Genomic DNA, 115,343 nt, shown 5'->3' on the forward strand with positions numbered 1-115,343 from the left:
AAAACAATTATTGTCAGTCAAAAATTTATCAAAGAACGAAAGAAGTTTCTTTTGTTATTAATTCTTGATTAAATAAAAGATATAGCTTATGAGAGGCCCTTAGCCCTTATCGCGGACGTGATGAAATAGGTAAACATAGCAGACTTAAAATCTGCCGGTCGAAGACCTTGCGGGTTCAAGTCCCGCCGTCCGCACCATTATGTTTATTCAACATATTGAAATATATAGATCTTTACTTAATTTTCTAATTTTTCGACCACCCTTTAAGCCACCCTTTAAAGTTTATATAATTTTATCTAAATTTGTGTTATTTGCAGCTTATTTCCTTTGGAATAAATGCCAAGATTTCTTTTTTTCTCCATCTTACTGATTTACCCAGCTTATATGGTTTGGGAAATAATCCTCGTGTCACCCAATTGCGAATCGTTGTTGTCGATACGCTAAAAAGCTGAGCACATTCACGTGTCGTGACATATCTATCGCCATCATCAAATATCATCTCATTACCTTTCTTTTTTATATTAAATAAATTGGTGGGAGCGCTGGTTGGGAGGATGTAAGTAAAAGAGCGCCCCCTATGGGGTTTAAGCAGCTTGTGTAAAGATTCGGGTTTCTTGTTCTATTTCTTCTAAAAATGTTTCGACAGCTTTATTGATACGCTCAATCTGCTCATCATCACGTTGAACACGTTGAATCTTTAAACGAAAACCAATTAATTTCTTTTTGAGCAAAGGATCATAACTGACAAAATCACACCATTTTCGCCCTGTGCAAGCCATTTGAAATTGCATTTGCAAGATATATTCAGGTTTGATTTTGCCATGTCGCAAAAAAAACATATGCGTTGCCGGTTGAGGACATTTGACTTCTATGAGGCCATCATCTCCAATGAGACCATCAGGACTAGCTCCTGCCATTTCAATTGTCGGGTGAGGAATAAATCCACACCGTGTGACAGTAACCAAACGTCTAAGACTGTATTTTTTAATTGCCTCATCTTCATATTTACGCCCCCATCGCATGGCTGGCGTTTCATAAGATGGTATTATTTCATCTTCTAAACGTTCTCTGATAAGTTTATTTTTGTACTCGTCATATTTACTTGTCGGTGAACCTTTACTTGTTTTTCCGACAATGCTGTCAATATTTGAAGCTGTAACTTTACCTAAACGAGCTTGAAACCACTCTGGCGTCCTTTGTTCCATGTCACACCCCTGGTAGATCTTGTTGAGTTGGTGTGTTTGGTTGTTTTGGTGAAGGTAAAGCTTGTTGCTCTTCTTCCATTTGGAAGCGTTGTCTTTCTTTCAAACCTTCTAAAATAATTTGCCCCGTCTCATGAGAGATTTCTGTAAGGCTTGCGACTTCTGCAAAAGAGAGTACTTTTTCTTCTTCTGTTTTTGTTTGTTTCATTAATTCTCTGATTTGCGCAAGCATTTCATCAGATACCCTCTCATTTTGAGGATTATGATTAACCTCATTGATACACGCCTCATTAATACAATCGACCTCGTCTTCATCATAGATATCAGGAAAACCGAAGGCAAGATGTGCACATTGTGTAAGTGCCTTATGACGTAACATGCGAGAAGGATTTGTCCGCCAAGGTTCTGTATTGCGTCTACATTCTTCCATTTCTTCAGAAATTTCTATTGGATATTTAATGTTTTTCAAAGATATGGAGCATTCGTAAGCAATCAACTTACCTTCATTATCGCGTTCTTTTTTAAATTTTATCCCATTAAAGTTAGGCTGCGAATGTATAAGCTTGTACCATCCCTTAATACCGACAACTGCTTCAATGCCCCCTCCTCTTTTAGGGACAGCATATATTTCTTTTCTCAGGGGATTTAATTTATACCCATCGGCAAGATAAATAAAATCTTCAAAATCTTCCTTAGAAATATTGAAATTGATACAATTTTTTATGATTTTTTTGCGAAACTCTTGTTCTGATAAATTATATTTCTGCGCCACTTTTTCTACGATAGAAGTTGTCATTATCTTTATCCTTAATGCAGAGTCTGTTTTTGGAGTTCCACACTTAGGCGTGTTAATCCTTTTGGTGTAATTTTTGCATTAGAAACACTCATTTCCCTTCCGCCGGCTATTTGGATAGTTTTGGATACACAATCCATTAGTCCTTCATTGATTTTACTCTGATAAGGTAACAAAGGTCCTTTTTGAGTACGACGATAAGCCCAACGATGATTAAGCAAATAGTTCGTTAAATCTTTTGTGAGTAAGCCTAACATTTTTGCTGTATCACTTACACAATGCAGACCATCAGATCGTTCTAAACGTTCCAGTGCTTCTGCCTTTGGGGTTAATTCAGCAATGATATAATCCTTGCGTTCATTTTCATTTTTTAAATGCATAAAAACACCTAACATGACCCGGGGATTAGAGTAGTCAATTTGAGAGAAAGTTATTTGTTTTGCTTTTCGTTCACATTCAATGAAATATTGACGAGCTTGCTTACCTTTCTCATTCCGTTCGACCATGGCTAGTTCTTTCGCCATGTCTAAGGTAAGGTAATATTCTTTTAATACCACATTTTGACGTTCGCCAATTTTGGCGAGCGTTAAAACATAATCTTTTCCTTCCTCAAATTCGTATTTTTTTATACGGTCTTTGATCCAATTTGTGAAATCACGACCTACTTCCAAAAATGTATACAATTCACGTGCATTGACTGTCTGAACAGTTTCCTGATTAATTGTATTGTTCTGAATAGCGATAAGCGCTTCCATTGCAAACCTCATATTATTTGGATTAATTTTCAGATGTGTTGGGAAGAAAGGGTTATTGCTGACAATTACTGTAGAATGGATTTGTATTTTCCCGTTCCCTTATTTTGTCTAAGACATCACTGTATGCCCAGCTATCAGCTATAAAAGGATATGGAGAGTTCTCTAAAAAATAATAATGGTCATTATCGTTTAAGTATTTTTGAACATAAAGTTCAGCAATGTCTTCTGAAAGATCATCATAGCGGTTTGATTGAAGATCAATACGAAGAATGCATTCGATATTGTCTAAACCGCTAATAATATCCCGGATTTCAGTTTCTTCGAGTGGACCAAATTGAGCATAAGGATAATCATCATCACATATAACTAACAGAATTTCATAATTATCTACAGAAACCTGTTTATTCATCTTCCATCCCCTCTCATTTGCGTTTGTAAATGTTTTATGTTTGTAAATATACGTAAATGTATAAATAAAAGCAAGAGAAAAATTGCACAATATTTATTTTTTTGCATGTGTATTTAAAATATTGGCTTCAAAATAAGAGAATCAAAAGGTTAAATTGACTTACTTCATAAGCAAGCGGTAGCCTTTGCGTGGTAGTATCGCAACTATTTCTCCGACCCACTTTATATTAACATTTTTTATTACAGGGGCATTATATGATTCAAGTGCAATACCTTCTGGAGAGCGAACAATTTTTTTAATAAAGCGTCTGTTATCTTCTGTTAAAACGACAACTTCATCACCGTAATAATCACTTATTGGCCTTGTTTGCAAATGCTTGACTATGATTAAGTCTCCATCTTTATACGTCGGATACATAGAAAGACCACGAACCATGAATCCTAACGCCTCAAAGGGTAAGTCAAACGGTATTTCAACTGTTTCAAGACCATTTTCTGGAATTTGCTCAACATCAGTATCAATCTCAAATCCCGCTCCTACAAATCCCATAACAGGAATAAGTGTAGTAACTTGGTTATAGCCTTTTAAACTTTTATATAGTTCTAGTACTGCATCTCTATGTGAACCTCTAGGATCTGATTCACTCGCCAACCATCTTGATATAGTTGCCTGAGTCACATTTAATTTACTCGCAAGATCTCTCTGAGTCAGACCAAACTCAGATTGAAGTACATTTAATACGGCAATGATATTTTTTGTCATAATTAATTTTATGATTACTAAATTAAAAAAATCTATTGTTTTTTTTATAAATGTTGATACTATTACGTATATGGTAAATTTAAAAGGATATCACATGATAACCGAAAATAAATTAGAAATTAAATCCATCCGAAAATGTTTGGCGATAACACAGAGAGAGTTGGCAGACATTTTAGGTGTTAAACAGGCTTCTGTTTGTCGTTGGGAAAAGGGCAAAGGGCTGTCTTTAAGAAATTATTTTAAATTGCGCCAATTGCAAGATAGTTTAGTACCTCCAACATCTGCGTTTTTGGAAAGTTCTACAATTAATGAGCATCAACAGGATAATTCGTCCTATCAAAGAGAAGAAAGATTATGAAAGCAAAGGAAATGTTAAAAGAAATTTATACACGATTTTACAGATTAATAAATCGTAATAAGAGAATAGAGAATGCAAGTATATTAATAGAAGAATACACAGGGGTAATACCGCCTGAGAATAGTACAGATGATGAGCTTGAGAAACAATATTCTATTCAAGAAAGTGTTCGCTTACTCAAAGAAAATGTCCCTTCATTAAAAGAGATGTTGCATAAGTCAAAAGTTGAAAGTTGTCTGAAACGCTATGAAGAAACCCTTGAAGAAGAAGGTCAATTGATTCAGGAAGAGCAAACTACACTTGAAAATCTGTCTAATCTAATTGAGCAAAAAAATAAGGCTTTACAGCAGCAAAAGAAAAAGCTGGCTTTAAAGGTAAAGTTGTTTGATATGCTTAATGGTCAAAACAATGCTGAAGCCAACGTAAAACAGCTAACTAAATCGGTAGAGTTTTCATCGTCCCAAAAAGTTATTCCTTTTGAACAAAAGGAGTGTCTTCAAGCTTAACCTTGTACTCCATTTAAACGTGGCCATCTCATTAGTTTAGCGTTCAGAGTTTTAAGAAGGCTACTTTTTCAAAAACATTTTTTCAATCGAGCTACTCGCTAGACGCTCTGTCATAGCTTGCATGGCCGTATATTGCCTAAACTTAAGGTGGATAAACATGAGTATAGAAAAGAAATATAAGCTTACGGAAGAAAGTAAGGAAGCTTATGGCCACACTCTTTACCGAATTAGAGCTTTAAGAGACTTTGGTCATGTCAAAACCGGTGACCTTGGTGGTTTCATAAAAAAAGAAGACAATCTTTCTCATGATGGTGATTGTTGGATTTATGACAATGCAATCGTTTATCAGAATGCCAAGGTTTATGGTAATGCTTTGGTGTGTGATGATGCACAAATTGGCGGTAAAGCTCGAGTGTATGGTAATGCGAGAGTTTTTCATGATGCACATGTTTATGGTAAAGCTCAAGTGTATGGCAATGCTTGTGTTTATGGCAATGCAGATGTTTCCGGTGACGCAGAAGTTGCTGGCAATGCTCATATTGCTGGCGATCAAAAGATCCGTTCCGGTAAGCATTTTGGCGATAACACAGAGGTTGATGCGAGTGCTTCCACTCCACGTAATATCCAACAATCATTAGGTGGATAAGAACATGAGTATATCAAAGAAATACGAGTTTGTAGAAGAAGGTACGTTGTTTAAGCCTTTCAGTTTTAATAAGGCATATATCTGTACTCTTTACCGAATTAGAGCCTTAAGAGATTTTGGTAACGTTAGCGCCGGTGATTTGGGTGGTCTTATAGAGAAAGAAGACAATCTTTCTCATGATGGTGATTGTTGGGTTGGGTATGGTGCGCTAGTTTACGAAAATGCTCGCGTTTACGGCAATGCAGAAGTTTACATTAATGCACGGGTTTGCGGTAGTGCACAGGTTTATGATGATGTTCATGTTTGTGGTAATGCATATGTTTCCGGTAAAGCAGAAGTTTACGGTGGTGCACAGGTTTATGATCATGCTCGTGTTTACGACAATGCTCGTGTTTACGGTCGCGCGCAAATTTACCGTGATTCACGGGTGTATGATAATGCAGAAGTTTCCGGTGATGCACGTGTTTATGATGATGCACGCGTTTATGATGATGCTTTTGTTTACGGTAATGCTCACGTTTATAGGGATGCACGGGTATATGAAAATGCGCATGTTTTTGGGGATGTAAAAGCTGGCTATAATACACACATTTGTGGCGATACACGAGTTTGTGAAAATGCAAAGATTAAAGACAAAATATGCTTTGCAAGTGGTGTTTTTAATTGTTGGCAGTCTTCCCCGGCTTTAAACCAGTTTAGATAAACATTTTAACAAAACGTCAGATGACTGACACGCTTTTCTGTCTTGTTTAGGCACGAAGACAGGCTGGGCAATTTTATACTTAAAGAAAGAAGGAGATATGTGATGGCCACGAAATCATCCTGGGTAAAATTTTATCCTGGTCAATTTTTAATTGAGCTTATGCTTTTGAAGCCAAAAGAAACAGCTATTTATACAACACTGGTCTTGCTCATGCTTCATGAGCGCGCACCTATTTTTAATGATGCTTCTCATTTATCAAGTTTGTGCAGCTGTTCAGTGTGGACGTTTCGAAACATATTAGAATCTTTAATGAGCCGTGGTTATATCATTCGTTTAGAGAGTGGCCGTTTGTGGTACACATCATCAGCAGTTGATCTTGATATCAGTAGTACATCTTCAGAAAAAAAGGGGGAAAGCTATGTCAACTAAATTACTGTGGACAAGGCTTTTTGCAGACAAGTGGATACTTGATCTGACTTATTTGTCTCCTATTGAAAGCAACGTCTATATAAGATTACAGCTAGAAATGTTGCGGACTGGTGAGCCACTTTTAAATAACATGAAGGTTTTAGCTTGTCACACTAATTGTTCAGTAAAAACCTTTGTGAAGGCATTGGATGCTCTACTGAGTGCTGGCTATATTATTCGTTTAGAAGATGGTCGCTTATGGAAGCTTGATGTTGAAGAAGAACTAAAAAATTGCAATGACAATTTAAATAGACTCTCAGAAAAGGCTATAAAAGCTGCAAATACTAGAAGAAATAAGCGTCAAAATAATTCATCAAGAGATCACGATGAAATCATGATGGAGTCATCACAAAATCATGATGATATCATGATGAACTCATCACGAGGTCATGATGAAGTCATGATGATGTCATCACGACAACACATTAACAATAACATATATAATAAAAAACTAACACTATCGTGTTATCAAAAAAAGAAATTGCTTTGGAAGATTTAGCAACTGAAGTTTCAGTTCAGAATGAAACAACCGATGAGATGGTTGAGAAGCATTTGGATCACGATACACCCTCATCAGAAAACCAATCACCCGTTTCACAGCAAAAAAGCACTGAAAAGAAAACCAAGCGGTCTAGGGATGGACGAGAGAGTGGCATTCCTGAGGATTTCAAACCTAACTTGAAATACGCAATCGACAAGGGCTTAACGCATGAAGAGGCGTTATCAGAGTTTGAGAGATTTAAAAACTACTGGCTAGCAAGACCAAGAAAATGTGCAGAAATCAAGGATTGGCAGCGGACATGGTACAACTGGGTTACTTCCGATTATGGACTTTTAGCTAAGAAAAAAGCGAAACTGGAAAAGGAAAAACAAAATGGTAGGTATGAAAATTATTCTCAGCGACAAAAAAGTTTCAGCGAACGTCTTGCAGAAAGTTTCGAAAGTTCCAGAGATGATTTCTCATCTGGAAATGCTTATGAAGAGGATCAGTTCGGGGTATCCATTGATCTTCAAGAGTGGGAGCGAATTGACGAAACAGGAGGAGATGACAGCATTAGAAGTTTACAACAGTCTGCAGAGATTGCTCAGTATGAAAGCTTCGGATGAGCAGATTAAGAAAGCAGCTTTCTTGCTTTCGAGTTTGAGAGTTCCAGCTAACACAGATCCCAATGTAGTTTCCTCATCCTACAAGCTCACACTCAAGGATGTTTCAGCATACGCTCTTGCACAAGCCGTTGAAAATATTCTCACCGGTCAGGTTGAAGGGATGTCAAAGGTATTCATGCCCACATGTGCAGAACTTTCTTCCTACTGTCAGGAGATAGAAAGCGAGGCGCTTTGCAAAGCTTGGTATGTGCATAGAGCGATTGAAAATACTCGCAAGAAGGCACTGAAAGGACAGGAGAGAGGAGGAAATGTCATTCCCCTCACAAGAACGGCTTCATGAGTTTTAGAACAGCAAAGTAGAGAGAAATGGTGATCACTTTTGGATTAGATATGCGTTTAAATCAACAGAAACGCATCTTAGAGAGAGATTTGAAAGTTTTTTGATAATTCCACATTGGGAACATAAAACGCTCTGTATGAAGCTAATTTGAGAAAAAAGTCGTGAGGGATCATGAGAATATTTTCATCACGTTTTTTTCTAATATTGAGGGGTTGAAAGAGATGGTTTGTAGTTATTCTCCATTAAGGTATCCGGGCGGCAAGACTGCACTCTATGAAAAAATCAAAGAAATCTTTGAGACAAATGGATTAAACGGATGTTCTTATCGTGAACCTTTTGCTGGTGGTGGCGGATTGGCTTTAAAACTTCTTTTAAATGGTGATGTGAAAGATATTTACATTAACGATATTGACCCGTTTATTTGGAGTTTTTGGCATTGTGTTTTGTACAAGACAGAAGAATTAATAGAAAAGATTAACACGACGACTATTAACTTAGAAGAATGGTACAAACAAAAAGAAATTTCTCCTGAAAAAGCAGATGTACTTTCTGTAGGGTTTGCTGCCCTTTTTTTGAATCGAACAAACAGATCAGGAATTATTAAAAATGCTGGTCCCATCGGAGGAAAAGAGCAAACTGGAAATTACAAAATAGACTGTAGATTCAATAAAGAAAATTTAATTGGCCGAATTAGAAATATAAGCGCAAAAAAAGATAGGATATACTTAACACAGTTAGATGCACAGGAGTTTTTACTACGTCATGGAAGAAAAGATAAAGATGAAAACATTTTCCTTTATATAGATCCCCCATATTTTAAAAAGGGAAAAGGACTGTATACTTCATTTTATAAAACTAAAGATCATCATTATTTAGAAAATATCATTTCTAAACATGTGAATGCTTTTTGGTTAATTACTTATGACAATGTAGAAGAAGTTAAATTCTTGTACAATCAATATCCTAAAATAGAATTTAATACACGGTATTCTCTACAAAATAAGAGAAAAGCTCAAGAGCTGATGATTTTTTCACCTAAAATCAAAATTCCACAATCACTAGAACAGAATACAACATCACTTTGCAACGCTGCTTAACTGCTTTCGTAAATAAAATTTACACTTTCAAGATTGTACTAAAATCAGGATAATTGGATATGTTTAAAAAGATTAGAACTGTAGTGATATACATCATAGGATTTGCGATATTACAGTTTTTGCAGATAGAAAAAAACACCGAATTTATTCAGGCTGTTTTAATGTTTTCATCTCTTGCCATTTTAGTCACCATGATTTTCATGGCATTCTTCTTTAGATCTCGAGTGTCTTCAGAATTTCATCACAGTCCTGAACATCAACATAAAACAACAACAGATCTGAATATTGTAACAGTTTATTTGCGCAAATATTTGTATAGTTTTTTGAATATAGTCTTTATAGCACTTTTGTTATTACTTTTCCCAAGTAATCTCAGACAAGACATTGTTTTACCTTTTTTCTCTTGGGATTCAAAATGGGAGTTTCATTTTTATTGGGATGTTTTGTTGTGGTACTTTTTTCTAATTTTCGTGTGCACTATTTGCCTTCAAATGCGTGGTTTCATAAACAGTCTTGTACATTTGTTTAACTTAAATGCTGTCTACTCTCCTTTGGAGTAAATGGTGCTTACTCTCCTTTTCTAACAAAAAGGGGAAGTGGTTTTTAAGCTTTTTCTAAAGATGTTCTGTTTGTTCAAAAGGCGCAATATGCAGAATCGAGTTACTCTGTCGTGCTTGCCATAAATCGTGCTTTTGTTGCAGTTTAAGCCAAAATTCTGCATTATTTAAACCCGCCCTTTCTAACCGTAGGGCTAGATTAATGCTGATTGCTGCATTGCAATTTAAAACACGCGATAAAGTTAAACGCGCAACACCGAGACGACTTGCAGCTTCTGTGACTGTTAATTTCAGTTCATCAAGCAATTCTTCTTTTAAAATGCCACCTGGATGTGGAGGATTGTACATCATAATAACACCTCAAAAATCAATGATAGTCTTGATAATCAACAAGTTCAACGTCTGTTCCAATGAAACGAAAAGTAACGCGCCAATTTGCATTGACACGCATTGACCAATAGCCCTTTAATTCTCCTGTCAATTTATGAAGACGGTATGACTTAATTTTCATTTGCTCAGGAGAAGATATTGTATCTAAAATCACCAAAATATTTGCTAGTTTTTGAGCATGTGCAGATTGTATACCCTTGCATATCCCTCTTTCAAAGAATAATTTTAACCCCTTATGCTTAAAACTAACGATTGCCATAATTCACCTTTTGATACTTGATACGATACACAATGCACGTTTGTAAGTCAAGTATTTGTTAGTTTATTCGTCAGATATGTTTTATTTTAATTTCCACTGAGGTCGTTTGGAGAGAGCGTGTGCAATTTGCCCTCTGTGACACATGCATACATTTGCTTCAAAACAAGTAATTGCAATGCGTTTTTTATCTAAAAACAACTGATATAGTTTTTCTATCTCAAGAGAATTATCTTTAAGAGTTGTATTGTTATAGTCTTGAAAAAATTGCTCAAATTTCAACAAATGCGCTGGTCTATAATTTGCTTAGAACCAACCCAATGAAATTATATCACAAAACAGCATTTATGCACTGATAAATCAACAATAAAATGTTTATTTTCAGTTATTTATGTCATTTTTTCTTTGGAAAAATGTACTATATATGCTATAGTAAAAGTAGCTTTTCATATCCGTATTTCGTTTCAATTATTTTCCTTAGAAAAGATATCAAACATGCTTAATAAAGTAACTTTAATTGGCTATCTGGGTGCTGATCCAGAAAGCAGAACAATGCCATCTGGAGTAGAAGTGGCGAATTTTCGTATAGGCACTTCTCAAAGATATATAGATAAAACAACAGGTGAAAAAGTAGAGAAAACAGAATGGCATTCTGTTGTGATTTTTAATCCACATCTTGCAAAGGTTGCGCTTCAGTATCTGGGCAAAGGTTCCAAGGTTTATATTGAAGGTCAATTACAGACGCGTAAATGGCAAGATAAAAGTGGGCAAACACACTACACAACAGAAATTGTCTTGCCGCAATATAGGGGTGAATTAAAGATCCTTGATAGTGCTCAAAAGTCTGATTCTGACATGGCTACTCAAGAGCAAGCGGTGGCATGGGAGAATAGTAGGCAGGAGCAATATTTAGAAACGACTTTGAATGACAGAATCCCGTTTTAATCAGGAAAATTAATTTATGAAGAAACGCAAAAAAAGGGGAAGACCTAGAATAGAAGGTCAAATAAGAGAACCCAATGGACGTATTTCACGTGCAAAAAAGCCTCGTGAGCCTGTTGATCAATTAACTCTTGAAATGCGTGCAAAACGTTATGGGGTGAGTATTCAAGATGCGAAAAACCCACTTATGGGTACTTATGTAGGGCGGTTATATTTATTGGAAAAAAAGATTAATCAAGATCAGTATGATGCGTCACAGCAATATATTCAAGTGCTAAACAATTATCGGTGTGCGAAACAATTGCCGGGTGCGGTTTATGATGGAATCACTACTAATCACGATCAAGAAAGTCTTGAAAAATGGATTGAAGTAGCAACTGATCGCTATAAAGCGATGCAAGAGGTTATCAGAGAAACACAGAGACTGCATCGTCGGTACAATCTTCATGCTGCATTAGAGCATCTGGTTATTGAAGATCAACAACTGCCACATCTTGTCAACTCTTTACGCATGGCTCTGAATGCTCTTCAGAAATACTGCCCGGAAAAAAAACCTTGTAAACTTTAAGCAGCATCTTGAATATCAATAGTAACTGATTTTCCGAGAGTAAGGAGAACGGATTCTAAAGTATCTAGTTTTGTTTCATGATTTAGGTCTAACAATCGATCGATTTGTATAGGGTGAAGTTGCAAAAGACGCACGAGATCGGCTTTACGCAAATTTTTTTCGACCATGGCATTATGGATTGCAATTTTTAAAGTGATCAATGAAGATACTTCAATAAAAGGGTAAGCAATATCATGAGTTCCAAAAGGGATGGTTTCACGGTCTTGAAAACGCCCTTCAATAACTGTTAAAAGTGCATTTTTAGCGTGTTCTAAAGCTTCTTTTTCATTGTTTCCATAAGTGATGAACTCTTGAAAGTCTTTAGCAATAACAATAAGGGTATCATTATTATCTTTAATGAATTTAATGGCATATTTCATTTTTACGTTCCTTTCATTGAGGTTATGATTTATTTCAAATCAAGATCTTTGAGGATCTTTTGAACCAATCCTGTCCCTAATTCCTTTCGCGCACCATGCATAGGCAAAACAGATTTTTTGGAACCGCGTTTTACAATTAAATGACCGCCTTTTCCTGGGATGAAACTACAGCCTTGTTTTGTGAGATATCTTTTCAATTCTTGACTATTCATAATAATAGAATAATATCTAAAATGTTTCAATACAACATAAATGTTGTTTTATACATTAAAAAATTATATTTATTTGAGGCAAGATTGTGCGTTAAGTTCGCAAATTAAGTACAGTTAATACTGCACGTCATATGACCATTTACACTTAACAAATACCATATTTAGGTTGATTGAAATAAAAAATACCAGATTATGATTTTTTTAGTTGACATGGGGATATAAATAGTATTTAATAACGTTACTGTACTAGTTTTGTTGCGCCCAAAATTACAGATTTATGTAAGTTTTTCTTTTGAATGTTGTTGTTAAAAGCCCTGTGAATGCAGGGTTTTTTATTAAACAACTCAAACTTCGTCATTATTAAATCTACTATTTACTGGCCTCACTCCTCCCCTCCTGAGAGTGAGGTTTTTTTATATTTCAATTTCTCCAAAGGAATAATCATGGAAAAAGTACAAGTGGTCATCACAAGACCTATGTGTGTTCTTGGTGATAACAAAGCCACCGTTCGTTTTGAGCCTCCCACAAAAAGTAAACCATTCGTTGAGGTTTCTTATCAGGTTTATGATCGCCTTAAACGCGCTGGTGCTGTCAAGCTTTATCAACAATGGCTAGCACAAAATGTTAATGAAAAACCTAAACCTAATGAGCAAGAAGTTTCTGTAGATGTAAACACTCAAGAGGTTCCACAGGTCGTTGAGCAGATTACACAAACGTCTATAGAGTCTGACAAACAATCTCAAAAAGAGCTTAATGAGCAAGAAAACCCTGTAGATGTAGACATTCAAGAGGTTACACAGATCGTTAAAGAAGTTGAACAAACTGTCGATGAAAAACTAGGGCTTAATGAGCAAGAAGTCCCTGTAGATGTAGACACTCAAGATGTTGAGCAAACATCAGTAGAATCTAGTGAACAGTCTGCAAAAGCAAAAACTTCTAAATCCTCGACGCGTACGACGACAAAGAAAGCTTAAACTGTGAAGTCAAATAGCCATGCAAAGCAAGTTGAGCGCTTTGCTGAAACTGTTAAAAATTATATCACGCGCTTAACAAGCATTTTAGCCGAACCAGATACTGAAGTTAGGCAGGCCTTTGACAGTTTTTTAGCAAAATTGCGTGATGATTTAAATAACACAACCACAGAGGGCGATGCGATTGAAATGCTTGCACAGCATATTATCATGCTTCCTGTGTTTAAAGTGTTGTTTGAAGAATACCAGTTTACTCGTGAAAATCCTGTGTCACCTGCTATACAGCGTGTACTTGACGCGCTTAAAGAAGCTAACTTTGAGCAAAAATCTAAAGATCTTGAAAGCTTTTACGCTGGTGTAAAATTACGGGCCAGTGGACTTACCGATCCACAAGAAAAGCAAAAATTGATTTTAGAGATTTATGAAAAGTTTTTCCGTTATGCATTTCCACTCACTGCTCAAAAACTGGGTATTGTCTACACTCCTATTGAGGTTGTAGATTTTATTATTCACTCAGTCAATGAGGTATTACAAACTGAATTTGGCAAAACACTTGGTTCACCTGGTGTTAAGATTATGGACCCGTTTACGGGAACGGGAACTTTTATCACACCGCTTTTACAATCTGGACTGATTAAAAAAGAGGAGATGGAATATAAATTCCGTCATGAAATCTATGCCAATGAAATAGTACCGTTAGCATACTATATCGCGGGCATTAATATTGAAGCCACATATCATAGCATTATGGGTGGAGATTATGTGCCATTTGAAGGGATTTGTTTAACCGATACATTCCAGCTTTATGAGCAGGGAAAAGATCAGATGAGTGATTTGCATGAAGCAAAACAATAAATGTCAGTCACGTCAGGAAAAACGAGATATTCGTGTCATTATTGGTAATCCTGCTTACCCCTTAGAATTGTTTCAACGGGTAATTACTGTAAGTCTAGAAACAATGAAAATTGTTCGTCATCTTCCAAAATTGGAAATGAGAGAAATTGAAGATACTCAAAAAACTATACACTAAAAAGGATTAGGTTTTGGGGTTAAAGATCCATGCCAAGTGGTATCTGCAACAGGCAGAAAATACTTTTACAAGTCTTCAAGCCCCACGTCTTCATTGGGCATTGCGTAATGCGATTAACACCACAGCAAAGCAGGTTGAACGTTTTGCAGAAAAGAAAGTTGCAGAAGATGCTTCAATTCCACCAAAGCGCGTTAAGAAAGGTGTCTACATTAGCGGCAAAGCCACAGCTAAATTTCTTGAAGCGGATATCATTGGTTCAGCTTCACCATTGCCTCTTAAGATTTTTAAGGCAAGGGAAACGAAACGTGGTGTGATTTATAAAATCTTTGGCAAAAAAGAAGTCATGCCCCATGGTTTTATCCGAGGTGGGAAATTTCCAGAGCGTGTCAATCTAAAGATGGGAGGACACGTCTTTACAAGAACCTCTGGAGATAGGTTCCCCATTGCAAAACAAGATGGCACCTCGATTGCTTATGTCATGTCTAAACCAAAGGTCTCAAGTTCTATTGAACACCATGCACGTGAGAGGCTAACCAAAAACATCCAGAGCCAAATTGCTCGGCAAGAATATATGGTCAATCAAAAGGCCCCACGCTCTTAAACCATACCAATTACATACAAAGCATATGATGATTTTAATGTTTCAAACCAAATTATCGAGAGAAAAGTTTTTAAAAGGTACTTTCCAGTGGGGTAGGTGTGTTGCGGGGCAATCAAGCGCGACATATCGCTAGCGACAGAATTTTTAAATAACTGTACATTGTACACATAACTTATTGATAAGTAACAATTTATATGTGTGCATTGTACAATGTTTCTATTTTATAACGGGATAGTTTCTAAGCCATTTGTTTAAATTTATCTATTTTAGCAAATTCGTCAGCTTTTTCAGTTTGTAGTACATTAACATCGTAAGCAGCTTGCATGTTAAGCCAAAACTCAGCTGTGGTATCAAAAAAATAGGCCAATCTTAGCGCTGTATCAGGAGTTATAGGGCTATTTTCAGCAACAATACGCTCTATCCGGGTACGTGGAACATTTAATGCTTTAGCAAGAGCATAAGTAGAAAGGGCATATTCTTTTAAATATTCCTCCCGTAGAATTTCTCCGGGATGGATCGCTATGTAATTTTTCATCTCAAACTCCTACAGATCAATGATAATCTACAATTTCAACTTTATAAGCACCATTAGAACGCCACTCAAAACAAATACGAAATTGGTCATTGATACGGATAGAATATTGACCACGGCGATCACCTTTCAATGCTTCTAAGCGATTTCCCGGGGGGCTACGTAGATCTTTAAGATTAGCTGCTTTATCGAGCATAAATAATTTTCTTTGAGCCATGCGCATCAAGGCCACCGGAAAACCTTTTGGTAGCTTACCTTCTAGAAGGTCCTTACATCGTTTATCCGCAAAGTTTTCAATCACCAAATTACTTTCATTTATTAGTTTATGTATCGTGATATGATACCAATTTAAAAGAAAAAATCAATAAAAAACATTCAATCACGGAAAAATTATGAATAAAAAGAATAGACAAGGACTGTCGGCTCGAGCGTTTGCGAAGAAGATGGGCGTTTATCCTAATGCGGTTATTGCCCGTTTTAAGACGGGGAAGTTTGATGAAGCGCTTTATGATGACGGTTCTATCAATGAAAAATTAGCCACAGCTTTATGGAATGAGAATCCCACCAAGCAAGCCTATATTGTAGGCGATGATGGAAAGCCTCGCACAAAGACAAAGCAGGCTTCTATAGAAGGGGCTAATGAACACAAGATAAAACTCCAGAGAATGCAAATTGCACTTGAAAGTGAAACGATTGATCTTGAGCAGAAAAAAGAAACAACACTTGACCGTGAAAAAGTAAGGAGGGAAGCACGTAATTTTGGAAGAGCTTATCGTGATATCATGCTGCATTTTCCTCATCGTTACGGTGCCCGTATTGCAGCAAAGGTTGAGTGTAATGCCGCAAGTCTGATTGGTGCCATTGATCACTATATCCGAGAAGCTTTGCAGGAGATCATAAAAGTTCCGGTTCCTTTCCATGATCAAGACACTCCCGATCATAAGGAGGAAAAGAATGACTGATACAGGAGAAGGTTTTTTTTATTTTCATGCCAGTCAAGCATGTCAACCAGATCCCCCTTACACAGTTTCACAATGGGCAGATAAAAACCGTTATTTGAGTACAGTAGCCAGTGCTGAACCTGGATTATGGAGAACTAAACGTACCCCTTATTTACGGGAAATCATGGACAATCTTTCCTCTTACGTACCCGTTGAAAAAACAGTGGTGATGAAAGGTGCACAGATTGATATGTCAGAGGCTGGCTTGAACTTTTGTGGTTATGCTATTCACCATAGTCCTGGTCCTGTTCTTTATGTGATGCCTACAGTTGAGATGGCAAAGAAAGTATCTAAGACCCGTCTTGACCCTATGATTAAGGCCAGCCCTGCATTAAGCGAACGTATCTCTCCTGCCCGCGCTAGGGATAGTGGGAATACAATGTTTTCGAAAGAATTTGATGGTGGGGTATTAATGCTTACAGGAGCCAATAGTGCTGCTGGCTTGCGATCAATGCCTATTCGTTATTTGGTTCTTGATGAAGTTGATGGCTATCCATTGAATGTTGATGGAGAAGGAGATCCTGTCAATCTTGCTGAAGCACGTACTGCAACTTTTATTCAACGCAAGATTTTTAAATTATCAACACCAACTCATCGTGACACAAGTCGTATAGCTAAAGATTTTGTTTTAGGAGATCAGAGATATTACAATGTACCTTGTGATGGATGTGGCACGCTTCAACCTATTGTCTGGTCACAAATTAAATGGCCAAAAGGGGCTCCTGAACAGGCTGTATTTGTTTGTGCGCATTGCGGTCATGAGCATGCTGAACACCGTAAGGAAGATTTACTGTCTGAAGAAAGGGGAGCTTGTTGGATACCAACACAAGAGCCAATTAAACCTCGTTTGCGCTCTTACCATATTTCAGCACTCTATTCACCTTGGATGACATGGGGAGAGTGTGCTCTCAAGTTCTTAGAATCTAAAGATGACCCCGCACTTTTACAGACTTTTGTTAACATCATTCTAGGTGAACCATGGGAAGATAAATCAGGAGAAGTCATTGATCCAGATAGCCTGTATGCCCAACGTGAAGACTATCCTCTTGCCCCTGCCAAAGCAGTCCTTCTCACAGCAGGCATTGATGTACAAAATGATCGCTTAGAGCTTGAAGTTGTAGGTTGGGGACGTGGTGAGGAAAGTTGGAACATTGATTATCAAGTTCTGCCGGGTGACCCCTCTTCTCTAGACGTTTGGGATCAGTTGGATGAGTATCTTCAAAAACGATGGCCCCATCCTGGTTTCAAAGACGGAATAAAGATAGCAGCAGCTTGTATTGATACAGGGGGTAACCATACACAAGACGTTTACAATTATGTGCGTCCTCGTGAAGGAAAGCGTATCTGGGGCATTAAAGGACACGCAGGATCACGCCCTGTATGGCCACGTCGCCCCAGTAAAAACAACAAAGGACAGATTAATTTATATATCGTTGGTGTTGATTCAGCAAAAGATACCATCACAAGGCGCTTTAAAAAATCAGGTCCTGAAGCATCAGGAGCTGGTGCAACGCACTTTCATAAAAACCTTGATAGAGAATATTTTGAGCAGCTGACTGCTGAAAAAAAGGTCATCAAATATTTTAAAGGCCATCAACGGATAGAATGGCATAAAAGTGAAACAGCAAGAAACGAGGCTCTCGATTGTAGGGTTTATGCTTACGCTGCCTTACAGGGTCTGATTTTAGCAGGTCTCAATCTTAATAAAGAAGTCGACATCTTAGAAGAGCGCTTGAAAAGACTTGAAAATGTTGAAACCCCTTCAACAGCTTCACACTACCCAAAAAGACTGAGACCAAAACCTCAAAAGCAACTTATCAGAACATCGATCAGCGCCTACATGCAAGGCAATAGGGAGTAATCTATGTACGAAAAATCAAAGCAAATAAACTGGAAATACGAAAGACTTGCACAGCTTAAAAAACGACGAGAACAATTGGAAAATGCTCTTTATTCAGGTGCACAGTCTGTGCGCCACGGCGATAAGCAAGTCAATCATCGTTCGACTGAAGATATACGCAAAGCCCTTACAATGTTGGCCGATGAAATAGCTCTTCTTGAAGGGTACAAACCTTTATATCCTTTCCATCCTTTTTATCTTAGGGCATCACGAGGCTATTAATGACATCTTCTCTTATACATCAAATCAATCATAACCCCCATTTTGAAGCAGCAAGTCGTAGCCGTCGATTAAATGGGTTTGATCCTGCAAAAAAACACATCAATAAAGCCATTGAAGAATGTGGTGATACAATTGTTGCTCGTTCAAGATGGCTCTATGACAATGAACCCCTTTACGGATCTGCAACGGAAGAATGGGTCTCAGCAGCAGTAGGTGATGGAATTAAGCCTTATCCTAGAATTGAAGGGTTTCAGGAAGAAAAGAAAAAGCTTCTTGATCTTTGGTGGCAATGGGTCGATGAGGCTGATTATGATGAAGATGCTAATTTTTATGGTCTTCAAGCAACAATTGCTCGTGAGGTTTTTTTAACCGGTGAGTGTTTTGTAAGGCTACATTATATCGACTTTTATGAGCGCTCACGTGTACCTCTTCAATTGCAAATTTACCCTTCAGAAATGCTGGACTTAACCTACAACGGACCAGCAGACACTGAAGGCCACACCATTCGTATGGGAATTGAATTTAATGCAAAGGGCAAGCGTGTTGCTTATCATTTTTGGAAGCGTCACCCTTACGATGATCATCAGGTAACTCAGCTATTTACAGATCAAGAACGCGTTAGAGTCCCTGCTGAATTGGTTATTCATATCAAAGATCGCCGCACTGCAGGACAACTACGTGGATGCCCCAAAGTTACGCGCTGTATGACAAAACTCTTTCAACTTGAATGTTATGACGATGCAGAAATTGAGAGAAAAAGAACCGCTGCTCTTTTTGCTGTCTTTATCACAGGGTCAGAATCTGGTGAGATGGCACCAGACAATCATGATGAAAATCAATCCGAACCTCCCTCACAAAAACTTCCCGACTTGCCAATGACGCCAGGATCGATCAATGTCGTGGATGGCAACAGACAAATTACATTCTCTAACCCTGTGGAAGTTGGAGGCTCTTATGAGGCCTTTCAATATCGCAATAATTTAAAAATTGCAGCAGCTTTAAATATACCTTACGCCATTGTCACAGGTGATGTCACACGAGGGAACTTTTCTAATGTGCGCACGTCCATTATTCAGTTTAGACGCCACATCAAACAATGGCGTGAAAATATCATTGCTTTTCAATTCAATCGCGTTGTTTGGGAACGTTTTGTTCAATTTGCCGTGCTTGCTGGGTGTGTTGAATTACCAGGATGGGAAGAAAATCCCTTACCATGGATCCAATGTGAAAGCTTTGCACCCCCACTTGAGATGATTGATCCCAATAAAGACATCTCAGCTGAAAAAGAAGAAATCCGAGCAGGTCTAAAAACACGACGTATGGCACTTGCTGAGCGTAGTTTTGATATTGATACCATTCATGCAGAGTTGGAAGAAGAGCAAAAAGACGCAAAAGCACGGGGATTATCATTCGATACAGATGGTGAAGATTCTTCTACTGGTTTGAGTAACGTTGACGAACCGGATGAAAGTGATCTCGACAATAAAGTGCATGAAGATGAAGAATAATATTGATATGCCATTTTTGGTCTCACGACTTTTTAATGTACCGCATATGCTTGTCCCTACAAAGTTTGATGTCATTCTCAATGCTATGACACCACGCCTTTTTGAGGGGAGTAAATTTCCAGTTGGAGCATTTTCCCAAGAGGATCCCCTCTTTCAAGCTCCCCCAGAGACTTATGTGGTTAAAAATCATGTGGCTATTCTTCCGGTTCATGGCACACTTGTACGTCGTGGTGCATGGCTTAGTGCAGCATCAGGATTAACTTCTTACAATGGTTTGCAAGCCTCTTTTCAAGAAGCCATTGAGCAACCTGATGTTCATGCAATTCTATTGGATATTGATAGTGGTGGTGGCGAAGCAGGTGGTGTTTTTGATTTAGTTGACGAATTTCGTGCGCTTTCACAACAATATAACAAACCCATTTGGGCACATGCTAATGAAGTGGCGTGTTCAGCAGCTTATGCCATTGCTTGTGCGGCTTCTCAAATCTGGGTTGCACGCACAGGAATTGTTGGATCCATTGGAGTTGTATGCGCTCACCTTGATCAGTCGCGTGCTGATGAAATGGACGGATATAAATGGACTTTTGTCTATGAAGGGGATCACAAAGTTCACGGAAATCCTCATGAGCCACTGCCTGATAAAGCCCTTGAAAAGATGCAAGCAGATTGTGCGCTTTTCTACGACATGTTTGTCAATTTAGTTGCACAAAACAGATCTATGAGTGTTCAAGCGATCCGCGACACGAAAGCAGAGACATTTATAGGCACCCAGGCTGTAGAGCTTGGGTTAGCAGATGCGCAAGGCACATTTGCACAAGCTTTGGAAGCTCTAACCGCTTCCATTCAATAATCCTGAATATGAAATCAAACAAAGGAATTAAATATATGGTGAATCTATTACGGACAAGATATCGCGCCAAAGATGATGGTGAGCTTTCCACACAATTGCCTGCAGGAGAGGAAAGCGAAAAGATTGAAGTTTCTGCAGAAGTAAGCGCTGTCGACATTGGTATTAACGCTGAAGTCTTTAATGAAGATAAGGATGCAGGTATTCAAGCGGCACTTGAACAAGAAAGAAAGCGTGCTCAGAGCTTTATGACTCTGGAAAAGCAAGCTCAGCGTCTAGGTGTTTCTTTTAATGCCGCACAAGCTATTCAAGATGGTATGAGCTTAGAGGAAGCAAAGAGCATTATTCTAGCTAATGCTACATCACAAAGCGAATCCTTAGTTGTATCGCCTTATGCACCCCATCCGGAAGGAAATACTCAGGCAAATATTTATGCAAAATGGGACAAAGTTTGGAGGGCAATACAATGAGTAAAGTTTTTTATGAAGGTCCTCATGATAGTGCTTATCTTGGGCGTTACAACCCTGACATGTCAAACGAGGAAGTCATCTTTGCAAAAGGATCTGAAATCGCAGCAGGAACCGTTATGGGGCTCGTGACAACAACGGGCAAATATGTGCCGTTTAACCCTGATGCATCAGATGGCAGTGAAATTCCAGCGGGCATTTCTTATGCCAATGTTGATGTCTCACAAAGCGATCAACGAGCAACGATTACAGTGCGTTTATGCACGGTAAAAGCATCTGAACTGATATGGCCTGACAAAATTGATGAAGAGAAAAAGCAAGCAGCCATTCAGATCTTAGAAAAAAACAACGTTCTATTGCGATAGGAGACATACAAATATGGATATAAGTTTTTTTAATCACAATGCTTTCTCAATGGTGACAATGATGAAAGCAATTGAAAATTATGCGTTTAAACCTGATCTGATTGGCTCACTTAACCTTTTTGAGGAAGTTGAGACAAACAAGACAACGGTTGGAATTGAGAGACGTGACAACAAATTATCACTCATTCCAACGAGTAAACGCGGCGCACCTTTAATAGAAGCTGATAGAGATAGTCGCAACGTTCGGTTTTTTCCAACAATACGTATTGCTAAAAGCGACACAATAAAGGCGGAAGAAATTCAAGACCGCCGAGAGTTTGGTACAGAAGACCAGCTTGAAACAGCGATGAAATTTATCGCTAAAAGGCAAAAGAATCTGATTGGGGAAATTGAACTGACCTGGGAAAATATGCAGCTTGGAGCTATTCAAGGTATTGTTCTCGATGCTGATGGATCAGTGCTTTATGATTGGTATAAGGAATGGGGGATCACACCACCAGAGCCTATTGATTTTAAACTAAATGAGGACACAACCGATGTTTCTTATATGGTTAATCAAATTCGCATCAAGATGGTTAAAGCTTCAGGCAATACATTTTCCACTCGTTCACGAATTATTGGGTTTTGTGGAGATGAATTCTTTTTCAAGTTAAAAAATCACAAAACAATTCGTGAAACTTATCTCAACACATCTTTAGCACAAACATTAAATAGTACAGCAGGTATCGCAACGCCTGGAGCTATTGAATTAGGAAGCTTTGGAAGTTTTGATTTTGCTGGTGCGACGTTTGTTAATTACTGCAACATTCATGATTATAATATGAATACTAAATCCAAGACAAAACGAAGCATAGGTATTAAGCCTGATGAATGTCAATTTGTTCCTGTTAATGTGCCTGGTGTATTCCAAAAAACATTTGCTCCGGGTGAAAGTTGGAAGGTTGTTAATACAGTCGGTAAACCTCTTTATCCTACACTTGTTATAGATCGCGATAATGACGCGTGGGTGAGAGCTGAAGTATACAGTTATCCACTCTTCATTTGCGCGCGTCCTGAAATGCTTTTCAAAGCAACAGTGAAAGCACAATAAAATGCAATGGCACGGGCTGCTCAGTCAAATGATAGAAGATGTACGTGACACTTTTGGGCAGCCCATTATCTATACACAAAAGAAAACAGGACAATCTTTTCATATCACAGCGATTTATAGCATTAAGCATGCAGAGCAAGAAGCTGGGGGAAGAATCAAAACAACAATCCCAAGGAAAGAACTTGATGTCTGTATCGATGATATTGGAGACATGCTTCCTGAACTAGGAGATCATATTGTTTTGCTTGCTTCCCAGGAGAATTTTTCTGTCGCAAATGTGCAAGCGTCGGAATCCAATATGTACAAGCTTATCCTGCGTGAGGAATCTGTATTTAATGTGAAGTAAAATATTTTTATTACTCTCTCATCTTCACAGGTGGAGAGATAATTAACATTGTGGTTTAATTCCTTTTTTGCGTTTGGTTTTAGCAACCACTTGCTTTTGTTAAGATTTCACCCATACGCGTACGCCAGTTTTTACCTTGTTCCTTAAAAGAGGCAATAACTTTGGGGTCAAGACGTAGAGTAATCGCTTGTTTGGGAGATTTAACTGGTGGGCGTCCACGCTTACGACGCTCTTCTGTTACATATTTAAAGAAGGAGGTAGGTAAAATTTCTTTAGCTGGTTTTAAGCGTGCAAGCTCTTCGTCTGTAAGTGGTGGCGAATCCACTGCATCCCAATCTTCTTTTGTGTAGCCACATCCTTCTTTAAAGGTTTTTTTGATAGTCATTAAAAACCTCTCTTTCTTTCTTATTTGCTTGACGAAAACTGATAATAGACATTGCTTCAATACCCAGTTTTGCAAAAATAATAACTGCTGTGTTATCAGCAAAATGTCCAATAGCTTTCATGCGGTTTGAATGTATTGCATCAATAAAGGCGTGCTCCCAGTCAAAATAAATAACATCTGCAAAATCAAGCTTATGTTTATCAATGTTCGAAACTCTTTTTGGTTCATCCCACACTATCTTCATATATTTTATGTACACTTAAAATATGATATCGTCAACAAAAAAGTGTACTTTAATTCATATAGAGCTATAAAGAAAAGAATTACAGCTTCGAAGAGATACATCTATTCGAACCACAGTCAATGCCCATGACTTACATGTCTTTTCAGAAATGAAATCTGAATTTAGAAACTGAATTAAAAATCGTATTGAACAGTATTTTAATGAAAAAAAACTTTATAACTACGGTAAATTTTTACCGGAGTGGAGAAACAAAAAACTACCACCTTACTTAACCAACTATTTACATAGAGTAGTGAATTTTTCATTTGACAATATAACAGGAGTTAAGATGCATCCACGAGATACATTAAGAGAGACGTTTGTTGAGTTGATTAAGGTTGGCAAGACAGCGGCTGGTGATGAAGTTTACAATATGCGAAACTTTAATTTCTCTACTGGAGATCACCCGTTCATTAATGTGTCGACCCCAAACGAAACGATAGAAGATGGGCACGATTATGGGGCAAGACGACGTATTTTAACGGTTGATGTTGAATGCTATGACACAAGAGACAATGGAGCACGTTTTGTTGATCAATTAGCCTGGGAAATAGAAACGATTTTCCATAGCAACCCCAGTCTCAACAACACAGTTGAAAACTGTCGTTTACAAAACATAGCCATGGCCTTTGGTGATAATGGCTCCTTAGCATTGCATGGTTCCATTTTAACCTTTGAAGTCACTTATGTAACCAATATCCCTCCTGAAGAAGAAGGCGCTGTCTTTTTTGAACCTTGTGTAGGCTTTGATCCCGATACAGGGCCTAACAATGAGGATAAATATCAAACCACTGGAAATTCCCCATGTTAGAGCGGCGTGATAGCGAAATCACAGATTTAAAAAGGCGTGTGGCCAATATGGTTATGGTGGGCAAGATTAGCCACGTTGATCATAAAAACGCACGCTATCGTGTTCAAAGCGGTCATATTGTAAGTGATTGGATTCCAGATACACAGGCCCGTGCAGGAAAAACTCGTTCCTATGAAGGACGTGATGTGGGTGAGCAAGTTATTGTCCTTTCCACATCAGGTGATTTATCACAAGGGATGATTATTGGCTCTATTCATACAGATGCCAATCAAGCAGCTGATAAGGGCAATATCCATACAACCATATACCCTGATGGCACAACGGTTGAATATGACGATGAGACAAGCACTTACTCATTGACGATTAAGTCAGAAGGCAAATTCATTTTAACGATATCCGACGGCGTTTCCATGAAAGGTGAAGGAGGTGAATTAGAAATCACCGCTCCAGAGGGCATAAAGATTATTTCAGAAAGTGATATGACTTTAAAAGCAGATGGAAACATGACACTGGAGGCAGAGGGAGATGTTTCTATCAAATCAAGTGATGGGGTTTCTCTTGAGTCAGGCAGTCATATGTCCCTTAAATCAAGTAGTGGCACCTCTCTCAAAGCGGGTGGTGAGGTGTCTGTTAAATCAAGTGGGTTAAAGCATAATAGTGTTAACGTCGGAAGTGGCCATAAACACCCTGGTGTTACATCTGGTAATGCTATGACGGGAGGCCCCATTTGAGTGTAGGAATGAATTGTCAGACAGGCAAATCCATGGTCGGAGTTGATCACTTGCGTCAGTCCATCATAGATATTTTAACGACACGGATAGGAACACGGGTTATGCGTCGTGATTATGGATCACGTGTTCTTGATCTGATTGATGATCCAGTCAATGAAACCTTTAAGGTTGCCATTTATGCAGCTGTTGCAGAGGCTTTAGATAGATGGGAGCCTCGTTTAAAGCTTCAACAAGTGAATTTAACTTCTGTTGAACCGGGAAAAGTTTCCATGTTTTTTGAAGGAATTTACATCCCTTCAGGAAAGCCAATCACTATGGAAGGATTGCAGATAGGATGAATGAGGATTTCATAAAACCAGAAATCATTCCAGAGCTTTCTATTGAAGAAATACGTGCTGCTTGTCTTGAGAGTTTAAAACAGCTTTTACCCAATTACACACCTTTGGAAAGTGATCCAGCGGTTAAAATCATTGAGGTTGCAAGTTACAGAGAGTTTTTATTAAGGCAGCGTATTAATGAGGCTGCACGCAACACTGTTCTTGATTTTGCAAAGGGGGAAGCTCTTGATGCTTTGGGTGAGTGGCATGGTGTTGAACGCTTAGAAGGTGAAAGCGATGACAACTATCGTGAACGCATTAAGCTTCGTGTACGGGCTGGTAAAGGGGGTGGAACAGAGCCTTATTATAGGTATTTCGCCTTATCAGCAGATAATCGTGTGAAGGATGCGGTCATTTATCGAAAAGGAAGAAATCCTACCATTCACGTGGCTATTTTTGGCAAGAATGAGCAAGGAACAGCGAGTGAGGAATTATTACAAAGAGTCAAAGAAGTGCTGACGGATAAAAGTGTGATTATGACCAATGATACCATTGAAGTTCACGCTGCAGTGACAAAGGTTTTAGATTTAGAAGCAGATGTTTGGCTCTTACCTGAAATCTCTTTAGAGATCTTAACCCAAATGGAAGCAAATTTACGGGCAGCTTGGAAGAAAGAGCAAGCCCTTGGTCGTGAGTTGAGTTCATCATGGTGGATTTCAAAACTGATGATCCCTGGTGTGCAAAAAGTCATTGCTGTTAACCCAACAAATGATATTGCCGTCTCCAGTGAAGAGGTTTTAGCCATTGGTAAAGTAACACTCAATTTCAAAGGGCGTCTATAGTAATGCTTGGGTGCTTACTTCCAACAAATACAACACAATTTGAAAAGCGCCTTGCCGATGCTTGTGACTTTCATAAAGACATTGAAGATTCAATCAATTTTATCTCTCGTGCAAAGCTTGATATCATAGACCCAAGCTTCTTGCCATGGTTGGTTGAAGAATATGGGCTTGGAGAACTAACATCTTATGTTCCGGATTTCTCTGTTTTGCTTGAAACGGGACCGGAATGGCAGCGGGTACGTGGATCTTTAGCGGCTATTGATAAAGGGCTTGAATGGTTAGATCTGAATGCACATTTCGTAGGAGCATGGCCAGAGCGAAAATGGTGGAATTCATTCCAGCTTTATTTTGATCAATTGCCTGATACAGACAAACTTAAAGCTATTGAAGGGATCGTTAAGCTTTCTGAATGTTTGCGCTCTGATCTTTGGCGTGGTATTCATGGTTATGACGCTCCCATTGTAGAAGGGAATATATCTCGCTTAGATGACAGCATGTTTGACTCTCAAAGTGGTGTGTGCGTGACAGAAAGCGGCACAGTATTTTCCTTTGGGCGTTCTAAAGAAATAAGCCTCACTTTAACTGAAGAAGACGGAAAGTTCATTGGCAATTGGATTGATGATCAAGAAGAGCTCGTTTGGGAAGGTTTAGATTATCCATGGGATAGAGCAAATTTCCCTTGGGAGTCAGCGCAAATAAGTGAGCATGATGTATTGATAGCATCTCAGTTTAAGGATCGTTCCCTTTATAATGAAAATGATGAACTTATTGACAATTGGATTGATGATGAGAATGAGGAGTTCAGTTGGAAAAGTTTAGATTATCCATGGGATGAAGCAAATGTTCCTTGGGTATCAGATCAAAAAAATGGGCGCGATATATTGATGGCGAATTGGTTTAAAGATCGCACCCTTTATCTGGCTTTAAGAGATAACAATAATAAGCTGATTGGTTATCGAAGATGTAACATTGTCCAGCAAGTGACAAGAGTTTCAGATGGAGTTTACAGTTATTCAGGTCATCGCTTTACACCCTTTATAAAGGGTACAAAAGTTTTGCTTGCAGCACGAACACAGTTTGATGATATCAACGATAAACAAGCAGCGTTTGTTTCCGTTTTCGTGCATGCGGCTCCTGCAAAACATATCTCGCCTGGCAAACTATGGTTAGAGCCTGATGAGCTTATTGATGGCGTGGAGATTCTCAAAACCCCTGTCTCTCTATCTTTACGTAAAGACGTTCGTGAACAATTCAAAATTTTATTGAGGTTTTAATATGGAGCATGAAAGCGGTTTGCCGTTTGCAATTGACCGATCTGTAGGCAAAGACGAACAACAAAGCGTCGTATTCTATGGAGAACGCCCCTTTATTCAAAGCGCAGAACTCAATGAAGTTCAAACCATTATTCGTGGCCGTCATGATCGTTTAGGAAGACTTGTGGCCAAAGAAGGTGACCGTATTGAGCGTGCCGATGCTTTCGTTGATCAAAGCACTCAAAAAGTCACTTTGACAGAAGGGAAAATCTTTATCGCAGGGGATATTTTCCCTGTAGCAGAAACCGTTTTAAACAATGTCCCCATGCTTGGACGTGTAGAGATCGGTGTGAAACTCCAAAAACAATGGATAACCCATGAAGATGATCCACAGTTATTAGGTCAAATTCCAGGCACATTGGCAGAAGGTGAACCAGGAGCAGCAAGGGAAACAGCAAAGCTTGTATGGGCTTTACAAAATGACAAACAAGAAGGTGTTTTCTTCCCCGTCTATATCTTACAAGATGGCACTTTGATTGATCAGAAGCCCCCTTCATTGTTAGAGCCTGCCTTGCAAGCTATTGCAACTTATGACCGTGCTCATGGGCATTATATTGTCAATGGTTGTCGGGTGACAGCCTTAGGACAAAATGATGGCAAACAAATATTTAGTATAGAAGAAGGCGAAGCCAATATTAATGGCTTTAAGCATAAACGCCTTGCTGCTTTAAGGCATGAAGAGCCAGAAGACTACTGTGAAGGTATAGTGCCAAGTGAAACACATCTCTTTACATCCAAGAAAGCCAAGGCAACTAAATCGGAGAAGACAAGCTTTACGTTTGAAACTTATTATTTTCCCATCGCAACTGTTCACTCTATTTTACTCACAAAAGAAAAGACCACTAATGTCACCCGCGGTGGCGTAGCCTCAGGGCGTGATGGAGTTCCCGATAAAAGTGTTGTCAGTTTTGTGAAAGTCGTTCAAGGGGATAAGGAATTTAAAGAAGGTGTAGACTTTAAAAAGACTGGTGATACGATTGACTGGTCTTTATCTGGTGATGAGCCTAAACCAGGTAGCACTTATGAGGTCACCTATCATTATCGTGCAAAGGTGGATGCTGATAAGGTCACAGCGCGGGAAATTACTGTTTCAGATGGTGCTGAAGGTGGAGATATTATTGTCAGTTACACCTACAAACTCCCTCGTATTGACCGCATAGGCTTAAATGCTCAAGGTGGAGTGGTTTACATTCAGGGGATTTCAGCAGACAATCCCATAGCACCTAGTGTTCCTGATGATATCTTATCGCTTGCAACGATCACAAATAATTGGCTTGATTATCCACGTGTCGATAATAATGGCACACGTGTTGCCCCTTATGCTGAAATGTGGCGCTATTTTAACCGTGTTCTTGACCTTGATCGGTTGTTACAGCTTGAAAAGATTAAGAGCAATGTTGATTCAAAAGAACCTGTCTCTAAAAAAGGGATGATTGCCGATCCTTTTCTTGATGACAGTCTTCGTGATGAAGGAATCGAGCAAACAGGTGCCATAGGTCATGGCTTGTTACGCCTTGCCATTGAGCCTACATTTTACTACGCTTCCTTAAATGAGCCTGTTACCCTTGATTGGGAGAATGAAGTCATCATTGCGCAAGAATTGATGACTGCTTGCGAGAAAATCAATCCTTATCAAAACTTTGACCCATTGCCAGGCACACTCGCTCTCACCCCTGCAACGGACTTCTGGCGTGTTCAGCGTACAGATTGGCTTTCAGGTGTGACCAATGAATTGTCGATGGGCAGCCGTCCTGGGGGTGGTCGTACTACAGAAACGAAGGATGAACTGGTCAGCACACATCAAGAGCAAATTGATTTCTTAAGACAAATTGATCTCAACTTTAAGATTGAAGGCTTTGGTAAAGGAGAGATTTTAGAAAGTCTGACATTTGATGGCGTTAATGTTTTACCAAAAGAGACACTTACTGCCAATCCTCAAGGCATTATTGAAGGGAAATTTAAAATTCCCAAAGACATCACAGCAGGAACAAAGAACGTCATTGCTGTTGGTACAGGAAAAACAACGGCTACAGGCCTTTTCACAGGGCAAGGTGTGATTGATGTGCAGGTTATGCGGCGTGTGACAACAGTGCGTGTATGGAAGAAATCTGATCCGCAAGCACAAGTCTTTACGCCTGATGAAACGCGGCAAATAACAGGTATTGATTTCCATATTTGCAAGATTGGTAATCGTGCTCATGATTTGATGATTGATCTTGTTACAACAGACAATGGCTATCCTACATCTGACATTCAAGCACAAGCTCTTTATTCAATGAAAGAGGCTGAAACGGGATGGGCTGCAGCACGTTATAGTGTTCCATTAACTGTGCTTAATGATCGTTTAACCGCCTTTGTCATTAAAACAGATGATGGCGATCATTCTGTTTCATTAGCAAAACTTGGAGATTTTGACGAAGAAAACCAAAGATATGTTTCTAGCCATCCTTATATCACAGGTCCTCGTTTTTCTTCTGTGAATGCGCAAACATGGACAGCTCATCAAGATGAAGCCTTAGCATTTCGTGTACTTGCTGCTCGTTATACACAAACAGAAAAAACTGTCGATTTAGGTGAGTTTGATCTTAAAGAATGTTCTGATTTGCAGGTGCGTGCAGCGATTGAATTGCCTTCCAGTGAATGTTCTGTCATCTTTGAAATTGAACGCAACAACGGTACAATTTATCAACTCTTACCGTTCCAATTGCTGAGTTTAACGGAATATATCAGTGAAAAAGTCCAGTTACGTGCCATTTTAAAAGGGACCGGGAAGCTATCGCCAGTGTTGTTTGCTCCCATTGAATTGATCGCGGGCAAGATTAGAAAAGAAGCAACCTATGTCACACGTGCTTTTTCCTTTGGAGAAAAGTCGAGACTAACCAGTTATATTAAAACTTTTTTACCAGGCGGTTCGACTTTCAAAATGGAGCTGCAACTGGATGATGGTGATTTCACTTCCCTAAAATTAGAAGAAACAGAACAACTCGCACAGCCACTTTGGACGGAACGTAAATTTGTCAGTGAAGATAAGACAGCTGGGCAAGCGCGTTTGAGACTGACATTAACTGGCGGTCCTGCTGCACGTTCTATGGCAAGTGATTTTGGTGCGGGAATTATGTGACAGGAGTAATATCATGGCGAAAACAGAGAAGTTAGGAATGGAATTACCTCAAGAAGGTCGTTTTATCAGCGCTGAATTTCCTCTTTTACGTAAAAACCTGATTATCATTGACCAAGCCGTTTCTGATCTGGATGAAAAAGTGGATGAGAAGGCTCCTTCACAGCATACTCATGAGATGAGTGAAGTCAGTGGACTTGAAGATGCACTCAGTGGAAAGATGGAGGTAGATAAGACCTTTGCCTTGGTTGATTTAACTGATATCCAAGGTGCCAACGATGCAGCTGAAAATCATGTTTTGTATAAATCAGGTGAGGATCGCTTTGCCTTTGGCACTGCTCTCTCGCTCTTAGGCGAACACCAGCATACCATTGAAGATATCACAGGTCTTGAAGAGTATGTAGAAAGCGTCAATGTAGATTTGAAAGATTATGGGTGTTTGTCTGGTGAAAATGCGTGGGAAGATACCAATGTTTTCAAAGGTAAAGTCAGTGTTGAAAAGGACATTGAATTAACTGAAACCTCTTCTTTAACTTTGAAACAAAGTGATAAAGTGGTGACACAGTTAAATGCAACTGGAAGTTTGCTTAAAGGGCCTCTTAAGGTTGATGGCAAACCCGTTTACACCAAACCGCAAGCGGATAAAGCTATATCGGAAGAAATAGAAAAACTAAAACAGTCTTTGACTGATGAGAACTCGAGTTGCTCTGTTGTCATCAATAAGCTCGTTCATTGGCCTAAGCGTGCTGATGCCGAGTTACTTTACACACAAAGTGGGAAGATTAAGTGGCCAGATTGGATAACCGATGAAGCCGTGGTTGAAATCCAAGCGTGGGGCGGCGGCGGTTCTGGTGGGGGAGCTGGTCAGATACATTTGGGCGGCGGTGGCGGTGGAGGAGGATGCTCAGTATGGTATGGCCATAAATCAAGTTTGAATGAGCATGAAGACTTCATCATTGGTAAAGGTGGAGCTTCTGTAAAAGATAAAAATACGTCAGGCAATCCTGGTGGAAAAACAACTGTTGGAAAGAATCTTATCGTAGCCACAGGCGGCGGTGGGGGGTGGGGAGCTTCTGACACTAGTTCAGGACAAGGTGGTGTTGGAGGAGAAGGAAAAACCGTTACTGAATTAATGGACGGTCGTCCAGATCTTGCCAAAAGTGGCAATGGTAGCTCGGGAACGAAAGGCAATGCTAGATTTAAAAGTGGCTTTGGTGGTGATGCTGGAGGGGATACATCAAGAGGCGGCTGTGGAGGGACTGGCAGGGGGCACTTTATTTCAGGTAAACCAGGTCGTGGATTTGGTGGTGGCGGTGCTGGATCGCATTATCAAAATAATCCCAGTGGCAATGGAGCTAATGGTGCTGTTCTTATAAGAATATGGAAGAAACCATATGAAAAAGATCAGTGATCTAAATTATAAAGCTTTCAGTACTTTAATGCGACAGGAATAATATGATGGCGAAAACAAATAAGTTGGCAATGGAATTACCCTTAGAAGGTCGTTTTATTAGTGTTGAATTTCCTATTACACGTGAAGATTTGATAATAATTGATCAGGCGGTTTCTGATCTTGACGAAAAAACAGATGGTAAGGTGCCTTTACAGCACACTCATGAGATGAGTGAAGTCAGTGAGCTTGAAGAAGCATTAAGTGGCAAGATGGCAACAGATAAAACATTTGCTTTGGTTGATTTGACTGATGTCGAAGGTGCCAACGATGCACCTGAAAATCATGTTTTATATAAATCAAGTGAGGATTGCTTTGTCTTTGGTGATCCGACATCACTCTTCCACCCGCACCAACATGAAGCTGAAGATATTACAGATCTTGAGAAATATATAGCAACTGTCAATGTAGATCTGAAAGATTATGGATGTTTATCGGGTAAAAACGAATGGGAAAATACCAATGTTTTTAAAGGTAAGATCAACATTGAAGAAGGTGTTGAATTAGCTGAAACCTCTTTTTTAACTGTAAAGCAGAAAGATAAAGTGGTGACAAATTTAAGCACAACTGGAAGCTTGCTTAAAGGACCTCTCAAGATTGATGATGAACCCATTTATACTAAATCGCAATTGGATGAAGCTATGTCAAAAGAAATCGAAAAACTGAAACAATCTTTGACTGATGAAAATACAAGTTGCTCTAAGCTTGCTGATGCGGAATTACTTATTACACAAAGTGAGAAAATTAAATGGCCAGATTGGGCAACTGATGAAACCAAAGTTGAGATCCAAGCATGGGGCGGCGGCGGCGGTAGTGCAAAGAACAATGATTATCCGGGTGGCGGTGGCGGTGGTAGTGGCTGCGTAGTGTGGTATGGCTATAAGTCAAGTTTAAATGGACATCACGATATCATCATTGGTAGTGGGGGACATGATGGTGGTGGATCAGGCTATGGTGGTAATTCTGGAGGACACACAATTATAGGCAATAATTTTATTGCCGTCGCAGGTGGTGGCGGTGGTGGGCCCGGTGTTGAACAGAAGGTAGGAAACAGTGGCTACGGGAGTAGAGGAGATAACTTTGGTTTGGTAACTGATGAACATCCCGGTCTTGTCAGAGCTTGTAATGGTTATGCCGGAGGGCATGGAGAATATAAACAAAGAAGTGGCTTTGGTGGCAATGCAGGCAATGCGATAAAAGGGGTTACTGGAGCACAGGGAGGTGGTTTAGGTAACCTTATCTCAGGAGTTGGAGGTGCAGGTTATGGTGGTGGTGGTAGTGGTGCTCGTGGAGCTCAAGATGCTGGCGGTAAGGGAGCTAATGGTGCTGTCCTTATAAGACTATGGAAGAATTAACGTCCTAAAGATTTTTACAAAGGAGTTTTTATGCAATATGCAGTTGTTGAAAATGGTATGGTAACTAATATTATTGTTGCACCAGAGGATTATGTTTATCCGTTTGAAGGGGAAGCTATTGCTTCAAATGAAGCACAAATCGGTTGGATTTATAAAGATGGACAGTTCTCTCCTCCCCTTGATGAGGAAGGAAGCGTTTTAGAGACATCTGTAGAGTCTGTGAAGTAAATCGTATGAAAGAATAATTTCACCTAGGCTATAAGACTTTCAAGAGGAATATTAAATTGTTGGTGCAAATTTTTAATCATACGCAGTGTTAATTTCCTTTTGCCATTTAATATTTCATAAACACGATTTAAACGGCCAATTGCAGGAACTAAATCTTTAGCACTTAAACCCATCTGCTCCATTCTAAATTTAATGGCTTCAATTGGATGAGGAGGAGAAACAGGAAAATGTTCCGCTTCATAAGCCTCAATTAACAAAACAAGGATCTCCATTTTATCAAATTCTGGAGTATTCATTTCAGGTTGATTGTCAAACATTGCAGATACAATTTCTAATGTTTTTTGATAATCTTCTTCAGTGCGAATGGGTTTAATATTCATTGCTAAAACTCCTTTAATTCTACAGTATTGGCATCAATAGTATCGTATTGTTTATGTGTTCCTATGAACTTTATATAAAGCCAACCTGCTGGATAAAAGATTGATACAATTAAGCGATAGTCATTGCCTTTAATATTAAAAACAACACGATTATTTTTTAGTATGCTCGCGCTTTTATATTTCTCTTTAATATCATGAGGAAAACGCCACTGCGCATTTTTTGCTTCATCTACCCACGCTTTTAAAGGTTGCTCAGCATCAGGATGTTGCACCCAAAAAGTTTGAAGTGTGGAAACTTTAATAATCTTCATAAGGATATCCTGACTTTTTATTTAGAATAGTACCGTTTTGGGACTAAATCAAGATCTTTTAGTAATTTCCCTAAGGCCAAATAGATTTATTTGGCCTTTATTTTTTATCAGCCAATCATTTAAAGGAGCACCAAGAATGGCATCAGGATTTTTACATGGGGTTGAAGTCATCGAGAACGACGATGGCACACGCCCTATTGCGCCAATTCAGTCGGCAATTATAGGCATTGTAGGTACAGCACCCAATGCAGATGAAGAGGTCTTTCCTCTTAATACACCGGTTTTAATATCAGGATCTCTTTCTAAGGCAGCTAAACTCGATAAATACAACAGAAGTGAAGGGACACTGCCCAATGCTGTTGATCTGATTTTCAAACAAGCAGGTGCCATTGTTGTTGTGGTGCGCGTAGAAGAAAGCAAAGATGAAAACGGAACATTGATGAATGTTTTAGGTGGTGTCAATGCCAATGGCGCTTACGAAGGTGTCCATGCTTTAATAGGAGCACAATCCATCGTTGGGCAAACGCCACGTATTCTAATTGCTCCTGGTTTTACTCATAAACGCCCTACTGGCGTAGATCGGATAAAAGTCACAAACCAAGGCAGTGGTTACACTGAAGCTACTGTTACAATAGAAGGCAATGCCAAAGCAACAGCCAGTACTAATGAAGGAAGAGTATACGGCGCTTGGGTTAAAGAGAGTGGCAGTGGTTATGAAAAAGCACCTCGTGTAACCATTGAAGGTGATGGAAAAGGCGCCACAGCCGAAGCCTTCATCAAAAAAATGTCTAATCCTGTAGCAGCAGAACTGATTGGTATTGCTGAGCGTTTACGTGCTATTGTGGTGATTGATGGACCAAACACAACGGATGAAAAAGCAATTGAAGCCAGCAGAGATTTCGGTTCCAAGCGTGCTATCATAGCTGATCCATTTGTAAGCATTTTGCATAATGGAAAGATTTCACAAGAACCAGCAAGTTCAGTAGTTGCTGGTATTATTGCTAAAACAGATTTCACTCACGGTTTTTGGCACTCCCCTTCAAACAAAGTAATCAATGGCATTAGTGGCACAGCGCGACCCATTGATTTTGCTATTGGTGACAGTTCTAGTCGTGCTAATCTGCTTAATGAAAAGAATATAACAACAATCATTCGCGAAAACGGTTATCGCTTATGGGGTAATCGTACGCTTTCATCAGATCCAAAGTTCGCTTTTATATCCGTAGTGAGAACTGCAGATATGATCAATGATGCCATTTTACGTGGGCATATGTGGGCAGTCGATCGAAACATCACAAAAACTTATCTGAGCGATGTGAGTGAAAGCGTCAATGCTTATTTACGTGACTTGAAAGCACAAGGCGCCATCATTGGAGGGCGTTGTTATCCCGATCTAGAGCTTAATACACCAAGCGCCATTGAAAGCGGAAAAGTCTATTTCAATGTCGAATTCCAACCAACCACGCCAGCAGAACGTATTACGTTCCGTTCGCGTATTGTCAATGACTATATAGAGGAGATCCTTTAATGATTGCACCTAAATTACCAAGAACTTTGAAGCATTTTAACATTTATATTGATGGGATTCCCTATAGAGAAAAATGTGACAGTATTACTTTACCAAGTTTAAATCTCGTTGTTGAAAGTTTTCGTGCAGGTGGCATGGATGTTCCTGTTGGAATCGAAATGGGAATGGAAGAGCTCACGCTTTCTATGACTATTGCAGATTGTTCTGACCAACTTCTAGGTCTTTTGGGCAAAGAAAATATTGATATTTCTCTGCGTGGTGCAATTAAAGCACAGGGTTCAGGAGCAGAAGGAATTGTAATCTCCATGCGTGGATTTTGCAAAGGCTATGAATATGGCCAATGGCAGCCTGGCGCTAAGGTTGCCACAACGATCAATTATACACTGAATTATTTCAAATATGTCCAAAATGACAAGGAAATCGTTGAGATTGATGCTTACAACATGGTGAGAAAATTCAATGGCGTTGATCAATTAAAAGAATATAGAGAAATTTTAGGAATGTAAAATGACTACAAAACAAAACTCTACTTATAAATTGATTGCTCCTTTTACACTTGAAGACAAAGATTATACCGAAATCACCTTACGTCACATCAGAACAAAAGACATAAAAGCCACTATGCAAGAGAAAGAAGGCATAGATCAGGTAGCTGCTATGATCGCGCGTCTTTCTGGGTGGTCTTATGATGCTGTTGATGAACTTGACGCTCGTGACCTAAAAGCTATTGGAAAAATTTTGGAGGATTTTACAGAGCGGCGGGGTACCTAACCTGGGAAACCGCCGTTAAACTCATGGCAGATCTTGCTATCGTTTTTCATTGGTCTCTTCCAGATATGATGGAAATGGAAGCTCAAGAGCTCTGGATTTGGCGCAATGAAGCTGCAGAAAGGTATAAGAAAAATGAGTAAAACAGTTGCAGATGCTAAGGTGCGATTGACCCTTGAAGACAAGATAACCGCACCCATTAAACGTATTCAAAAGCGTTTGACGCACTTATCAAATAAATTAAGAGTCCCTCGCCTTATGGCTGCAACACGCAAAATGACAGCAAGCTTAAAAGGGGTCGGCAATGCTCTTGGTACAGTAACCAACCGTGTTTCTATGTTATCAGGAGCATTGGGCCTTGCTGGTGGTGGTCTTGTTGCAAGCTTGACTGCAGTGACTATGAAAACCATGCATATGGGGGATAGTCTTCACCACGCATCGCGCCATTTAGGTATGAGCGTTAAGGATCTTCAGTTATGGGGTGATGCAGCAGATAATTCAGGTTATTCTGCTGAAAAATTCCAACAATCCCTGGCTGTTTTAAACAGGCGTTCAGCACAAGCTTTAGCAGGACAAAAAAGAGGGATTATGGGGTTTCAGGCGCTTGGCATGTCTGTAAAAGATGCGTCTGGAAAGCTTAAATCAAACTCAGACTTGTTGGAAGAAATAACCGACAAAATGAGTAAGATAGACAATCAAGCGCAAAGGCAACATATTGCTGCCTTGCTTTTTGGTGGTGACGGTAAAGAAATGGCTGCCATGCTCTCACAAGGTATGGAACCTATCAAGGAGTTGTTTGAAAAGGCAAAAAAGAGCGGATGGCTTATGGGGGCTGATGTTGCTCACTATGCTGCAGATTTAAGTGATAAGCTCGGGGCTTTTAAGAAAAAACTGGGTGGTGTTGCCACTTTTATTGGGGCACGGTTCATGCCGGTAATCAATGATATGATTGATGCCTTTTCAAAGCTGATTGATGAAAACCGTGATCTCATTCAAACAACTGTCGCAAATTGGGCGAGGGTTTTAAGAAAAGCTATACAGGATTTATGTGATCCTACTTCTGAATTAAGGCAAAATATCACAAATGTTACAGAAAGTATTAAAGGCTGGTTTAAATGGTTAGAACCACTCACTGGCGAAATAAGCCTCTTTAAAATAGGTCTTGCAGCCCTTGTTTCTTTCATTGTAGGGCCACTTATAGCGGCAATTGCTGCACTTAGTGTGGCCTTTTTTACATTTGGTACAGCCATTATGACCACACCTATTGGATGGATCATTGGTGGTATTGCGGGGCTTATTGCAGCAGGAGTCGCGCTTTATGTTTATTGGGATAAAATCAAGAAATGGTTTAGTGCGCTATTAGATGGAATTGCAGATGCTTTTTATAAATTTGGGGCTATTATCATGCTTCTGCCCGGTGGTTGGATTGTAGGGCTCATTGTGGGAATATATAAGCTTTATAAGCATTGGGAAACGGTCAAAGCCTGGTTTATTTCAGCACTCAATAAGATTTGCGATGCCTTTGTTAAGCTGGGTGACTTCATCATGAAGTATACGCTTATCGGTTATGTAATTAATGGTATTAAGAAGCTTGTTGCAACAGCTGTTTGGCTTTACGAAAATTGGGATGAAGTCATGGCCTCTTGTGGGCGGTTATGGGACTCTCTTGGGGAGACAATTAATCAATTTTTTGATTGGTTTTCTAATCTCAATTTATTTGAAGTCGGTTCCAATCTAATTACGGGACTGTGGGATGGCATTAAAAGTAAATGGAATGCTATGACACAATGGCTTTCTAGTGCGGTGCAAAAATTAATGAGTTGGATGCCTGATTTTGTCAAAGACAAGTTAGGCTTCAACGTTACAGTAAGCAAAAGCACGACCGAGAGTTTAAAGAATCTCACACAAGAGACAACAACATACGCACAAAAGATTATTCATTCAACTGTTGTTCCAAACATCCCTCCTGAGCAACGTGATTACAGAAATGGAGAATATGTTAACGATGGAAGCAAACAACCTTCCGTAGTGGTATTTCAAGCGCCTGAACCGATTATGCCATATAAGGAACATAATAATAAGCCCACTAATTTTGATGCATCTATTAAAACTGGCGATTTAATCATCAATGGGGGCAACGGCTCTCCACAAGAGATCAGTGCTGCTATCAAAAAAGCTCTTGCAGATCAGGCTAGACAGCAACGTTTAGCGATTAACTCAAGTTTTTCGGATTAAGCGTCATGATATTAGCATTGGGGGATTTTATTTTTTCTGTTCAAACAGCTGCCTATCAAGAACTTGAGATGACTTATGATGTTCCATGGGTAGAACAAGGACGTCTAGGCAGTAAAGCAGCGTTTCAGTTGCCGGCCATTGCCAATGCAGAATATTCTCTATCAGGCGTGATTTATCCGGGTTTTAAGAGAAGTTATGGTCAGTTAAACAGACTACGGAGTATGGCTCATATGGGGCCACATTTGCTGGTCAGTGGAAAAGGCAAAATTTTCGGCAAATTTGTTATTCTTTCCGTAGATGAAAAACAGAGCTTTTTTCGTCTAAACGGTGATCCACGCAAGCAAGAATTCACATTGCAACTGAGAGAATATGGTGGAGATGGAGGCATTTGGTGAGTGATATTTACGTTACCAAAGATGGCGATATGGTTGATGCCATTTGCTGGAGACACTATCCAAAGGGTCAGCAAGCATTGGCTGTTGAGCGTGTTTACACAGCTAATGATGGACTTGCAAATCTCGGACCCATTTTAAAAGCAGGGGTTAAAATTATTTTGCCTTCCCTTCCCTACCCTCAAGCAACACCCGTCATTAAGCTCTGGGGCAGCAAACAATGAAACCTTTCTGCAGAGTGATGTCTAATGGTGAGGATGTCACAAAAGCTTTAATGGATTATGTTCTATCCATTGAAATAACCGATGAAGCAGAAGACAAAAGTGATCGGATCACCATAGAGCTCGATGATCGTGCGCGTATCAGTGATAATGGTTTTTTAGAGATCCCTTTAATTGGAACAGTTCTTTCCATAACGCTTGGCTATGAAGAGGGTAAAGCACGTGACATGGGATCCTATCTGATTGATGAAATATCTGTCAGCAGTCCACCACAAAGTTTAAGTGTGACGGGACGTGCAGCTTCTATGAGCACATCTTATCGAACCCCCAAAAGCCAATCTTATCATCAGACAACACTAGGCAAGATCATTTAAGAAATAGCAACGCGCAATGGCTATATTCCCGAGATTGATCCTTCTCTTGCAAAGATTGTCGTGCGTCACATTGATCAAACGGGTGAAAGCGACATGGCTTTTGCAGCACGTCTTGCTGCAGAATATGACGCTGTGCCAAAACCTATGGATAGCAGACTTGTTCTGGCTAAACGTGGTGAAGGCAAGGCTACCACTGGAGAGATGCTGCCTGTGGTCGCTATTCATGAAAGGATGTGTAGCTCTTGGGATTTTAAATATAGTGCACGTGATGAAGCAGGTGAAGCCCAGGGCTTAACTCCAGGTGAAGGAGATGATCAAAAAGCAGCATCAGCAGCACAAAACCCAGAGACAATTGAAGAGTATGATGAAGAAACATCCATTCATATGGATGAATCCCCTTTGCGTTCATTAGCTCGGTCAGAAAAAACACTTAAAAAGCAAGACAAAGTTGAAAACCAAGAGGAAGAAAAGAAAGGAGGTGTGATAGCAACCTATCATGATTTACGCAGTGGTGAAAAGAAAGAGGTCAAAACCGGTCAGGCGCCTTTTCATGAATTAAAATATACCTACCACAATCAATCAGAAGCCGTTGCTGCTATTGCCGCTTATCGTAATAAATCATCACGGGGTAAAGCCACATTTTCGTGTGATATGGGTGGAGATCCATTCATTCAAACTGAAATGAAGCTTATCCAAGTCCCTCCTTTCCGTCCTTACATTCCAGAACAATGGCGCATTAAAAGTGTCAAACATCGGTTGGATACAGCGGGCGGTTATACAACAAGCATAGAGTGTGAACTGTTTAATGAAGCACAAGAGAATACAGCGCAAAACGTCATAAACACCACACCCGATAAAGACGACACAATAGATGATAACGCCCCGCCTCATGCTTACGATGAAGGTGAAGGTGTTATTCATATGGAAGGGGAAGATACATGACAGAGATTGTAGAAAAATTACTCAATGGTGAATGCAAAGCACGTACACAAGGTCTGGTGAAATCCTTAGCACAAGAGATTGGTTGTGAAGAAGCTGTCGTTGCTGCGATTATTTCTGTGGAGTCAGATGGTAAAGGTTTTGATGATGAACAGCGTGTAAAAGTCCTTTTTGAAAAACATCAGTTTTATAAGAATTTACCCCCTCATAAGCGTAAACAAGCTGTCAAAGAAGATCTTGCGAGAGAGAAGTGGATTAGCCCCAAAGATGGAGGATATAAAGAGCAAAAAACAAACACTCAAGCTTTACAATTACTTATTGCAGCTATGACCATTGATGAAGACGCTGCTTTAAAATCTGCTTCTTATGGTGCTGGTCAAGTTCTTGGAAAAAACTATGGTCTTCTTGGTTGGGACAGTGTTCAAGATTTTGTCACCAGCATGTGTTCATGTGAAGACGAACAAATAAGAGCGATGTTTTCTTTTTTCAAAGTCCGTGGTCTTGCTTCAAGTTTACGAGACAAAGATTTTGATGCCATTGCACGTGCTTACAATGGCAGTGGTATGGTTAAAGAATATGGCCGACGCATGCGTAATGCTTATTGTGCCATCACAAAGAAATCAGCAGAGGTTAGTAATCCTGTTCGTGCCAGTGGTTTACGACTAGGATGTAAAGGCTACCGTATTGAAGCTCTGCAAAAACGTCTCAATGATCTTGGTTATCCTGTTGCCATTGATAGTGATTATGGACCAGATACACGCAGTGCAATCTTTTCTTTTCAAACTGATCATAATTTAGAGGTTGATGGTGTTGTTGGTGCAAAAACTCAAGCAGCGCTTGATGTGGCCACGCCAATGATTAGTCTTCGCCGTTCTGGTGTCAGCATGGCCGATTTGAGAAAAAAGGGTACACACATTATTAAAGATGCAGATAAAACCCAAATGGTGGGGGGTGCTGTTGCTGCCAGTTCAACTCTCATAGGAGCAGAACAAATGGGGGCATTCGATAGTCTTAAACTCTCAATAGGAAAAATGAGTGCTCTTGTCGAACCGCTTGTTCATATTGGTAAAGCAATCTCGGATCATTGGTGGATGGCTGCTATTTTTGTAGGATTGATTATTGTTCTCGTCTCAGATCGTGTCAAAAGAACTTATCTAAAAGCTTACAAGAAAGGCAGAACTATTTAGGAAGCTATTTTAAGAAAAAAGGAGAGCAGCGGATGAAAAGATATTTGGTGATTATAATAACAGCATCCATCGCTTTCTTTATAACTTTAGCAAAGGCATTTCGTCTTGGAAAGAAAGTTGAACAGCACAAACAAACTAAGGAATCTTTAAAAGTAGCTACAACAAGGTTGGAAATAGAAAATGAGATTAATAAGAAACGTGATGATGATGTACGTGCTGCTCTCTCTAACTGGGTGCGCGACAAATAAATACGCTTCCTCTTGTCTTGGATGGTTGCCTATTTATTTAGACAGAAAAGATCTCAATGCAATCAGTCCAAACTTAGCACGAGACATTTTAAAGCATAATGAACACGGTAAACAGTTGTGTGGATGGAAGCATGTTCAGAAAACCTGAATAACTTGCTCTGCATACAAATACAAAACTGGACCTCTCCCCATCTTACAGGGGAAAGGTATGGTTATATTCCTAAATTAGGCAGCCTTTGCAACAGGACTTTCTAAAACACGTTTAGCTTCTGTTGTAACTGATTTGTAATGTTCAAGTTCTCCCTCGAGATTATTTGCATCTGACAAACGCTTTATAATCATTCCAAAAATTTCACCAATACCTGAAGGCGATTTTAATAAATCACGAGAAAATAATTCATAATTAGGTTGTAATTGACCTTCGAGTTCCATCCAACGATCAATAATCTTAGCACGTAACACTGTGCTATAACCTGAGATTAAAATAAGGCATTCACGTTTAGGGAGGTTAAAGCAAGGAAGTATACGACCTGTTGAATCTTTGTATGAACTTGCAAAATCACTCACCTCAATTTTGAGGTCAGTACATATTTGTCGGATATCTCTTACGATATTGTCATGCCTTTTACCGCACAACTTTGCAATTTCACGACTAGACATTGTCAACGTGGTTTGTGGGGTTTTTATTAAATTGTTCATAATGAACTCCTATCGATTAAAGGTTTCTTAATGACACTTTAAAAAAGAGCGCCGGGTGTTAAGAAACACGGTCGATAGTCCGTCGTTATGCTTTCCCCATAAAGAGTATTGTATCGCATAACTACACCCGACGAGGTCACTATACGCTACACGCATACAATGAGTCAAAGTCTTTAAAACGCGGAGAACTGATTATTTCGGTAACCAATCCGCTATCGATTCAGTGTTTCTTAAGCACCTGGCCCGTGTATAAACGTATTCTCTTAATTGTGTCAAGTCGTTCCTGATATAAATGTAGCCCACTGTTCTAAGAGAGCATGTCGTTGTTCTAAAAAATCTGTTCGCATGTAAGCTTTTGTCACTGAACTACCAACTGAATGAGCAAGAACCGTTTCTGCAATCTCAAATGGTGTTGATGTTGTTTCTGCTATCCAATCCCGTAAGCTTGAGCGGAAACCATGAGGACGATACTTTAAACCACAAAATTTCATATGTTTTGCCATGCTTGCATCAGAAATTGGGGTGCCTTTAAGACCAGAAAATAAGAAACCATTTTTTTCAAAAGAAAGAGCTTTTTCAATGACTCTCAAAGCTTCATTACTTAGCGGTACGCGAAAGTCTGAAACTTTTCCTACAATACCCTTCATATTTTCTTTTGGTATCGTCCATATATTTTTATCAATTTGCTCAAGACGTAAATATCGCAAGGGATATGACCGTACTCCAGTCAAAATTAGCAATTTCAGTGCTAAATTTGAAAGGAGGTCATTATTTAAGGATTGATAAAAAGCTGGAACTTCCCGCCATGGCATAGCGGGAATATTTGTTGATATAGCACGTGATTTTCCTAAAAGGATGCGTGCTTTCATACAAGCTTGTAAATCAACATCCAAGCCAAGAGCGGCGGCATATTTTAAGCAAATATTGATACGGTTCAGTGCTTTTTGCGCTGTATCTCCTTTTTTATGCCAAAGTGGAGCAAGAACATTACGAATAATATTCGCTGTTAATTTTTCTATAGGAAGATTACCTATATGTAGAATAACGTGTAACTCTAGTGGAGAAAACCAACGACCATTTTTGCCTTCATTTTTTAATTCAGCTTTTTTACTTTCAAAAGCCTCTTGAGCAATTTCTTGAAAAACATTGCTTTGCTGCCTTAAAATGCTTTGTTCTCGAAACACAATAGGATCGTTGCCACTTTTAAGAATATCGCTATAATGTTTAGCAAGTTCGCGTGCTTCCTTTAAAGAAGTTTTTGTAACAGGACCAAACCCCATTTCACGGCGTTTATTGCGGTATGTATAACGAAAAAACCAAGTGCGTGTATTGTCTTTTCGAACATTTAACCACAAGCCTGCTCCATCACAATGTTTACCCTGAGGAGACGTCTTTACAAACGATGCTGATAACCTATGAATCGCCCTCATTTACCCCTCCTTTTCGACCACCTTTTCGACCACCTTTAATTTTTGATATCAGATTCTTCCTTTAATCATTAATTTTCTTACTGAATCATAAAAAGCTATATATAGCAACACGTCTTTACGCATTTTTATGTGATTGGATTCTATTTGTTAAAGCCTGATTCGCCCGCCGTCCGCACCATTATATAAAATCTTTTCCTACTTCAGTCTTACCGGAAATGATAAAAAATCTCTTTTTAAATCATCTTATGTAAAGAATTATAGTATTGTTAAGCGTCATGGGTAATTAGCAAAATGATAAATAAAGAGTCCTTTAAGTAAGGCATTTTTTAAATCATGCCTTCTTGATAATTTACTAATAATGCTTCGCTAAACAGTTAGAGCTGCCATCATGAACCATGATGTAAACTACTCCAAACATTTTTAAAAAAGCAATTTTGAGTTCTACAGCTTAAACATCTTGTTGTAGTTAATATAAAAATTAGGGCTCTATATATAGATTCTTTAAGCAATCTGATTTTACATATCTGAATTGAGCGTAATAAATGCGTATCAGCCTCTTCTTATTCTCTCTAATCTTCTCGAATATGCGCGCAATCCTTTTTATGAAAAAGCATCAAAATTTTCATAAATATATCACCAATTCCATAATTAAATAGATCAGAAAGTTTTACTATAAAACTTTTCCAACAAGCACCCTATAATAAAAGAATCGTAAACTATTTTATTTAAAAAATACTCTACTTTCATCTATCTCTATAGTATCGTCTGTTTTTATTGCATAATTATCCTTATTGGAAAAAGTAATAAAACAGCCCTTCGTACAAACTGTAATCATTTGGCCAGTATCTAGTGAAATATTTGAACGTGCACTTCCTTCTGCAATAATAAGTAACTGTACTGTTAAACCATTATTTTTCACAGTCGCTGCAAAAACTTTCATAGAAAAAACACTGAACAGTGTCACCGTAATAAAAATATAAAAATATTTTAGCACTCCAAAATCCCTTCCTCAAAAAAACGTTTATAAAGCATAAAGCGAAGAGCATTGTTTACCTTAGAAGTAGAAGTGATATTAGGTACGTAAATCGCCAAGGTAAATGAAAAGTTTTGTTTATCAAATCCAGTAAAACTCACCTGCGGTGCAGGGTTTTTCAAAACCCCCTCTGTCGCAGAAGCAATCTCTAGCAACATTTGAACGACGTATTCTGGATCAATATTAGTTGCAACAGTCAAAGGTATATCAATTCGCCCCATTTTGCCACGACGTGTCCAATTATTTACGTTGTTATTAATGAGATTTGAGTTAGGAATAATGATTGTTTGGCGTTGAAATGTCTCAAGTTCAGTTGCACGCACACTAATACGTTTGACAATACCACGAACCGATCCTGATTCTACATAATCACCTAATTTAAATGGACGCCCGATTAAAATAATCAGCCCAGATACAAAATTCTGGACAATATTCTGCAAACCAAAACCGATACCAAGTGAAAGTCCCCCAGCAACAAGTGCTAAACTACTAAGATTAAAACCTGCTGTTGATACTCCTAACAAGACCGATAAAGCGATACCCCCATAGCTTATAACCGTTTTGATAGAATTACGCACACCTAGATCGAATTCCCCACGCTCCATTACTGTGCCATCTAGCCAACCAATAAATAGGCGAATAATGAACAAAGAAACAAAGAAAACAACTATTCCCATGATAATAGAAATCAAAGAAATAGATATATTTCCAATTTGAAAACCAGTCATTAATTGCCAAAATACTGCCCCTATCTCAGAATACGAAAACCCAAACTGCCCAATAATTGGCACCGTACAAAATACAAACACGACCATATTAAGAAGAATACTAATAACAGTTCCCAATTGATCCATTGTTTTCTCTTCGAGATGAAACCATTTCATCAAGGTGTGACCAATTCCTGTTTTGATAAATTCCCCTTTGGATGCGATAGCACGTGTACTTTGCATCCCCAAATACATCAGAATCAAAAATGCACTACTGATTACAATCAGTTGTACAACAAAACGCGCTAAACCAATATAACCTAAAAAATCCATCACAATGAGAAATAATCCCAATACAAAGAGAGGAATACGTATATAAAGTGGCCAGAGTAGCGGTTTTATCTCTTCATTTTGAAAACGCCTACGTCTAAACTGCAAAGGTATAAACGAAATAATAAACAGCAAAACTCCTACGAGAAAAACAGCAATAAAGCTTTTAGCAATTGTCAAAGAAAGAGATGCTGAAACAGCCCAATAAATGCTATTAAAAACAGCATCAAGTGCTAAAACTCCGCCTAACAGAGTAAGTAAAATTATTAGTTGATATGCTGGTGATGGCGCAACATTTACAAGGCGGATAGGCGCCATTTTTGGTGATAAAAGAGCAACTGCTATACGATTTATCAAAAAGACCATAATAATTTGGCGCCCAATTGTATGAAATACTTCTGCAAGCTTTCCCAAAGTCAAACTGAAATAGTGCAATAGGAAAAACGTCAAATAAATGCAAAGAATACATACAAATGAAGGTAAAAGAATTGAAATAAAAGCAACTAATAAACGCTGTAGATAAGGGACTTCCTCATTGTCTTTGATAACGAGGCACCTTACGTGCGCAATACCTGCACACGAAAAATAAGAAAGACCTAAAGCAACAACAAGTGGAATAAAAAAGTAGAAAATAATTGTAATGGTTTGAAATAATACACAAATTTCCACCAAGAGTTGAACAACGAAATAAAATCAAATGAAGCCTCTTTGGTTTTTGTAATAATATCTTCAAGCATTGACATTGAAAATTCAAATTTGTACGTAAGCGCGCGTGTAAACAGTGCTCGAGATTGAGAAATAGCATGTTCCGTCATCTTATTTGCAGTCAAAAATATCTCTTCAAACTGACATACTATACTATTAATTTTAGCCTTTTGCTCTATCAGACCAGAGCGTTCCTTATTTTGGTTTTCTAAGTCTGTTTGACCATCTTGTAGTTGAGCTGACTGGTCAAGAAGTATATTAATGTTATTAAGAGGAGCGCGTAAAACAAATGCAGCTTCTAAAGCACGTTTACTGATATCTTGTGCCTGCAACCGCCACTCTTTTAAAACGTGTTCATCTTCTGATTCATTTTCAAAGTTTTTTTGTAAAGACTCGATATCTTGTTTAAGAGTTTCAAGAATTGGCTGTTGTTGCTGAACAATTTCTTCAACCAATTGTGAAGTTATTGACTGTCCAGTTTCTGTAGTTGGAGATGCTAAATTTCCCCATGAAAAAGTGCTAAATAAAACACTAATCGTGATGATTGAGAAGAAAACACATAATTTTTTAAAGAATAAATACATATCCGCCCTAAAAATAAGTAAAAAGAGTAACTCCTTTTAAAATATGGCATAAGATAATATTTCCAACTCCCATAGAATAATTCCATAAAAGCTTCCCCTCACCCAATAATGCTGATAAAGGAGGCTAATAAACCTAAAATCAAATAAGACAAAAAATATTTTAGCATGTTTTTTGCTTTTATATTGCAACAAATTTTCTCTTTTGTACAATTTGTTTTTTTGTTCAACTTGAGCAATATAGTTGATCAATAACTTAGAAATGCGTATGCACTTGATCAGAGTACCACATACTGATAATGTAGTCGGTATTATGGCTTTATCTAGAAAATAAATACAATCAACTGAATTTCACAATGATTACAAATAAAAATGTATAACAGCTTATACCCATTATGATTTATCTGTTACAACTTTCCAAAACAGGCATTGAATATATTTTAAATCCTATAATTATTGCTCGTATAAGGTGCTATAGTTTTCAAAAATAATACTTTTCAATTAACATTGCTCCTTCCGTTTTTTGAGCTGCAAAATTATCCGTTTAATTTTACTTTGCGCGCTTAACTTTAATAACTCTTACAGTGTCTATTAGTTGGAATATATCATGCGTACACCTAGCTGGCTAATTACTCTCTATTGCCTTATCCTTTTAAGCGGCATTTACGTTGCATTACCTAATTTATTTTCACAAGAACAAATTAAAAACTCTAAATTCCTGCCTAATACCCAGGTGACACTTGGACTTGATCTTCAAGGAGGGTCTTCTCTCCTAATGGAAGTTGATGTAAAAACATTAAAGCGTGATCAGTTACGCACAGTTTTAGATAATGTACGCACAAAACTGCGTGAACAAAAAATCCGTATATCAAATATGCGTATCATCGAAGATGACATTATTATTGTTATTTCCGATCCTACACAAAATCAAAAAGCCGTCACCGCTTTAGAAACATTGATCATGCCAATACAAAATAGCTTTGGTACCACAACCAATGATATTGCTATTAGCACTCAAAATGAGAACATCCGTGTAACATTAACTGAATCTGGTATTAAGGACCGTATTAAAAACACTGTCGAACAAAGCTTAGAAATCATTCGCCGACGTATTGATCAGATAGGTGTAGCTGAGCCCGCTATTCAAAAAGTGGGAACTAATCGTATTATGGTTCAATTGCCTGGTCTCCAAGATCCAAAACAATTACGTGATCTTCTAGGAACAACCGCAAAAATGACCTTCCATCTTGTTCCTTCCAATGTGGATGTAAATACCCCGCCTATAGGTGTTTCAATTCTTCCTGGATATACTGATGAAAACCAACATTATGCAATTTATGATCAAATTGCTTTGGATGGAAATGTACTAAAAGATGCACGTGCAGGTTTCGACCCGCAAATGCCAGGGCGTGCAATTATCTCATTCACCATGAATTCAATTGGTTCTAAAATATTTGCGGAAATAACGCGTAAAAACATTAACCGTCCTTTTGCAATTGTTCTTGATAACAAAGTTTTGACCGCTCCTGTTATTAATGGCGTTATCCCTAATGGACAGGGTCAAATCACAGGAAATTTTGATATAAAAGAAGCATCAACCCTTGCTGCTCTACTCCGAGCTGGTTCTTTGCCCGCACCATTAATTGTTATTGAGGAAAGAACTGTAGGACCAGATCTTGGTGCAGATGCTATTAAAATGGGACTTTATACAGGAATTATAGGTTTTGTTCTTGTCGCCATTTTCATGTTCCTTCTATACGGTATTTGGGGTATTATCACCGACATAGCGTTAGCACTGCATACTATTTTGACACTTGCAGCATTAAGTCTTCTCGGTGCTACACTCACACTACCAGGTATTGCCGGTATTATTTTGGGTATTGGCATTGCTGTCGATGCTAATATCTTGATTAATGAACGTATTCGGGAAGAAAGTCGAAAAGGTGTCAGCGCCTTTGCCGCTTTAGATCGTGGATTTAAACAAGCTTTTGCTACCATTGTTGATGCCAATGTTACAGCTATTATTGCAACCATTTTACTTTTTTGGTTTGGTAACGGCCCTGTTCGCGGTTTTGCAATCACAATGTTACTTGGAATTATTATCTCCATGTTCACTGACATCACCATGGTGCGTATCATCATGGTTTGGGTTGTCCGTAAATGGAAAATAAAAACGTTGCGTATTCAACTTTTTTTTGACTTTACCTTACACAATACAACTTTCCGTTTTATGAAAGCCCGTTTTATAGGTATTGGTATTTCAATTATTTTATCAATTGCTTCAATTTTTCTGTTCTTTAAACCTGGTCTAAATTTCGGTATCGACTTTATTGGCGGCAGTCAAATGAGTATAACAACAAAGGCGCCAGCAAATTTGGCTACTTTGCGCTCAACGCTTTCTGCCCTTAATATTGGTGAAGTAAAATTGCAAAATATTGACAATGAACATACAGTTTTAATTCGTATCCAGAAACAAAACGGCGATGAAGTACAACAAACTGTTGCCATGGATAAGGTTAAGACAGCCATACAGAATATCTACCCAGATGCTATATTTGATCAAATAGAAATTGTTGGCCCTAAAATTTCAGAGGAGTTTGTCACAGCTAGTGTTATTGCTGTTACACTAGCAGCAATTGCTATGTCACTCTATATTTGGTGGCGTTTTGAATGGTTCTTTGCAGTTGGAGCAATTGTTACACTTATCCTTGACATCACAAAAATGATTGGTCTTTTTGCTTTATTTCAATTTGATTTTAATTTGACTGCTATTGCCGCTCTTTTAACAATTGTTGGCTATTCGATTAACGATAAAGTAGTTGTTTATGATCGCATGCGTGAAAATATGCGTCTTTATAAAAAAATGCCGATGTATCAATTGATAGATCTCTCGATTAATCAAGTTTTTACACGCTGCGTCTTCACATCAGCCACTACAATATTAGCTATGTTGCCTATGGCATTATGGGGCGGAAGTGCTGTTTATAATTTTGCATTGCCTATGGTCTTTGGCATCATTATTGCAACATTATCTTCTATCTTTATTGCAGCACCCATTTTATTACTGTTAAGTAACTGGGGCATAAGCAAAATAAAAGAGAAAGCATAAACAATAAAATTCAATAAACCACAAAAGTGGCACATCAATTCATATAACGTGCCATTTTTCTCTTCTTATAAAACTACAATCGTTTTAAATAACTCATTTCCTAAAAAATGCTCCAAGAAATTATATTCTATGACACACTATCAATTACAACTCTTGTTATTGGATTTATGTTGAGCATTTCTTTCTGAAATAATTGTTTATTATTTACGTATTTCATTATTAGCGAGATATTTGTTCTCTAAGGATTATTATTACGTAACCAAATACAAACAGTTTCTAAAATAGAACTTCGTCTCTTATCAAACAACCCATTGAAAGAGTTTCATTTTTAGATATTTGGTGTTGAAGTGCATTTTTACTAAAAGTTTGTATCTATCAAAACCATTGCAACTCTCTATTATCATCACACAAATAGCATTTGTTATTTTCTAGGGTTATGTTTCTAGCTGGACTATGGATTACGGTTTTAGGAGTGGTTTGGTATTCAGTGTACCATAACCAATGCCCTATAGAAACACCAACTTATTAAAACAAAAAAGGATTTATTGCTACCGCGTGATTAACTATGAAAAATTTAATCATGACCTTAGTACTACCCCCTACACATTCAAGAGAAACTATCCCTCAGAATAAGGAATAAAAGAGAATTAATTGCTCTTTTTATACAATGGCTGATTTAAAATTCGGAGCATTATCAACCTACCCCCACTTAAAAGTCAGTGTGCAGCAAAAAATTCTTATCATTGCAAAAATGCCTCTCTTGTTCCCTCCTTTATCTCTGCACACATATCATTTAATCTAGAAAGAAAGAACCTTGATAACTTCCTACTACCTTCTAGAAATATGATTAACGATCATTGTTAGGAAATTTTATTATTGCTTTTTTCATTATGAAACTTACCGCTATTCTAATAAAATAATTTTCTACTATCTTAAATTTTGCCAATATTAGAAAATTTTTATCCTCATAAAATCAAATTCAAGCTTAAAACCATTGAATAATCACTTCTATGATATGGTCTTTACAAAAATAGCTCTTTCTATTTTGCTTAAATCTTTCCGTTTTCATTAACCTTGGCAAAATTAAAAATATTTAGAGAAATTTTCACGTAAATTGATGAAATACGTAAACAATTTTTAATATCAATGAAAATTTTAGTCCAGAGTTTCTATTCACTATTAAAAAATCAGTCATGTTGTGATGAGTGATTACAACTGTATTAGCAAATAGATTTGCGCTTTTTCTTAACAAACAAAGGTAAGTCTTTGATTTTAAGTGAAGAATAAAAATTTTGCCAATAGAAAAATTGCAGATAAAATTGAAACAATTAGCAAAAAATACCATAAAACAAGAAATTATTAATGCAACTAATATTTAGAAATATACAAAAAGATGTTATTGTACTATTGAAGTAGGACAGCGCACAACCAATATACCCAACCTTAAAGTTTATACACTACTTAAAACAAAAACAGCCTGTTTTATTAATTGATGTGTAGCCATTGTAATGATAATGACAAAAAAGCACTTGAGATTATGGAGAATGTAGCAAAACAATGATTTGTAATCTAAGATGAATAATCATGAATTATGTGCACAAAAGTCATGAATAAAAACCCGGAAATGGATAAAAAAGTGTGAAATTAAAAAAATTTATATGGCCATTTATCGGCATCCTAACAATGCTGATATCGATCCGTATTCTTTATATAAAGCTATCAACTATTTTTCTAATTGATGTACTAGATCGTTTAGCCGATTTAAAGGTACATCAGTGGTTACTAGCTTGTTTTTGTTCACTCATCGCTTATGCAGCTCTTGCTGGGTATGATCGAATTGCTTTGCAACATCTTGGTCGTAAAATTTCTTGGGTATTCATCGCCATCTGTTCATTTACCACTTATGCGCTTTCACACAATATCGGAGCTTCAGTTTTTTCTGGTGCTGTTGTACGCTATCGTGCTTATAAAATGAAAGGGTTAAGTGGAACAGAAGTTGCAATATTAGTTGGCTTTTGCTCCTTTACTTTTGTAATTGGCACAATCTTGCTTTCTGGCATCGTTTTAATTTTGCAACCTAAAATTATCATGCTCATTTACGAAGATCTTCCCGTATGGCTTGGTACAATAATTGGTGTAATTTTACTCGCCTTTATAGCGCTATACACTTTCGGTAGTTGGTTTCAGTTAAGACCTTTATACATAAGCAAAAAAATTCAACTTTCTTATCCACGGCTTAAAATTGTCATCCAACAGCTTCTGATTAGTCCATTAGAACTTTTAGGAGCAGCGGGAATTATATATGCCGTACTGTCATACAATACTGATATTTGTTTTATCTCTGTACTCGGTGTTTTCCTAGCCTCTTTTACCATTACCCTGCTCTCTAATGCACCCGCAGGAGGAGTAGGTGTACTTGAAGCTTTATTTATGGCAGGTATGCCCCAAATAGACCCCGCTAACGTTATCGCGGCGCTTATTGTATTTAGAATGCTCTATTTGATTATACCATTTATCATTTCACTGTTCTTTGTAGCAATTTTTGAGATTCACCAATATCGAAAACGAACGCAGCATACCTAACCTGAAAAAAGCTAAACTCACTTCATTTTTTTGCGTTCAAACAAATAATAAGAATTGTGCTAAATTTAATTAGCACTTAAATCAATATATTTACTCGATTTTATAAATACACATCATAACGATACATTAAAATAAACGTGCATTTTTTACGATTATAGATACCAATTTCAATTACAAAATAGCATCTTATATCCTTGTAACAAGGTATTGACCCGTGTTTATTTTTACATAGATATGCAAAAATTCACGGAATAAACATTACTTTTTAACCTAAAATCTTTTTAATACTTCCCGTGTTTATACATTTATAAATTTGTATAAGCCTAAAAATTAATAATAAAAAATGGCTATTATTCTCTTTATTTCCTAAATCATTACTTTTTCTGCTACAAAATTAAGGGGAGAGATGAGCACTTTAGAAATATTTCGACGGTCCATTTCAATCACTTTAAAACACAAACCTTCAGTTTCAAAACTCTCATCTTCATTTGGTAAATGGCCAAAATGCCAAAGCATAAATCCTGCAAGCGTAGTATAACGGTCTGCTTCATCAACAAAATCACGCTCAAGATAACTACTCAAATGGCGAATATCCGCACACCCTTCAACAAGAAAACTCCCATCTTCAAGTCGTTCCACCACAACAGGTTCATCATCATCATCTGGAAAATCACCAGCAATCGCTTCAAGAATGTCTGTCGGTGTTGCAATACCTTCAAAAGATCCATGCTCATCCACAATAATCGCAAGCTGAATCGAAGAATGGCGTAATTGCTCCATTAATCGTAAAACACTCGTATTTTCATGCACAACAAGTGGTTCACGCATAGCTCTTTGCCAATTAATCTTTTGATCTTCAGCCCAATTTAAGAGCAGATCCTTAGTTAAAGCAACGCCAACAAATTCATCTACTTTTTCGCGTGCAAGAATTAAACGACTATGTTTAACTTTTTGCAATTCTTCACGCATCTCGCTTTCATCACCGTTCAAGTCCAGCCATTCAATCTCATTACGGGGTGACATAATAGAGCGCACAGGACGATCAGCCAAATCAAGAACACCACGTATCATTTCTTTTTCCTCCGGTCGAAAAAGCTCAGAAATAGCTGCTTGTTCAACAATAACATCTACAGTTTCACTCAGATTACCGTCTTTTTTTCCACCGCCTAAAAGTCTTAATACAGCATCAGCTGTTCGTTCACGCAAATCATTTGTTGTAACCATCTTTTCACGATTACGACGCCCAATTTGATTCAAAAACTCAATAAGAACTGAAAAACCTATAGCTGCATACAAATAACCTTTTGGAATATGAAAGCCCAATCCTTCAACAATGAGAGTAAAGCCAATCATCATCAAAAAACCAAGACAAAGAATGACAACAGTAGGATAACGACTAATCAAACGCATAATAGTGCCAGATCCCCACATCATTACACCCATCGCAATGACAACTGCTATGTACATAACCACTGCTTGATCTCTGGCGATCATACCTGTTGCAGTAATAATACTATCAAGAGAAAACACTGCATCAAGTACAACAATTTGGACAATCACCTGCCAAAAAACAGCATAAATAACACCAGTTTTCCTTTCATGTGCTGCCCCCTCCAACCTTTCATGTAACTCCAGCGTTCCTTTTGCTAACAAAAAAGCTCCACCACTAATTAAGATGAGGCTGTGCCAACTAAAACCAAAGGATGCGATAGAAAAAATTACTTTATCAAGGCTCATTACCCAACCAATAACCATGAGGAGACAAAGCCGCATAATTAATGCTAAAGTTAAACCTACCAAACGTGCACGATTACGCAAATGTAATGGCAATTTCTCTGCTAAGATTGCAATGAAAACAAGGTTATCTATCCCTAAAACAATTTCGAGGAAAATCAATGTAACCAAGCCAAACCACACATGGGGATCAATGACCCATTCCATCATAGTTCATCCTTTGAAAAGGTTGTAAAAAACTTAAATGCGCATCGTTGATGAAATAAATTCATAAGCTTTCATTCGCACAATTGATCGATAACATTGAATGCAAATAAATTGCACCCAAAAGCAGAAAGCCACAAGGCATTACTTAAATTCATATGATTGTTGACAAGATTCATACAATGAAAAAAAATTTTACATCGCTTGATATTATAAGAAAATTCTTCTGAATTTTGCTCGGGCATTACGCTCGACAATCCTTTAGTATCGTTCTGTATAGATAATTAGAACATTTATTAGTAGAACTTCTTATAATGGATATTTTTGTACAAGATCAAGAGAAAATACTATATAAAGCTTATATGCCTCACTGGTTTCGCTATAGACTTTATTTATCTTACAAAAAACAATAGAACCATCTAGACATCCTCCTCTAGGAACGTTATAGAACCGCTCATTCTCTTCTTTTGAAGAACCGTGGGTGATTAGCTCAGTCGGTAGAGCAGCTGACTCTTAATCAGCGGGTCGTGGGTTCGATTCCCTCATCACCCACCATTTATTTTACAAGATTTTATTGTTAAATTTAGTGATAAAATATCACAATATTTCTATTAAAAATTGAAATTCCTTTTCATTTTATTACCAAAAATTTTCAATATTCATTGTACCTGTTCTCTATTATTCTCTTTTAAATTTTATAGCAAAAATGCTTTATAAGAATCGTCATTATATAAATAATATAAGCACACTAGACACTATGACAAAACTATAAATACAATAAACTTTCTCAATAAAAATAAATTAACATTGAAAACATATTTACGAATGTTTAAATAGGTTATATCAATTTTTATTAAAGTTTGTTGATTATAACTCATTTCAGCATATACTCATCTTACCAATAAACTTCACTTATAAAAAAGTATAGTAAGTAAAACGGCTATAATCATGTTCCTTTTGTGTAGAAAACATAATTACAGTTATCACTTGAATAACAAATTTTCATGCTTATTTTATCAACCATCAACCTGCTTTACAAAAGTAACTGGTAAATTGCTATATGACAAAATACCAATTACTTTATTAAGAATAATATCTTAAAGCTTATAGGTTAACTTATATTGTTCTATTTGAACAAATCGGTGTAATTTTGCCAATATTATATTTACTATACCCACTTTTCTTCTCTATAAGCCACTGACCTTTAAAGTCATTGAAAGTGTTTTCTACTTTACGACTCACTTGTATCATGCTTCCATATGGGAAATTGTCTTTTTGTTAGCGCAATTTAGTTTTAAATAATAAAGGGGACCTCCTAAAAATGGACCATAAACCAAATTTAGCTGAAGATTATAAAAAGGAATTACAACGTGGATTAGATAATCGCCACGTACAACTTATTGCTATTGGTGGTGCTATCGGAACAGGTCTCTTCATGGGATCAGGCAAAACAATCAGCGTTGCAGGTCCTTCAATTATACTAGTTTACGCTATTATTGGTTGCATTCTCTATTTTGTAATGCGGGCTATGGGAGAATTGTTACTTTCTAATACCCAATATCGATCCTTTATGGACTTTTCATCCGAACTATTAGGGCCGACTGTTGGTTTTTTCATTGGTTGGACTTATTGGTTATGTTGGATTGTAACCGGAGTTGCAGATATTATTGCCATCATTAGTTATGCACAATTTTGGTGGCCTACACTCAACCCATGGATTCCCGTTCCTATTTGTATCCTTTTCTTCTTAATGTTTAACCTTGTAGCCGTAAAGTTATTTGGTGAACTTGAATTCTGGTTTGGTCTTATCAAAATCATAGCAATTCTGGTATTAATTATTGTTGGATTTTATATGATTTTTATCGGTTTTACTTCCCCAAATGGCACTGTTTCCTCTCTTAGTAACGTATGGAATGATGGAAATATCTTCCCTCGAGGAATCACTGGATTTTTTGCTGGATTTCAAATTGCTATTTTTTCTTTTACTGGCATTGAGCTGGCTGGAACAACCGCAGCTGAAGTCAAAGAACCTGAAAAGATATTACCAAAAGCAATCAACTCAATACCTATTCGTATTGTACTCTTTTACATCTTCTCTCTTGTTGTAATTATGTCAGTCATACCTTGGAATCAAGTTGTTCCAGATAAAAGTCCATTTGTAGAAATGTTTTTACTTGCGGGTATTCCAATTTCTGCTGGTATAGTCAATTTTGTCGTTCTCACATCAGCAGCATCTTCTGCAAATAGCGGTATTTTTTCTACTAGCCGTATGATATATGGCCTTGCCACTAAACAGGGAGCTCCTGCTTTTTTAGGAAAACTTTCCAATAACCACGTCCCAGCCAATGCATTAGTCTTTTCTTGCTTATGCATTTTATTAGGCTATATTTTCTCATCGTTATCTCCAACTGCTATAGGTGCCTTCACAATTGTTACAACTATTTCAGCAATTTTATTTGTATTTGTATGGTCCGTGATTTTAATCAGCTATATTACTTACCGCCGCAATTACCCTACGCAACATGATACATCTACCTATAAAATGCCAGGAGGTGTTTTTATGTGCTGGGTTACTCTGGCTTTCTTTGCTTTTATTATCTTTTTATTGACGTTAGAATCCGATACTTTAGCAGCTCTAAAATACACATCACTTTGGTTTGTTTTCTTAAGTATCATGTACTTTATATTTGGAAAGAAGAATTTTATCAGACACAAAAAATAAAGGTTATGCGTAACAGCACATCATAAAAAAGATTTTTTTATGATCCAGTTTTACACTTAAACTTTTTTACGCATAACCCAATAAAACTTAGTTACGTTCCCTGTCAACCAAAGCATTAGAGCTAATCCAGGGCATCATAGCACGCAGTTTTTTACCAACTTCTTCAATAGGGTGTGCATCATTTAAACGTCGAATACTTTTAAAACGGGCTGCACCAGCTTTATATTCTTGCATCCAGTCTGATGTAAATTTGCCTGTCTGGATATCCCTTAAAATACGTTTCATCTCTGTTTTGGTTTTCTCATTGATCACGCGTGGACCAGACATATATTCACCCCACTCAGCTGTATTGGAAATTGAATAATTCATGTTTGCAATACCGCCTTCATAAATGAGATCAACAATCAATTTAACCTCATGTAAACACTCAAAATAAGCCATCTCAGGTGCATAACCTGCTTCTGTCAATGTTTCAAAACCTGCACGAATAAGCTCAACAAGCCCACCACAAAGAACAGCTTGTTCACCAAAAAGATCTGTTTCACATTCTTCTCTAAAAGTTGTTTCAATCACACCAGCACGTCCACCACCAATACCACAAGCATAAGACAACGCCACATCATGCGCATTACCTGAAGCATCCTGTGCAATCGCAATTAAGCAAGGAACACCACCACCGCGTTGATATTCGCCACGCACTGTATGGCCTGGACCTTTAGGAGCAACCATCACAACATCAATGGTTTCTTTAACCTCAATCAAGCCAAAATGAATATTTAAACCATGAGCAAAAGCAATCGCCGCCCCATCACGCAAATAATCATGGACATGCTCTTTATAAATATCAGCCTGCAACTCATCAGGTGTTGCCATCATAATAAGGTCTGCCCACTGTGCTGCTTTAGAAACATCAACAACTTTAAAACCATCTGCTTTAGCTTTTTTAGCTGTTTTCGATCCTGGACGTAAAGCAATTTGTATATTTTGAACACCAGAATCCTTTAAATTTAACGCGTGTGCACGTCCTTGTGAACCATAACCGATAATTGCTACTTTTTTTTCTTTAATTAAATTAACGTTGGCATCACAATCATAATAAACACGCATGAAAATATTCCTTTATATCTACATTTAATTGAAGCTTAAATGTCTTTCACTCAATAAACAAAGAGTAAAAAACCGCTCTACGTATTTTGCACCTTACAAATGCTCAAACTTTTACTCATAATAGGACGGTAATTGAATAATTTTTAAATTCGCATATTGCAAACAACAAAGCTATAAATTCGAAGAATTTTTTTAAAAATATATTTAGATCTCAAAATAAATAGTAAAAAATCATAATAAACATGATAACCTAATCATACTTTGGCATTAAAACCCATCTCACCTGCCCTATGATAAAATACAACCTCTCTCCAAAATGGATTGATAATCATCTGTATAGTGCCACTTATTTAACAAAAATAATTTTTTAAAGCTTATTTCTTACTTTTATTTTCAAATTAAATAGGGAAATACCATGTTAAACGACTGATAACAATTATAAAAACACCAGTTATACAATAAAATATTTACGTCAACCATAAACAGTGCACTTGATACATTGTAATATTTCGATTCTACACTTGTTAAAGGTTTATTTTAACCTAAAATGGAACATCCAATTCGCTATTTAGAATAAAGCTATTAAATCGCAAATAATATCAATCGCAATTTTCTAATGACTATGATTTTGGATAAATTATAAAACAAGCAATTTTTCCGATTGACAAGAAAATTTTACCCCACATTAACAAACTAATATAAGTAAAAATTTATACTAATAAACGGATGAAACGCTGAACAGTCTCATGTATTCCATATTCTAACGCATCAGCGATAAGCCCATGGCCAATGGAAACCTCATCAAGCCAAGGTATTCGATCAACAATAGCAGAAAGATTAGAAACTGTCAGATCATGTCCCGCATTGATACCTAATTGCAACTCTCTGGCTTTTTTGGCCGCCAATACAAGTTTATCTAACTCTTGCTTCTGTTTTTCCTTATCTTTAAATGCTCCACCATAAGCTCCAGTATAAAATTCTACACGATCGGCGCCAATCATTTTAACAATATCAAGACCCTCTACAACTGGATTAGCAAATAATGAGACACGAATTTTCTTTTCTTTTAAGCGTTGTACAATAGGTGTTAAAAATTCTGCATCATTAGAAAAATCCCAACCATGATCGGATGTCGACTGAGCTGGATTATCAGGTACAAGTGTAATTTGATCAGCATATTTTTCTGCCATATCTAAAAACATATCACTTGGATAACCTTCAATATTAAATTCAGCAGTGGGAAAATTATTGTTAATTAAAAAACGTATATTTGGTAAATCAGAAAAACAAATGTGTCTTTCATCCGGCCGCGGATGAACCGTCAACCCCGCCGCACCAGCTGTAAGTGCTTTATACCCAATACCTGTAACACTTGGCCATGGCAGATGGCGTCGATTACGCAAAACAGCAACAGCATTGAGATTAACTGAAAGTTTTACTGCCATACACACTTCCATTTCTATTAAATTTTAACGACAGAGAAAAATACAATTCCCCGTAAAACCAGGCAATAAAAATTATTTCTTATTCTATCGAACAATTGTTAACTGTTTTGCTGCGCGCGTAATCCCCGTATAAAGCCAACATGCATTCATATCACGAAATGCAAAACTTTCATCAAATAAAACCACATTATCCCATTGAGATCCTTGAGCTTTATGAACAGTTAACGCATACCCATAATCAAAGTCATCATATCTCTTTTTTATTTGCCATGAAATTTCATCTTCAGGATTTTCAAAAATTGCTTTGAGAAGTTTAATTTTTACAACTCCCCATTCGCTTTCTTCCGAATTAACAAGAAGATGAATACCTGGTTTAACAAGTTCCTTTTTTGAAGTCATAACTGTCCACAAAGAGCCATTCAACAAACGTTTTGTTGAATCATTGCGCAAACACACAAGCCTGTCTCCAACCTGCGGATATTTTTCTATAAATCCCTTTAACTCACGCAAACGTCTATTATAAAGATAACGCGTTCGATTCAGCCCTACTAAAAGTTGATCAGCATCTAATACCAATTGTTGATCAAACTCTTTGCGCTTAACAACACGCGCTAGTCCATAATCTCCATAAGCAATATCACGCCCCTCACGTACATCCATAGCTAGGCGAATAATTGGATTATCATACGCTTGTCGATGAATTTCTGATAAAAGAAAATCTGGTGTACCATTAGAAAAAAAACCACCCCCTGATATGGGAGGCAACTGACCTGGATCACCAAGGACAAGAATTGGCGTGCGAAAACTCATCAAATCACGTGCTAATTGTTCATCTACCATTGAACATTCATCCACAACAACAAGCTTAGCTTGCGCAATTGGACTTTGTCGATTTAATGAAAATGTTGGTGTTATAGATGTTTTACCTGTTACCTCATCAGAAACTTCCTGCTCACCACGAGGACAATAAATCAATGAATGAATAGTACGAGCATTACTCGCACCTTTAGAACGCAAGACTTGTGCTGCTTTACCTGTAAAAGCAGCAAATTGAACAGAACCATCTATTGTTTCTGCAAAATAGCGAGCAAGTGTTGTTTTTCCCGTTCCTGCATAGCCAAAAAGGCGAAAAACAGGAGAGCTCCCGTCTTTCAACCATGCGGCTACAGCCTTCAGCGCATTATCTTGTTCTGATGAAAACTGCATAGTCTATCAAGACAAGATTCGCGCAAAAAGAGCAAGCATTTTGAAAATAAAAACTATTATCAAAGATAAGCTTATCCTTATGGTGTTTTTAAAATCTCAGCTCATTTTTGAGCCAAATTTTAGTATATTTTATAAACTTCAAAAAACGTAGAGCATTTACCAAATTGATCAATGTTAGATAGGTTTTCAGTAATTTAAAAATTAAAATAGTCCATCGTCATACTAATTTTACACAAAATACTTTCACCATTTACAAAGCTTGTACCTATCCACCGCTTATACCCCCTTAATTAAACCTACTCTTGTTGAAGAAAAATTCCGATTGACTGATAAACAGTCAAATCAACACATATAATAAATGGTAACAATTTCCATATTTTAAAAATAAATCAATGATATATGCTTAAATATTCGGTTCATTATCAATTTAAGACCGACATACCAATTTCTATTAAATCATGATCACGAATAGTAAAATAAGCTGAAATAAAATTCTTAATTGAATATAATAGATTTCAAACTTCCTATACGAATAATTGTCCTGTAACAGGAACAGCATTAGCAACTACTTCATCATTGGCCTCATCAGGCAAAAGCATATCATTATGTGCATATCCAGACGGGATCATAGGAAGACAATTTTCTAAATTATCAACGCGGCAATCAAATAAAACCGGTTTATCGCAATCAATCATTTGTTGAATTTTATCATCAAGCTCATCTGGTTTTGAACAACAAATACCAACTGCTCCATAAGCCTGTGCCAATTTAACAAAATCAGGCATCGATTCTACATAAGAATTAGAAAGACGATTGCCGTGTAATAATTGCTGCCATTGGCGGACCATACCCATATACTGATTATTCAAAATAAAAACCTTCACAGGTGTATTATACTGAACTGCTGTTGCAAGTTCTTGAATATTCATCTGAATTGAAGCATCACCAGAAACACATATAACAAGCGCGTCAGGATGTGCAATCTGAACACCAATAGCAGAAGGAAAACCATACCCCATTGTTCCAAGACCACCAGAAGTCATCCAACGGTTTGGTTCCTCAAAACGACAATATTGTGCAGCCCACATCTGATGTTGCCCAACATCAGTTGTAATATAAGTATTGGCATCTTTGGTAAGAGCGTGAAGCCGTTCAAGGGCATATTGTGGCATGATAACATTTTTTTTCTCGACGTATACTAATGAATTACGAGCACGCCATTGATTAATTTGCGTCCACCATTTATCTCGACTTTTCTTATTCAATACAGGCTGTAGCGCACGCAAACATTGTATTATATCTTTTAAAATATAAGCGACATCCCCAATAATAGGAACGTCTACTTTAACTATTTTATTGATAGAAGAAGGATCAACATCAACGTGTATAATGCGCGCATGAGGCGCAAATGCATCAAGCCGCCCAGTAACACGATCATCAAACCGTGCACCAAGAGCTAACATGACATCACAATGATGCATGGCCATATTAGCTTCATAAGTTCCATGCATTCCAAGCATTCCAAGCCAATTTTTGCCAGAAGCAGGGTAAGCACCAAGCCCCATTAATGTTGAAGTGATCGGCAAATCTCCCAATTGAACTAAATCACGTAAGAGTCGTACAGCTTCAAGTCCTGATGAAATAACACCACCACCAGAATAAATAACAGGCTGTTTAGCTTCTGCTAAAAGAGAAGCAGCATGTTCAATAGCTTTTGAATTGTCTTTTGGTTGGGCATGATAATGTATAGATGTCATAGCTTCAGGTGCCCTATAAACACCTGAAGCACATTGAATATCTTTAGGAATATCAATTAAAACTGGCCCTGGACGCCCCGATCGAGCAGTATGAAATGCTTCATGAATAATTTGTGCAAGGTTATTCACATCTTTAACAAGCCAATTATGTTTAGTACAAGACCGCGTAATATTAACTGTATCTGCTTCTTGAAAACCATTTGTTCCAATCAAAGTTGTAGGTACCTGACCAGAAAAACAAACAATAGGAATAGAATCCATCAATGCGTCTTGCAAAGGAGTCACAGCATTAGTTGCTCCCGGACCAGAAGTTACAAGCATAACGCCAACTTTTCCGGTACTGCGTGCATAGCCTTCTGCCGCATGACCTGCTGCTTGTTCATGACGCACCAAAATATGTTGAAATGAATCTTGTTTATAAATCGCATCAAAAATAGGAAGAACAGCTCCACCAGGATAACCAAAAATATATTCAACCCCCTGATCAATAAGAGCCTGAATTACCATTTCAGCCCCCGACATTATCTTCCCATCTGCTCTTTCTTTTGTTCTTGGATGATCTGTCATTTTTTCTACTCGCCTATTCTACAGCATAACAAAAAAAGGCTCCAAAGGAGCCTATAGCATATAAGGAGAAAATATCATAAATCGAACTTCTTATCTTTTACGCAACTACAATAAGAGTACTTTCTATAGATAAAGATTTTAATTTCATTAATGGTATCCGTCAATTGAAAATTGCTTTTTGAAAAATTTTTCATTCAAAATATTCTCTTTTCCTTAGACAATTATGATATTTTTCCCCACTTTTTGTTTTATGAATAAATGAGATTCCATTTGTCATCAAATTGGTTATTAAACCACGTCATTTGCCTTTTTGCATATCTCCTAGTTTGCATTTTTGCTTCTTCAATAGCATCTTCAAAACTTTTATATCCATCTAAATAAGCCATAAGTTCACGTACCCCTATAGCTTTCATCGCTGGTAGTAAAGGAGAAAGCGTGAGCTTCTTCATAGCAATTACTTCTTCCAACACTCCTCTTTCAACCATATGGTTAAACCGCTCATTAATGCGTTCATAAAGTAATTGACGTGGGGGAATAAGAAGAACTTTCTCTGAACAATCTTGCGCAATTAAGGATTTCGTTTTTTTCTTTTGCCACCAACTTAATCTCTTACCTGTCGATTCATAAACTTCCAAAGCACGAACAATTCGTTGTCCATCTTGTGGAGCAATTTTTTCACAAAGAGCAGCATCAACCTGCAATAACTCACGATAAAGACTTTCAGCTCCTTCCTTATAAAGTCGAATTCGCCATTTTTCTCGTATAGCATCTGGAATAGAAGGGATTTGTGAAATCCCCTCTAAAAGCGCACGAAAATAAAGCCCTGTTCCACCAACAAAAATAAGTGGTTTTAACGGAAATGAGCTTAAAAGCTTTTCAACATCGTTCAACCATTGCCCTACCGAATAGTTAAAAGCGGGACTTACATAACCATAAAGATAGTGTGGAATAATCAAAGTATCAGCTTTTGTCGGCCTTGCTGTTAAAATATTCAAAACATTATAAATCTGCATAGAATCAGTGTTAATGATAATAGCATTTTTTTCTTGAGCTATTTTTAATGCAAGTTTTGACTTTCCGCTTGCCGTTGGGCCAGCTATCAATGTAACCATTCTCTGTGTCATGAATGGAAGCCTTTTATATCCATTAATTAATCACTTAATTGCAAATGCTTATCATTAATATTGAATTCAGTATTTACCTATGACGTTGTAAATAGAATTCCTTCAAATGTGAACACAAGAAGCATTGATACAATTAAATAAAGAGAAAAAGCTAACGGTATTTTTATTCTTTAAAGAGGTAAAACAAATAATACGATAACTCTAAAATAAGATCAAAGCATTACGATTAATAGATAAATTAAAATACTCTCTATAAAAACTTTTCTTGTACGTATGAATTTCAATTACAATAAAATATATTCTAAATGAGCTAAAAAATTAGAATTTGCATACAGATACTGTTAATATCACTGTATTATCTATAAACGATAACAGCTCTTTTTATCAGCATTACGCATAAAAGCGCTGTCTTATAAAAATTATTTCTTATAACGAAAATAAAGGTATTGCAAAATATCAATCCATTCGGATTGTTACAAATCGCAATTCTCCATCAGGACGAGCAACAATAAATAAAGCGTTTTTGCGTCCTGCTTCACGTAATTTATGAAAACGTTTTTTAGCATCATCAACTGTTGTGACCGCACTTTGATTGATATCAACTATTATTTCACCAACACGAATACGTTTTTTATCAGCTGCACTATCTCGTGCTACAGATGTCACAACTAATCCATTAAGCTTATCAGCAATTGAGTAGCGTTGGCGTAAATCAGAGTTAAGTGCTGACAATGTCATGCCCATAAGCTGCATTGTAGTAGGATTTGCGCTACTTTTTTTCTTATCAGATTTTTCTGCTTTATTTTCATCTGAATCAGCTTCAACTAAACGACCAAGTTTAACTTTTACTGTTTTTTCTTGTCCATCACGTAAAACTGTAATATTTACCACTTTCCCTACAGGACTTTCTGCTGCTAAACGTGGTAAATCACGTGCATTCTTTATTTTGGTATTCTCAAAATAAAGAATAACATCACCAATATGTAATTGACTATTATCTACCTTTGCATGTTCAATTTTACCCGCAACTAACGCCCCAACAGCCTGGCCTAATTTCAAACTTTCTGCAATATCATCTGTCACAGGTTGAATACGAATAGCCAACCAACCGCGTCTTACTTCCCCAAAATCACGCAATTGATTGATAATAGAAATGGCCATATCAGATGGTATAGCAAAACCAATCCCAATTGATCCACCAGAAGGCGAAACAATTGCTGTATTAATGCCAATCACTTCACCATTTCTATCAAATAACGGACCTCCAGAATTTCCTCGGTTAATTGCTGCATCTGTTTGAATAAAATTATCATAAGGACCAGCATTAAGATCACGATTACGTGCAGAAATAATTCCAACCGTTACACTACCACCAAAACCAAAAGGGTTACCGATAGCCATAACCCAATCACCAATACGTACTTTTTCTGAATTACCAAAACGTACAGCTGTTAATTTTCTGTTTCCTGGTGTTACTTGAAGTAAAGCTAAATCCGTCTTACTGTCTTTTCCAAGTAATTTCGCTTTTAGCTTTGTGCCATCAGTAAAATTAACCTCAATATCATCAGCATCTACAATAACGTGGTAATTTGTAACAATAAGCCCCTTTTGAGCATCAATTACAAAACCTGATCCCAGAGAGCGTACTTTTTGAAACTGACTACCCTCCTGACCATCTTTTGGCGTAAAAAAATCATCAAAATACTCCTGTAATAATGAATCTTTCGAAATAACAGGAGCAGGAGTATGTTCATCTTGCTCAGTCCCATCAACTATTTGCGTTGTAGAAATATTTACGACTGTATCTAAAAGGGTAGCAGCTAAATCAGGAACTGATAGTGATATATCTTTCTGTAAGATAACATTAGACCAACTTACTGATCTTAATAAAGACAAAACCATACAGATAATGATTACCGTGACAAAGCGTTTCAGTAACATATTTCTACCTATAACATGCGTTTGCTCAATGCTGAAAAAGCATTATCAAATTCATTTCTGCAAAACCAACATGTCCGTTACAATACCATAAAACTCCATCATAAAAGAAAGTGGCCACACATTAAGCTCTTAATGAAAAAGCACAGTCTACAGCCGTGATTATTCCTTCATTTTAATATCAATTTTATTATCCCACATCAACCATTAGTGTTAACATTCGATTTTGTCTGCGGTAAATTGCGGAAATAGAAAAAGAAATCCTCTTTTGGTGAAATCACCATCGAAGTTTGCTCCAAATTCTTATACTGCTCCATCGCCAACCAAAAATCGTAAAACGATGGATTGGTTTTTCTAGCATTTAATAAAAGACGAATACTTTCAGCCTGCCCCTCACCACGTGTAATTTCAGCATCACGTTTTGCTGCTGCTACAATTTCTTCATATTCACGGTTAGCTTCTGCCACAATACGATCTCTTTCTTGTTGACCACGAGCACGAATATTTTCTGCAGCTGCCTCACGTTCAGCAGCCATTTGCCGATATACATCTTCAGAAACAGCATCAGTTAAATCGGTTTTACGAATACGCACATCAACAATGGTAATACCCAACGAACCTGCATCTACAGAAAATTGTCGTTGTACCTCAGCCATCATTGCTCCACGTTCGTCCGATAAAGCAGCTTTGAATTCTCGTTTACCGTAAACAGCGCGCAAAGCATCAATAAAACGTGGTGCAAGATTTTCACGCGCAGCAATGTGTGGCCGACCCGATGCAATGCGTTGCAAGAACAATTTAGGGTCCGTAATGCAATAAATAAAGAATGCATCCACTTCATAATAGGCACCACCACGCACTTGCACAGATTGTGTAGGCAAATCATAACGCAATAGTCGGTTATCAATAATAACTGTCTGATCCAAAAAAGGGACCTTAAAATAAATACCAGGATCAGATTCTACTTTTACGATCTGTCCAAAACGCTTAATCGCCATCTGCTGACGAGGATAAACAATAAAAATAGATGCCCATAAAGTAACAAGAGCAAATACTATAACACCCAAAATAAAAAAGAAACGAGATTGCTGCATAATTAACGCCCTCCAGAAACACTAGGCCCCAATAATAATGAGGAATGTGTTGATGTTGTTGCTGTTTTTTCTGATGAATTACGCAACAATTCATTCAGTGGTAAATAAGGTATTGCTGAAGAATCTGTTTGATTCAAAACTAATTTATTAGGTGAAGAAAGAATACGCCCCATTGTTTCCATATAAAAACGGTAGCGAACAGCCTCAGGCGCAATTGCAGCCTCACGAGCTATAGCCTGAAAATGTTGAGCACGCCCCGTTGCTTCTTCAATCATCCGTGCTTTTTCACCTTTTGCAATTTCTCGTGTGCGTGAAGCTTCACCATTAGCTAAACCAATCTTAGTAAAACGCACACGATTACCCTCCTCAATCATCCGCCCACGTTCCTGCTCTGCTTGTTGAACAGAGTTAAACGCAGCAGCAACTTTAGTAGGAGGAGCAGCCTCACTAATTGATACACGATTTATTTCAACACCAAGTTGATATTTATTTGCAGTCAATTGAATAATCTTTTTGACATCATCAGCCACTTCTTCTTTCTTATTGCGTAAAACATCATCAACAGGTCGTGAACCAATCACTTCGCGCATTGCACTCTCAGCAACCTGACGTACTGTTCCTTCTTGATCACTCACATTAAATAAAAATTGGCTAGGATTTGAAATCCGGTAATATACAGAAAAATTTACATTAACAATATTCTGATCGCTTGAAAGCATCAAACCTTCGCTTTGTTGTGCCTGATTAGATTGACTACCAATTGCGATTGTTTTTTCCGTTAGAGGCACTTTCATATAGGTTTCAATTGGCCAAAAATGAAAATGCAAACCATCACCAACAATACCTGCTTTAGGAACACCAAAGCGCAACTCTACTGCTTGTTCATTTTGCTGCACAATATAAACAGACTGGAATAGCCAAAAAAGAACAGCAAGCAAAAATAATACAATAAAAATACCACTCTCACCAAACTGCTTAAGCTGATGCTGCCCTTTACGCAGAATATCATCAAGATTAGAGCTATTACCACCGCCGTTATTGCCACCAGAACCAAAAGGATTCTTAGGCGGTAATTTTTTATCACCACCAAGTTTATTTCTATCGCCGCTCCATGGGCCACTGCCATTTTGATTTGTCCAGGGCATCATTACCTCTTTAATTAGTGTTATGAATCACAACCAACCATTTTCAAAACTTAACCATTGACCTTATAGAAGGTCTCTAACCTGTTTACAATCAATCGATAAATTCTTTCATTTAAATGGCTACTGCCGTTCATAAATTACAAAACGCGTCGGATAATTGTCTTTATCTCCTTGTGGAATATATTGTGTTTCAATAATAGTCCACTTTTCTTTATCAAAAATGGGAAAAAAACTATCACCTTCAATAGATGCAAAAATTTCTGTTAAGAATATTTTATGAGCAATCATTAATCCTTGTTGAAAAATTTCACCACCCCCAATAATAAAAACTGCATCTGCACCATTTTGAATGGCCACTTCTTGTGCCATATCACAAGCTTGAGACAAAGAATGAGCGATAACAGCACCTTCAGCTGTAAAAGTACGATTGCGCGTAATTACAATATTTGTGCGTCCTGGTAAGGGGCGTCCAAGAGAATCCCAAGTTTTGCGCCCCATAATAATGGGCTTACCTAAAGTTAAAGCCTTAAAACGCTGCAAATCTGTTGATAAACGCCAAGGCATTGTGCCTTCACAACCGATAACACCATTTTGAGCAACAGCCGCAATTAAATAAATTGGAATCTTCATACTGCCACCGGCGCCTTGATGTGAGGCTGAGCTTCATAATTAAGCAAGTTAAAATCCTCAAATTTAAAAGAAAAAAGATCTGTTACTTCTGGATTTATACACATCACAGGTAAAGCACCTGGTATACGAGATAATTGTTGTTTTGCCTGTTCAAAATGGTTAGCATAAAGGTGAGCATCACCAAGAGTGTGAATAAAATCCCCAACTTTCAAACCCGTAACTTGAGCAATCATCATCGTTAATAACGCATAAGAAGCAATGTTGAATGGGACTCCCAAAAAAATATCTGCCGAACGCTGATAAAGTTGACATGACAATTTGCCATCAGAAACATAAAATTGGAATAAACAATGGCAAGGTGGTAAAGCCATTTCCTCTATCAATGCGGGATTCCACGCTGATACAATCAAACGGCGCGAATCAGGATTTGTGTTAATCATATCTAAAAGATTGCTTATTTGATCAATATAACGTCCATCAGGTGCAGGCCAAGAGCGCCATTGAAAACCATAAACAGGACCAAGATTTCCATCTTTATCAGCCCACTCATCCCAAATAGATACGCCATGTTCCTTTAGCCACGCAATATTTGTGTCGCCTTTAAGAAACCACAAAAGTTCATAAATAATTGAACGTAAATGTAACTTCTTTGTTGTTAAAAGTGGAAATCCTGCTTGCAAATTAAATCGCATCTGATATCCAAAAATTGATCGCGTTCCCACACCTGTCCTATCTGAACGATCAACACCGTTACTTAAAACATGGTATAAAAGATCAAGGTAAACTTTCATAAAGGTATTATGGCTGATTCTACTTATTACAGGAAATTGAAATTTCAAAATTCATAAAAACACAATTCAAATAAACCAAAAAGCACCTTTCACAAAAAATTATTATTATGCGATTTAAATTTTGATGACGCAAAAGGTAAAATACTGTAGAAGGAAACAAGCCAATATGAACTCAAGAGGGATAATATGGAAAATAATGTAACTTTAGCAGCACATGATACAAAAAAGCGTATCATGTCTATTGTATCTAGTGCATCAGGTAATCTAGTAGAATGGTATGATTTTTATGTTTACTCCTTTGCTTCTATTTATTTTGCGTCGCAATTCTTTCCCTCAGATGGTGATGTTGTTGCCCAACTCTTAAAAGCTGCCGCGGTCTTTTTCATTGGTTTTCTTATGCGTCCAATCGGTGGATGGCTTTTTGGTTATATCGCTGACCGTTATGGCCGCAAACGTTCAATGCTTATTTCTGTTTTTATGATGTGCGGAGGTTCATTTTTAATTGCCATACTTCCCACCTACGAAACCATCGGAGTAACAGCAGCAGTTCTTCTTCTCTTACTTCGTATGCTTCAAGGACTCTCTGTTGGCGGTGAATACGGTACGACAGCAACTTATATGAGTGAAGTTGCTCTTAAAAATCACCGGGGATTCTTTAGTTCTTTTCAATATACTACACTGATTGGTGGTCAGCTTTTAGCAAGCCTTGTTATATTTATTCTAGCATTTTATCTTACAGAAGATCAGTTAAAAGCGTGGGGTTGGCGTATTCCATTCGCCATTGGTGGACTAGCAGCGATTGTTGCGATTTTTTTACGTCGTACTCTCCACGAGACAACCACTGAAGAAAGTCGTTCTAAAAAACAAGCAGGTAGCCTTATGGAACTTCTGCGCAACCATCGAAAAGCTTTCTTGTTGGTTATTGGTTTTACAGCTGGAGGATCGCTCACATTTTATACCTATACAACGTATATGCAAAAGTATTTGATCACTACTAGCGGGTTTGACAAACACACAGCTACAACTATAATGACGATAGCTCTTTTCGTTTTTATGTTATTCCAGCCAGCATTTGGTGCTTTAGCTGACAAAATTGGGACAAAAGCTTCACTCCTTATGTGGAGTCTTTTATCTGTCATCTTCACCATTCCCGGACTTAAAATAATTGGTAATACCAACAATATGTGGATTGCCTTATCAATTATTATTGGAATGCTATGCATTCTAAGCTTCTACACATCCATTTCTGGTATTATAAAGGCAGACATGTTCCCCTCTTCTGTTCGTGCAATAGGGGTCGGTTTATCTTACGCCATTGCTAACGCGCTATTTGGTGGTTCTGCTGAATCTGTAGCACTTGGATTAAAAGATATTGGATATGGATCTGTCTTCTATTTTTATATAACCGGTATGATGATAATTGCATTCATCGCAATTGTTTTGATGCCAGATCCTCGAAAAAATGGATATCTTCAAAAAGACTAAATCCATTAAGCTTTTCATTTTTTAGAAAGATCGATTTAAAAAGCCCGGTTTTTTCGGGCTTTTTTGATTGTATAAAATAGTTTATAGTTTGACGCTAAAATCTCAAATTTTATCAAATGCATTTGCTTTTCTAGTAACTACAATAAAAAGCTGTATAATTTTTCACAATTTCCCAATATCATACCACCACCTTTGGAATAGCCGTTTCAGTGCTTTGTTTTTACCATCTAATAAGTTTTAAATTCACTTCATACTTTTTTTGATCCAGCAAAAACGGCTGAATTTAATTCCTATAGGCAAAGCTAAGCGATATCTAAGCCATTTTTTAGCTTACCTTATCAAAATCGTTTTATATAAATTACCCTACTAAATTATGTGTCATTTCATACATAAAACTAAGAATGAACAATCACATTATAAAATCTTGAAACCTATCAATAATGAAAAGATTTAAAATATTAACAATTCCCCCTTTCCCAAAGACTGTTCTTCATCTATATTTAAAGTGCTGGTTTTCCAGCTATGGTAATAAATGGACAATGAAATAAACTCATTGGACCCGGGGGCGGTACCCGGCGCCTCCACCAAAATATAATCAACAAAGCTTATACTTTGGTGGGGGCGAAATAGGATCGACAAGGGTGTAAAGATTGCTCTTTTACTCGGCATTGTACCACCGTCATCGGACTAAATTAGTAGTTGCAAACGACAACTATGCGGAAGCACGTCTCGCTGCTTAAAGCAGTGCGAAGGCTTCAAATTAAGCCTTAAACCGTCGCAGGTTTAAGCGGGGTTCGGAGGCACCTGGCAACAGAAGCCTTCACTTTTATAAGTATTTATTTTGACCAACAAGATATACGAATTGTTATGAAATATGTGGTAGAAAAATATTACCAGCTTTAAAAAACGTTTCATTGCACTATGTTATTTGCACTTCAATAACTGCATAAATTAAAAGGAATAAACTTCAATGGTTCAAGATCAAATCCGTTACGATATTCTCGTTCAGGATGCGCTCCGTGGAGTTATCCGCAAAGTTTTGCTCGAAGTCGCTAAAGCAGGTCTTCCAGGTAATCATCACTTTTTTATTACCTTTTCAACAAAGGCACCAGCAGTAAAAATCTCTTCTCGGCTCAAAAGTCGTTATCCTGATCAAATGACAATCGTATTACAACATCAATTTAGAGATTTGAACGTATCAGAAACTGCTTTTGAAGTCACTTTATCCTTTGGAGCAATTACTGAAAAATTAATTATTCCTTTTGCCTCCATTCAAGTTTTTTATGACCCTATAGCAGCATTTGAAGCGGCTTTTGATTTGCCCACTAATTCCACCTCTGAAGAAAACGAAAATCTAGAAAATACTCCACATACACCCGATATTTCTTTAAACAAACAAAAAACAGACAATGAGCTCATAAAAACACAGAATCTCAAAATGGATAAAGAACCTTCAAACAATGATACCAAACAAAGTGCTGATGTTGTTTCTTTAGACTCCTTTCGAAAAAATAAATGAGCCTGTCCATGACTAAAGTGATTAACCTTCGCCAATTTCGAAAACAGCAGAAACGTATTGAGCAAACTACTCATGCAGAGGAAAATCGTTATCGTTTTGGGCGAACAAAACTTGAGAAACTTTTTGATAAAAAAGAACTTTTAAAAGCTCAAAAATTTCTTGATCCAAATCGTCTATCTAACAATGAATAAGAAAAAATGAAAATAAATGTTTGATCAAAACTATTCGCTTATATTGATAAGCCTTTTACAAGTAGATTTTTAGAATAACCATTTTGGAGATAACAAACAGTTCGAAAAAAATAATTTTTATATTTAATGACTTTTGATATTGAAAATAAAAGACTGAAAAAAATTAATATTTCAGTTTTTTATGTGTTTACAATACTTTATAATCTCTCACCTAATAGTTTTAATACTGCTTTTGTTGCTTTTCTGTTATTTTTATAAACTCATTCACCTGAAAATGTTGAGATTTTCCCCGAGAAGAATTTTAAAACTAGCGTTTCAATCAAAAAAATAATACATAAAAAATATAATGAATGACTTTCCTAATCACGTACCATTTTTTGAAGATGAAGAGCTCCCCCATAAGCTTGAAAATAATTCTGAATTAACTCCCGACGTTATAGTAGCAAAAGAAAAAGCACAATACGAGCCCGAATATTTGGAAAAACTTAACCCAGAGCAACGAGAAGCTGTTATAAACACAGAAGGGCCTCTGTTAGTTCTTGCCGGGGCTGGTACAGGAAAAACACGTGTTCTTACTACACGCATTTTTCATATTTTGCACCTTGGTCTTGCCCACCCTAAGCAAATATTAGCAATTACTTTTACAAATAAAGCAGCGCGTGAAATGAAAATCCGTATTGCTGAACTTGTTGGTGAAACTATTGAAGGTATGCCGTGGCTTGGAACATTTCATTCCATTGGTGCAAAAATTTTACGCCGCCATGCAGAGCTTATCGACTTAAAAAGCAATTTCACCATTCTTGACACTGATGACGTTGTTCGTCTTTTAAAACAGCTCATTCAAGCTGCAGGTTTAGACGACAAGCGTTGGTCGGCACGTAGTCTGACAACAATGATAGATGCTTGGAAAAACCAGGGGCTTTCACCAGATCATATTCCAGAAAGTGATTCCTACTCTTTTGCTAAAGGTATGGGGCGTGAACTCTATCACAGTTATCAGGATCGGCTAAAAAGCCTCAATGCTTGTGACTTTGGTGACCTCTTACTCCATTCTATTAACATCTTCCAACATAACCCAGATATTCTTCATGAATATCATGCTAAATTTCGTTATATTCTTGTAGATGAATATCAAGACACAAATACAGCGCAATATCTTTGGCTTCGTCTTTTGGCGCAACAATCTACAAGACAGCAGGTCAATCTTTGCTGTGTTGGTGACGATGATCAATCTATTTACGGATGGCGTGGTGCTAAAGTTGATAATATACTGCGCTTTGAAAAAGACTTTCCTCCTGCAAAAATCATCCGTTTAGAACGCAACTATCGTTCTACATCGCATATTCTTAAAACAGCCTCTCATTTTATTTCTCACAATCAGGGAAGACTTGGAAAAACGCTTTTCTCAGATAAAATAAATAACGAAGAAAAAAAAGTAAAAATCCATGCTGCATGGGATTCAGAAGAAGAAGCACGTGCCATCGCGAAAGAAATTGAACAAGCACAACAATCTGGGCATTTTTTAAATGACATGGCTATATTAGTGCGAGCATCATTTCAAATGCGCGCATTTGAAGAACGTTTTATAACACTTGGTCTTAACTATCGTGTCGTTGGTGGTCCGCGTTTTTATGAACGAATGGAAATACGTGATGCTTTGGCTTACTTGCGTGTTGTTGCTCAACCTTCTGATGATTTAGCCTTTGAACGTATTATCAATACACCCAAACGTGGCTTAGGAGAGACAACACTACGCCACCTTCATAATAATGCACGTGCACGCGCTATTCCTCTCTTTTCTGCTGCTATTGAAATAATCGAAACGGATGAACTAAAACCTAAAGCACGAAATGCTTTACGCAACATTATTGAAGACTTTCATCGCTGGCAAAACCTATCACCTCGCACACCACTTACAGAGCTTACTGAAATGATCCTTAATGATTCAGGTTACATGGAAATGTGGCAAGAAGATCGTTCGCCAGAAGCACCAACACGCTTAGAAAACCTTAAAGAAATGATTCGTTCTATGGAACAATTTGAAAATCTTCACAGTTTTTTAGAACATGTTTCATTAGTTATGGATGTTGAGCATAACGAAAATATGGATGCAGTTAATATTATGACCCTTCATTCAGCTAAGGGGCTTGAATTTAAAACAGTTTTCCTTCCTGGCTGGGAAGAAGGACTCTTTCCCAATCAACGCTCTCTAGATGAAGGTGGCCGTGCAGGACTAGAAGAAGAACGCAGGCTTGCTTATGTAGGTCTAACAAGAGCACAACAAAATCTGCATATATGGTTTGTCTCTAATCGACGAATTCATGGTCTTTGGCAATCTACCCTTCCCTCCCGTTTTCTAGATGAATTGCCAAGAGAACATATAGAAGTGCTAGAAAATGAAACATCTTATGGTGGTTACGGTCAGTACTCAAAACTAGGTTGGAAGAGTGCACACAAAAATCAAACAGAAGCAAGACATAATAATTGGAGCTCACAGTCGTCCGGTTATATTAAGAAAACTGGTTATGGAAATAGTGATTTAGATTTTAGTCCTATTCAATTTCATCAGAAAAAAAATATTGAAAAAAAAGTCACTCCTCAATCCGCGTCTGATACACCATCAGCTTTTTCAATTAATGATCGCGTTTTTCATATCAAATTTGGTTATGGTCATATTTCAGCAATAGGTGGTAATAAATTAACTATTTTGTTTGATAAAGCCGGTGAAAAACGTGTTCTCGATGACTTTGTAACTAAAGCTTAACACACAAAAACATTAGCACGCTTATTTCCAAATAACTGAACTTTACGCAATTTTATTACCGTTTAATATCAGAATGGTTTTTACAGCTTCTAAAAATTTTTTTAAAATTCATTCATCCTGTATCAGTTGTTTTGGCATTACAAAACAATAACACGGCATGCTGATTTCTAGATAGTAAAATTACCCCTCACATAGAAAATGCAACACTTCATTGTGCATTATTGCTCATTTGCGATATGATAATTTTGTGATCTATATTCTTTTATGAAACTTACAGCACAAATCACGCTTCGTAATGTTGAAACAAAGATTGCAAAACTAATCTGTCAGCATTATAGCATTTCTGATGCTTTAAAATTAAGCTATAAAATTCAAAGAGGTTAAGCTATGAAAAATGTAATATACATCTTTGGGTTAACAATCATATTTCTCGCTGGCGTTTTTACTTATGACGCGTGGAAAAATAAGCCATTAGGTGATGATTTTATACTTATCGATTCCAATGGCCAAACTGTTACTGAAGCTGATATTAGAAGTAAACCTTCAGCAATTTTTTTTGGTTTCACCATGTGCCCTGAAAGTTGCCCTACTACACTGACAGATCTTGATCGGTGGCTTACAGAAATTGGCCCTAACGCTGATAAATTAGGTATATGGTTTGTAACTGTTGATCCTGAACGTGATACACCAGAAGTACTACGTGATTATTTAAGCAATTTTACCAACAATATTATTGGTATAAGTGGAGATCCTGAAAAAGTCCATAAAATGGTATCCTCTTTCAACATTGTTGCAGAAAAAGTGCCTGGAACAAATGGTAACTATACTTACGATCATACAGCTGCAATTTTCTTACTTAAAAAAGGTGGAAAACTAGCTGGTATTATTCCTTACAACGTGGAAGAAAATGAAAATCAATTAAAAGATGATATTGCTATTAAACGGCTTAAAAAGCTCATCTCAAACTAAATTAAAAAACGTTTAATAAGAAAAATATGCTTCAACAAATTCGTCTATCCTGTACAGCCCTCAAAGACGAGGCAGAGCAGTTTTATACTCTTATGGAAGAAGCCTTTGAGGAAGAAGGATATCCTCTTGCTTTGGTAGAAATAGATGAAAAAAACGCTATTTATGAACTGTCACTTTATGTTGACAAAGAAAACCAAGACAGTGCGTATAAACGCTTTGCAGATATTCTTGCTCTAAACCCTAATAAAATTAATATAGAAATTTTACCTGATATTGACTGGGTCCAACAAAGTCTTAAAGGGCTAAAACCTGTATATGCAGGTCCTTTCTTTCTTTATGGAAGTCATGACCGAAAAAATATCCCACCTAATGTTTTGCCAATTGAAATTGAAGCCAATCAAGCTTTTGGTACAGGTCATCATGAAACAACATCTGGCTGTTTAGAAATGATCACCAAAATTATGCAAACTGAAAATCCGCAAAATGCTCTCGATCTTGGCACAGGGAGTGGCGTATTAGCTATTGGTATGGCAATGCTTAAACCCATTTCTATACTTGCATCTGATAGCGATCCAATTGCCGTTCAAATTGCACAACACAATATTAAACTCAATGGTGTTAAAAGATATATCACAACTATTACAGCAACGGGCTTTAATCACGATACAATTGCATCACATGCACCCTTTGACCTCATTGTTGCTAATATCCTCGCCGGTCCTCTTATTGAACTTGCACAAGAAATGGCCCAAGCTTTGCAAAAAAATGGATCTATCATATTATCAGGTATCCTTGAAGAACAGCACGACCATGTTCTAAAAGCTTATGTAAAACAAGGCTTACAACATATTGAAACATACCACCGCCAAGGATGGGTTACTTTACATCTCAAATAAAAAAGGACATCGCGTGTATCAATCTTTTGAGGTTATAACAAATCCAATCCATGCTGCAGAGCGTATTTTTGCCCTTCGTCAAGAACTCGAACGTATAGGGCTAGATGGTTTTCTTGTACCAAGAACAGATGAACATCAAGGAGAGTATATTCCACCGCATGCACAGCGCCTTAGCTGGCTAACTGGTTTTACTGGATCAGCTGGTATGGCATTAATTCTAAAAAATAAAGCTATTATATTCACAGACGGGCGTTATACACTCCAAGTCCGCCAACAAACTGATCCTCAGATTTTTGATTATGAAGACCTGATGACCTGCTCACCCTCACAATGGTTAGAAGAAAATGGGCATAAGCTCTCCATTGGCTTTGACCCATGGCTTCATACTATTGCTGCTACCGCCACATTGAGAAAAGCATTAGAATCTAAAGCAGGAGGAAAGCTTATAGCAACCAAAGCCAATCCTATTGATCTTATTTGGCAAGACCAACCACAATTACCGCAAGCTGCTTTATCGATTCATCCTCTTGAATATGCAGGATGTAAAACCGACGAAAAATTAGCATTAATTTATGAAAACATACAGCAAGCCGGAGCGAATGCTTTTATTCTCACAGATCCTGCTTCTATTGCATGGACATTCAATATACGGGGTAATGATGTCTCCAACACACCCTTTGCCCTTTGTTTTGCTCTCATTTCAACCAAAGAAACACCGTCCTTATTTATTGATAGCAAAAAACTCAGTTTAGAACAGAAAAATTATCTGAAACAATATGTAAAAATATATGAACCAGAAAAACTCACTCCAAAGATCAAAGATCATGTTCAAAAAGGAATGGTTTTTGCTTTAGATCCACTGCGAACATGCGAAAAATTGCGTACTATTATTGAAGATGAAAATAATTCTTTCATTACGCTTACTGACCCAGCTGCCTTGCCACGTGCTATTAAAAATAGCACAGAATTAGACGGTGCACGTAAAGCTCATTTGTGCGATGGTGTATCACTTACCCGCTTTTTTGCTTGGTTGGATAAACAAACACCAGGCACAATTAGTGAAATTTCTGCTGCTCAAAAATTAGAAGAATTTCGTATAATAACAGCACAAAAAATGGGAACAAAACTCGAAGACCTTTCTTTTGATACGATTTCAGCAGCAGGTGCAAATGGTGCAATTGTTCATTATCGTGTAACGACTGAAACAAACAAACCACTCAATGCCGGTGAGCTTTATCTTGTTGATTCAGGTGGACAATATCGCAACGGCACAACAGATGTCACGCGCACAATAGCAATCGGCCTTATTGGAGAAGAAGAAAAACGCTGTTTTACTCTTGTTCTTAAAGGTATGATTGCTCTTTCAACCGCACGATTTCCAAAAGGTACACGCGGGCAAGATATTGATGTTCTAGCACGTATCTCTTTATGGAAGGCCGGTTTTGATTATGCACATGGTACTGGCCATGGAGTTGGCTCTTATCTCTCTGTTCATGAAGGACCACAAAATCTTTCACGTTACGGAAGTCAAGAACTTATTCCCGGAATGATTATTTCTAATGAACCAGGATATTACCGTGAAGGAGCTTTTGGCATTCGTATTGAAAATTTGATGATCGTAAAACCCGCACAAAAAATTACTTCTGGCGATATAGACATGCTATCATTTGAAACACTCACAAATTGCCCTATTGATCGACGGCTAATCCTACCAGAGCTTTTGACAACTCAAGAGCGACAATGGCTTAATGACTATCATGCGCACGTTTATAAAGTGAATGCACCTTATCTTAGTACAGAAGAAAAAAAATGGGCAAAAGAAGCCACAATGCCTCTTTAATTAAATAAAAGTGCAGACTTATTCTCTTACCAAGGCATTCTCTTTGGTATTTTGGAAAAACAGTGCGTATTTCTCGTAAGCAGAGATAAATAAAACCCTAAAGCTCATAATTGTACAAAGGGTAACTAATTGGAATATATCATCAAAAAAACTTAAATATAATACTCTTTAATCAATTGGGACCAGCTATCTTCATCTATAACCTCAACACCTAACTCTTTTGCTTTGGTCAATTTTGATCCCGCTCCAAGCCCCGCAATGAGAAGATCAGTCTTTTTAGAAATAGAACCAGATGTTTTGGCACCTAACCGCTCTGCTAATGCTTTTGCTTCATCTCGCGACATAGACATTAAAGTTCCCGTAAAAACAATTATTTTTCCCGCTATTGGCGAATAATCTGTTGCAATAGCTTCCTCAGGGAGAGGTGTCACTTCTTGAAGCAAAGCTGATAACACATCACGGTTATGTGCTTCTTGATAAAAATCAATAATTGCCCTACCAACACGAACTCCAATCCCTTCAATACTGATCAGATCTCTCCACTCCTCATTACCTTCATCTGCCTTATCATGTGGCACAATAGCTGACATTACAGCAGCCTCAAAAGCAGTATAATTTCGATAAACACGTGCAAGACGTTGTGCATTAACTTCACCAACATAACGAATACCTAATGCAAACAAAAAACGACTTAAAGGAATTTCTCGACGTGCATTAATAGCGTCAAAAAGCTTGCGAACAGAAAGACTGCCAAAACCCTCTATATTTTCCAAACGTGTCAAAACTTTTTTTTGGCGCTTCTCTAAAGTGAAAATATCAACCGGTGAACGGATACAAAGCGTTTCATCTTGAATATTAAAGAAAAATTCCACCTGTTTTTTACCAAGCCCCTCAATATCAAAAGCATTACGTGAAACAAAATGACGAATACGCTCAATCGCTTGTGCTGAGCAGATAAGCCCACCTGTGCACCGATATACTGCCTCACCCACTTCACGAACAGCATGACTCCCACAAGCAGGACAATGATGAGGAAAAACGAAAGGAGTTGCATTTTTGGGACGCTTGCTAGAAATAATATCAACAATCTGAGGAATTACATCACCAGCACGCTGTACAATCACTGTATCACCTATACGGATATCACGCCCCTCACGGATTGGCTCACCTTTACGACCAACTCCTTTAATATAATCCTCGTTATGCAAAGTTGCGTTGGTAACCACAACCCCACCTACAGTGATAGGTGCAAGGCGTGCAACTGGCGTTAGTGCTCCAGTTCGACCTACTTGAATATCAATATCTTCTAAAAGTGCTGTAGCTTTTTCTGCTGGAAATTTATGTGCAATTGCCCAACGTGGTGAACGAGATACAAACCCCAAACGCATTTGCAGCCCTAAATCATTAACCTTATAAACAACCCCATCAATATCATAGCTTAAAGATTGCCGCTGTTCTTCAATAAAATGATAATATGAGATAAGATCTTCTACTTTTTCGAAAACTTTTGTAAATGGATTAACAATAAAACCATATTCTTTTAGCTTATTCACCATCTCCATTTGGCTTTTAGCTGGCATTTCACTTACCTCGCCCCAAGCATAAGCAAAAAACTTAAGCTTTCTGCTAGCAGTTATCCGTGAATCAAGCTGGCGTAGAGAGCCAGCCGCTGCATTTCTAGGATTTGCAAAAGCTATTTTTCCTTCTTCTTGCTGGTTAATATTGAGTACTCGAAAATCTTCTTGCCTTATATAAACTTCACCACGAACTTCGATAATATCAGGAAATTCACCCTGTAAAACCTTTGGAATATCAGAAATTGTTCGTGCATTTGCAGTTACATTTTCACCTGTATACCCATCACCACGCGTTGCAGCACGCACAAATTTCCCTTGCTCATAACGCAAAGATAAAGATAAACCATCAATCTTTGGTTCAGCCGTCATTTCTAATGTCTGTGTTGATGGAAGTCTTAAAAAACGTCGAACACGCTCAACAAATTCACTGACATCTTCAGCACTAAACGCATTATCAAGAGAAAGCATCGCCTGTGCATGAACAGATTTTTCAAATTTTTCTGAAACTGGTGCACCAATTTTATACGAAGGTGAATCTGCACGAATTAATTCAGGAAATAGAGCTTCAATTTCCGTATTGCGACGACGAAGAGCATCATATTGTGCATCAGAAATCTCAGGTTGATCATTATTATTATAAAGAACATCATGACGTGCGATCTCTTTTGCTAGCCACTCTAGCTCACTTGCCGCTTCAAGAGCAGTAAGATTTTTAACCGCATTTTTGTCCATATACTTTATTCCAAGTCGTGCAATTTATAATTATACGAATCTCAACTCTTTATTATCAATAGAATCCAAACGAATATATCTTCGCTTGTGTTCCTACCATTAATCAATCATATTTGTGCTAAAAGTTTTTGGGCTGCTGCACGTGCCTCTTCAGTGATCTGTTCCCCTGCTAACATACGTGCAATTTCTTCAGCACGTTCACACTCTTCCATTTTATGAATACGCGTAACAAAATGCCCTTTATCGCCTTCAACTTTTGAAACAAGAAAATGACTATGAGCTTTGGCTGCAACCTGAGGTGCATGTGTAATAGCAAAAACCTGAACACTTTTTGATAAACACAGCAACCTCTGCCCAATCGCAGCAGCCACAGCCCCACCAATTCCTGTATCAATTTCATCAAAAATCAGCGTAGGAGCTGATCCACGATCCGCCAGGACAACCTTTAATGCTAATAAAAAACGAGATAATTCACCGCCAGAAACTACACTCAACATTGGTCCCGCTCGTGATCCAGGATTTGTTCGTATCCAATACTCAACACGGTCTATACCATCTGCATAACGCTTTTCAGAATCACTTTGCACGTTAACAGTAAATTCCGCCTTTTCTAATTTCAATGCTGGCAATTCAGCCATAACGCTCGTAGATAAACGATGCGCTACTTCTTGGCGTTTCATGGAAAGGGCTTGTGCACATGTATCATATTCTTTTTGTGCCTCCTGCGCTTTTACTCTCAAATGCTCCAACGTGGTCTGAGCAGAATCAAAATCAGAAAGTTCAGCTTTCATTTTATCACATAACTGAGATAATTCAGCTACAGAAACATGGTATTTGCGCGCCAAACCCCGAAGTGTAAAAAGGCGCTCTTCTACTCGTTCCAATTCACTAGAATCAAAGTTCAATGCTTGCATTGCCGTTTCAATACCATCTTGCGCTACTGAAAGCGCCTGCAATGCATCATCAATAGACTTAACCACAGGCGTAATGAGTGTCTGTGCCTCAGGAATTTTTCGTTCTAAACGTCTCACCAAATTGGACAGGATAGAAATTGGTGATCTCGGACCATTGAAAAGATCATCAGCCTCTTTAATATCAGTCGCTATTTTATCTAATTTCAACATATCTGCACGACGAAGAGACAGTGTATTTTCTTCATCAATTGTAAAATCAAATTTTTCAAGTTCTTCCACACTTGCACGAAGGTAACAAGCCTCACGTGTAGCAGCTTCCACTTTGATACGCTGCTGTTGCACATGTTCCTCTAATTCATGCCATATCCGATAACATTTGCGTACATTTTCTGCCTCACTCTCAAATCCACCAAAAGCATCTAATAACTGGCGATGCGTATCAACATCAACAAGTGCACGATCATCATGCTGTCCATGAATTTCAACCAACATACGACCAACATTGCGCATTAATGCAATACTAGCCACCTGATCATTGATAAAACCGCGGCTACGACCATCATTTGATTGCACACGTCGTAAAATGATATCGCCTTCATTATCAAAACCATTCTCACGTATAAGCTGGCGTACAGGGTGTGAAATAGGCACATCAAAAACAGCTGTCACCTGCCCTTGCACTGCACCATGGCGCACAAGTGAAGCATCTCCACGCCCTCCAAGAGCTAATGACAAAGAATCAAGCAAAATAGATTTTCCAGCACCCGTTTCCCCGGTTAAAACCAATAACCCCATGGGAAAACTAATATCGAGCTTCTCGATCAAAACAATATTATGAATCGAAAGCTGTATCAGCATATGAAATCAATGCGCCTCATTTTTATCACCACTTATTTAGCACCACTTAAAGCACGTGAAATCCAAGAAGACTTATGTTCTTGCGGTGATACTCTGTTCTTCTGTAATAAATCATAGGAGAATTTATACCATTTACTTTCTGGATAATTGCGCCCTAAAACAGCTGCTGCTGTCTGCGCTTCTGCAATTAAACCAAGAGCCAGATTAACCTCAGTCAAGCGGAAAAGCGCTTCTTCAATTTGGTTTGTATCCGAATATTCTTCAACTACTGTGCGAAATCTTCTGCTTGCTGCTAGATATTGCCGACCTTCCTCATAGTAGCGGCCAACCTGCATTTCTTTACCAGCCAACTGTTCTCGACCAAAGCGTATTTTATCTTTAGCATCTTTTACATACTCAGAGTTTGGGTAGCGTTCTATTAAAAGCTGCATAGCAGCAATAGCGCGTTTGGTATCTCGTTGGTCGCGTGTAACATCACGAATCTGATGAAAAGAAGAAAGACCAACAATATAATAAGCATAAGCAGAATCACTGGCATTTGGATAAAGAGTAATATAGCGCTGTGCCATACTAATTGCATCATCATACTTGGCCAGTCGGTAACTTACAAAAGCGCCCATAACTAAAGATTTACGGCCCCATTCAGTATAGGCATATTGCTTTTCAATAATGGAAAACTTCTTCAATGCCTCATCAAATCGCCCTACATCAAGGTTAGCAAGCGCTTGATTATACAATACATCTGGTGGATCCATTATTAAAACATGCATAGCTGGATTAAAAGCATCTGTATCTTTGCTTAAACAACCCGCTAACAAACAGAGCCCCCCTCCTAAGATTCCAATCAATATTTTGCGTACAATGTTAGATTGTCTATGTGCCATACTTTTAATATACATATTAGACCTTTTCATAGTGTTCCCAGCCTCCCAAAAATATTACCTTGGAGTAAAAGCTATTTATCAAAAAGCTTTATGCCATATCATTTTAAAACTGGCTAATTGATTTAGTAGTTTTTGGTCAATCATCCCCTTAAAAATCAAAGAAGCTTAAGTAAAATTTTTCAAATTTTTCTATTCCAACTACAAAATACTTTTTTCGTAACACGATTCATCTGTCAAAACAGCCTTAACTAATTGTGAATTAAGCGCATGCCCACTACAATGTGAACGAAATAATCCAATAAAAGGCGCACCAAGCAAAGCAGTGTCACCAACTGCATCAAGAGTTTTATGCCTAACAAATTCATTTTCAAAATAAGGACCATTTGAATTAATGATTTGGTTATTAAGACCAATAATAAGAGAATTTTCTAAAGAGGCTCCTAATCCTTTCCCAGAAATCCACAATTTTTCTACATCTTTAACAAAACCAAAGGTACGCGCACGTGATAAATCATCTCGAAATGCTTGTGACGTAAGATCAAAACTTAATTGCTGCTTCCCAATAGCAGATGAAGCAAAATCGATTGTAACATCAAAACGGCGTCCTTCAAACGGCAAAAATTCTGCAAAGCCATTGGTCGTTTCAACGCGCATTGGTTTTTTTATAATAAAATAAGGACGCAATACCGCCTGCTGTACAATACCCACTTTCTCAAAGAGCTGACAATACTGCCACGCAGCACCATCTAAAATAGGTATCTCATTACTTGACACTTCAATGATAAGATTATCTAAATCATAAGCAGCAATTGCCGCCATCAAATGTTCAATTGTTTCAACCCTTACATCTCCATGGCCAAGCACTGTTGACAATTCAGTCTTTCCCGTTTGCGATACATGTGCCTGAAACGTTTGTTCTTTTCCGTCCTCCCCAAAACGTCTAAAGATAATACCACATCCAACATCGGCTGGACAAACTTTTACTACAGATAGGCACCCACTATGCACACCATATCCTTTAAACGTCACAGCATTCTTAAGAGTCGATTGATACCTTTTCATCAAACGCATAATACCATTTCTTAATTTTCTTGATGATCTTTAAAGGCCTTAACAAAATCCTCAACAAATTATTTCTGCGTAAAATAATAAACCCGCTTATTATAAAGCGGGCTTATAAAAAATATAGAATCTTATATAAAAACTCAACATATTTTACTTATAATTTATCAAGATAAAGAGTCTTCTCTTCCTATCCTTTTATCTTATTAATGTGCTTGGCGACGCAAAAATGCGGGTATTTCCAACTGATCTTCTTCACTTACCAAAGTACGCTGATCTTGTAATACGCGTGGCTGTGATTCAGTAGAGCAACGTGGAACATAAACAGAAGCATCTTGAGAAAGCATTTGATTGTTTTCATTAGAATTTTCAGATTCCTCATGCTTAGAAGATCTTACAGCAGGCTCCAACCGAGCTTCTAGTTCATCTTCCTCACGATATGTTAAGCTCTGCTTTAAACGCTGCCAAAGATTACGTGGACCTTGATCAGAAATAGAAGAATGCACATCCTGTTCAAGAGAAACAGAAGGAAAATCTTTTAATTCAGGAATATGCGCTGATGTTGAACGAGGCTGCATTTGTACTTTCTTTTCCTTCTGTTCTACAATTTCAGCCATTTCACCAAGAACATGCGCAGTCGCCTCCATACTAACTGCCGCAGCCACAGGCTGTGCAGAAACACGATTAACCTGCATACGTGGTGTATTTGATACCTGCCCATGAGAGATATTTTGCCCATAAGGAAGAGTATTTGTACTTCGTGTAGCAACTGTATCTGCAGGTCGCGTAAAAATTTGACTTTTAGGGCGGAATGGCTCTTCAACTGATTGATTCATTTCCAATTCAAGCGCTTCCATTACATCTACCATTGATTCAGAAGACGATGATGATTGAGAAGTAGTTTGTTCTAGTCCATTATCACCCCTACGTGTTGAAACTGTAGGTCGTTGAAATTTAGGACCTGAAGGTTGAACAACATCACTAACCACACGATCAATACCTGTTGCAACCACCGATACACGAATAAGACCTTCAAGTGAATCATCATCAATGGCACCAAAAATAACATTCGCATCAACATCAACTTCTTCACGAATACGATTGGCAGCCTCATCCACTTCAAATAAAGTCATATCACGGCCCCCTGTAATGGAAATCAAAAGACCACGAGCCCCACACATAGAGGTTTCATCTAACAGAGGATTTGCAATAGCAGCTTCAGCAGCTTTTAAAGCACGTCCTTCACCAGAAGCTTCACCTGTTCCCATCATCGCACGACCCATTTCATGCATAACAGAACGAACATCAGCAAAGTCAAGATTAATCAACCCTTCTTTAATCATTAAGTCCGTGATAGAAGCAACACCAGAGTAAAGCACCTGATCAGCCATAGCAAAAGCATCGGCAAATGTTGTTTTTTCATCTGCAATACGAAATAGATTTTGGTTAGGAATAACAATTAATGTATCAACAGATTTTTGTAATTCTTCTATACCAGCTTCCGCTGTTTTCATACGGCGTGCACCTTCAAATTGAAATGGCTTTGTTACAACACCTACAGTCAAAATACCTTTTTCACGCGCTGCACGAGCAACAACAGGTGCCGCCCCTGTTCCAGTGCCTCCACCCATACCTGCCGTAATGAAAACCATATGGGAATTTGCAAGATGATCCATAATCTCATCAATACATTCATTTGCAGCTGCTTGCCCAACTTCCGGCAAAGCACCGGCACCCAAACCTTCTGTAACTGCTGCACCAAGCTGGATTACACGCTCAGCCTTTGACATAGCCAAAGCTTGTGCATCCGTATTGGCAACAACAAAATCAACTCCTTGAAGGCCAGCATTAATCATATTATTGACGGCATTTCCACCACCACCACCAACACCAAAAACGGTAATGCGTGGTTTCAATTCCGCGATATCTGGCCGGTGCAGATTAATCGTCATTTTCTTTTCCTTCTCATAAAGCACCGCAAATTAAGACGGTAAAAATTAATTTCATTCCTACAAATTTACTAAAAACTCTCACGCAACCACTGACCAACACGTTTGAAATATCCACCCGTGCTTGTCGATAAATGATTCACTGCAGTTTGGACTGTTTTTTCTTCAAACCCCGCCAATTGCGGATAAATTAACAATCCAACAGCAGATGAAAATGCCGCTCCCTTAGCAAAGGAAGGAAGCCTGGAAACACCCAAAGGCCGCCCTACACGAACATTTCTTCCCAATACACTACGTGCTATTTCCGGCAAACCAACTAATTGGCTTGCTCCCCCGGTCAAAATAACACGCTTACCAATGATGTGACCAAAACCTGAACGGTTCAAACAATCACGCATCATTTCTAATATTTCTTCAACACGCGCACGAATAATACGACCAAGAACAGCGCATGGATACTGGATTTCACGACGTTCATTTCCAATTTCTGATACATTAATCATCTGACGCTCATCACAATCTGCTGAAAATGTTGAGCCATATATAACTTTTAAACGCTCAGCCTCTTCAATAGACATCGATAATCCACGAGCAACATCAAGAGTTATATGATGCCCCCCAATTGCAAGTGCATCTGCATGAACAAATTTTCCTTCAGAAAACACAGAAAATGTCGTTGTTCCACCACCAAAATCAATACACGCCGCTCCTAAACGCGCCTCATCATCAACTAAAACCGAAAGACCGCTAGCAAAAGGTGTTGCCACCATCGCTTCAACACTTAAATGAGCACGGTTAATGCATGCTTCTAAATTACGCAAAGGTGCTGTTTCTGCCGTCACAACATGCACATCAACACCAAACAACTCTCCCATCATCCCAACAGGATCAGAAATTCCTTTATCTCCATCCAATGCATAAGATACTGGAACTGAATGCATAACGTGACGTTCAGCCTTAAAAGCTTTACGCGAAACATCTGCTAATGCCATACGCATATCACGTGTAGTAACTTTACGCCCTCCCAAACGCACAACACCATTAACAAAGGCACTCCTCAATCGGCTTGAAGAAAAATTCACAATTACTGAATCTACTACTAAACCAGCCATTTTTTCTGCTGCATCAACAGCCAAACGTATAGACTGTTCTGCCGCATACATATCCATCACAACACCAGATTTAATACCCCGTGAACGTTGCACACCAAAACCCAAAATTTCCATAGAATGTGTACGAGCATGTAAATGGTGTGTATGTTTCAAAGGATGCAAACAAGCAATAAGACACACGATCTTACTTGAACCAACATCAAGAACCGTTAGAAAACGTGTTTTGCGCCCTCCAGTATGATGCGACCCAAGCAACATTATACACCCCCCGCTTTTAAGATACGCTCTTCTTCTGCCACAACAGCACGATGACGTGCCAATGCCTCATCCGATAAAGAAACTGTTATCCGATCAGAAAGGCGCAAATCAATACTTAAAACATCGCGCACAAAAAGATCTTGCACTGTACCTGTTTTAAAAAGAGAAGAGAGGCTTTCAATAGCTCTTTTTTCAGGCAACATAATACGCATTCCATTATCTAGAACAAGATCCCAACGCCGATCACCCACACGCACATAAGCGCGGACACGACTGCTCAACTGTGGATATACCGAAAGTTCTTTAATAAATAATTTTGCTGCACTTTGCGCACCTTGACCAACCACAAGAGGCAAATTCTGAACTAAACCCGCCTGAAATGGGGCAATCACACATCCTGTATGATCAACAATATCCATTATACCATCATGTTGCCAAATGGCATATGGTTCACGCTCTATCACTGAAATACGCACACGATTAGGATAAATTTTTTGAACATCAGCTGATTGAATCCAAGTCTGCTGCTCTAAAATAAAGCGCGCTTTATTAACATCAAAACTGATAATTGATGGATAAGCATCAAGCCCTAAAATTTTCAAAATATCTTGTCTTGCTATACGCTTATTGCCGTTCATATCGACATCAGTTACCACAAAACCAAAATTTAATGGCGCAGCTTTTATAATGCTATCCATCTGACCATTAGATGAAATTCCATAAAGTACCGAAAGAAAGAAAAAGGACAAAACAGCAAAAGAACCAAAATGGCGAGGCACATAAATACTGGTAACAAACTGAAATATAAAACGACAAAAACGACGATAAAGACGCGGAAAAACTGGCACTGATTGCACCATCAGAATATTTATTCTATCAACATTCAACGCATACACGACGCGTCCTCCGCTATCCATTTAACAATATCACCGTAAGTACGGCCACTCGCCTTTGCTATATCAGGAACAAGAGAAACCGGTGTCATACCAGGCTGCGTATTAATTTCAAGCCAAACCAGCTCCTCTGTCTCCTCAACAAAACGAAAATCTGAACGACTAACACCTCGACAACCTATAGCTTGATGTGCTGCCAAAGACATTCTTTGCACTTTTTGGTAAATATTTAATGAAAGTTGTGCAGGACAAATATGAAGAGAACCACCAGGCTTATATTTTGAATCATAATCATAAAATTGAAAATGTTTATCAGGCACAATTTCACAAACATCCAAAGCTTCATCCCCTAAAACTGCGCAAGTAAGTTCACGCCCAGGAATGTATTTTTCAACAATCACTTCATCTCCATAAACCCATTCAGCACTCATAATATTACGCAGTGGCAGAGTCTCATCACCACTTACAATCACCACACCAAAACTTGACCCTTCACGCACCGGCTTAACGACATAGGGCAGTTCCATAGGATGCTCTCGCCCTATAGCAAAGCGATTCATCACACAAGAAGGGGCAACATGTACACCAGCGTTAGCAGCAATAACTTTTGCACGTCCTTTATCCATTGCCAAAGCTGATGCCATCACTCCAGAGTGAGTATAAGGAATTTTTAAATATTCAAGAATACCTTGGATACAACCATCTTCACCAAATGGTCCATGCAATGCGTTAAAAACAATATCTGGCTGTAATTGCTTAAGAACAGCAGCAATTTGTTCATCAACATCTACACGAATTACATGATAACCCTGCTTTTCAAGAGCATCAGCACAAGAAGTACCTGAAGATAAGCTTACAGAGCGCTCAGATGAAAATCCGCCCATCAACACAGCTATACGCTTATCTTTCATAACAATCTATTCCTCTTGACATACTAGATATAGACTCTACCAAAACAACTCATACTATACATAAGAACAAACTAGATTTATCCTTGCGAATCAACATCCTAGCATTTTCTATAATGAATCAGAATCAGGAGCATGAAGCAAGAGTTTTTCTGTTAATTTGTTGATTTTTAATAGAAAATTTTTCTTATCTCTTTGAAATGACTCAGTTTTTTAGTGATTTAAATAAATCAATAAAACTGATCAAAAGAAGGAACAATATGGTCTTGTTCAAACTGACCAAGGCGTTGTATTTCCCATTCTAAATAATGGGCTGAATGAGCAAAAACACGAGCACGTACAGTTTCGCCCAACTGCTCAAGATCGTAGCCTGTAGCCTCACCTGTATTAATCATAAAATTACAATGCATCTTACTCATTTGAGCGCCACCGATCTGTAAACCACGACACCCTGCTTCATCAATAACGCGCCATGCAGATGTACCTTTAGGGTTACGAAAAGTTGACCCACCTGTTTTCTCGCGAACAGGTTGTACTTTTTCCCGATGCAGAACAACTTCATTCATAGCAGCATGAATATTATCTTTATTTCCCGACTTTCCTTCCAACACAGCAGCAGTAAAAATAAGCTCTTCAGAAATATTACAATGACGATATGAATAATGCATATCATTTAGACTCAAGACATGGCGCTCACCTTTACGATCAAGTGCATAGACCTCAACAACACGCTCAGCTGTCTCAATACCATTAGCCCCTGCATTCATTTTTAATGCCCCACCCAAATTACCAGGAATACCATAATAAAAATGAAAACCAGAAAGCTCAGCCTCTAGAGCCGCTGCTGCTAAATGTTTATCCGCCACAGCAGCACCAACAAGAAGACGCTTTGGAGAAATCTGCTCTAACTGTCCAAAACCTTTTACTGAAAGACGAATAACAACCCCAGGAATTCCCCCATCACGTATAAGAAGATTAGAACCAATCCCAACAATTGTTATAGGAATAGATTCTGGTAGCACTTGAAGAAACAAAGCTAAATCTGCTTCATCAGAAGGCTGATAAAAAAGCTCAGCTAATCCACCAGTACGAAACCATGTCACCTTACGCATCTCAACATTGGGAGTAAATTTACCCCGTATGTTCTTCAATGCCGGCTGTAACTGTGCCAACAGCTTTTCACCATCAATTGGCTGAAAATTAACCATTTCTATTAAGTTCCGCTAATTGTTTAGGTAGAGCATAAGCCCATTGTGTAATGCTACCTGCACCAAGAAAAACAACATAATCACCAGGCTTTGCTAATGTAGCTATAATCAAAGTAATATCTTCAAGAGTATTCACCAAGCGCACATCACGATGGCTTGCCATTTGAATATGCTCAACCAATTCTTTAGAATCAAAACCAGTAATTGGTTCTTCACCAGCTGCATAAACCGGTGCAATCATCACTGTATCAGCATCATTAAAACAAGTGATAAAATCATCAAATAAATCATGCAAACGTGAATAACGGTGCGGTTGTACAATCGCAATAACCCGCCCTTTTGCACTTTCACGAGCTGCACTTAAAACAGCTTTTATTTCAACCGGATGATGCCCATAATCATCAAATATCTCAACACCACACCAACTTCCCGTCTGTGTAAAACGCCGTTTTACCCCACAAAATTCTGCTAATCCTTTTCTAATAGATTCATTTGAAATACCAAGCTCATATGCAATAGCAATCGCCGCGGTAGCATTAGAAATATTGTGTTGCCCTGACATTGGTAAAACCAAATTCTTTAGTTCAGTTTTTTCATTTGTTTTCCGGGATCGAATAAGAACGTCAAAATGCGTTTTTTGACCTTCCATCGAAAGATTAAGAAAACGTACATCAGCTTGTGGATTAGCACCATAAGTCACTACCCAACGATCATCAATACGACTGGCCAATGTTTGAACTTCTGGATGATCAAGGCACATAACAGCAAAACCATAAAAAGGCACATTCTCTACAAATTGCCGAAAAGCCTCACGTACAGCATCAAAACTACCATAATAATCCAGATGTTCAGAGTCGATATTGGTGACAACAGCAATATCAGCAGGCAATTTTAAAAATGTACCATCACTTTCATCGGCTTCAACCACCATCCAATCTCCACAGCCCATACGTGCATTGGTTCCATAAGCATTGATAATGCCACCATTAATTACCATCGGATCAAAATTACTAGCGTCAAGAAGTGCTGCTACCATTGATGTGGTGGTTGTCTTACCGTGTGTACCACCAACAGCTATTGCCCGGCGAAAACGCATCAATTCTGCTAACATTTCTGCACGCCTAACAATTGGTAAATGCTTTTCTTTAGCAGCGATATATTCAGGATTTGTTTTTTTTATAGCAGTGGAAATAACAACAACTTTTGCACCTTCTAAATTTTCAGCACGATGACCTATATGAATGTTAATCCCTTTACCCCGTAAACGCTCCACATTTGCATTATCCGTTTGATCGGATCCTTGAACTTTATAACCAAGATTATGAAGAACCTCAGCAATTCCACTCATACCAATACCACCGATACCTATAAAGTGGAGAAGGCCAATATCAAGCGGCATTTTCATTAAAAAGCTCCCTTCTAATGTCTGATAATGACCATCCTGCAATCAAAGCTTCAGCCATATCTGCAAGAACTCTGGTTGCATGAGGTTGCCCAACCTTTTTCGCAGCAAGCGCCTGTTTTTCTAATAAGTGTGGTTCATGACAAGCTTTCGTTAAAAGCGCAGCAAGCATTTGTGCATTTAAATCTTTTTCGACAATAATTTGAGCTGCTCCCGTTGCAGCAAGCATTGCCGCATTTTCTGCTTGATCATGATCTAAAGCGTGAGGATAAGGAATCAATAAAGCTGGCCTACCAATAACGGCTATTTCACAAACCGTTGAAGCACCAGAACGTGACACAATGAAATGAGACCAAGCAATATGTTCAGCCATATTATCAAAAAAAGGAGCAACTTTTGCTTCCACCCCCATATTGCGATAAATTTGTACCAAATCCGTTACTTCACCACGAACCTGTTGAATAATACGTAAACGTTTACGGATATTATTATCAAGTAAAGCAATCGCTTCAGGGACAATTTTTGAAAAAACGGAAGCCCCTTGGCTACCACCAAAAACCAAAAGATGAAATGGCTTGTCCTCAGTAGAAGTACAATAAGGAATTTCTGCCGCTTTAAGAATAGCCTCACGAACAGGATTACCTGTAAGAAACGTTTTATAAGCGTGCACTCCATTAGTTGACAATAAACCACCTGCTATTGCACTGACCCTAGATGCTAAAACTTTATTAGCACGGCCCATAACAGCATTTTGCTCATGAATAAATGTTACATGTTTCGTTAAGGCAGCAATCAAAACAGGTGGAAAGGTAGGATAACCACCAAATCCCCCCACAAGAACAGGACGTAATTTATAAAAAAGCATCCATGACTGACATATTCCCTTTAACAAACGCCAAAATGTTTTTATAAGTGCAAAAGGATGATACCGTGTTAATGTTGCTGATGAAATAATATGAATATGTTTTTTATCAAAATGGCGCACAAAATACTTAGCTCTTTCATCCGTTGCCAAATGAACATCATATCCGCGCTGCCTTAATTCAACAGAAAGTGCTTCTGCAGGAAAAAGGTGCCCACCTGTACCTCCAGCAACCAAAATAATAACCTTTTTTTTATGCGTCATTAGGTAACATCCTAAACAGTAAGCGGAGGAAAAGCTGAAAACCGCGTTTCTGGCCAGCGGCGTGTCAAACTGAGCAAAATACCCATCGAAATAGCAATCGCCACCATAGATGAACCACCATAAGAAATAAATGGCAATGTCATACCTTTTGGAGGTATCAAATGAAGATTGACTGCCATATTAATCCCCGATTGCAAACCAATCATTATCGCCATACCAGTAATACCAAAACACGTAAATGAATCACGCGTATTCAACGCTATATAAAGTGAACGTATAACAATAAAACCAAAAAGGGCCATAATTAATAAACAGAAGATAATACCATATTCTTCAGCTGCAACAGAAAACACAAAATCTGTATGGCTATCAGGAATAATACGCTTAACTATCCCCTCACCTGGCCCTTGACCAAACCATCCCCCATTTAAAATAGCTTCACGTCCGACATCCACCTGAAATGTATCGCCTTCACCTGTCAAAAAACCATTAATACGTTCGCGCACATGGTGAACAAAAAAATAAGCTAAAAAACCTCCTAAAACCGCTAAAACAATAAAGAACAAAATAATAGTAAGAGATACACCTGCAACAAAAAACAAACCACCCCATGTTGCACTAATCAAAAGTGTTTGACCAATATCAGGCTGTAAAACAAGAAGTGTGCAACAAAGAGCATAAAGTGCAATAGACAATGTATAGCGCAACCTACCATAATGTTTCATCTGATCTGAAAACAACCAAGCTGACACGACTACAAATGCTGGCTTCATAAACTCTGAAGCTTGCAAAGAAAAACCAAACAAAGAAATCCAACGCCGTGCCCCTTTTAACTCAGAACCAAATAATAAAGTTGCGACCATAAGAATAAGTGTCGTAAATAATAAAAGAATGCATAAACGGCGAATATTATGAGGTGAAAAAAAAGAAATAGTAACCATAGTAAAAAACGCAAGGATACTAAAAATGATATGCCAACGAACAAAATAAAAACTATCCGCAATTCCTATTTTTTTTGCAACAACGGGACTAGCTGCAAAAGACAACATAACGCCAATCCCCATCAAAATCAGACAAGCAGCAAAAATAAAACGATCAACCGTCCACCACCAATTAGCAATCGGATCTTGATGTGCACGAGTAATCATTACCTTTACTTTATCCTTTTTTTATCATTCCACTCAAAGCGATATGATGTTTCTATTTTTTTGGGCAAGCATTTCAAAAACTAAATTACACTAAAAAAGATTCTGGATTGTTAATGGTAGAATAAATTTTTTACAATTCGTTTTCTTTCAACTGTTCAACCAAAGAAATAAAAGTCTCTCCACGCATTTCATAATTTTTGAATTGATCATAACTCGCACAAGCTGGTGAAAACAAAACCACAGCTTCTTTTGCATTAGCATGCGTTGCGTCAATAGCTGCTTCCCGCACTGCATTTTCCAAAGTTATGCTCATTGAAAAAGGAAAAGCAGAGCCAATAGTGCAGGCAAAATCCTTTGCAGCAGCACCAATCAAATAAGCTTTACGAATTTTATTAAAAAATCCTTTTAAAGGAGCAATGCCACCTTCTTTTGCCTGCCCTCCAACGATCCAAAAAATATCGTTAAAAGTAGCAAGTGCGCAAGCTGATGCTTCCGCATTGGTAGCTTTACTATCATTAATAAACAAAACCGATCCAATTTTGCGCACCTGCTGCATACGATGCGCAAGCCCCATATAACTTGCTAAATGTTTCTCTATATGCGGATCAGTAATTTTTAACACCTGCAATGTTGCTAAAGCTATAAGAGCATTTTGCGCATTATGGGCACCGCGTAACGAAGTTATTGTAGCAAGATCTGCAAGTAAATAACGCTGCCCATGGCTAATAGAAAAAAGCTTTGTTCCTTCTGCACAAAAACCATCATCAATACAGCGTTCCTTAGAAATTGCTTTAACTTGACGACCTTCATTTATAAGTTGCTGATATAAAACCTGGCAGGCAACATCATCAACTGAAACAAGAGCGTGAGAAGCTTTAGCAACTAAACGCCCTTTGACTTGCGCATAATGCATAAAACTACCATGTCGGTCGATATGATCAGGTGTTAGATTTAATAAAAGACCAACTGTAGGCTGAAGAGAAGGACTTAGATCAATCTGAAATGATGAACATTCAATAACATAAATACGTTTTTTAACAAATGGTTTAAGGGTTAATATCGCAGTTCCAATATTTCCTCCCATTTGCACATCATAGCCCATTTTGTCTAAAAGATGGGCAAGCAAAGTAGTAGTGGTCGATTTACCATTTGTACCTGTAATAGCAATAAATGGAACATCTTGATCACAAAAACCATGTTGACGCAAAAAATGGTTCCGTGCACGAACAAATAGTTCAATATCACCAATAATTTCTATACCTGCCTGACGTGCTTTATCAACCGTCCAATGAGGTTGAGGATGCGTTAAAGGTACCCCAGGTGCTAAAATCAATGCAACGAATTCTGACCAATCTTCATAACGAAGATCTCTCGTTGGGATATTTTCTCTACAAGCAGCTTCTACGCTAGAAGGATTCTCATCCCACCCAATCACTTCAGCTCCACCAGCAATCAGTACTCGCGCCGTAGCTATTCCCGACTGCCCTAGCCCAAATAGAGCAACTTTTTGACCTTTATAACATTCAACTGGAATCACAATCTTATCTCAACTTAAGTGTTGAAAGACCAATCAACGCTAAAACAATCGAAATAATCCAAAAGCGTACCACAACTTGGCTTTCAGTCCATCCCTTTTTCTCAAAATGATGATGAATCGGTGCCATAAGGAATACACGCTTTCTCGTCAATTTAAACCAACCTACTTGAATGATAACCGAAAGTGTTTCTAAAACAAAAAGCCCACCGACAACAGCTAAAACAATTTCATGCTTTGTCGCTACGGCAACAACACCCAACAACCCCCCAAGTGCCAACGAACCGGTGTCACCCATAAAAATAGCCGCCGGAGGTGCATTAAACCATAAAAAACCAAGACCAGCACCAACAACTGCTCCTAATAAAACAGTCAATTCCCCAGATCCAGGTACGTAATGGATTTGTAAATAATCAGCAAAATTTATATTACCAGACAGATAAGCGATTAACGCAAACGATAAAGCAGCGACCATTACAGGAACAATAGCAAGCCCATCAAGACCATCCGTTAAATTAACTGCATTACCGGTCCCTACTATAACACAAGCAGTAAAAGGAATAAAAAACCAACCTAAATTAATAAAATAGTCTTTCACAAAAGGTAAAGCCAATCCCGGTGAGCCGACCTTTACAATAATCAAAGAAGCAGTTGTCGCAATTAAAAACTCTAAACCCAACCGTGCTTTACCGGAAAACCCCTTGTCTGTTTGTTTTGTCACTTTAAGATAATCATCATAAAAACCAATCATCCCAAAAGAAAGCATAACTAACAGTGATACCCAAAGATAAATGTTCGATAAATTACACCACAAAAGCGTCGACACCACAATGCCGCTCAAAATCATTAATCCACCCATAGTAGGTGTTCCAGCTTTTTTAAAATGGGTTTGAGGACCATCAGCTCGAATTGGTTGCCCCTTTCCTTGCCGCACTTTAAGAGAGGCAATAATACTAGGGCCAAACAAAAAGACAATTAAACCTGATGTTAGCATAGCTAACACAGTACGAAAAGTAATATAACGAAAAACATTAACGCCTGGAAGCCAATCACTCAACGAAGAAAGTAACAAAATCATAGTAAAAAACCCGGTAAAATTATAAAGATGTTTTTTTATAACGATCAAGAAGAGCCTCAACAATACGTGACAGACCAACACTATGAGATGATTTAATCATAATAAGATCGCCTTCTGAAATTTCTTTTAAAATAAGTGGTAAAAGCTCTTCAAGATGTTCAGAGTAATGAACTTTGGTATAAGTAGAAAGCTCATTAGCTAAAAATTTCATTGCTTTTCCAACCAAAAAAACCGGATTGGCACCAGAAATACATATTGGCTTTACCAGATCACGATGAAGCTTTTCACTATAAACTCCTAACTCAAGCATATCACCCAAAACTGCTATTTTCCGACCACGTATACCAACTGGTCCCGTAGCAAGAAGATCAAGGGCAGCACGCATAGAAGCAGGATTGGCATTATAACTTTCATCAATTAAATGAAATTTTCCTCCATTTGGTAAAGATAGTCGATAGCGGTTACCTCTACCTTTTGGAAGAGAAAAACAACTCAAAGCAAGTGAAACACATGCTAAATCAGCACCAACAACATCACAAACCGCTAAAACACCTAAAATATTTTGTACAATGTGTCGCCCAGGAGCGCCAATTTTAATGATCATATCTTGGTCAGAAAAATGCATAGTCATGCAAGAATAATCCGTCAAAAGATGAATCTCTTTTGCCTGGTAATCAGCACTTTCCGATTCCCCAAAACTCAAGATTTTTTTACGCCACATTGTTCTGCTTTTTGAACCAAACGAGAAAAAAAATGACTATCCGCATTTAAAAGAGCTACACCCTCATCATCTAGTCCTTCAAAAATTTCAGCTTTTGCATCTGCAATTTCTTCAAGATTTTTGAAAAAACCTATATGTCCAGCAGAAATATGAGTAATCAAAGCTACATGTGGGCGAACTAATTTTACCAAAGGACGAATTTCATCTTTATGATTCATCCCAATTTCAAATATACCATAATCACTATTCGCAGGCATACGTGCTAAAGTTAAGGGAACACCCCAACAATTGTTGAAAGAACCAGGATTGGCATAAACCTTTCCAACAGTTTTAAGTGCTTGTTTAAGAGCTTCTTTTGTTGTTGTTTTTCCAACAGAACCTGTGACAGCTATAATTGTAGCTTTTGAACGCTCACGTGCTGCTTGCGCAAGTTTTTCTAACGCTTTTAAAACATCGGGAACCACAATCAATGGAGCAGCTAATGCTTTCATTTCAGCCAAACGATTTTGCGCAACCACAAGAACTCCTGCACCTTTTGCATAAGCTTGTGCAGCAAAATCATGACCGTCTAGACTATTACCCTTAATACAGAAAAAAATATCGCCCTCTATAAGAGATCTACTATCAATAGAAACCCCCGAGAAAGTCTCTGGCAAACATCCAATCGATAGACCATTCATAACAGAAAGAAGTGTCTGTTTATCCCATAAAACTGTCATTTATTTCGTTCTTTCAAAGCAGAAACTGCTCTTAAATGATCTGAAAAAGGATACGTTATCTTTCCTATAATTTGACCATTTTCATGACCTTTTCCTGCAATAATCAATGTATCTCCAGCTTCAAGTAATCTCACTGCATAATCAATAGCTTCACCACGATCTGCTATTTCCAGTGCTCCTGATGCTGCTTGTAAAATATCTTTTCGAATTTTTGCAGGATCTTCTGTGCGAGGATTATCATCAGTAACAATAACAATATCAGCTTTACTTGTCGCAATTTTTCCCATCAAAGGTCTTTTGCCCTGATCACGATCACCCCCACAACCAAAAACAAGAATTAAACGCCCTAATGTAAAGGGACGAACAGAAAGCAATACCTGCTCTAAAGCCTCTGGTTTATGAGCATAATCTACATAAACAAATGCATTATCTTTCGTATTTCCGACCAACTCTAACCGGCCAGGTGCTCCTTGTAATTTTTTCAAAGAGCGAAAAATACTACTGGGCGGTACATTTGTCGCAATTGCTAAACCTGCAGCCATAAGTGCATTAGTCACTTGAAACTCCCCCGCAAGAGGCAAATCAAATGTGTAAATATCGTTTCCCATACGACACTCAACACACTGTTTCAAGCGCTGATGCTCAATACGATTAATTGTAATAAACTGCCCCTTACGTCCAACCGTTAATACTGGGCGCCCAGCTCGTGTAACATGATCAATTACTTTTTGTGAATAAACATCATCCGCAAAAACAATAGCGGGTGCATCACATGGCAAAAGTGTATCAAACAATCTCATTTTAGCGCGCAAATAATCTTCTACACACGTGTGATAATCCATATGATCACGCCCTAAATTAGTGAAAGCTGCCGCTGCCAAACGCACTCCATCAAGTCGACTCTGATCAAGACCATGCGAAGAAGCTTCAAGTACTGCATGTGTAACACCTTCACCAGCAATTTCACACAACAAACGCTGCAACATTACCGGATCAGGTGTTGTGAGGGAACCATAATCATTACGCTTAGGTGAAACAACACCAACCGTCCCTATGCTAGCCGCACAAAACCCAACATGCTTCCAAATTTGCCTAACAAAAGACACAACCGATGTTTTTCCGCTTGTCCCCGTAACAGCTGTAACAATTTCAGGCTGAACACCATAAAAACGTGCAGCTGCAATGGCCAAACTATGGCGTACATCTACAACATGCAAAACCGGAACACATACCCCCTCAAGGGCACAATTGTAATTTGTAACTATTACTCGTGCACCACGCTCTATAGCATCGTTCACATATTGCCTGCCATCACCTTGATTTCCTTGAAGAGCCACAAAAACATAACCCGGCAACACTTGTCGAGAATCTGAACTTATTCCCGTAATTTCAATTGAGGCAAGACAATTATCTTCAATACATTCTGTAAATAATGCTCCAAGAAACATGATCGCTTATCTTTATGTTAATTTTTTACCGTTGTCTTAAATAATGCAGAATTATTAGTTGCACTTAAAGTTAGCTCATATTCTTTTTTAAAATCTGATTTTACTCCAAGAAAACTGGCTGAACGACGAATAATATTCGCAAGCATCGGTGCTGCATTCATTGCTGCCACTGCTGAGTGTTTGCCTTCTTCAGGCTGAGGTTCATCAACAATTGTTAAAACAACGTAAGAAGGATTATCCATAGGGAAAGCAGCAAGAAAACTGTTGAAATTCTTCCTCTTAGAATATTTTCCATTTTCAACTTTTTCAGCTGTTCCTGTCTTACCGCCAATACGATAACCTTCCACCTTTGCATTACGCCCAGAACCAATAACACTATTTAACTGATAAAGGTAGCGCATATCCTGACTAGTTCGGGGGTGTAGCACTTGTTTAGCATGTTGTAAAACTTGTGCTTCAGTTCGCTTTAAAAATGTAGGTTCAATCAGCCAGCCACCATTCATTAAAGCAGCTGTTCCTACCGCTGTTTGTAATGGTGTTGTTGCCATACCATGACCAAAAGAAATCGTCATAGAATCTATATCCCGCCAACGACGCGGTAAAACAGGACTAGCAACCTCAGGTAATTCTGTTGTCATACGATCAAGTAAACCAAGACGTTTAAAAAAATCACGATGTCCATCAATCCCTATTTCTAATGCTTCTCGAGCAGAGCCAATATTAGAAGAATAAACAAACACCTCCCATAGCGTTAAGAAGCGATTTTTCCCATGAAAATCACGAATAAAACGACTATGACTTACTTGAATTGGTTTTGAAGCATCAATGATACTATTTAAATGAAAAACTTCTGAATCAAGCGCCATCGCAGTAGTAAAGCTTTTGATAATTGATCCCATTTCAAAAGTTCCAGCTGTCATCCGATTAAGGCGATCACCTTTAAGAGCATCAACAGGATTCCCAGGATCAAAATCAGGCACAGATACCATAGCAACGACCTCACCGGTATGGATGTTTAAAATAACAGCTCCTGCAGCAAGCGCTTTATAGCGCTCCATCCCCTTCACAAGCTCATCACGCACAATTGCCTGAACACGTATATCAATTGAAAGTTGAACTGGTTTCAACAATGCCTCAGTCGCAAGACCAGCATCTCGAAGAACACTCAAACCCGTATCATCAATATATTTTTCTATGCCTGCTATGCCTTGATTATCAACATTAACCATACCAAGAATATGCGAAGCTATAGGCCCACCTGGATAAAAACGACGTACCTCAGTACGAAAACCAATACCTGGAATACCAAGTGCCATAATTTGTGCTTTTTGTGTTGGAGTTAACCCACGTTGGACCCAAGAAAAACGAGATTTTCTTTTTAAACGTTTATAAGTTTCTTGCCAGTTAAGCTGAGGTAAAACTGTTGAAATCAATTCTATTGTTTCATCTATATCAATAATGCGGCGTGGTTCGGCAAAAAGTGAGTAAGTTTCAATATCTGTTGCCAATAAACGCCCATTACGATCAATAATATCAGGTCGAGCAGCCAGCCGTAATGCTCCCGGTCCTTTTGCTTCTTCAATCTGGCCACCTTGAAGTCCATAAGAAATAAGGCACTTCGCCATAATACTGTACAGAATAAGAAAACACAGTAGAGAAAAAATCAATCGTGAACGGTTAAAACATGAACGATAAATAGGAAGATCTGGATTACTCAATTGGTCGTTTAATTTCTTTTTCCGTGAAAACAGGAGCAATAATCGCATTACTGCACACCTTTTTGAATAACGTTATTATTCTGAGAAACGTGATTTTTAACAAGAAGAGCCTTATCTTCATCAAAGGTATTTTGCTTAATCAATTCGTCAATTTGATCATATAAACGTGCTGGAATATCTTTCAATTCTACAATCTGACGAGGTTGTATTATCTCCAAACCTAGTTCTTTTTGATAATATTCTGCAAGTTTTTGCATACGTGATGGTTCTATCATCACAGCCCACTCAGCATGCAAAAGCCTTACCATATTTTTTTCTGCTGTAATCTCCCGTTCAAGACGGTATGTTTCACCAATTTGTTTTTGGACATCATATTTTACTTTATAAGTAATAGCTGCCATACAAATCATAATAGTCACTAAAACCACATCCAATGTACGAAAAACTGTCATTTTTTACTACCTTTAAAATTGGTAATTTCTGCCAAACCAAACAATTCCATATCCGCTTTAATGACATCTTCTTGAGTACGCACACCTACACGTAACTTTGCAGAACGTGCACGAGGATTTTTTTGTACCTCTTCTTCATTTGCAGTTTTCACACCTTTAAACAAAGGCAAAAATGTTGCTGGATTAGATTTTATTTCAGGAAAATAGCGTGACCTTCCCTCTTCTCCTGAACGAGCAGAAAAAAATCTTTTTACTATGCGATCCTCAAGAGAATGAAAACTAACAACTCCTAAACGCCCCCCTGCTTTCAAAACTTTTTCAGCAGCAAATAAACCTCGTATAAGTTCACCAAGCTCATCATTAACGTAAATACGAAGTGCTTGAAACACACGTGTTGCAGGATGAATATGATCATTTGGTTTACGACCTACTAAAACCTCAATAGCATTAGCAAGATCACATGTACGCAAAAAAGGACGAATACGACGACGCTTTTCAATCATCCGCGCAATTCGACCCGCATGACGCTCTTCACCTAATATTTTAAATATACGTGACAATTCATTGACTTTTAAACAATTAACAACATCGCTTGCTGTAAAACCAGTCTGTGCCATTCGCATATCTAGCGGACCATCTTTTTGAAAAGAAAATCCCCGTTCAGCTTCATCCAATTGCATTGAAGATACGCCAATATCAAGAATAACCGCATCCACCTTTTCTTCAACCACACAATCCAACCGTGAAAACTCCATTTGCACCAAACAAAGACGTGGAAAAAATTGATCGACAAGCAATTGCCCCTCACGGATTGCATGAGGATCACGATCAAGAGCAATAACATCTGCACCTGCATCAAGCAAAGCACGCGTATACCCCCCAGCACCAAAGGTGCCATCAATTACTTTTGCCCCAGCCAATGGTACAAGCGCAGCTAAAACTGGCTGCAACAATACTGGAATATGGCGCTCAGTTTCGTTACCCTGCCCTGTCAAAATAACCCATCTTGATTTATATTTTTCTGCATCAATAACCACCAATGGCAAATGATGTCATAATAACCAAAACCTTAACTTTCACACTTATCTCAACAAAAGAAAATGAAGTTAAAGTTATCCTAATGCACACATTAATTCATTATATTTAAAGAAATGTTATAATTTAAAAAAACATTTTTTTAGTGTGCAATTTAAACATAAATTTTTTTGAAAACTTGTGCCAATACTATAATAAAATATCAGTCGGCCTGTAAGCCGGGTTCTGTATGGTAAAGTTTACACTCTACATGGCAACCATTCATCTGGGACGGATGTTACCACCCGCCTCGTGCAACCTACCCAAATGACTCACCTGGAAACTGGCTGCAAGTTAAGGCTTGCGCGTCATTTCTATTCGGTCTTGCTCCCGGTGGGGTTTACCTTGCCACACTCATTACTGAGTGTGCGGTGGGCTCTTACCCCACCCTTTCACCCTTACCTATAAAAATAGGCGGTTTGCTTTCTGTGGCACTTTCCCTAGGGTCACCCCCGCCGGGTGTTACCCGGCACCGTTTTTCCATGGAGCCCGGACTTTCCTCACCTGCCACTTAAATACTGAGCAAGCGCGGCTGCCCAGCCGACTGACTTGATGATTTATAAAACATTTTTCACAAAGTGAAAATAGCCCTTAAAAATATTTTACATATCCTATTAAAATTGTTCATTATTATTAAAACGATAGTGTTATTTTAATGAAGCTAAATAAACTGAACTTTTGAGCAATATTTTAAACTAAAATAGAACTCATTTTTGCAGCATGACCGGCATTATATTTTAGATTGTACAGCTATTGTCACTATTTAATTTACGTATTTGTATCAAATTACGTGTTTGTATCAATAATGTACCCCGTATTCAAAATTGCCTTAAGAATGATAAAGATCTTTATACAGAGTTAATTTTGAAACTCCCCCTCACTGGTAATTTATTGTACTAAAAAAATTTTTGTATGCGTACGGCCGTTACTTTTAATACTAACAATAGCTTATGCTAAATTAATCGGAATCTTATATTAAATTGTAATTTTTGGACTAAAATTTCATAAAAAAGAACAAATATCTTAAAAGTAATAACAATTACACTGCTATTTAAACTTAAACTTTCAATATCAGTATAAGTCCTTTCACATAAAATATAAAAATAGAGAAAAGATCGCAATTTAAAAAAATTTTTAAATTGCACTCTTTCTCTTTTCATTAAAATATATCTAATCACAATTATAAAGCTTGAAGGTGTATTTCATTTAGAAAAGAGCTAAAAAGTGATACAATATATTCATTTGATAGACCTACAATACTAACTGTATGCAAAAATAATGATGAAAAACTCCATCACTTATCGCTTACAGATATTAAAAACTCCATTATTGCCAAATCTACTATTTAAAATACCAATATCGACTAAGAATGTTTTTAACGAATGCTCTTTTATTCATTAAACATATAGTATCCTTAGAAAAGATCATCAGTTTTATTTAAAGCCAACATCAATTAGCAAAACTTATGTCATGAAAACTTTTTTCCAGAGCCAACTCTCTTATAAAAAACTACACTTAAATACGTTAACAAGTCAGTTTTCCAATTGCATATTATTAACTGCTTTCAAACACAACTTAATGACCAGCTTCTATCTATTTTTCAGATAATTTTGCAAAAAAATATTGATAATTTCAATACCAACTAATAAGCAATACCTATTAACAAGCAATTTATGCTGCTGCCCCCTAAAAACATTACCTAATAAATATTTTTGGCTTACATTCATACACATGAGGGCTTACAATACACTAACCTCACGTAGCTAAAATAGATAAATAGCTTAAAATTTTATAGAAAAAACATTTTAGCAGTTTACCTATCTCATTTATCTCCAATAACGCAGCGAATAATTCAGAATGTATTTTTTACGCTTTTTATATTCTGGAGAAGGACGCAACAAAGCACTCTTAAAATAAGCTTCAAACGATTATTCTTAAATCATCATAGATAAATGATTAAAAACCAACATCAACAACAGGAGGATGAGAAATTGCTTCTAATGCAATTGCAGCTGCAATTTTTCCAAATTGTTGTGCCTGTTTATTATTCTGACCGCTCGCAAGGGCAGCAGCAATCGCATCTTGACGTGCCTGCTTAACAATGCTCTTTTCTTGCTGAGAACTTATCTTAAAAAGATTCACTGGAATATCCGGTGAAGATACCACTACCCTTCCTAGGGTGCTATCTGTTGTATCAGTCTGGCGTGAAAAGTTCGCCTCACCAAATACAAATTGGTACACAAAAAAACTCGCTACCGTAACAAACAATAAAAGAAATATTAGAATAACAAGACAACGCCAGCTAAACTTTATCATCTTTGATCCTAAACATTATAACACACTATAATTACATTATTCATATAATGTTTTTTATTTTTTTAATTTTAAATAGCTGTATATCTTATTGAAAATAAAACATAAACACCTAGAAAATACTCCAAATATTTATGTATTAAACGCCATACTATAAAGTAGCTGTTTACACTTGCTAAATGACATATGTACCAATGTAATGCTGAATTTAAGTTTAATTTAAATAAAAAAATAAAACCCGACTGAAGAATTTTTCAGTCGGGCCAGACAATCTAGGGATCCACGCGGGGGAGGGGGGAGAGGCTCCCTGATTGCCTTATTACATCAACCATTATAATCGCTAATGCAATGGTTTTACTATGAAATAAAATATTTTAAACAACAAGAAATTCTCATTGTCTTAGCTAAAAAAAGGACGAAAGATAGCTTTAGGTCTTATAAAAATGGAAAAATTTAGGCAAAAAATATTTAAAATGATCCAATTTGAAGCAAATTTACTCCAAAGTGTGTTAATAAAATTCTTTTTAGTAGTTTTAATTTTTAGTATAAGATTATAAGCAATAACTTAGTGTAGTAAAAGTTTTAAAATAGCAAACAGTTTTTATAAATCATATTCCAATAAACAGGTAAATTATATCAATTAAATTAAACAGCTTATTACAATAAAAATCTTTTAATACCCTGCTCTATTAAATTAAGCGCTTATACTTTGCCAAATAAAAACACAGGCCTTAGAATCTTCTAAAAATATTATACTGACAAATTAAGAGTATAAGTATTCATATAAGAAAAGCAGTGTTAACGGGCGAGAGGTTTATAATTGACACGTTTAAGATTAATAGCATCTGGACCAAGACGACGAAGTTTATCAGCTTCATATTCAGCAAAATTACCTTCAAACCATTCCACATGACCATTACCTTCAAACGCCAAAATATGAGTAGCCAACCGATCAAGAAACATACGATCGTGCGATATTACAACTGCACAACCAGCAAAATTTTCTAGTGCATCTTCTAACGCACCTAATGTTTCTGTATCAAGATCGTTTGTAGGTTCGTCAAGAAGAAGAACATTACCTCCATTTTTTAAAAGTTTAGCTAAATGAACACGATTACGCTGTCCTCCCGATAAATTCGCCACCTTTTGCTGCTGATCTGAACCTTTAAAGTTAAATGCACCACAATAAGCACGGCTATTCATTTCATATTTGCCTAACTTAATAATGTCATCTCCACCAGAGATTTCCTCCCAAACAGTCTTATCTCCTGCCAATGCATCACGATTCTGGTCAATATAACTCATCTGAACCGTTTCCCCGATGCGTACTGTACCTGAATCAGGCTGTTCCTGCCCTGTTAACATTTTAAATAAGGTAGACTTCCCAACACCATTGGCACCAATAACGCCCACAATTCCACCGGCAGGAAGCTTGAAAGAAAGAGAATCGATTAATACACGTTCACCATACGCTTTTGATAAACTATCAACTTCAATAACAACCTGTCCCAATCTTTCTCCAACTGGTATAATAATTTGCGCATCTCCAGGACGGCGTTCACGCGCAGCCTGAACCAATTCATCATAAGCCCTGATACGAGCTTTTGATTTTGCTTGGCGCGCTTTCGGACTGGAAGCTATCCACTCCTTTTCGCGAGACAATGCACGTTGACGAGCAGCTTCTTCACGCCCCTCTTGTGCCATACGTTTAGCTTTAGCATTCAAATAAGCAGAATAATTTCCCTCATAAGGGATACCTTTACCGCGATCTAATTCTAATATCCAACCCGTTACATTATCGAGAAAATAACGGTCATGCGTAATCAGAAGTACTGCACCTGGATACTCACGTAAATGCCTTTCAAGCCAAGCTGTAGTTTCAGCATCTAAATGATTTGTTGGTTCATCTAAAAGCAATAAATCAGGTTTTGACAAAAGTAATTTACAAAGCGCAACACGCCGTCTTTCACCACCTGAAAGTTTAGTTACACCCTCCTCCCCTGGCGGGCAACCAAGAGCAGCCATAGCCATTTCTACTTGATTGTCTAAATCCCAAAGATTCTGACTATCAATAATATCCTGAAGTTTAGCGCTTTCATCGGCTGTTTCATCACTGTAATTCATCATCAATTCATTATAGCGATCTAAAATTGCCTGCTTATCTGAAACCCCTTCCATCACATTACCCCACACATCCTTGCTTGGATCAAGAACAGGTTCTTGCGGAAGATAACCACAACGTGCTCCTTCAGAAAGCCACGCTTCTCCTGTATATTCTTTATCTAACCCACTCATAATACGTAAAATTGTGGACTTACCTGCACCATTCGGACCTAAAATACCAATCTTAGCATCTGGATAAAAAGATAAATGGATATTTTCCAAAATTTTCTTATTGCCGTAAACCTTATTGACTCCAGCCATATGATAGATAAATTGACGCGCCATAAATTTCTCTTTGATATTATGCAAAATTAAAGGATGAGAATTTCGAAAGTATTATTTCGCTTTTCTTAAATTTCACAATTAGCAACACTTAAATAATGCCCTAACAGCTTTATCTTTATATTTATATATTTTTTCTAATCCCACAAGCCCTACTTTGCGCTTCAAAGGCAGAAAAACACTATCTCAAAGTACAAAAAGCAAATATTCTTAAGTTATACTTGAATTATGCTATCAAATAGCTCCTCTCTTTTCCATACAGGATACAAAACTACACTTTTATCGTATTAAACCAATCTATTAGTGCAAAAATCATAAAAGACAGCCAATTTTCTATGCACCATTTTCTCATTTTACAGATTTTACATCATGCCACCTTCCTCCACCCCGCGTTTCATCATTTTGATATCATCAAAATAAATGATCCCCATTATATTATTTTACGTGATTAAAACTGCATTAAAAAATGAGAACACATTTATAAAATCTAACGCCCCAGCCTTATTATCATAAAAGCTTCGTATCAACAAATAGCTTATCACTAAACAGTGCACTACTTATATTGATCTAGTTACAGATTAGCACAAAATTACAAGAATTATCGTACCAACTGATCCATTCATCTCTTTTGGTTTAAATCATCAAAATAAGCACAAACATTGACCAAATCATCTCAAAACTTTAAGACGAAACACAATCTTTAAAAGGCTACAACAAAAAAAATCACCCACAGGAATAAATTTATGGAAAAAAAAGCCTTAATCGTTATTGATGTACAAAATGACTTCTTACCAGGAGGAGCACTTGCAATCCCACAAAGCGATATTATTATACCTGCCGTCAATGACCTTATAAACCGTTTTGATCATGTCATTTTAACCCAAGATTGGCACCCAAAAAACCATTGCAGCTTTGCTTCTTCCTATCCCCACAGATCTCTTTATGATACAATTAAGCTTGACTACGGATTTCAAACACTTTGGCCCGATCATTGTGTACAAGGAACACAAGGAGCACAATTTCATACGTCTCTCATGGTTGGTAAAGCACAACTTATCCTGCGAAAAGGTTATCATCCGAAAATTGACAGTTGTTCTGCTTTTTTTGAAAATGACCACAAAACGCCAACAGGCTTACAAAGTTATCTCAAAGAGCGTGGTTTTACACAATTAATTATATGTGGTTTGGCTACTGATTTCTGTGTGGGATTTTCTGCAATTCACGCCGTAAAATGCGGCTTTAAAGTGAGTGTTTCACTAAACGCTTGTGCTGGTATTGATCTAAATGGATCATTAAATACGATGCTTAAAACTATGAATGAAACCGGCATAGAGCTCTTAATGACATTATAAATCACTTCCCCGTCCTGTTTTGTAGTAATAAATAGAAGAGTTTTTATAGAATCTGTATTTCAAAACAACAGATTATTCGGAAGATAATGTTTTATGTTTAAAGCGAATGGAGGAATAAAATGCTACCCCAAGAATACATACACCAATAAGTCCTGTTAATGCTTCAGGCACCGGCATAATAATTTGTATATACATAATCACTGCAAGTACCAAGATTGCGTAAAAAGCACCATGTTCCAAATAGCGGTAATGCAACAATGTTCCTGTTTCAACCAACATGATAGTTATAGCACGTACATAAAATGCACCGATACCAAGACCAATTGCAATAATAAAAAGATTATGTGAAAAAGCAAAAGCACTCATAACACCATCAAAAGAAAAGCTAGCATCCAGAATTTCTAAATAAAGAAATGAGCCCACTCCTCCCTTAGCGATAGTGACTAAAGTATTTTTTTGGGAATCCAAAAATGAACTAACTGCTTCAACCACTAAAAATGTTAAAAGCCCATAAAGCATGGCAAGTAAAACAGTCAGCTTATTTTCTGTTGTAATTTGCCCTGAGAAAAATAATATCAGAATCAAAACAATAGCAATATCAACTCCAACAAATGAACCAACCTTTTGAGCTGGTTTTTCTATAAATTCTAGCCAATGCACTTCCTTGTTAGGATCAAAAAAATATTTTAAACCAACCATCATGAGGAAAGTTCCCCCAAAAGCAGCAATACCCACATGAGCATTTGTCAAAATTTCAGCATACTGATGTGGCTCCCATAGTGCCAATTTGACTGCTGCAATTGGACTAATCCAAGCTGCAAAAGCAACAATCAGTAATGGAAAAATAACTCTCATACCAAATACTGCTATTAAAATGCCCCATGTCAAAAAGCGACGGGACCATAGCTGGTCCATTCTTTTAAGAATACGTGCATTGATAATAGAATTATCAAAAGATAGAGAAATTTCTAAAATTCCCAAAACACAGCAAATGAAAAAATATTTTAAAAAACCAATGAGACTACCCGTCTCAAACCAACCAACAAATCCACCCCCCAAAATACCAATAATTGTGAAGAAAAAAGCCCATCTAAAATAGCCTAATAGGGCCATGATCACGCCTCAAAATTCATCTTTTTAATCTATCCTGGTACTCACTCATATTGAAAGATCACAAGATTGAAAGATTACATCTATCGATAGTACAAATAATATACATCGTAAAATTTATATGGAATCTCTCCAAGAAAAAACAAGAGAAGAATCAAAAAAGCCCACATTTCTTCCAATAAAAAGGTTATTCCTTATAATAATAAAATACAAAAAATTAAAATTTAATCCAAATATTTATTAAATATTAAAAAAAATAAGAGGAATAAAAGTCAATAAATATTGACATTAGGTAATGAGATATTCATACATTGTGTGCTTTTACCAACACAAAGCTCATACCATGATGATTTACTGAGGGAGATAATTCGTGGCACGTCCTGAAACTGAAGCAAAAACTGTATTTGGAAAACGTTTACGTCATGTACGCCTCGCTTTAGGCGATCCGTCACGTGAAACATTAGCTAAAAATTTTAGCATGACAAAAAATTCTATCGCCTTTTATGAGCGTGGAGAAAGAGAGCCTAACCTTAGCGTATTACAAGCATATCGCACGTTGTATGGAGTCAACATTAATTGGCTTTTAACTGGACAAGGAAAAATGTTTGACACCGAATGCACTAGAAGTGAATTCGATTGGAATTATTTTATTAAAAAAATTGAAGCAATTGAAGATATTCTTACCAAAAATGATCATAACGATACACTAAATCAAAAAAAGATTGAAAATTCTTATGAAAAATTACAGCAATATCTTTTGACACAAGGTATATCCAATGGCCTTAATCCAAAGGCAATTACTTCTCTGGTCAATATGAAAGCAAATATGGCCAACTCTTATGCTCTTAGTTTGTTTATCGATTTACTTATTCGAAGCATATCGCACAAAGAAACGACCGCTAGCTAGTAATATTCATTGCAAATAAAATCAGGCTTAAATTTTATTAACGTGGGCAGTAAGTAGTATTGTACTTCTACCATATTGATAAAGTTTAAGCTGTTTTATAATTTTTGCTGTAGTAAAATAATCAAACAAGTTTTGTTTGTAGTGATACAATTTTTCTTATTTTCAATACCCGTTATTGAAAACAATTAGTTTTAGAGTATGAAATAGCTCCTTGTAAAAAATGGCTGCTTTGGTCCTTCTCAGAAGGAGGAGGATATTAAGTGTTTTTTGTGGTTGCTAACGCACTTATTCACAGCCTCTACCCACACGCTTTATAAGTAATACACTTTTTGCCAAACTAATTACTAAATCACCATTAAAGTTTATCATCATCCTGCAAATAATATCGATTATTCTTAACTAAAAAATAACCTGCTTCATCCCTTGAGAAAGCAACCCTTTTTATTTTCATCTTTATAATAGCAGTTTCCAACCATATTCAAAAAAGAACGCCGCTCCTAAATATGTTGTTTCATATCCACTAAATGAATACTTATGAATTTTTCAACTTTCATTTCATTGATATCATAACTATTCATGTAATTTATTTTATAGCTTCGATAGCAAAATCTTATTCTGATGTTTTATAACACATAAAAATACATATATTAGGGATGATAAAGAAAGACTTAGTCTATTGGATATGAGCTACCTGTAAAAGTTAATAGCTTTATTTAAAATATCCTCTTTCCCTCACAAAACTTTTGAAATTTAATAAAATTCCATATTTTTGTGCGAAAATAGCAGAGGAATATATTGGGAACAATATTGTAATCAACCAATAATATATAACAAACACTTTACGTTAAAGCACTGACCAGAAAACTTGATCAAATAAATCACAAAGCTATAAAAATGTGCCCGATAGGAACCAAAAAAATCAACAAAATAAACAACTACGTAAATCTTCACTCTAAAAAGATATTTTGACTTACTAGATGACTTCTGATCCCGGAAGACATATTATAATATAATAAAATCAACTGCTTATAGGGATAAAAAAGGGAATGGTGGGCCCGGAGGGACTCGAACCCCCAACCAAGCGGTTATGAGCCGCTGGCTCTAACCAATTGAGCTACAGGCCCTACAGACTATTTTTCTCTAAACTAAAATGCTTTACGATACAAGAGACTGCTTGAATTATAATTCACTTTTTTAAGTTTCTCTCGTTTTTTATCCTTTAGTATCTTAATTCTTTACAATGATTCCCGAAAATGGAAAAGTGAAAATCTATAAATGAAAGGAGTGCAAATGAATATGATACAAATAATTTTCCAGCTAAAAAATACTAACTTAATTAAAGTTTCTATG

Annotated in this window: 103 protein-coding genes, 3 tRNA genes, 2 other RNA genes and 6 pseudogenes (1 of these 114 cut by a window edge); 58 read left to right on the top strand and 56 right to left on the bottom strand. The window is 37.6% G+C overall.

Annotated features, from left to right (window positions below; all coding sequences use genetic code 11):
- The first annotated feature begins 111 nt into the window (after nucleotides 1-111).
- Nucleotides 112-197: transfer RNA gene (locus tag BWD121_RS04045), tRNA-Leu, on the top strand.
- 110 nt (nucleotides 198-307) lie between these two features.
- On the opposite strand, the gene BWD121_RS04050 is transcribed toward BWD121_RS04045, so the two are convergent.
- The 6 genes from BWD121_RS04050 to BWD121_RS04075 form a co-directional block, all read right to left on the bottom strand.
- Nucleotides 308-499, bottom strand: coding sequence for a helix-turn-helix domain-containing protein (locus BWD121_RS04050; protein WP_078663298.1), 192 nt, complete (start codon nucleotides 497-499; stop codon nucleotides 308-310).
- Between the two features lie 85 nt (nucleotides 500-584).
- The gene (locus BWD121_RS04055) at nucleotides 585-1,205 is read right to left on the bottom strand and encodes a lambda exonuclease family protein (RefSeq protein WP_078663483.1); all 621 of its coding nucleotides are present in this window, start codon (nucleotides 1,203-1,205) and stop codon (nucleotides 585-587) included.
- 1 nt (nucleotide 1,206) lies between these two features.
- Entirely contained in the window at nucleotides 1,207-1,998 is a 792-nt protein-coding gene (locus tag BWD121_RS04060) for a RecT family recombinase (RefSeq protein WP_078663484.1), read from the bottom strand.
- Nucleotides 1,999-2,009: 11 nt separating this feature from the next.
- On the bottom strand, nucleotides 2,010-2,750 hold the full coding sequence (locus BWD121_RS04065) for an antA/AntB antirepressor family protein (protein ID WP_078663485.1): 741 nt from the start codon (nucleotides 2,748-2,750) through the stop codon (nucleotides 2,010-2,012).
- A gap of 52 nt (nucleotides 2,751-2,802) precedes the next feature.
- Entirely contained in the window at nucleotides 2,803-3,159 is a 357-nt protein-coding gene (locus BWD121_RS04070) for a hypothetical protein (protein WP_078663486.1), read from the bottom strand.
- Nucleotides 3,160-3,318: 159 nt separating this feature from the next.
- Nucleotides 3,319-3,921 carry a S24 family peptidase gene (locus BWD121_RS04075; protein WP_078663487.1) on the bottom strand — a complete coding sequence of 201 codons (603 nt, stop codon included), beginning with the start codon at nucleotides 3,919-3,921 and terminating at the stop codon, nucleotides 3,319-3,321.
- A gap of 94 nt (nucleotides 3,922-4,015) precedes the next feature.
- Here BWD121_RS04075 and BWD121_RS04080 point away from each other — a divergent pair, with 94 nt between their 5' ends.
- From BWD121_RS04080 to BWD121_RS04115, 9 genes are all read left to right on the top strand, one after another.
- Complete coding sequence (locus BWD121_RS04080; RefSeq protein ID WP_078664066.1) at nucleotides 4,016-4,279, top strand: helix-turn-helix domain-containing protein; 264 nt, start codon at nucleotides 4,016-4,018, stop codon at nucleotides 4,277-4,279.
- On the top strand, nucleotides 4,276-4,785 hold the full coding sequence (locus BWD121_RS04085; protein ID WP_078663488.1) for a hypothetical protein: 510 nt from the start codon (nucleotides 4,276-4,278) through the stop codon (nucleotides 4,783-4,785). The genes BWD121_RS04080 and BWD121_RS04085 overlap by 4 nt, the downstream gene beginning before the upstream one ends.
- 157 nt (nucleotides 4,786-4,942) lie before the next feature.
- Nucleotides 4,943-5,431: a hypothetical protein gene (locus tag BWD121_RS04090; protein WP_143245251.1), complete on the top strand. Its 489-nt coding sequence runs from the start codon at nucleotides 4,943-4,945 to the stop codon at nucleotides 5,429-5,431.
- A 4-nt stretch (nucleotides 5,432-5,435) separates the two neighbouring features.
- Nucleotides 5,436-6,134 (top strand): hypothetical protein, encoded by a 699-nt coding sequence (locus BWD121_RS04095; RefSeq protein WP_143245252.1) that lies wholly within the window; start codon nucleotides 5,436-5,438, stop codon nucleotides 6,132-6,134.
- A 102-nt stretch (nucleotides 6,135-6,236) separates the two neighbouring features.
- The gene (locus BWD121_RS04100; RefSeq protein WP_078663224.1) at nucleotides 6,237-6,563 is read left to right on the top strand and encodes a DUF1376 domain-containing protein; all 327 of its coding nucleotides are present in this window, start codon (nucleotides 6,237-6,239) and stop codon (nucleotides 6,561-6,563) included.
- Nucleotides 6,553-7,101, top strand: coding sequence for a DUF1376 domain-containing protein (locus BWD121_RS08455; protein ID WP_240536690.1), 549 nt, complete (start codon nucleotides 6,553-6,555; stop codon nucleotides 7,099-7,101). The genes BWD121_RS04100 and BWD121_RS08455 overlap by 11 nt, the downstream gene beginning before the upstream one ends.
- On the top strand, nucleotides 7,089-7,709 hold the full coding sequence (locus BWD121_RS08460; RefSeq protein WP_240536691.1) for a hypothetical protein: 621 nt from the start codon (nucleotides 7,089-7,091) through the stop codon (nucleotides 7,707-7,709). The genes BWD121_RS08455 and BWD121_RS08460 overlap by 13 nt, the downstream gene beginning before the upstream one ends.
- Complete coding sequence (locus BWD121_RS04110; protein WP_078663489.1) at nucleotides 7,693-8,049, top strand: hypothetical protein; 357 nt, start codon at nucleotides 7,693-7,695, stop codon at nucleotides 8,047-8,049. The genes BWD121_RS08460 and BWD121_RS04110 overlap by 17 nt, the downstream gene beginning before the upstream one ends.
- A gap of 221 nt (nucleotides 8,050-8,270) precedes the next feature.
- Nucleotides 8,271-9,146, top strand: a complete 876-nt coding sequence (locus tag BWD121_RS04115) for a DNA adenine methylase (RefSeq protein WP_078663490.1) — start codon at nucleotides 8,271-8,273, stop codon at nucleotides 9,144-9,146.
- A gap of 614 nt (nucleotides 9,147-9,760) precedes the next feature.
- Here BWD121_RS04115 and BWD121_RS04125 read toward each other — a convergent pair.
- The 3 genes from BWD121_RS04125 to BWD121_RS08235 form a co-directional block, all read right to left on the bottom strand.
- Nucleotides 9,761-10,054 (bottom strand): HigA family addiction module antitoxin, encoded by a 294-nt coding sequence (locus BWD121_RS04125; protein ID WP_078663492.1) that lies wholly within the window; start codon nucleotides 10,052-10,054, stop codon nucleotides 9,761-9,763.
- 16 nt (nucleotides 10,055-10,070) lie between these two features.
- Nucleotides 10,071-10,352 (bottom strand): type II toxin-antitoxin system RelE/ParE family toxin, encoded by a 282-nt coding sequence (locus BWD121_RS04130; RefSeq protein ID WP_078663493.1) that lies wholly within the window; start codon nucleotides 10,350-10,352, stop codon nucleotides 10,071-10,073.
- A gap of 81 nt (nucleotides 10,353-10,433) precedes the next feature.
- Nucleotides 10,434-10,634, bottom strand: a complete 201-nt coding sequence (locus tag BWD121_RS08235; protein WP_143245253.1) for a DUF488 family protein — start codon at nucleotides 10,632-10,634, stop codon at nucleotides 10,434-10,436.
- 210 nt (nucleotides 10,635-10,844) lie between these two features.
- Here BWD121_RS08235 and ssb point away from each other — a divergent pair, with 210 nt between their 5' ends.
- Entirely contained in the window at nucleotides 10,845-11,294 is a 450-nt protein-coding gene (gene ssb, locus BWD121_RS04135) for a single-stranded DNA-binding protein (RefSeq protein ID WP_078663494.1), read from the top strand.
- 16 nt (nucleotides 11,295-11,310) lie between these two features.
- On the top strand, nucleotides 11,311-11,859 hold the full coding sequence (locus BWD121_RS04140) for a hypothetical protein (RefSeq protein ID WP_078663495.1): 549 nt from the start codon (nucleotides 11,311-11,313) through the stop codon (nucleotides 11,857-11,859).
- Here BWD121_RS04140 and BWD121_RS04145 read toward each other — a convergent pair.
- Nucleotides 11,856-12,278, bottom strand: coding sequence for a type II toxin-antitoxin system HicB family antitoxin (locus BWD121_RS04145; protein WP_078663496.1), 423 nt, complete (start codon nucleotides 12,276-12,278; stop codon nucleotides 11,856-11,858). The two genes, BWD121_RS04140 and BWD121_RS04145, sit on opposite strands and share 4 nt — an antisense overlap.
- Before the next feature lie 29 nt (nucleotides 12,279-12,307).
- Nucleotides 12,308-12,490, bottom strand: a complete 183-nt coding sequence (locus BWD121_RS04150; RefSeq protein WP_078663497.1) for a type II toxin-antitoxin system HicA family toxin — start codon at nucleotides 12,488-12,490, stop codon at nucleotides 12,308-12,310.
- Between the two features lie 443 nt (nucleotides 12,491-12,933).
- Between BWD121_RS04150 and BWD121_RS04155 the strand changes: the two genes are divergently transcribed.
- From BWD121_RS04155 to BWD121_RS04170, 3 genes and pseudogenes are all read left to right on the top strand, one after another.
- Complete coding sequence (locus tag BWD121_RS04155; protein ID WP_078663498.1) at nucleotides 12,934-13,464, top strand: hypothetical protein; 531 nt, start codon at nucleotides 12,934-12,936, stop codon at nucleotides 13,462-13,464.
- A 42-nt stretch (nucleotides 13,465-13,506) separates the two neighbouring features.
- A pseudogene (locus BWD121_RS04160) lies at nucleotides 13,507-14,374 on the top strand (N-6 DNA methylase); the annotation flags it as partial.
- Between the two features lie 130 nt (nucleotides 14,375-14,504).
- Nucleotides 14,505-15,092, top strand: a complete 588-nt coding sequence (locus BWD121_RS04170) for a phage tail protein (protein ID WP_078663501.1) — start codon at nucleotides 14,505-14,507, stop codon at nucleotides 15,090-15,092.
- A gap of 238 nt (nucleotides 15,093-15,330) precedes the next feature.
- On the opposite strand, the gene BWD121_RS04175 is transcribed toward BWD121_RS04170, so the two are convergent.
- Together BWD121_RS04175 and BWD121_RS04180 are read right to left on the bottom strand one after the other, a co-directional pair.
- On the bottom strand, nucleotides 15,331-15,627 hold the full coding sequence (locus BWD121_RS04175; protein WP_078663502.1) for a HigA family addiction module antitoxin: 297 nt from the start codon (nucleotides 15,625-15,627) through the stop codon (nucleotides 15,331-15,333).
- A gap of 16 nt (nucleotides 15,628-15,643) precedes the next feature.
- Entirely contained in the window at nucleotides 15,644-15,925 is a 282-nt protein-coding gene (locus BWD121_RS04180) for a type II toxin-antitoxin system RelE/ParE family toxin (RefSeq protein WP_010703922.1), read from the bottom strand.
- 91 nt (nucleotides 15,926-16,016) lie between these two features.
- On the opposite strand from BWD121_RS04180, the gene BWD121_RS04185 reads away from it, so the two are divergent.
- From BWD121_RS04185 to BWD121_RS04225, 9 genes and pseudogenes are all read left to right on the top strand, one after another.
- The gene (locus BWD121_RS04185) at nucleotides 16,017-16,586 is read left to right on the top strand and encodes a hypothetical protein (RefSeq protein WP_078663503.1); all 570 of its coding nucleotides are present in this window, start codon (nucleotides 16,017-16,019) and stop codon (nucleotides 16,584-16,586) included.
- Complete coding sequence (locus tag BWD121_RS04190) at nucleotides 16,579-18,486, top strand: phage terminase large subunit family protein (protein WP_078663504.1); 1,908 nt, start codon at nucleotides 16,579-16,581, stop codon at nucleotides 18,484-18,486. The genes BWD121_RS04185 and BWD121_RS04190 overlap by 8 nt, the downstream gene beginning before the upstream one ends.
- Nucleotides 18,487-18,489: 3 nt before the next feature.
- Complete coding sequence (locus tag BWD121_RS04195) at nucleotides 18,490-18,747, top strand: hypothetical protein (RefSeq protein WP_078663505.1); 258 nt, start codon at nucleotides 18,490-18,492, stop codon at nucleotides 18,745-18,747.
- Complete coding sequence (locus BWD121_RS04200; RefSeq protein ID WP_078663506.1) at nucleotides 18,747-20,255, top strand: phage portal protein; 1,509 nt, start codon at nucleotides 18,747-18,749, stop codon at nucleotides 20,253-20,255. Before BWD121_RS04195 ends, BWD121_RS04200 begins: the two co-directional genes overlap by 1 nt.
- Nucleotides 20,245-21,099 (top strand): annotated as a pseudogene (locus tag BWD121_RS04205) (S49 family peptidase); the annotation flags it as partial. The gene BWD121_RS04200 and the pseudogene BWD121_RS04205, both read left to right, overlap by 11 nt.
- Nucleotides 21,100-21,140: 41 nt before the next feature.
- Nucleotides 21,141-21,572: a hypothetical protein gene (locus BWD121_RS08465; protein ID WP_240536693.1), complete on the top strand. Its 432-nt coding sequence runs from the start codon at nucleotides 21,141-21,143 to the stop codon at nucleotides 21,570-21,572.
- Nucleotides 21,569-21,934, top strand: a complete 366-nt coding sequence (locus BWD121_RS04215; RefSeq protein WP_078663507.1) for a head decoration protein — start codon at nucleotides 21,569-21,571, stop codon at nucleotides 21,932-21,934. Before BWD121_RS08465 ends, BWD121_RS04215 begins: the two co-directional genes overlap by 4 nt.
- 13 nt (nucleotides 21,935-21,947) lie before the next feature.
- Complete coding sequence (locus BWD121_RS04220; protein ID WP_078663508.1) at nucleotides 21,948-23,024, top strand: major capsid protein; 1,077 nt, start codon at nucleotides 21,948-21,950, stop codon at nucleotides 23,022-23,024.
- Between the two features lies 1 nt (nucleotide 23,025).
- The gene (locus tag BWD121_RS04225) at nucleotides 23,026-23,370 is read left to right on the top strand and encodes a hypothetical protein (protein ID WP_078663509.1); all 345 of its coding nucleotides are present in this window, start codon (nucleotides 23,026-23,028) and stop codon (nucleotides 23,368-23,370) included.
- A gap of 79 nt (nucleotides 23,371-23,449) precedes the next feature.
- Here the strand turns inward: BWD121_RS04225 and BWD121_RS04230 are convergent, their stop codons facing one another.
- The gene (locus BWD121_RS04230; protein WP_010704182.1) at nucleotides 23,450-23,755 is read right to left on the bottom strand and encodes a BrnA antitoxin family protein; all 306 of its coding nucleotides are present in this window, start codon (nucleotides 23,753-23,755) and stop codon (nucleotides 23,450-23,452) included.
- A complete protein-coding gene (locus BWD121_RS04235) occupies nucleotides 23,733-23,999 on the bottom strand; it encodes a BrnT family toxin (protein WP_078663510.1) in 267 nt (88 codons plus the stop codon). The genes BWD121_RS04230 and BWD121_RS04235 overlap by 23 nt, the downstream gene beginning before the upstream one ends.
- A 328-nt stretch (nucleotides 24,000-24,327) precedes the next feature.
- Here BWD121_RS04235 and BWD121_RS04240 point away from each other — a divergent pair.
- The 9 genes and pseudogenes from BWD121_RS04240 to BWD121_RS04280 all read left to right on the top strand — a co-directional run bounded on the left by BWD121_RS04240 (nucleotide 24,328) and on the right by BWD121_RS04280 (nucleotide 34,203).
- Nucleotides 24,328-24,859, top strand: a pseudogene (locus tag BWD121_RS04240) (hypothetical protein).
- Complete coding sequence (locus tag BWD121_RS04245) at nucleotides 24,843-25,580, top strand: phage baseplate assembly protein V (RefSeq protein ID WP_078663265.1); 738 nt, start codon at nucleotides 24,843-24,845, stop codon at nucleotides 25,578-25,580. The pseudogene BWD121_RS04240 and the gene BWD121_RS04245 overlap by 17 nt, the downstream one beginning before the upstream one ends.
- An 8-nt stretch (nucleotides 25,581-25,588) precedes the next feature.
- Nucleotides 25,589-25,918 carry a GPW/gp25 family protein gene (locus BWD121_RS04250; RefSeq protein WP_240536685.1) on the top strand — a complete coding sequence of 110 codons (330 nt, stop codon included), beginning with the start codon at nucleotides 25,589-25,591 and terminating at the stop codon, nucleotides 25,916-25,918.
- Entirely contained in the window at nucleotides 25,915-26,739 is an 825-nt protein-coding gene (locus BWD121_RS04255) for a baseplate J/gp47 family protein (RefSeq protein WP_078663267.1), read from the top strand. Before BWD121_RS04250 ends, BWD121_RS04255 begins: the two co-directional genes overlap by 4 nt.
- Nucleotides 26,740-26,741: 2 nt before the next feature.
- Nucleotides 26,742-28,013 (top strand): phage tail protein, encoded by a 1,272-nt coding sequence (locus tag BWD121_RS04260; protein ID WP_078663268.1) that lies wholly within the window; start codon nucleotides 26,742-26,744, stop codon nucleotides 28,011-28,013.
- Between the two features lies 1 nt (nucleotide 28,014).
- Nucleotides 28,015-31,173 carry a DUF4815 domain-containing protein gene (locus tag BWD121_RS04265; protein ID WP_078663269.1) on the top strand — a complete coding sequence of 1,053 codons (3,159 nt, stop codon included), beginning with the start codon at nucleotides 28,015-28,017 and terminating at the stop codon, nucleotides 31,171-31,173.
- A gap of 13 nt (nucleotides 31,174-31,186) precedes the next feature.
- A complete protein-coding gene (locus BWD121_RS04270) occupies nucleotides 31,187-32,581 on the top strand; it encodes a Bgr_08870 family protein (RefSeq protein ID WP_078663511.1) in 1,395 nt (464 codons plus the stop codon).
- A 44-nt stretch (nucleotides 32,582-32,625) separates the two neighbouring features.
- Nucleotides 32,626-33,975, top strand: coding sequence for a Bgr_08870 family protein (locus BWD121_RS04275; protein ID WP_240536686.1), 1,350 nt, complete (start codon nucleotides 32,626-32,628; stop codon nucleotides 33,973-33,975).
- Between the two features lie 30 nt (nucleotides 33,976-34,005).
- The gene (locus tag BWD121_RS04280; RefSeq protein ID WP_078663513.1) at nucleotides 34,006-34,203 is read left to right on the top strand and encodes a hypothetical protein; all 198 of its coding nucleotides are present in this window, start codon (nucleotides 34,006-34,008) and stop codon (nucleotides 34,201-34,203) included.
- A 23-nt stretch (nucleotides 34,204-34,226) separates the two neighbouring features.
- Here the strand turns inward: BWD121_RS04280 and BWD121_RS04285 are convergent, their stop codons facing one another.
- Both BWD121_RS04285 and BWD121_RS04290 read right to left on the bottom strand, forming a co-directional pair.
- Nucleotides 34,227-34,583: a transcriptional regulator gene (locus BWD121_RS04285; RefSeq protein ID WP_078663514.1), complete on the bottom strand. Its 357-nt coding sequence runs from the start codon at nucleotides 34,581-34,583 to the stop codon at nucleotides 34,227-34,229.
- Nucleotides 34,584-34,585: 2 nt separating this feature from the next.
- Complete coding sequence (locus BWD121_RS04290) at nucleotides 34,586-34,894, bottom strand: type II toxin-antitoxin system HigB family toxin (protein WP_197684863.1); 309 nt, start codon at nucleotides 34,892-34,894, stop codon at nucleotides 34,586-34,588.
- Between the two features lie 136 nt (nucleotides 34,895-35,030).
- On the opposite strand from BWD121_RS04290, the gene BWD121_RS04295 reads away from it, so the two are divergent.
- The 10 genes and pseudogenes from BWD121_RS04295 (at nucleotide 35,031) to BWD121_RS04340 (ending at nucleotide 42,786) form a co-directional block, all read left to right on the top strand.
- Nucleotides 35,031-36,422 carry a phage tail sheath C-terminal domain-containing protein gene (locus BWD121_RS04295; RefSeq protein ID WP_078663515.1) on the top strand — a complete coding sequence of 464 codons (1,392 nt, stop codon included), beginning with the start codon at nucleotides 35,031-35,033 and terminating at the stop codon, nucleotides 36,420-36,422.
- Nucleotides 36,422-36,928, top strand: coding sequence for a phage major tail tube protein (locus BWD121_RS04300; RefSeq protein WP_078663516.1), 507 nt, complete (start codon nucleotides 36,422-36,424; stop codon nucleotides 36,926-36,928). Before BWD121_RS04295 ends, BWD121_RS04300 begins: the two co-directional genes overlap by 1 nt.
- A 1-nt stretch (nucleotide 36,929) precedes the next feature.
- Nucleotides 36,930-37,193 (top strand): phage tail assembly protein, encoded by a 264-nt coding sequence (locus BWD121_RS04305; protein ID WP_078663517.1) that lies wholly within the window; start codon nucleotides 36,930-36,932, stop codon nucleotides 37,191-37,193.
- Between the two features lie 23 nt (nucleotides 37,194-37,216).
- Nucleotides 37,217-37,333 carry a GpE family phage tail protein gene (locus tag BWD121_RS04310; protein ID WP_078663518.1) on the top strand — a complete coding sequence of 39 codons (117 nt, stop codon included), beginning with the start codon at nucleotides 37,217-37,219 and terminating at the stop codon, nucleotides 37,331-37,333.
- Nucleotides 37,326-39,425, top strand: coding sequence for a phage tail tape measure protein (locus BWD121_RS04315; protein ID WP_078663519.1), 2,100 nt, complete (start codon nucleotides 37,326-37,328; stop codon nucleotides 39,423-39,425). Before BWD121_RS04310 ends, BWD121_RS04315 begins: the two co-directional genes overlap by 8 nt.
- 5 nt (nucleotides 39,426-39,430) lie before the next feature.
- Nucleotides 39,431-39,820 carry a phage tail protein gene (locus BWD121_RS04320; RefSeq protein ID WP_078663520.1) on the top strand — a complete coding sequence of 130 codons (390 nt, stop codon included), beginning with the start codon at nucleotides 39,431-39,433 and terminating at the stop codon, nucleotides 39,818-39,820.
- Entirely contained in the window at nucleotides 39,817-40,041 is a 225-nt protein-coding gene (locus BWD121_RS04325) for a tail protein X (protein WP_078663521.1), read from the top strand. Before BWD121_RS04320 ends, BWD121_RS04325 begins: the two co-directional genes overlap by 4 nt.
- A pseudogene (locus BWD121_RS04330) lies at nucleotides 40,038-41,354 on the top strand (contractile injection system protein, VgrG/Pvc8 family). Before BWD121_RS04325 ends, BWD121_RS04330 begins: the two are co-directional and overlap by 4 nt.
- Nucleotides 41,351-42,538: an N-acetylmuramidase domain-containing protein gene (locus tag BWD121_RS04335; RefSeq protein WP_078663522.1), complete on the top strand. Its 1,188-nt coding sequence runs from the start codon at nucleotides 41,351-41,353 to the stop codon at nucleotides 42,536-42,538. Before BWD121_RS04330 ends, BWD121_RS04335 begins: the two are co-directional and overlap by 4 nt.
- Nucleotides 42,539-42,570: 32 nt before the next feature.
- Complete coding sequence (locus BWD121_RS04340; protein ID WP_078663523.1) at nucleotides 42,571-42,786, top strand: hypothetical protein; 216 nt, start codon at nucleotides 42,571-42,573, stop codon at nucleotides 42,784-42,786.
- Nucleotides 42,787-43,011: 225 nt separating this feature from the next.
- Here the strand turns inward: BWD121_RS04340 and BWD121_RS04350 are convergent, their stop codons facing one another.
- The 4 genes and pseudogenes from BWD121_RS04350 to BWD121_RS04370 all read right to left on the bottom strand — a co-directional run bounded on the left by BWD121_RS04350 (nucleotide 43,012) and on the right by BWD121_RS04370 (nucleotide 48,274).
- On the bottom strand, nucleotides 43,012-43,485 hold the full coding sequence (locus BWD121_RS04350; RefSeq protein WP_078663525.1) for a Rha family transcriptional regulator: 474 nt from the start codon (nucleotides 43,483-43,485) through the stop codon (nucleotides 43,012-43,014).
- Between the two features lie 272 nt (nucleotides 43,486-43,757).
- Nucleotides 43,758-44,915, bottom strand: coding sequence for an integrase arm-type DNA-binding domain-containing protein (locus BWD121_RS04360; RefSeq protein ID WP_078663526.1), 1,158 nt, complete (start codon nucleotides 44,913-44,915; stop codon nucleotides 43,758-43,760).
- A 721-nt stretch (nucleotides 44,916-45,636) separates the two neighbouring features.
- Nucleotides 45,637-45,909, bottom strand: a complete 273-nt coding sequence (locus tag BWD121_RS04365) for a hypothetical protein (RefSeq protein ID WP_078663527.1) — start codon at nucleotides 45,907-45,909, stop codon at nucleotides 45,637-45,639.
- Nucleotides 45,903-48,274: pseudogene (locus BWD121_RS04370) on the bottom strand (mechanosensitive ion channel domain-containing protein). The gene BWD121_RS04365 and the pseudogene BWD121_RS04370 overlap by 7 nt, the downstream one beginning before the upstream one ends.
- Nucleotides 48,275-48,878: 604 nt before the next feature.
- Here BWD121_RS04370 and secD point away from each other — a divergent pair.
- Both secD and BWD121_RS04380 read left to right on the top strand, forming a co-directional pair.
- Complete coding sequence (gene secD, locus BWD121_RS04375; protein ID WP_078663528.1) at nucleotides 48,879-51,380, top strand: protein translocase subunit SecD; 2,502 nt, start codon at nucleotides 48,879-48,881, stop codon at nucleotides 51,378-51,380.
- A gap of 1,638 nt (nucleotides 51,381-53,018) precedes the next feature.
- Nucleotides 53,019-53,963, top strand: a complete 945-nt coding sequence (locus BWD121_RS04380) for a YbhN family protein (RefSeq protein ID WP_078663529.1) — start codon at nucleotides 53,019-53,021, stop codon at nucleotides 53,961-53,963.
- A 366-nt stretch (nucleotides 53,964-54,329) separates the two neighbouring features.
- Here BWD121_RS04380 and BWD121_RS04385 read toward each other — a convergent pair whose 3' ends face one another.
- A complete protein-coding gene (locus BWD121_RS04385; RefSeq protein WP_078663530.1) occupies nucleotides 54,330-55,907 on the bottom strand; it encodes a TerC family protein in 1,578 nt (525 codons plus the stop codon).
- A 473-nt stretch (nucleotides 55,908-56,380) separates the two neighbouring features.
- Between BWD121_RS04385 and BWD121_RS04390 the strand changes: the two genes are divergently transcribed.
- Both BWD121_RS04390 and cycA read left to right on the top strand, forming a co-directional pair.
- Nucleotides 56,381-56,456: transfer RNA gene (locus BWD121_RS04390), tRNA-Lys, on the top strand.
- Between the two features lie 766 nt (nucleotides 56,457-57,222).
- Entirely contained in the window at nucleotides 57,223-58,623 is a 1,401-nt protein-coding gene (gene cycA / locus BWD121_RS04395; RefSeq protein ID WP_078663531.1) for a D-serine/D-alanine/glycine transporter, read from the top strand.
- An 87-nt stretch (nucleotides 58,624-58,710) separates the two neighbouring features.
- On the opposite strand, the gene ilvC is transcribed toward cycA, so the two are convergent.
- The 10 genes from ilvC to BWD121_RS04445 form a co-directional block, all read right to left on the bottom strand.
- Nucleotides 58,711-59,730 carry a ketol-acid reductoisomerase gene (gene ilvC, locus BWD121_RS04400; RefSeq protein ID WP_078663532.1) on the bottom strand — a complete coding sequence of 340 codons (1,020 nt, stop codon included), beginning with the start codon at nucleotides 59,728-59,730 and terminating at the stop codon, nucleotides 58,711-58,713.
- A 710-nt stretch (nucleotides 59,731-60,440) separates the two neighbouring features.
- Nucleotides 60,441-61,175, bottom strand: a complete 735-nt coding sequence (locus BWD121_RS04405; protein ID WP_078663533.1) for a pyridoxine 5'-phosphate synthase — start codon at nucleotides 61,173-61,175, stop codon at nucleotides 60,441-60,443.
- An 84-nt stretch (nucleotides 61,176-61,259) separates the two neighbouring features.
- A complete protein-coding gene (locus BWD121_RS04410; protein WP_078663534.1) occupies nucleotides 61,260-62,381 on the bottom strand; it encodes an ATP-dependent RecD-like DNA helicase in 1,122 nt (373 codons plus the stop codon).
- A 524-nt stretch (nucleotides 62,382-62,905) separates the two neighbouring features.
- Nucleotides 62,906-64,705, bottom strand: a complete 1,800-nt coding sequence (locus BWD121_RS04415; RefSeq protein WP_078663535.1) for an acetolactate synthase 3 large subunit — start codon at nucleotides 64,703-64,705, stop codon at nucleotides 62,906-62,908.
- A gap of 248 nt (nucleotides 64,706-64,953) precedes the next feature.
- Nucleotides 64,954-65,829 carry a tRNA (adenosine(37)-N6)-dimethylallyltransferase MiaA gene (gene miaA, locus BWD121_RS04420; protein ID WP_078663536.1) on the bottom strand — a complete coding sequence of 292 codons (876 nt, stop codon included), beginning with the start codon at nucleotides 65,827-65,829 and terminating at the stop codon, nucleotides 64,954-64,956.
- 456 nt (nucleotides 65,830-66,285) lie between these two features.
- On the bottom strand, nucleotides 66,286-67,770 hold the full coding sequence (locus tag BWD121_RS04425; RefSeq protein WP_078663537.1) for a Do family serine endopeptidase: 1,485 nt from the start codon (nucleotides 67,768-67,770) through the stop codon (nucleotides 66,286-66,288).
- 197 nt (nucleotides 67,771-67,967) lie between these two features.
- Nucleotides 67,968-68,861 (bottom strand): protease modulator HflC, encoded by an 894-nt coding sequence (locus BWD121_RS04430; protein WP_078663538.1) that lies wholly within the window; start codon nucleotides 68,859-68,861, stop codon nucleotides 67,968-67,970.
- Nucleotides 68,862-68,863: 2 nt separating this feature from the next.
- Nucleotides 68,864-70,006 (bottom strand): FtsH protease activity modulator HflK, encoded by a 1,143-nt coding sequence (gene hflK / locus BWD121_RS04435; protein ID WP_078663539.1) that lies wholly within the window; start codon nucleotides 70,004-70,006, stop codon nucleotides 68,864-68,866.
- Nucleotides 70,007-70,126: 120 nt separating this feature from the next.
- Complete coding sequence (locus BWD121_RS04440) at nucleotides 70,127-70,636, bottom strand: dihydrofolate reductase (protein WP_078663540.1); 510 nt, start codon at nucleotides 70,634-70,636, stop codon at nucleotides 70,127-70,129.
- Nucleotides 70,633-71,427: a thymidylate synthase gene (locus BWD121_RS04445; RefSeq protein WP_078663541.1), complete on the bottom strand. Its 795-nt coding sequence runs from the start codon at nucleotides 71,425-71,427 to the stop codon at nucleotides 70,633-70,635. Before BWD121_RS04445 ends, BWD121_RS04440 begins: the two co-directional genes overlap by 4 nt.
- Nucleotides 71,428-71,613: 186 nt before the next feature.
- Between BWD121_RS04445 and BWD121_RS04450 the strand changes: the two genes are divergently transcribed.
- The 8 genes from BWD121_RS04450 (at nucleotide 71,614) to BWD121_RS04485 (ending at nucleotide 81,091) form a co-directional block, all read left to right on the top strand.
- Nucleotides 71,614-72,912 (top strand): MFS family transporter, encoded by a 1,299-nt coding sequence (locus tag BWD121_RS04450; protein ID WP_078663542.1) that lies wholly within the window; start codon nucleotides 71,614-71,616, stop codon nucleotides 72,910-72,912.
- 468 nt (nucleotides 72,913-73,380) lie between these two features.
- Nucleotides 73,381-73,737, top strand: a transfer-messenger RNA (tmRNA) gene (ssrA, locus tag BWD121_RS04455).
- A gap of 145 nt (nucleotides 73,738-73,882) precedes the next feature.
- Nucleotides 73,883-74,431: a ClpXP protease specificity-enhancing factor SspB gene (locus BWD121_RS04460; protein ID WP_078663543.1), complete on the top strand. Its 549-nt coding sequence runs from the start codon at nucleotides 73,883-73,885 to the stop codon at nucleotides 74,429-74,431.
- 8 nt (nucleotides 74,432-74,439) lie between these two features.
- Entirely contained in the window at nucleotides 74,440-74,622 is a 183-nt protein-coding gene (locus BWD121_RS04465) for a DUF4169 family protein (protein ID WP_078663544.1), read from the top strand.
- A gap of 346 nt (nucleotides 74,623-74,968) precedes the next feature.
- A complete protein-coding gene (locus BWD121_RS04470; protein ID WP_078663545.1) occupies nucleotides 74,969-77,386 on the top strand; it encodes a UvrD-helicase domain-containing protein in 2,418 nt (805 codons plus the stop codon).
- A 387-nt stretch (nucleotides 77,387-77,773) separates the two neighbouring features.
- Nucleotides 77,774-78,355 carry an SCO family protein gene (locus tag BWD121_RS04475; RefSeq protein ID WP_078663546.1) on the top strand — a complete coding sequence of 194 codons (582 nt, stop codon included), beginning with the start codon at nucleotides 77,774-77,776 and terminating at the stop codon, nucleotides 78,353-78,355.
- Nucleotides 78,356-78,381: 26 nt separating this feature from the next.
- Nucleotides 78,382-79,251, top strand: a complete 870-nt coding sequence (locus tag BWD121_RS04480) for a 50S ribosomal protein L11 methyltransferase (protein ID WP_078663547.1) — start codon at nucleotides 78,382-78,384, stop codon at nucleotides 79,249-79,251.
- A gap of 13 nt (nucleotides 79,252-79,264) precedes the next feature.
- A complete protein-coding gene (locus BWD121_RS04485; RefSeq protein WP_078663548.1) occupies nucleotides 79,265-81,091 on the top strand; it encodes an aminopeptidase P family protein in 1,827 nt (608 codons plus the stop codon).
- Between the two features lie 152 nt (nucleotides 81,092-81,243).
- On the opposite strand, the gene ligA is transcribed toward BWD121_RS04485, so the two are convergent.
- The 22 genes and pseudogenes from ligA to ettA all read right to left on the bottom strand — a co-directional run bounded on the left by ligA (nucleotide 81,244) and on the right by ettA (nucleotide 110,627).
- Nucleotides 81,244-83,400, bottom strand: a complete 2,157-nt coding sequence (gene ligA, locus BWD121_RS04490) for an NAD-dependent DNA ligase LigA (RefSeq protein ID WP_078663549.1) — start codon at nucleotides 83,398-83,400, stop codon at nucleotides 81,244-81,246.
- A 107-nt stretch (nucleotides 83,401-83,507) separates the two neighbouring features.
- Entirely contained in the window at nucleotides 83,508-85,172 is a 1,665-nt protein-coding gene (gene recN / locus BWD121_RS04495) for a DNA repair protein RecN (RefSeq protein ID WP_078663550.1), read from the bottom strand.
- Nucleotides 85,173-85,204: 32 nt separating this feature from the next.
- A complete protein-coding gene (locus BWD121_RS04500; protein WP_078663551.1) occupies nucleotides 85,205-86,086 on the bottom strand; it encodes an outer membrane protein assembly factor BamD in 882 nt (293 codons plus the stop codon).
- 168 nt (nucleotides 86,087-86,254) lie between these two features.
- Nucleotides 86,255-87,127 carry a UDP-3-O-acyl-N-acetylglucosamine deacetylase gene (lpxC, locus tag BWD121_RS04505; protein ID WP_078663552.1) on the bottom strand — a complete coding sequence of 291 codons (873 nt, stop codon included), beginning with the start codon at nucleotides 87,125-87,127 and terminating at the stop codon, nucleotides 86,255-86,257.
- Nucleotides 87,128-87,324: 197 nt separating this feature from the next.
- Nucleotides 87,325-89,070, bottom strand: a complete 1,746-nt coding sequence (ftsZ, locus tag BWD121_RS04510) for a cell division protein FtsZ (RefSeq protein ID WP_078663553.1) — start codon at nucleotides 89,068-89,070, stop codon at nucleotides 87,325-87,327.
- A 68-nt stretch (nucleotides 89,071-89,138) separates the two neighbouring features.
- Entirely contained in the window at nucleotides 89,139-90,437 is a 1,299-nt protein-coding gene (ftsA, locus tag BWD121_RS04515; RefSeq protein ID WP_078663554.1) for a cell division protein FtsA, read from the bottom strand.
- Complete coding sequence (locus BWD121_RS04520; protein ID WP_240536694.1) at nucleotides 90,437-91,354, bottom strand: cell division protein FtsQ/DivIB; 918 nt, start codon at nucleotides 91,352-91,354, stop codon at nucleotides 90,437-90,439. Before BWD121_RS04520 ends, ftsA begins: the two co-directional genes overlap by 1 nt.
- Entirely contained in the window at nucleotides 91,321-92,241 is a 921-nt protein-coding gene (locus tag BWD121_RS04525) for a D-alanine--D-alanine ligase (protein WP_078663556.1), read from the bottom strand. Before BWD121_RS04525 ends, BWD121_RS04520 begins: the two co-directional genes overlap by 34 nt.
- A gap of 227 nt (nucleotides 92,242-92,468) precedes the next feature.
- Nucleotides 92,469-93,446: a UDP-N-acetylmuramate dehydrogenase gene (gene murB / locus BWD121_RS04530; RefSeq protein WP_078663557.1), complete on the bottom strand. Its 978-nt coding sequence runs from the start codon at nucleotides 93,444-93,446 to the stop codon at nucleotides 92,469-92,471.
- Entirely contained in the window at nucleotides 93,439-94,851 is a 1,413-nt protein-coding gene (gene murC / locus BWD121_RS04535; protein WP_078663558.1) for a UDP-N-acetylmuramate--L-alanine ligase, read from the bottom strand. The genes murB and murC overlap by 8 nt, the downstream gene beginning before the upstream one ends.
- Nucleotides 94,835-95,974: an undecaprenyldiphospho-muramoylpentapeptide beta-N-acetylglucosaminyltransferase gene (gene murG / locus BWD121_RS04540; protein ID WP_078663559.1), complete on the bottom strand. Its 1,140-nt coding sequence runs from the start codon at nucleotides 95,972-95,974 to the stop codon at nucleotides 94,835-94,837. Before murG ends, murC begins: the two co-directional genes overlap by 17 nt.
- Nucleotides 95,975-95,985: 11 nt before the next feature.
- On the bottom strand, nucleotides 95,986-97,122 hold the full coding sequence (locus BWD121_RS04545) for a putative peptidoglycan glycosyltransferase FtsW (protein WP_078663560.1): 1,137 nt from the start codon (nucleotides 97,120-97,122) through the stop codon (nucleotides 95,986-95,988).
- 130 nt (nucleotides 97,123-97,252) lie between these two features.
- Nucleotides 97,253-98,659, bottom strand: a complete 1,407-nt coding sequence (gene murD, locus BWD121_RS04550; protein ID WP_078663561.1) for a UDP-N-acetylmuramoyl-L-alanine--D-glutamate ligase — start codon at nucleotides 98,657-98,659, stop codon at nucleotides 97,253-97,255.
- Nucleotides 98,660-98,663: 4 nt separating this feature from the next.
- A complete protein-coding gene (mraY, locus tag BWD121_RS04555; RefSeq protein ID WP_078664071.1) occupies nucleotides 98,664-99,734 on the bottom strand; it encodes a phospho-N-acetylmuramoyl-pentapeptide-transferase in 1,071 nt (356 codons plus the stop codon).
- A 19-nt stretch (nucleotides 99,735-99,753) separates the two neighbouring features.
- Nucleotides 99,754-101,174: pseudogene (locus BWD121_RS04560) on the bottom strand (UDP-N-acetylmuramoylalanyl-D-glutamyl-2,6-diaminopimelate--D-alanyl-D-alanine ligase).
- On the bottom strand, nucleotides 101,171-102,622 hold the full coding sequence (locus BWD121_RS04565; protein ID WP_078663562.1) for a UDP-N-acetylmuramoyl-L-alanyl-D-glutamate--2,6-diaminopimelate ligase: 1,452 nt from the start codon (nucleotides 102,620-102,622) through the stop codon (nucleotides 101,171-101,173). The pseudogene BWD121_RS04560 and the gene BWD121_RS04565 overlap by 4 nt, the downstream one beginning before the upstream one ends.
- Nucleotides 102,623-102,639: 17 nt before the next feature.
- Nucleotides 102,640-104,388: a penicillin-binding protein 2 gene (locus BWD121_RS04570; protein ID WP_078663563.1), complete on the bottom strand. Its 1,749-nt coding sequence runs from the start codon at nucleotides 104,386-104,388 to the stop codon at nucleotides 102,640-102,642.
- Entirely contained in the window at nucleotides 104,388-104,792 is a 405-nt protein-coding gene (locus tag BWD121_RS04575) for a hypothetical protein (RefSeq protein WP_078663564.1), read from the bottom strand. The genes BWD121_RS04570 and BWD121_RS04575 overlap by 1 nt, the downstream gene beginning before the upstream one ends.
- The gene (rsmH, locus tag BWD121_RS04580; protein WP_240536695.1) at nucleotides 104,789-105,787 is read right to left on the bottom strand and encodes a 16S rRNA (cytosine(1402)-N(4))-methyltransferase RsmH; all 999 of its coding nucleotides are present in this window, start codon (nucleotides 105,785-105,787) and stop codon (nucleotides 104,789-104,791) included. The genes BWD121_RS04575 and rsmH overlap by 4 nt, the downstream gene beginning before the upstream one ends.
- Before the next feature lie 238 nt (nucleotides 105,788-106,025).
- Nucleotides 106,026-106,414: RNase P RNA component class A (rnpB, locus tag BWD121_RS04585), an RNA gene on the bottom strand.
- A 1,408-nt stretch (nucleotides 106,415-107,822) separates the two neighbouring features.
- On the bottom strand, nucleotides 107,823-108,107 hold the full coding sequence (locus BWD121_RS04595; protein WP_143245255.1) for a hypothetical protein: 285 nt from the start codon (nucleotides 108,105-108,107) through the stop codon (nucleotides 107,823-107,825).
- An 870-nt stretch (nucleotides 108,108-108,977) separates the two neighbouring features.
- The gene (gene ettA / locus BWD121_RS04600) at nucleotides 108,978-110,627 is read right to left on the bottom strand and encodes an energy-dependent translational throttle protein EttA (protein ID WP_078663568.1); all 1,650 of its coding nucleotides are present in this window, start codon (nucleotides 110,625-110,627) and stop codon (nucleotides 108,978-108,980) included.
- A 740-nt stretch (nucleotides 110,628-111,367) separates the two neighbouring features.
- Between ettA and pncA the strand changes: the two genes are divergently transcribed.
- Nucleotides 111,368-111,976, top strand: coding sequence for a bifunctional nicotinamidase/pyrazinamidase (gene pncA, locus BWD121_RS04605; protein ID WP_078663569.1), 609 nt, complete (start codon nucleotides 111,368-111,370; stop codon nucleotides 111,974-111,976).
- A 72-nt stretch (nucleotides 111,977-112,048) separates the two neighbouring features.
- Here pncA and BWD121_RS04610 read toward each other — a convergent pair whose 3' ends face one another.
- Complete coding sequence (locus BWD121_RS04610) at nucleotides 112,049-113,089, bottom strand: DUF475 domain-containing protein (protein WP_078663570.1); 1,041 nt, start codon at nucleotides 113,087-113,089, stop codon at nucleotides 112,049-112,051.
- Nucleotides 113,090-113,456: 367 nt separating this feature from the next.
- Here BWD121_RS04610 and BWD121_RS04615 point away from each other — a divergent pair, with 367 nt between their 5' ends.
- Nucleotides 113,457-113,993, top strand: a complete 537-nt coding sequence (locus BWD121_RS04615; protein WP_010704001.1) for a helix-turn-helix transcriptional regulator — start codon at nucleotides 113,457-113,459, stop codon at nucleotides 113,991-113,993.
- Nucleotides 113,994-115,040: 1,047 nt separating this feature from the next.
- Here the strand turns inward: BWD121_RS04615 and BWD121_RS04620 are convergent.
- Nucleotides 115,041-115,117 (bottom strand) — tRNA-Ile (locus tag BWD121_RS04620).
- Between the two features lie 172 nt (nucleotides 115,118-115,289).
- Between BWD121_RS04620 and BWD121_RS04625 the strand changes: the two genes are divergently transcribed.
- On the top strand, nucleotides 115,290-115,343 hold the 5' end (the start) of the coding sequence (locus BWD121_RS04625) for an SIMPL domain-containing protein (protein WP_078664072.1). The gene runs 687 nt beyond the window's last position; 54 of the gene's 741 nt are visible here — the first part of the coding sequence; the start codon lies at nucleotides 115,290-115,292; the stop codon falls past the right edge of the window.

The sequence above is a fragment of the Bartonella sp. WD12.1 genome (assembly GCF_002022415.1).
GTDB lineage: Bacteria > Pseudomonadota > Alphaproteobacteria > Rhizobiales > Rhizobiaceae > Bartonella.

What these genes read in the sequence shown, in the direction of transcription:
- BWD121_RS04050 (WP_078663298.1), bottom strand. Translation starts at nt 499, where the DNA reads ATGATATTTGATGATGGCGATAGATATGTCACGACACGTGAATGTGCT.
- BWD121_RS04055 (WP_078663483.1), bottom strand. Translation starts at nt 1,205, where the DNA reads ATGGAACAAAGGACGCCAGAGTGGTTTCAAGCTCGTTTAGGTAAAGTT.
- BWD121_RS04060 (WP_078663484.1), bottom strand. Translation starts at nt 1,998, where the DNA reads ATGACAACTTCTATCGTAGAAAAAGTGGCGCAGAAATATAATTTATCA.
- BWD121_RS04065 (WP_078663485.1), bottom strand. Translation starts at nt 2,750, where the DNA reads ATGGAAGCGCTTATCGCTATTCAGAACAATACAATTAATCAGGAAACT.
- BWD121_RS04070 (WP_078663486.1), bottom strand. Translation starts at nt 3,159, where the DNA reads ATGAATAAACAGGTTTCTGTAGATAATTATGAAATTCTGTTAGTTATA.
- BWD121_RS04075 (WP_078663487.1), bottom strand. Translation starts at nt 3,921, where the DNA reads ATGACAAAAAATATCATTGCCGTATTAAATGTACTTCAATCTGAGTTT.
- BWD121_RS04080 (WP_078664066.1), top strand. Translation starts at nt 4,016, where the DNA reads ATGATAACCGAAAATAAATTAGAAATTAAATCCATCCGAAAATGTTTG.
- BWD121_RS04085 (WP_078663488.1), top strand. Translation starts at nt 4,276, where the DNA reads ATGAAAGCAAAGGAAATGTTAAAAGAAATTTATACACGATTTTACAGA.
- BWD121_RS04090 (WP_143245251.1), top strand. Translation starts at nt 4,943, where the DNA reads ATGAGTATAGAAAAGAAATATAAGCTTACGGAAGAAAGTAAGGAAGCT.
- BWD121_RS04095 (WP_143245252.1), top strand. Translation starts at nt 5,436, where the DNA reads ATGAGTATATCAAAGAAATACGAGTTTGTAGAAGAAGGTACGTTGTTT.
- BWD121_RS04100 (WP_078663224.1), top strand. Translation starts at nt 6,237, where the DNA reads ATGGCCACGAAATCATCCTGGGTAAAATTTTATCCTGGTCAATTTTTA.
- BWD121_RS08455 (WP_240536690.1), top strand. Translation starts at nt 6,553, where the DNA reads ATGTCAACTAAATTACTGTGGACAAGGCTTTTTGCAGACAAGTGGATA.
- BWD121_RS04110 (WP_078663489.1), top strand. Translation starts at nt 7,693, where the DNA reads ATGAAAGCTTCGGATGAGCAGATTAAGAAAGCAGCTTTCTTGCTTTCG.
- BWD121_RS04115 (WP_078663490.1), top strand. Translation starts at nt 8,271, where the DNA reads ATGGTTTGTAGTTATTCTCCATTAAGGTATCCGGGCGGCAAGACTGCA.
- BWD121_RS04125 (WP_078663492.1), bottom strand. Translation starts at nt 10,054, where the DNA reads ATGATGTACAATCCTCCACATCCAGGTGGCATTTTAAAAGAAGAATTG.
- BWD121_RS04130 (WP_078663493.1), bottom strand. Translation starts at nt 10,352, where the DNA reads ATGGCAATCGTTAGTTTTAAGCATAAGGGGTTAAAATTATTCTTTGAA.
- ssb (WP_078663494.1), top strand. Translation starts at nt 10,845, where the DNA reads ATGCTTAATAAAGTAACTTTAATTGGCTATCTGGGTGCTGATCCAGAA.
- BWD121_RS04140 (WP_078663495.1), top strand. Translation starts at nt 11,311, where the DNA reads ATGAAGAAACGCAAAAAAAGGGGAAGACCTAGAATAGAAGGTCAAATA.
- BWD121_RS04145 (WP_078663496.1), bottom strand. Translation starts at nt 12,278, where the DNA reads ATGAAATATGCCATTAAATTCATTAAAGATAATAATGATACCCTTATT.
- BWD121_RS04150 (WP_078663497.1), bottom strand. Translation starts at nt 12,490, where the DNA reads ATGAATAGTCAAGAATTGAAAAGATATCTCACAAAACAAGGCTGTAGT.
- BWD121_RS04155 (WP_078663498.1), top strand. Translation starts at nt 12,934, where the DNA reads ATGGAAAAAGTACAAGTGGTCATCACAAGACCTATGTGTGTTCTTGGT.
- BWD121_RS04175 (WP_078663502.1), bottom strand. Translation starts at nt 15,627, where the DNA reads ATGAAAAATTACATAGCGATCCATCCCGGAGAAATTCTACGGGAGGAA.
- BWD121_RS04185 (WP_078663503.1), top strand. Translation starts at nt 16,017, where the DNA reads ATGAATAAAAAGAATAGACAAGGACTGTCGGCTCGAGCGTTTGCGAAG.
- BWD121_RS04190 (WP_078663504.1), top strand. Translation starts at nt 16,579, where the DNA reads ATGACTGATACAGGAGAAGGTTTTTTTTATTTTCATGCCAGTCAAGCA.
- BWD121_RS04195 (WP_078663505.1), top strand. Translation starts at nt 18,490, where the DNA reads ATGTACGAAAAATCAAAGCAAATAAACTGGAAATACGAAAGACTTGCA.
- BWD121_RS04200 (WP_078663506.1), top strand. Translation starts at nt 18,747, where the DNA reads ATGACATCTTCTCTTATACATCAAATCAATCATAACCCCCATTTTGAA.
- BWD121_RS08465 (WP_240536693.1), top strand. Translation starts at nt 21,141, where the DNA reads ATGGTGAATCTATTACGGACAAGATATCGCGCCAAAGATGATGGTGAG.
- BWD121_RS04215 (WP_078663507.1), top strand. Translation starts at nt 21,569, where the DNA reads ATGAGTAAAGTTTTTTATGAAGGTCCTCATGATAGTGCTTATCTTGGG.
- BWD121_RS04220 (WP_078663508.1), top strand. Translation starts at nt 21,948, where the DNA reads ATGGATATAAGTTTTTTTAATCACAATGCTTTCTCAATGGTGACAATG.
- BWD121_RS04225 (WP_078663509.1), top strand. Translation starts at nt 23,026, where the DNA reads ATGCAATGGCACGGGCTGCTCAGTCAAATGATAGAAGATGTACGTGAC.
- BWD121_RS04230 (WP_010704182.1), bottom strand. Translation starts at nt 23,755, where the DNA reads ATGACTATCAAAAAAACCTTTAAAGAAGGATGTGGCTACACAAAAGAA.
- BWD121_RS04235 (WP_078663510.1), bottom strand. Translation starts at nt 23,999, where the DNA reads ATGAAGATAGTGTGGGATGAACCAAAAAGAGTTTCGAACATTGATAAA.
- BWD121_RS04245 (WP_078663265.1), top strand. Translation starts at nt 24,843, where the DNA reads ATGTTAGAGCGGCGTGATAGCGAAATCACAGATTTAAAAAGGCGTGTG.
- BWD121_RS04250 (WP_240536685.1), top strand. Translation starts at nt 25,589, where the DNA reads ATGAATTGTCAGACAGGCAAATCCATGGTCGGAGTTGATCACTTGCGT.
- BWD121_RS04255 (WP_078663267.1), top strand. Translation starts at nt 25,915, where the DNA reads ATGAATGAGGATTTCATAAAACCAGAAATCATTCCAGAGCTTTCTATT.
- BWD121_RS04260 (WP_078663268.1), top strand. Translation starts at nt 26,742, where the DNA reads ATGCTTGGGTGCTTACTTCCAACAAATACAACACAATTTGAAAAGCGC.
- BWD121_RS04265 (WP_078663269.1), top strand. Translation starts at nt 28,015, where the DNA reads ATGGAGCATGAAAGCGGTTTGCCGTTTGCAATTGACCGATCTGTAGGC.
- BWD121_RS04270 (WP_078663511.1), top strand. Translation starts at nt 31,187, where the DNA reads ATGGCGAAAACAGAGAAGTTAGGAATGGAATTACCTCAAGAAGGTCGT.
- BWD121_RS04275 (WP_240536686.1), top strand. Translation starts at nt 32,626, where the DNA reads ATGATGGCGAAAACAAATAAGTTGGCAATGGAATTACCCTTAGAAGGT.
- BWD121_RS04280 (WP_078663513.1), top strand. Translation starts at nt 34,006, where the DNA reads ATGCAATATGCAGTTGTTGAAAATGGTATGGTAACTAATATTATTGTT.
- BWD121_RS04285 (WP_078663514.1), bottom strand. Translation starts at nt 34,583, where the DNA reads ATGAATATTAAACCCATTCGCACTGAAGAAGATTATCAAAAAACATTA.
- BWD121_RS04290 (WP_197684863.1), bottom strand. Translation starts at nt 34,894, where the DNA reads ATGAAGATTATTAAAGTTTCCACACTTCAAACTTTTTGGGTGCAACAT.
- BWD121_RS04295 (WP_078663515.1), top strand. Translation starts at nt 35,031, where the DNA reads ATGGCATCAGGATTTTTACATGGGGTTGAAGTCATCGAGAACGACGAT.
- BWD121_RS04300 (WP_078663516.1), top strand. Translation starts at nt 36,422, where the DNA reads ATGATTGCACCTAAATTACCAAGAACTTTGAAGCATTTTAACATTTAT.
- BWD121_RS04305 (WP_078663517.1), top strand. Translation starts at nt 36,930, where the DNA reads ATGACTACAAAACAAAACTCTACTTATAAATTGATTGCTCCTTTTACA.
- BWD121_RS04310 (WP_078663518.1), top strand. Translation starts at nt 37,217, where the DNA reads ATGGCAGATCTTGCTATCGTTTTTCATTGGTCTCTTCCAGATATGATG.
- BWD121_RS04315 (WP_078663519.1), top strand. Translation starts at nt 37,326, where the DNA reads ATGAGTAAAACAGTTGCAGATGCTAAGGTGCGATTGACCCTTGAAGAC.
- BWD121_RS04320 (WP_078663520.1), top strand. Translation starts at nt 39,431, where the DNA reads ATGATATTAGCATTGGGGGATTTTATTTTTTCTGTTCAAACAGCTGCC.
- BWD121_RS04335 (WP_078663522.1), top strand. Translation starts at nt 41,351, where the DNA reads ATGACAGAGATTGTAGAAAAATTACTCAATGGTGAATGCAAAGCACGT.
- BWD121_RS04340 (WP_078663523.1), top strand. Translation starts at nt 42,571, where the DNA reads ATGAAAAGATATTTGGTGATTATAATAACAGCATCCATCGCTTTCTTT.
- BWD121_RS04350 (WP_078663525.1), bottom strand. Translation starts at nt 43,485, where the DNA reads ATGAACAATTTAATAAAAACCCCACAAACCACGTTGACAATGTCTAGT.
- BWD121_RS04360 (WP_078663526.1), bottom strand. Translation starts at nt 44,915, where the DNA reads ATGAGGGCGATTCATAGGTTATCAGCATCGTTTGTAAAGACGTCTCCT.
- secD (WP_078663528.1), top strand. Translation starts at nt 48,879, where the DNA reads ATGCGTACACCTAGCTGGCTAATTACTCTCTATTGCCTTATCCTTTTA.
- BWD121_RS04385 (WP_078663530.1), bottom strand. Translation starts at nt 55,907, where the DNA reads ATGATGGAATGGGTCATTGATCCCCATGTGTGGTTTGGCTTGGTTACA.
- cycA (WP_078663531.1), top strand. Translation starts at nt 57,223, where the DNA reads ATGGACCATAAACCAAATTTAGCTGAAGATTATAAAAAGGAATTACAA.
- ilvC (WP_078663532.1), bottom strand. Translation starts at nt 59,730, where the DNA reads ATGCGTGTTTATTATGATTGTGATGCCAACGTTAATTTAATTAAAGAA.
- BWD121_RS04405 (WP_078663533.1), bottom strand. Translation starts at nt 61,175, where the DNA reads ATGGCAGTAAAACTTTCAGTTAATCTCAATGCTGTTGCTGTTTTGCGT.
- BWD121_RS04410 (WP_078663534.1), bottom strand. Translation starts at nt 62,381, where the DNA reads ATGCAGTTTTCATCAGAACAAGATAATGCGCTGAAGGCTGTAGCCGCA.
- BWD121_RS04415 (WP_078663535.1), bottom strand. Translation starts at nt 64,705, where the DNA reads ATGACAGATCATCCAAGAACAAAAGAAAGAGCAGATGGGAAGATAATG.
- miaA (WP_078663536.1), bottom strand. Translation starts at nt 65,829, where the DNA reads ATGACACAGAGAATGGTTACATTGATAGCTGGCCCAACGGCAAGCGGA.
- BWD121_RS04425 (WP_078663537.1), bottom strand. Translation starts at nt 67,770, where the DNA reads ATGTTACTGAAACGCTTTGTCACGGTAATCATTATCTGTATGGTTTTG.
- BWD121_RS04430 (WP_078663538.1), bottom strand. Translation starts at nt 68,861, where the DNA reads ATGCAGCAATCTCGTTTCTTTTTTATTTTGGGTGTTATAGTATTTGCT.
- hflK (WP_078663539.1), bottom strand. Translation starts at nt 70,006, where the DNA reads ATGCCCTGGACAAATCAAAATGGCAGTGGCCCATGGAGCGGCGATAGA.
- BWD121_RS04440 (WP_078663540.1), bottom strand. Translation starts at nt 70,636, where the DNA reads ATGAAGATTCCAATTTATTTAATTGCGGCTGTTGCTCAAAATGGTGTT.
- BWD121_RS04445 (WP_078663541.1), bottom strand. Translation starts at nt 71,427, where the DNA reads ATGAAAGTTTACCTTGATCTTTTATACCATGTTTTAAGTAACGGTGTT.
- BWD121_RS04450 (WP_078663542.1), top strand. Translation starts at nt 71,614, where the DNA reads ATGGAAAATAATGTAACTTTAGCAGCACATGATACAAAAAAGCGTATC.
- BWD121_RS04460 (WP_078663543.1), top strand. Translation starts at nt 73,883, where the DNA reads ATGGTTCAAGATCAAATCCGTTACGATATTCTCGTTCAGGATGCGCTC.
- BWD121_RS04465 (WP_078663544.1), top strand. Translation starts at nt 74,440, where the DNA reads ATGACTAAAGTGATTAACCTTCGCCAATTTCGAAAACAGCAGAAACGT.
- BWD121_RS04470 (WP_078663545.1), top strand. Translation starts at nt 74,969, where the DNA reads ATGAATGACTTTCCTAATCACGTACCATTTTTTGAAGATGAAGAGCTC.
- BWD121_RS04475 (WP_078663546.1), top strand. Translation starts at nt 77,774, where the DNA reads ATGAAAAATGTAATATACATCTTTGGGTTAACAATCATATTTCTCGCT.
- BWD121_RS04480 (WP_078663547.1), top strand. Translation starts at nt 78,382, where the DNA reads ATGCTTCAACAAATTCGTCTATCCTGTACAGCCCTCAAAGACGAGGCA.
- ligA (WP_078663549.1), bottom strand. Translation starts at nt 83,400, where the DNA reads ATGGACAAAAATGCGGTTAAAAATCTTACTGCTCTTGAAGCGGCAAGT.
- recN (WP_078663550.1), bottom strand. Translation starts at nt 85,172, where the DNA reads ATGCTGATACAGCTTTCGATTCATAATATTGTTTTGATCGAGAAGCTC.
- BWD121_RS04500 (WP_078663551.1), bottom strand. Translation starts at nt 86,086, where the DNA reads ATGAAAAGGTCTAATATGTATATTAAAAGTATGGCACATAGACAATCT.
- lpxC (WP_078663552.1), bottom strand. Translation starts at nt 87,127, where the DNA reads ATGCGTTTGATGAAAAGGTATCAATCGACTCTTAAGAATGCTGTGACG.
- ftsZ (WP_078663553.1), bottom strand. Translation starts at nt 89,070, where the DNA reads ATGACGATTAATCTGCACCGGCCAGATATCGCGGAATTGAAACCACGC.
- ftsA (WP_078663554.1), bottom strand. Translation starts at nt 90,437, where the DNA reads ATGTTGCTTGGGTCGCATCATACTGGAGGGCGCAAAACACGTTTTCTA.
- BWD121_RS04520 (WP_240536694.1), bottom strand. Translation starts at nt 91,354, where the DNA reads ATGGATAGCGGAGGACGCGTCGTGTATGCGTTGAATGTTGATAGAATA.
- BWD121_RS04525 (WP_078663556.1), bottom strand. Translation starts at nt 92,241, where the DNA reads ATGAAAGATAAGCGTATAGCTGTGTTGATGGGCGGATTTTCATCTGAG.
- murB (WP_078663557.1), bottom strand. Translation starts at nt 93,446, where the DNA reads ATGGTTAATTTTCAGCCAATTGATGGTGAAAAGCTGTTGGCACAGTTA.
- murC (WP_078663558.1), bottom strand. Translation starts at nt 94,851, where the DNA reads ATGAAAATGCCGCTTGATATTGGCCTTCTCCACTTTATAGGTATCGGT.
- murG (WP_078663559.1), bottom strand. Translation starts at nt 95,974, where the DNA reads ATGACGCATAAAAAAAAGGTTATTATTTTGGTTGCTGGAGGTACAGGT.
- BWD121_RS04545 (WP_078663560.1), bottom strand. Translation starts at nt 97,122, where the DNA reads ATGATTACTCGTGCACATCAAGATCCGATTGCTAATTGGTGGTGGACG.
- mraY (WP_078664071.1), bottom strand. Translation starts at nt 99,734, where the DNA reads ATGATTTTGTTACTTTCTTCGTTGAGTGATTGGCTTCCAGGCGTTAAT.
- BWD121_RS04565 (WP_078663562.1), bottom strand. Translation starts at nt 102,622, where the DNA reads ATGTTTCTTGGAGCATTATTTACAGAATGTATTGAAGATAATTGTCTT.
- BWD121_RS04570 (WP_078663563.1), bottom strand. Translation starts at nt 104,388, where the DNA reads ATGCGATTATTGCTCCTGTTTTCACGGAAAAAGAAATTAAACGACCAA.
- BWD121_RS04575 (WP_078663564.1), bottom strand. Translation starts at nt 104,792, where the DNA reads ATGACAGTTTTTCGTACATTGGATGTGGTTTTAGTGACTATTATGATT.
- ettA (WP_078663568.1), bottom strand. Translation starts at nt 110,627, where the DNA reads ATGGCGCGTCAATTTATCTATCATATGGCTGGAGTCAATAAGGTTTAC.
- pncA (WP_078663569.1), top strand. Translation starts at nt 111,368, where the DNA reads ATGGAAAAAAAAGCCTTAATCGTTATTGATGTACAAAATGACTTCTTA.
- BWD121_RS04610 (WP_078663570.1), bottom strand. Translation starts at nt 113,089, where the DNA reads ATGGCCCTATTAGGCTATTTTAGATGGGCTTTTTTCTTCACAATTATT.